Raw genomic sequence first — 111,418 nt, forward strand, 5'->3', positions numbered from 1 at the left:
GAATTAAATTGACTGTGCCAAAATAACCGAAGTCATTTTGAATTGGTCACTCAGTTCATCGATAAATCTTTTTGACTATCAGTTCACGAGTGCCCACACAGATTGCATGGTCAAATTGTTAAAGAACATATCCAAGCTTTGCTTTCGCATCACGTTGAACAGGGCAGCCATTCTAGCGAATCAGACTTCAGTGTCAAACACTTTTTTCAACCGATTCTGCTGCCGGCTAACACGTGTAACTTCGAGTTATTCCGTGTCAGTGAGGCGGCATTATAGAGAGCAAAGAACAAATGGCAACAAGAAAAATAAGAAAAAACGCCAACAGGCGAAATAACAATCAACAAGCTGAAATCAGCACACAAAAAGCCCACCACTCCCCTATTCAGGCTTTTAAATACTTTTGAACGTTGAAAACCATTCTGAAGCCCTGTTCCGAAAGAAAAAGGATTGGCTAAAGTGAAAGAAGAGTAATGAATAAGTAGATAAGTAGATAAGTAGATAAGTAGATAAGTAGATAAGTAGATAAGTAGATAAGTAGATAAGTAGATAAGTAGATAAGTAGAGTTATATAAAAAAGCCGAGTCAAGATGACTCGGCTTCTTATATTTAACTAGTAGCTAGTGCTTATTCAGCAGCTGCTTCTTCCTGAACTTCAGGACGGTCTACTAGCTCGATGTAAGCCATAGGAGCTTTATCGCCAGCACGGAAACCGCATTTCATGATGCGAGTGTAACCGCCTGGACGCTGAGCAAAGCGTGGACCTAGTTCGTTAAATAGTTTCGCAACTACTTCGTTGTCACGAGTACGTGCGAATGCCAGACGACGGTTAGCAACACTGTCAGTCTTAGCTAGGGTAATCAATGGCTCAATTACGCGACGCAGCTCTTTTGCCTTAGGCAGGGTAGTCTTGATAAGTTCGTGACGTACCAGAGAGCCAGCCATGTTGCTGAACATCGCTTTGCGATGGCTGCTGTTGCGGTTGAGTTGACGACCACTCTTACGATGGCGCATGACCTAATCCTTCTAACTAGATATCAGTAACTATTAATCTTCAGCAATTGATGCTGGCGGCCAATTTTCTAGGCGCATACCCAGAGACAGGCCACGTGATGCCAGCACGTCTTTGATTTCTGTCAAAGACTTCTTACCCAGGTTAGGCGTTTTAAGAAGCTCAACCTCAGTACGCTGAACGAGATCACCGATGTAGTGGATCGCTTCTGCTTTCAAACAGTTAGCAGAGCGAACAGTTAGTTCAAGATCGTCTACAGGACGCAGTAGGATCGGATCGAACTCCGGCTTCTCTTCTTTCTCTTCAGGAACTCGTACATCACGCAGATCTACGAATGCATCCAGTTGCTCAGCTAGAATAGTAGCTGCGCGACGAATAGCTTCCTCAGGGTCAAGAGTACCGTTAGTCTCCATATCGATAACCAGCTTATCTAGGTCAGTACGCTGTTCAACACGTGCTGCTTCAACGCTGTATGCGATACGGTCAACTGGGCTGAAAGTTGCGTCAACTAACAGACGGCCAATTGGGCGCTCGTCTTCTTCTGTGTGAATACGAGCAGACGCCGGTACGTAGCCACGACCACGCTCTACCTTGATGCGCATGCTGATTTCAGCATTGTCATCAGTTAGGTGGCAGATTACGTGTTCTGGGTTCGCAATCTCAACATCACCGTCGTGGGTGATGTCACCTGCAACAACAGGGCCTGCACCAGATTTGTTCAGAGTAATGATAACTTCATCTTTACCCTCAACCTTAACGGCTAGGCCTTTAAGGTTTAGAAGGATTTCAAGAATATCTTCCTGTACTCCTTCTTTGGTGCTGTACTCGTGTAACACACCGTCGATTTCTACTTCAGTAACGGCACAACCCGGCATAGAAGATAGAAGAATACGACGTAGAGCGTTGCCCAGAGTGTGGCCAAAACCACGCTCTAGTGGCTCAAGAGTTACTTTTGCGTGCGTCGTGTTAACTTGTTCAATATCAACAAGACGTGGCTTAAGAAATTCTGTTACAGAACCCTGCATTGTGTCCTCTCTTAACTATAGCCTTACTTAGAGTAAAGCTCGACGATCAGGTGTTCGTTGATGTCGGCAGACAAATCAGAACGCTCTGGAAGACGCTTGAACGTACCTTCCATCTTGCTGCTGTCTACTTCGACCCAAGTTGGTAGTTCACGCTGAGTAGCAACTTCAAGAGCTGCTTTGATGCGTGCTTGGTTCTTAGCTTTCTCACGAACGCTAACAACGTCGTTTGCCGCTACCTTGAAAGAAGGAACGTTTACGACTTTACCGTTAACTAGGATCGCTTTGTGGCTTACCAGCTGACGTGCTTCCGCGCGAGTTGCGCCAAAGCCCATGCGGTAAACTACGTTATCCAGACGACCTTCTAGAAGTTGCAGCAGGTTTTCACCAGTGTTGCCTTTCAGGCGAGCAGCTTCTTTGTAGTAGTTACGGAATTGCTTCTCTAGTACGCCGTAAGTACGACGAACTTTTTGCTTCTCACGAAGCTGAACGCCGTAGTCAGACAGACGACCGCGACGCGCACCGTGCATACCCGGTGCATTATCAATTTTACACTTGGTATCAATCGCGCGTACACCAGACTTAAGGAACAAGTCTGTGCCTTCACGACGGCTAAGCTTCAGCTTAGGACCCAAATATCTTGCCATGTTCTTTCTCCAGTTTTCCTAGAAACGCAAACGTTATACGCGACGTTTCTTAGGTGGACGACAACCGTTATGAGGGATCGGAGTCGCATCAACAATGTTAGTGATACGGAAACCCGCAGCGTTTAGAGCGCGGATAGTAGACTCACGACCTGGACCTGGGCCCTTAACCATAACTTCCAGGTTCTTAACGCCATATTCTTTGGCCATTTCACCACAACGCTCAGCAGCAACCTGTGCAGCGAACGGAGTAGATTTACGAGAACCACGGAAGCCAGAACCACCTGCAGTAGCCCAAGATAGAGCGTTACCCTGACGGTCAGTAATGGTTACGATTGTGTTATTGAAAGAAGCATGGATGTGCGCAACGCCATCAGCAACTTGCTTACGTACGCGCTTACGAGCGCGAGTTGGTTGTTTAGCCATTGTACTCTACCCTTCCGATTATTTCTTGATCGGCTTGCGCGGACCCTTACGGGTACGTGCGTTGGTTTTAGTACGCTGTCCACGTAGTGGTAGACTGCGACGATGACGAAGACCACGGTAACAACCAAGGTCCATTAGACGCTTGATGTTCATGGAAACTTCACGACGTAGATCACCTTCTACAGTGTACTTAGCTACACCATCACGCAGTAGATCGATCTGCTCTTCAGATAGTTCACTGATCTTAACACTTTCAGCGATACCCGCTTCAGCTAGGATAGCTTTTGAGCGAGTTTTACCGATACCGTAGATCGCAGTAAGAGCGATTACAGAATGTTTATGATCAGGAATGTTAATGCCTGCAATACGGGCCACTATTCACTCCTAGTACTTTTCAAGAATAACCGCTGCAAAGCCCGTTTAGGATACGCAGCGGTGGAACAATTCTTTTGCACACACAAAAGATTGGTTGGCTAATTTAGCCAACCTACCTTCAATTTGCAAGAAATATTTCTGCTAATTAGCCTTGGCGCTGTTTGTGCTTTGGCTCACTGCAAATTACACGCACAACACCGTTGCGCTTGATAACTTTACAGTTACGGCAGATTTTCTTAACGGAAGCACGAACTTTCATTGCTAAACTCCGTAAATAGGATAAACCACTCTTAACGGCTTGAGCCTTTAAGATTAGCCTTTTTCAACACAGACTCATATTGTTGAGACATCAAATGTGTCTGAACTTGAGCCATGAAGTCCATAATGACTACAACTACAATCAGTAGTGAAGTACCGCCAAAGTAGAAGCGGACATTCCATGCAATCATCATAAACTCGGGGATCAGACAGATAAAGGTGATATACAACGCGCCAGCCAATGTCAGGCGAGTCATCACTTTATCAATGTATTTTGCGGTCTGTTCGCCCGGGCGAATACCAGGTACGAATGCACCAGACTTCTTCAAGTTATCTGCTGTCTCGCGAGGGTTGAACACCAACGCGGTATAGAAGAAACAGAAGAAGATAATCGCAGCTGCATAAAGCATCACATAAAGTGGTTGACCTGGGCTCAATGCCAGCGAAATATCACTTAGCCAGCCTAGGTTTTCATTCTGACCGAACCACTGAGCTAGTGTACCCGGAAACAGAATAATACTTGATGCAAAAATCGCTGGAATTACGCCTGCCATGTTGATTTTCAACGGCAGGTGAGTGCTTTGTGCGGCGAAGACACGACGGCCTTGTTGACGCTTAGCGTAGTTAACGACGATACGACGCTGACCACGTTCCATAAACACTACAAAGTAGATTACAGCGAAAGAAATTACTGCAATTAAAAGCAGAAGAAGTACGTGCAATTCACCTTGACGCGCTTGCTCCACTGTCTGTCCAATAGCTGGCGGCAGACCTGCAACGATACCTGTGAAGATAATCAGAGATATACCGTTACCAATGCCACGCTCTGTAATTTGCTCACCTAACCACATTAAGAACATGGTACCAGTAACCAAACTCACAACCGCAACAAAGTAGAATCCAAGGCCTGGATTAATGACCAAGCCAGGGATCATACTTGGTAACCCTGTTGCAATACCAATTGCTTGGAAGGTTGCCAAAACGAGCGTGCCGTAGCGGGTGTACTGACTGATTTTACGTCGGCCAGACTCCCCTTCCTTCTTCAATTCGGCCAGTGCCGGATGAACAACCGTCAGCAACTGAACAATAATCGATGCCGAAATATACGGCATGATACCCAGTGCTAAGATGGAAGCACGCTCAAGAGCACCACCAGAAAACATGTTAAACAGTTCAATGATGGTGCCTTTCTGCTGTTCGAACAGATCGGCAAGTACAGCAGCGTCAATACCAGGAATAGGCACAAAAGAGCCTGCTCGGAAAATTAAGATCGCACCTAATACAAAGAATAGGCGGGACTTAAGCTCTGCTAGGCCACCTTTGGCACTACGAAAATCTTGTCCTGGTTGTTTAGCCATCTGTACCTCATCCTCGAGTTAATTATTCCTCGATTTTACCGCCTGCAGCTTCGATCGCAGCTTTAGCGCCTTTAGTAACGCGTAAACCTTTCACTGTTACTGAACGAGCGATTTCACCAGACAGAACAATCTTTACTACTTCGATGTTCTTAGTGATAACGTTCGCTGCTTTCAGTGTTTCTAGGCTTACTACGTCACCTTCAACTTTCGCTAGCTCAGCTAGACGAACTTCAGCTGTTACCAGGCTCTTACGAGAAGTAAAACCGAATTTTGGTAGACGCTGTTTCAAAGGCATTTGACCGCCTTCAAAGCCTGGACGTACAGAACCACCTGAACGTGATTTCTGACCTTTGTGACCACGGCCACAAGTTTTACCCAGACCTGAACCGATACCACGACCTACGCGCTTCGCAGAAGGCTTAGAGCCCGCAGCCGGTGATAGAGTATTCAAACGCATTCTGATTACTCCTCAACTTTAACCATGTAGTAAACCTTGTTGATCATACCGCGTACGCACGGTGTATCTTCAAGTTCTACAGTGTGGTTGATGCGACGAAGGCCCAGGCCACGCAAAGTAGCTTTGTGCTTCGGCAGACGACCGATTGAGCTCTTGGTCTGCGTCACTTTAATAGTCTTAGCCATGTCGATTACTCCAGAATTTCTTTAACAGAAAGACCACGCTTCGCAGCGATCATTTCTGGAGAGTTCATGCCACTCAAACCGTCAATAGTCGCGCGAACGATGTTGATTGGGTTTGTAGAGCCGTATGCTTTCGCCAGAACGTTACGAACACCCGCAACTTCCAGCACTGCACGCATAGCACCACCGGCGATGATACCAGTACCTTCTGATGCAGGCTGCATGTACACTTTAGAACCAGTGTGGCGGCCTTTAACAGCGTGGTGTAGAGTACCTTCGTTCAGGGCTACAGTAACCATGTTACGGCGTGCTTTTTCCATCGCTTTCTGGATTGCAGCAGGAACTTCACGTGCCTTGCCGTAACCGAAACCAACGCGACCGTTACCGTCACCAACAACAGTTAGTGCAGTAAAGCTGAAAATACGACCACCTTTAACCGTCTTAGATACACGGTTAACAGCGATCAGCTTTTCATGCAAATCTGATTGAGTTTTTTCGTTAGCCATCTTCCGCCTACCTTAGAATTTCAGACCAGCTTCACGAGCAGCTTCTGCTAGTGCAGCGACACGGCCGTGGTATTGGAAACCAGAACGATCGAATGCAACGTTAGAGATGCCTTTTTCAATCGCGCGCTCAGCAATAGCTTTACCTACAACTGCAGCAGCGTCTTTGTTACCGGTGCTCTTAACTTGCTCACGGATCGCTTTTTCTACTGTAGAAGCGGCTGCGATAACTTCAGAACCGTTTGGTGCGATAACCTGAGCGTACACGTGACGTGGAGTACGGTGTACAACTAGGCGAGTTGCACCCAGTTCAGCAATCTTACGACGTGCACGGGTCGCACGACGGATACGAGATGCTTTCTTATCCATAGTGTTACCTTACTTCTTCTTAGCTTCTTTAGTACGCACAACTTCGTCGGCGTAACGAACACCTTTACCTTTGTAAGGCTCAGGGCTACGGTAAGCGCGAATATCAGCAGCTACTTGACCGATCAGCTGCTTATCAGTACCAGTCAGTACGATTTCAGTCTGAGATGGACATTCAGCTTTGATGCCTGCTGGTAGTTCGTGCTCTACTGGGTGAGAGAAGCCAAGAGTCAGACCTACAGCGTTGCCTTTGATAGCAGCACGGTAACCTACACCCTTAAGAACTAGCTTCTTGGTATAGCCTTCAGTAACACCAACAACCATGTTGTTAACTAGTGCACGAGCAGTACCTGCTTGTGCCCAAGCTTTTTCGAAACCTTCACGAGGTCCGAAAGAGATCTTGTTCTCTTCTTGAGAAAGAACAACTGCTTCGTGGATAGTGCGAGTTAGTTCGCCCTTACCACCCTTCACAGTGATTTCCTGACCGTTAAGCTTAACTTCTACGCCGGCAGGAATAACTACTGGTGCTTTTGCAACACGAGACATTTCCTACTCCTATTAAGCTACGTAGCAGATAATCTCACCGCCAAGACCTGCTTTACGAGCAGCGCGGTCGGTCATCAGACCCTTGGAAGTGGATACAACGGCAATACCCAGGCCGCCCATCACTGATGGTAGAGCATCTTTTTTCTTGTAGATGCGCAGACCAGGACGTGATACACGTTGGATTTGCTCGATAACTGGGTTAGCTTCGAAGTACTTAAGAGTCACTTCTAGCTCAGGCTTAACTTCACCAGATACAGTGTAGTCAGCCACATAACCTTCTTCTTTCAGCAGCTCTGCAATAGCAACTTTCAGCTTAGAAGATGGCATTTTAACAGCAACTTTTTTCGCTGCCTGACCGTTACGAATGCGGGTCAGCATATCCGAAATCGGATCTTGCATGCTCATAAGTCAATTACTCCGTGATTCAAATTTGGTAAACAAATTACCAGCTTGCTTTACGCAGACCCGGAATCTCGCCTTTCATGCAAGCTTCACGAACCTTGATACGGCATAGGCCGAACTTACGTAGGTAGCCGTGTGGACGACCAGTCTGGTTACAGCGGTTACGCTGACGAGACTTAGCAGAATCACGTGGTAGTGACTGAAGTTTTAGCACTGCATCCCAGCGATCTTCTTCAGACGCATTCACGTCTTTAATTAGAGCTTTAAGCGCTGCACGCTTTTCAGCGAACTTAGCTACTAGCTTGGCGCGTTTTACTTCGCGCGCCTTCATGGATTCTTTAGCCATTAGTAACCCTTACTTTTACTTACGAAATGGGAAGTTAAAAGCAGATAGCAGAGCACGAGCTTCTTCGTCAGAGTTAGCTGAAGTCGTGATAGTGATGTCTAGACCACGTACACGATCAACTTTATCGTAATCGATCTCTGGGAAGATAATCTGCTCACGAACGCCCATGCTGTAGTTACCACGACCATCGAATGATTTCGGGTTTAGACCACGGAAATCGCGAATACGAGGTACAGCAATAGTGATTAGACGCTCGAAAAAGTCCCACATACGTTCGCCACGTAGAGTTACTTTACAGCCAATAGGGTAGCCCTCACGGATCTTAAAGCCAGCAACAGACTTACGAGCCTTCGTGATTAGCGGTTTCTGACCTGCGATTGCAGTCATGTCAGCAGCTGCGTTTTCAAGAAGTTTCTTGTCGTTGATCGCGTCACCCACACCCATGTTAAGTGTGATTTTCTCGATCCTTGGGACTTGCATGATGCTCTTGTATTCGAACTTTTCAGCAAGTTCTTTTACAATAGTCTCTTTGTAGTAATCATGCAGTTTCGCCATAGTACTACTCCAAAATTACTTAATAGTTTCGCCAGTCGACTTGAAGAAACGTACTTTTTTGCCGTCTTCAAATCGGAAGCCTACACGGTCCGCTTTACCTTCACCGTTAACGATTGCAACGTTAGAAGCTTCAATTGCCGCTTCTTTTTCAACGATGCCACCCTGGATGCCCATAGCCGGAACAGGCTTCTGGTGCTTCTTAACCAGGTTGATACCTTCAACGATAACTTTACCGGTTGCTAGAACCTTAGTTACTTTACCTTTCTTACCTTTATCTTTACCAGTAAGAACGATAACTTCGTCGTTACGACGGATTTTAGCTGCCATTTGAGTTACTCCTTACAGTACTTCAGGCGCTAGTGAAACGATCTTCATGAACTTATCGCCACGAAGCTCGCGAGTCACAGGGCCAAAAATACGAGTACCGATTGGTTGCTCAGTTGTGTTGTTCAACAGTACGCAAGCATTACGGTCAAAACGAATGACAGAGCCGTCTGGACGACGTACGCCTTTACGAGTGCGCACAACCACCGCTTTCAGTACATCACCCTTTTTAACTTTACCGCGTGGAATCGCTTCCTTAACAGTAACTTTGATGATGTCACCGATATGTGCATAGCGACGGTGTGAACCACCCAGAACCTTAATACACATTACGCTACGTGCGCCGGAGTTATCGGCTGCATCCAGCATAGTTTGCATTTGGATCATGTTAGTGCTCCGCTAATTTAAAACATCTAGACCCATCACGGGTCGCTTTGCCTTTTCTACAAAGGCGGCGAATGATAACACTCTTTTCGCCCGATGGGTAGACAAAAAATAAACGGCCCCAAAAATTTTCGGGGCCGCTCAGTTATGTCGTAGCTAAGACCGCTTAGATGCGAGCTTTTTCTACTACACGTACCAGAGTCCAAGATTTGTTCTTAGACAGTGGACGGCACTCACGAATCTCAACTGTGTCGCCGATGCCACACTCGTTGTTCTCATCATGTGCGTGAAGCTTAGTCGTGCGAGTGATGTACTTACCGTAGATTGGGTGTTTCACCTTACGCTCGATTGCAACAACGATAGACTTGTCCATCTTGTCGCTAACTACGCGACCAAGCTGAGTACGAATTTTCTCGCTCATTATGCGTCCGCCTTCTCAGTCAGAACGGTTTTAACACGTGCGATATCGCGACGTACAGCTTTCAGAGTGTGAGTTTGCTGAAGCTGACCAGTTGCAGCCTGCATGCGCAGGTTGAACTGCTCGCGCAGCAGGTTCACAAGCTCAGCATTCAGTTCTTCAACGCTTTTAGCGCGCAGATCTTGTGCTTTCATCACATCACCGCCTTTGTTACGAATGTTGTCTTGATAGGTAGCTTACGTGCAGCAAGATCGAATGCTTCACGAGCCAGTGCTTCAGGAACACCATCCATTTCGTACAGAACTTTACCAGGTTGGATTTGAGCTACCCAGTACTCAACGTTACCTTTACCTTTACCTTGACGAACTTCAAGAGGCTTAGATGTAATTGGTTTGTCTGGGAAGATACGAATCCAGATTTGGCCCTGACGTTTGATGTGACGAGTCATCGCACGACGAGCTGCTTCGATCTGGCGAGCAGTAATACGGCCACGGCCAACTGCTTTAAGACCAAATGTACCGAAGCTTACGTCAGTACCGTTCGCTAGACCGCGGTTACGACCCTTATGAGTCTTGCGGAATTTAGTGCGTTTAGGTTGCAGCATCAATAAACTCCTTATTTACGGCCTTTGCGCTGCTTCTTAGGCTTGTCAGCCTTTGGCTCTTCAACTGGCATGCCGCCCAGAACTTCACCTTTGAAGATCCAAACTTTAACGCCAATTACACCGTATTGGGTGTGAGCCGAAGAAGTTGCGTAATCAATGTCAGCACGAAGAGTGTGTAGAGGTACACGACCTTCACGGTACCACTCAGAACGTGCGATTTCAGCACCGCCTAGACGGCCGCTTACTTCTACTTTGATACCTTTAGCGCCAAGGCGCATAGCGTTCTGTACTGCACGCTTCATAGCGCGACGGAACATAACGCGACGCTCTAGCTGAGACGCGATGCTGTCTGCAACTAGTTGACCGTCTAGCTCAGGCTTACGTACTTCTGCGATGTTGATCTGAGCTGGAACACCAGCGATCTGAGCAACACGTGCACGTAGTTTTTCTACGTCTTCGCCTTTCTTACCGATTACAACGCCTGGACGAGCAGTGTGAATAGTTACACGGATGCTCTTAGCAGGACGCTCGATAACGATGCGTGACAGAGACGCTTTTGCTAGTTCCTTAGTTAGGAACTGACGTACCTTGAAGTCGCCGTCTAGGTTGTCAGCGAACTCTTGGCTGTTAGCAAACCAAGTGGTATTCCATGGCTTAACGATGCCAAGACGAATACCATTAGGATGTACTTTTTGACCCATTGCTTTCTCTCCTAGTCTCTTAGCGGTCTGCTACAACAACAGTGATGTGGCTAGAACGCTTCAAGATGCGATCGGCACGGCCTTTAGCACGAGGCATAATACGCTTCATGGTAGGACCTTCATCAACGAAGATTTTCGCAACATTCAGATCGTCGATGTCTGCGCCTTCGTTGTGTTCTGCGTTAGCGATAGCAGACTCTAGAACTTTCTTGATCAGATCAGCAGCTTTTTTGTTGCTGAAAGTCAGAATTTCTAGAGCTTGTGCAACTGGCTTACCGCGCAGTTGATCTGCAACCAAACGTGCTTTCTGCGGTGAGATGCGAGCAAAGCGATGTTTAGCGATAGCTTCCATTACCTATACTCCTCTTAGCGCTTCTTAGCTTTCTTATCCGCAGCGTGACCGCGGTAAGTGCGTGTTGGTGCAAATTCGCCTAGCTTGTGACCGATCATTTCTTCAGAAACGAAAACAGGAACGTGCTGACGACCATTATGGACAGCGATGGTCAAACCGATCATCTGAGGGATGATCATTGAGCGACGGGACCAAGTCTTAACAGGCTTCTTGTCACCGCTTTCCACCGCTTTCTCTACCTTCTTCAGCAAGTGCAGGTCAATAAAAGGACCTTTCTTGAGAGAACGTGGCATGGCTTATCCTCTGATATAAATTACTTGTTACGACGACGTACGATGTACTTGTCGGTACGTTTGTTCTTACGAGTTTTGTAACCCTTAGTCGGTACACCCCATGGTGTCACTGGGTGACGACCACCAGAAGTACGACCTTCACCACCACCGTGTGGGTGGTCAACTGGGTTCATTACAACACCACGTACAGTTGGACGAACACCGCGCCAACGTGAAGCACCAGCTTTACCTAGTTCACGTAGCATGTGTTCTGCGTTACCAACTTCACCAAGAGTCGCACGACCATCAGCAAGAACTTTACGCATCTCACCAGAACGCAGACGCAGAGTCACGTAAGTGCCTGCACGAGCAACGATCTGAGCGTATGCACCAGCTGAACGAGCCAGCTGAGCACCTTTACCAGGCTTCAGTTCAACACAGTGTACTGTTGAACCTACTGGGATGTTGCGCATTGGTAAAGTGTTACCAACTTTGATCGCAGCATCTTCACCAGACTGGATAGCGTCACCAGCCTGCAGGCCTTTAGGCGCGATGATGTAGCGGCGTTCACCGTCTGCGTATAGTACCAGAGCGATGTTTGCACTACGGTTTGGATCGTATTCTAGACGCTCAACTTTCGCTGGGATGCCATCTTTAGTACGTTTGAAGTCAATGATACGGTAAGCATTTTTGTTACCACCACCGATGTGACGTACTGTGATACGACCGTTGTTGTTACGACCACCAGTCTTAGATTTTTTCTCTAGCAGTGGTGCGTACGGCTTACCCTTATGCAGGTCAGAGTTAACCACTTTAACTACGTGGCGACGACCTGGGGAAGTCGGCTTACATTTTACAATAGCCATTCTTCTTTGCTCCTAGCCTTACTCTGCACTACCAGCGAAGTCGATGTCTTGACCTTCTTTCAAGATCACATACGCTTTCTTCACGTCTGAACGACGGCCTTGACGCATGCCTTGACGCTTGGTCTTACCCTTAGTGATAAGAGTATTTACAGACTTAACTTCAACCTCGAACAGTTTTTCAACTGCTGCTTTGATCTCTTTCTTAGTTGCGTTCATCGCTACTTTGAAAACGATAGTGTTACCGTTTTCTGCAGCCATAGTCGCTTTTTCAGAGATGTGCGGAGCACGCAGAACTTTCAGGATACGCTCTTCAGTGATCATGCCAGCATCTCCTCAACTTGTTTAACTGCATCAGCAGTCATCACAACTTTATCGAAAGCGATCAAGCTAACTGGGTCGATTGCCTTAGCATCACGAACGTCTACTTTGTATAGGTTACGTGCAGCCAGGAACAGATTCTCATCTAGTTCGCCAGTTACGATCAGCGCGTCAGTCAGCTCAAGCTCTTTCAGCTTAGCAACCAGCGCTTTAGTTTTTGGTGCTTCGATTGAGAAGCTGTCTACAACAACCAGACGCTCTTGACGTACTAGTTCAGACAGGATGCTCTTCATCGCACCACGGTACATTTTCTTGTTAACTTTCTGGCTGTGGTCTTGTGGACGAGCAGCGAAAGTTACACCACCGGTACGCCATAGTGGGCTACGGATTGTACCTGCACGAGCGCGACCTGTACCTTTCTGGCGCCATGGCTTAGCGCCACCACCAGAAACGTCAGAACGGGTTTTCTGAGCACGAGTACCTTGACGAGCACCTGCTGCATAAGCAACAACTACCTGATGTACAAGCGCTTCATTAAACTCACGCCCAAAAGTAGTTTCGGAGACAGTTAGCGCGTCAGCGCCTTTGACTACCAATTCCATTACTAACTCCTCGACGTTACGCTTTAACAGCTGGTTTAACGATCACGTTACCGCCAGTTGCGCCTGGGACTGCACCTTTAATAAGAAGCAGGTTGCGCTCAGCGTCAACACGTACGATCTCTAGGTTTTGAGTCGTTACACGCTCAGCACCCATGTGACCAGCCATTTTCTTGCCTTTAAATACGCGACCTGGAGTCTGACATTGACCGATAGAACCAGGAGCACGGTGAGACAAGGAGTTACCGTGGGTCATATCTTGAGTACGGAAGTTCCAGCGCTTAACAGCACCTTGGAAACCTTTACCCTTAGATGTACCAGTAACGTCTACTTTCTGAATTTCGTTGAACAGCTCAACAGTCAGCTCAGCGCCAACAGCGAACTCTTCGTTGTTCTCTAGACGGAATTCCCAAAGACCGCGACCAGCTTCAACACCTGCTTTCGCAAAGTGGCCAGCTTCTGGCTTAGAAACACGGTTAGCTTTCTTTGCACCAGCAGTTACCTGGATTGCGTTGTAGCCGTCAGTTTCAACAGTTTTAACCTGAGAAACACGGTTCGCTTCAACTTCAACCACAGTTACTGGGATAGAAACGCCATCTTCGGTAAATACGCGGGTCATGCCCACTTTACGACCGATTAGACCAATCATTCTCTTATCTCCCCATTAACCTAGGCTGATTTGAACATCAACGCCAGCAGCTAGGTCTAGACGCATAAGAGCATCAACAGTCTTGTCTGTTGGCTCAACGATGTCGATAAGGCGCTTGTGAGTACGGATTTCGTACTGGTCACGTGCGTCCTTATTAACGTGTGGAGAAATAAGAACAGTGAAACGCTCTTTGCGAGTAGGTAGAGGGATTGGACCCTTAACCTGCGCGCCAGTACGCTTAGCTGTTTCAACGATTTCCGCAGTTGACTGATCGATCAAACGGTGATCGAACGCCTTCAGGCGGATACGAATACGTTGGTTCTGCATGAGACAGAGCTCCAAATATAAAAATTTACACAAACAATATCGCCACTCAGACTCGTTAAGACGAGAGAATGCCGATTGATTTATGTGAACGTAGCATCCATATCGGATACATTGTCAGTCAATTAAATGACTGCGAACATAAGTCAGAGTATACATTAACCAGATCGACTAGCGACCTCTTCCTCAACGCTCATTGGTTCACAACTGCACACTTAGGAGGTTTACCTCAGCAGTGGCGAGCATTATACAGGTCACAAAAAGGAACGCAAGTAATGCTGCAAAAATAATCGTCAACCAATGGATATCGCTTACGAGGCCTTGCCCGAATGCGCCTCAGTAACAGCTATCGGCCATAAAGAAACAGGGCAGCGATAATCGCTGCCCTGCCCCACTGTTGGATTCGACTATATGGCACGAATACAATGTCGCTCGGCTGACCGTTAATCCTCGTCGACAATCTGAGCCTGGTTGTAATTTGCAATACCCATCCGCTCAATCAGATCGAGCTGAGTTTCCAACCAGTCGACATGCTCTTCTTCATCTTCAAGAATGTCCTGGAACAGATCGCGAGACACATAATCCCTCACCTCTTCTGCATAGGCGATGGCATCTCTCAAATCAGGTATAGCCGCCATCTCTAATGCTAAGTCACACTCCAGCATTTCCTGAGTGTCTTCACCAATATTAAGCTTTCCGAGGTCTTGTAAGTTTGGGATACCTTCGAGAAATAAAATCCGCTCAATCAGATGATCCGCATGGTTCATCTCATCAATAGACTCATCATATTCTTTTTTTGCCAGATGCTTTAGCCCCCAGTCCTTGTACATCCGGGCATGAAGGAAATACTGATTGATTGCAACGAGTTCGTTGCCGAGGACCTTGTTGAGGTGTTGGATGATTTTCGGATCAGCTTTCATTACAAAACACTCCTCTGTCAGTTCTATAAAGCATAGAACCGATCAGTTGAGTGTCAAAAAGCAGCCGTTTGATTAGCAGGCTTTTTTATAACTGGGGGTTAGGGTCTGTTCAATAATCGTTTTAGCCTGGCGAATGCACTTGCCACACTGCGAACCCAGCGGAGTCACCTGACGGATTCCACGAATGTCGGTAATTCCTTCTTGCTGAGTCAGTTTAATAATTTTTTTATCGGAAATACCGTGGCAAAGACAAACGTACATACTCACTCCATCGCCTTAATTAACACAGCAAATATAAACAAGAATTGTTTTCATTACTAGTTATAGGGTGGTGAGTTTTTATACCATTTAAGATGTATATACCCCGAGGTATTCCCCAAAAGAATATAACTACATCTATGTAGACTAACTAAGACACGTTTTGGTATTGACGGTATCAGTCTAACATCAGCATAAAAAGTGCCCCTAATTGCGAGTTAGAGAATGGATGTGTGTCATGCAGCGACGCCTTTAACGAAGTGCATTCATCAGTAACAAAGACGATGAGTACCGCCACGCAGCCATTACAGCCTCAGCAAAACCGCTGAAGAAAGAAGAAAGAAGAATCATATGGCACAAATACAAAAAAGGGAGCCGAAGCTCCCTTTTTCAGGTATGTCTTTAAGACAATCGCAAATTAAGCGATGATCGAAGCAACAACACCAGCACCAACTGTACGGCCACCTTCACGGATTGCGAAGCGTAGACCTTCGTCCATCGCGATTGGCGCGATCAGAGTTACAGTCATAGATACGTTGTCGCCTGGCATTACCATCTCAACGCCTTCTGGCAGTTCGATAGTACCAGTCACGTCAGTAGTACGGAAGTAGAACTGTGGACGGTAGCCTTTGAAGAACGGCGTGTGACGGCCACCTTCGTCTTTAGACAGAACGTAGATTTCTGAAGTGAAAGTAGTGTGTGGAGTGATTGAACCTGGCTTAGCCAGAACCTGACCACGCTCAACTTCGTCACGCTTAGTACCACGCAGAAGAACACCAACGTTCTCACCAGCACGGCCTTCGTCCAGAAGCTTACGGAACATCTCAACGCCAGTACAAGTAGTCGTGATAGTATCTTTGATACCAACGATTGCTACTTCGTCACCTACGCGAACGATACCTTGCTCAACACGACCAGTTACAACAGTACCACGGCCTTGGATTGAGAATACGTCTTCGATTGGCAGGATGAACGGCTTGTCGATTGCACGCTCTGGCTCTGGGATGTAAGAATCCAGTGCTTCAGCCAGCTCAACGATTTTCTCTTCCCACTGAGCTTCGCCATTCAGCGCGCCCAGAGCAGAACCCATGATTACTGGGCAGTCGTCGCCTGGGAAGTCGTACTCAGACAGAAGTTCACGAACTTCCATCTCAACCAGCTCAAGCAGCTCTTCGTCATCAACCATGTCACACTTGTTCATGAACACGATGATGTAAGGGATACCAACCTGACGGCCTAGCAGGATGTGCTCACGAGTCTGTGGCATTGGGCCATCAGTAGCAGCAACAACTAGGATACCACCGTCCATCTGAGCAGCACCGGTGATCATGTTCTTAACGTAGTCGGCGTGTCCTGGGCAGTCTACGTGTGCGTAGTGGCGAGTAGGAGTATCGTACTCTACGTGAGAAGTAGAGATTGTGATACCACGCTCACGCTCTTCAGGCGCGTTATCGATAGATGCGAAGTCACGCGCTGCGCCGCCGTATACTTTAGCCAGTACAGTACAGATAGCAGCAGTCAGAGTAGTTTTACCGTGGTCAACGTGGCCGATAGTACCAACGTTAACGTGCGGTTTCGTACGTTCAAATTTTTCTTTAGACACGATCGTGTTCCTTCCTAGTTGTGATACGCCCCACCGGATTAAATATGGGGCGCGTCAGAAGTTGCTATTTTATGCGCCAACAGCCATTGGCGCAATACAGATATTGCGATTAACCACGCTCTGCGATGATAGCGTCGGCGATATTCTTAGGAACTTCGGCGTATTCACAAAATTCCATAGAGTATGACGCACGACCCTGAGTCGCTGAACGCAGGTCAGTTGCGTAACCAAACATCGCAGACAATGGCACTTTAGCACGGATGATCTTCAGACCTGCTGGGCCCTCATCCATACCTTCGATCATGCCGCGGCGACGGTTCAGGTCACCAACAACATCACCCATCCAATCTTCTGGAGTTGTTACTTCAACTTTCATCAATGGCTCAAGAATCACTGGGGACGCCTGCAGGGCACCCTTCTTGAAGGCCATAGAACCGGCAATCTTAAATGCCATTTCGTTGGAGTCAACGTCGTGGTAAGAGCCGTCAAACAGGGTCGCTTTGACATCCAGTACAGGATAGCCCGCCAACACACCGTTATTCATCTGCTCTTCGATACCTTTAGCAACAGCACCGATGTACTCTTTTGGTACCACACCACCAACAACTTCATCCACGAATACGAAGCCTTCATTTGGTTCTGAAGGTTCGATTTTCAGCCATACGTGACCATATTGACCGCGACCACCAGACTGGCGAACAAATTTACCTTCCACTTCCGTTTTACCACGGATAGTTTCACGGTACGCCACCTGAGGTTTACCAACGTTACATTCAACGCTGAACTCACGCTTCATACGATCAACGATGATATCCAGGTGCAGTTCACCCATACCTGAAATCAGTGTCTGACCAGATTCGTCATCGGTTTCAACACGGAACGATGGATCTTCAGCAGCCAGTTTACCCAGCGCGACACCCATTCTTTCCTGGTCAGCTTTGGAGCGAGGCTCTACAGCAATCTGGATTACCGGCTCTGGGAATTCCATACGCTCTAGAACTACTTTATGGTCAAGATCACACAGTGTGTCACCGGTGGTCACATTTTTCAGACCGATTGCAGCGGCGATATCGCCGGCGCGAATTTCTTTGATCTCTTCACGCTTGTTCGAGTGCATCTGTACGATACGACCGAAACGCTCGCGTTTCTCTTTTACAGAGTTGTAGACAGTATCACCTGAATTCACAACCCCAGAGTAAACACGCATGAAGGTCAGGCTACCAACAAATGGGTCAGTAGCGATTTTGAATGCCAGCGCAGAGAACGGTTCGTCATCGCTTGAATGACGCTCAATTACGTTACCGAGCTCATCTTCACCACGAATCGATTTCACGTCCGTTGGTGCAGGCAGGAATTCAACAACAGCATCCAGAACAGCCTGAACACCTTTGTTCTTAAATGCAGAACCACAAGTAGCCAGTACGATTTCGTTCGCCAGCGTACGCTGACGCAGACCAGCTTTAATCTCTGCTTCTGACAGCTCACCTTCTTCCAGGTATTTGTCCATCAGTTCTTCAGAGGCTTCAGCGGCAGCTTCTACCAGGTTCTGACGATATTCTTCTGCAAGTTCAAGCATATCGGCCGGAATGCTTTCATAGGTAAATGACATACCCTGATCGCTTTCATTCCAGTTGATAGACTTCATCTTGATCAGATCGATAACGCCTTTGAATTCGTCTTCAGCACCAATATTCAATTGAATCGGCACTGGGTTTGCGCCAAGACGGTTTTTAATCTGCTCGACCACGCGCAGGAAGTCAGCACCAGCACGGTCCATCTTGTTCACGAATACCATACGAGGTACATGGTATTTATCAGCCTGACGCCAAACGGTTTCAGACTGAGGCTCTACACCGGATGAACCACAGAAAACCACTACCGCACCGTCAAGCACACGCAGTGAACGCTCTACCTCAATGGTAAAGTCAACGTGTCCAGGGGTATCGATGATGTTGATGCGGTGCTCAGGGAATTGCGCTTCCATACCACGCCAGAAGGTCGTAGTTGCAGCAGATGTGATTGTGATACCACGCTCCTGCTCCTGCTCCATCCAGTCCATGGTAGCTGCGCCGTCGTGAACCTCACCAATCTTGTGAGACAAGCCTGTGTAGAACAGGATACGCTCGGTAGTTGTCGTTTTACCGGCGTCAACGTGAGCACAAATACCGATGTTGCGGTAGCGCTCGATAGGCGTTTTACGAGCCACGGCAGTATCCTCTTACTAAGGGGTACCTTAGAATACGGGTGAGGCGCAGCAAGCCATGCTTGCTGCGCCTGGTCGGTATTACCGGGTATATTACCAGCGGTAGTGTGCGAACGCTTTGTTCGCTTCTGCCATACGGTGAACGTCTTCACGTTTCTTAACAGCAGAACCTTTGTTGTCAGCTGCATCCAGCATTTCTGCTGCCAGACGCTGAGCCATAGATTTTTCACCACGCTTACGCGCAGCTTCAACCAACCAACGCATTGCCAGAGCATTACGACGCACTGGACGTACTTCTACTGGAACCTGGTAAGTTGAACCACCCACACGGCGAGACTTAACTTCTACCGCTGGACGAACATTTTCAAGAGCTTTTTCGAAGATAGCTAGCTGTTCTTCACCAGAACGCTCAGCCATTGTGTCTAGTGCAGTGTAAACGATTTTTTCTGCAGTAGATTTTTTACCGTCAACCATTAGGATGTTAACGAATTTTGCCAGCAGTTCAGATTTGAACTTTGGATCTGGAAGGATCTTACGCTGACCGATTACGCGACGACGTGGCATGGATTTTCTCCGTTGTCTTCTTCAGGTTATCCAAAACTTTTCAGTTTCTTCAAAAATAAAATAATTTGTGTTTGGCCTTACTTAACGGAAATCCATTAAGACTTAGGACGCTTCACACCGTACTTAGAACGACCTTGTTTACGGTCGTTAACACCAGCACAGTCAAGTGCACCACGAACGGTGTGGTAACGAACACCTGGAAGGTCTTTAACACGACCACCACGGATCAGAACAACTGAGTGCTCTTGAAGGTTGTGGCCTTCACCACCGATGTATGAAGTAACTTCGAAACCGTTAGTCAGACGAACACGGCACACTTTACGTAGTGCTGAGTTTGGTTTCTTAGGAGTAGTAGTGTATACACGAGTACATACACCACGCTTCTGTGGGCACGCTTCTAGTGCAGGCACGTTGCTTTTTACAACTTGCTTAGCACGTGGCTTACGTACCAACTGGTTAATAGTTGCCATTAAATAGCTCCTGAAAATATTACTTTCGTAAATGTGAAAAATCCGCCTCCCAACAACAGGAGGACGCGAAATTTTAGGCATCGCGCCTAAACGTGTCAAGATATAACCAACGATCAATCAAATGATCATTTCTTAGGCAGGCTAATTCGGTGGTTGTTTCGCCCGTTTTTAGCGGGTTTTAGTCCCATTTCATCTGGGTTTCGTGAGCTTCGGTTAGCGAAACAAAACCTTGATAATCAACGCCTTCAAAACCCTCCCCCAGGCGACCTACCAACCCTCTGGCGTGCAGATCCGGTAACAGGACAGAAATTGTGATGCCCTGATCGCGCAGGACGGTCAGCGCGTCAAAATTCGCCGTTATGGCTAAAACTGCATCTTGAATCAGCAGAACAGCGTCATCCGCGACGATCGTCGACAGACTTTGTTCAAGTGCACGGCTCTGAAACGGGGAGCTGGTGAAGATATGGAGCATAGTGGCCTCAGAAAGTCAGAATGCGCTGGCAGGCATGCAAGTGGGCAGAAAAGACTTCCGGCTCACAGACCGTGACGTCGATAAGCAGACTGGACGGTTCCACACCCCGCTCTTCCAGTGAACGGCGGCAGACATAAATCTGCTCAATGTCATAGAGATCCAGCATTTTGAACGTCGCAATATAGTCGCGGGACAGGATCGCTTGTGGCGTCTGGTTTGCCAGCAGCTGCATCACACCATCGGCGTGGAAAAAGACCGCGATATCTTCGCTGTAAGCCGAAGTGGCCAATACAGCGTCCAGTCCTTCTCGCCCGCTGGCACTGCCGTGCGGGGCGGTGCGAAATACAAAACCCAGTGTTTTCATGTGTTGTTCCGTTAAAACTGAATCACGCGATCGGCGGTCAGCATGGCCTCAGCCAAGCCGCCCAGTCCGGCCTGTTCAAAACCTTCCGCCAGATTGGTTGTCGGTAGCTGGTTTTGAGTGGCTTCCTGCTGACCCACAATACCGCGTCGCAGGGCAGCCGCGACGCAGGTTTGCAGCTCAACGCCATGGCTGCGGGCTAGCTGTTGCCAGGCCGCAACCAGATCGAACTCATCCGACGCCGGTGCCGTCAGTGCCGACCCATTGTGCACACCGTCCTGGTAGAAAAAAATCCGGGACAGGCTATGGCCTTTCGCCAACACGGCCTCGGCAAACTGATAGGCCGAACGGGCGGCCTGGGTACCGTACGCCGGCCCCTGCACGACCAGCACGTAGGTCAGGCTCATTTTTCGCCATCCTCGGTTTTACGCTGGCGGATATACAGATACACGGTGTGCTTGGAAATGTTCAGACGATCAGCCACGCGGTTAATGGCATCTTTGATATCAAAGATCCCTTTATCGAACAGCTCCATCACAATCTGACGGTTCTTCGCGTTGTTCGACACGTTCTTATCCGCATTGATTTCTTCGATGGTTCGCTCAACGGTCTGGTCCACCAGCTCATCCACATCACTGGCAAAGTTCACGGTCGATGCGGCCTGCTTGGCTTCATCGGTTGGCATGAAGGATTGCAGAATTTGCGAGAATGGCGCATCCAGATTGACGTTAATACACAGCAGACCGATGATGCTGTTATCCGCATTGCGAATGGCAATGGTGATCGATTTCATCAGCGCACCGCCTTTTGCCCGGGTGAAGTAGGCGCGGGAGAAATTGCGCTCCGAGCCTTCGATATCCCGCAGCATTCGCAGTGCCAGGTCTGTGATCGGCGAGCCGACTTTACGGCCGGTATTCTCACCGTTGGCAATCTTAATCGCTGACGTATTCAGATCCGCCAGCGAGTGCAGCACGATCTCACAGAACGGGCCGATCAGGGCGGCCAGTCCATCTACCACCGCCTCGTAAGAACGTAAAATCGTGTAATCATGCTCACTGAAAGCACGGGGCTCGATCAGGTCACTCTCGACCATCACCTCAGAGCCAAAGTTGTCTGTAGAAACCACTCGTCTTCTTCCTTGCTCAATCCCATTGTATTTAGCTTCAGCTGCCGACTGGGAAAACGAAAATAAATAGAATGGGCTAGTCCTGCCCTGCCGGTTGATGCAGCAGTGGACCATACAATTCAAATCTTGCTTGCAAGTTTATCAGAATAATGACAGGAGCCTGAATACTTGATAGCCACGAATCCTGCTGTAATGCACAAAAAACCCGGCTTGAGCCGGGTTTTTGGGATTGTTCACCAGCAGATTGGCTACCAGTGACGCATTAAATATGGTGCAGGCGTGTTACTGTGCCGCACTTTCCTGTACTTCTGCCGCAGGGGCATCGGCTTTCACGATATCCAGCAATTCCACTTCAAACACCAACGTTGAATTTGCCGGAATGCTTGGGTTGGCCTGTGAACCGTATGCCAGCTCTGGCGGGATAACGAACGTGTACTTCGAACCAACCGGCATCAGCTGAACACCTTCCGTCCAGCCCGGAATCACTTGATTCAGCGGGAACGTCGCAGGCTGATTACGCTTGTAAGAGCTGTCAAACTCGGTACCGTCGGTCAGTGTGCCTTTGTAGTGCACTTTTACGGTGTCAGTCGCAGCTGGCTTGTCGCCTTCACCCGCTGTCTCTACGTGGTACAGCAGGCCAGATTCTGTTTTCACTACACCGTCTTTTTTCTCAAATTCTGCGCGGAACTTTTCACCGGCTTTCAGGTTTTTATCCGCTTCCGCTTTGGCTTGCTGCTGAACCATTTCAGAAACGCGGTGATCCAAATCCTGCAGCGCTTGCTGTGTTTCTTCCTGAGACAGACGGCTGTTGCCGGCAAACACATCAGTCACACCCGCCAGAACCTGATCGCGGCTCAGCGACAGGCCAAGCTCTTTTTGCTGATCCAGGTTAGCCGCCAGGTATTGTGCCAGTGACGCGCCAATGGCGTAAGCCGCTTTATCATCTTCCGTGGCAAAGGTGGCCGGTGCAGCAGATTCTGTTGCGACCTGCTCTACTTTTGCAGGCTCAGCCGGTTTCGTTTCCGCAGTTTTTTCATCTTGACAGCCGACGGCGAGCAGAATAGTTGCGGCCAAAACAGACATCTTTAGAACAGGTTTCATGTATTTCTCCATCATGTGTTGAGGGAAGGTGTATTGCTCTCGGCTCTCCACCTAGCGCTGGAAAGTCCCCTAAAAACGGTTCGTGCGGGAGCGATCTCCCTCTCAATATTGTCCGGTATCATGCCGGGGCGACCGGGGCCGGTATGGTCTCCGGTCAAACTGTATTACTATAGCGACAGTGCAGACGGACCGACGTTCAGCGCTGGTCTCAGTATGCCGCGTGTTTATCACGCTTTTGTGAGGCCCGTGTAATAGATTGGCTAACAGCCCCCTGCGACCTCACTTTATATGCTTACTTAACAAAGCCAAACGGAACCAGACCTTAATGCAAACAAAAAGATGCATAACCATCTTCATTGTGGCACTTCTCACTCTGAGCGGTTGTTTTTTTTCCGGTGCAGAGCAGCAGCGTTGGTCTTTGGCCGATGAAGGCGCGACCAGCTTCAGCCTGAGTCGTGACGGTCGGTTTGCGCTTTATCACTCAGCCATACAAGGTATCGTGCTGTGGGATTTACAGCAAAACAAAAAGTTAGCAGATTTTGGTTCTCAAGATCCATATCACAATACCGTTCTGAGCAGTGCCATTGCTGACAATGGCCGCTTTGCCATTACTGCCACGGCGCAGAACTTTGCCGTCTGGGATCTCGCTTGGGGCCAGTCGGAAGGTCTGTGGTCGGTTTCCGACGGTACCATTCGCGATGTCGCGATAGCCAACAACGGCCAGCATGTCCTGCTGGCGCTGTCGAACGGTAAAGCACTTTACGTCGATTTGGGCAGCGGAAGACGGCTGGAGTTCCTGGCTCACCGGGAAAAAGTCAATGCGGTCGCCCTATCGCCCAATGGTCGCTTCGCCCTGTCAGGCGGCAATGACTATAATGCCTATCTGTGGGATACCCTAAGCGGCCAGATTGTCTATCGCTTCCCGCATACCCACCGCATCAGTCAGGTGGCCCTGCAGCGGGACGGCAAACTGGCCATGACGGCTGACGGCGGCAACGACATTGCGATCTGGGATCTGCACACTGGCGAAAAACAATCGGATCTGGCGGTCCGGCTGCGGCAGCAGAACCTGTCGAGCGCCCGTTTCTCCGATGACGGCAGCCGCCTGGTGACCGGCACCCCGGCACGCCGGGTCGAATTGTGGGATACCCGTAGCGGTCAAAACCTGGGACGCTGGGAAGCCGCCGCCCAACAAGATACTCGACCACCGGCAGCAGTGGTGTATGATGTCGCCATTACACCTGAGGGCAACGTGACCTCTGGTACCTCGGCAGGTATCGCCCAGTTGTGGACGACGGAAGAGAAGTAAATGAAAGACATTGACCAACTCCAGGCCCGGATTGATGAGCTGGAAATGAAGCAGGCGTTTCAGGATCAAACCATTGAGGAGCTGAATCAGGCACTGACGGCCCAACAGTTCCTGATTGATAAAATCCATACCCAGATGCAGTTTCTGGTCGGCAAGGTGAAAGGCATGCAGCCTTCGCTGATGGCCTCGGAGTCTGAAGAGACACCACCGCCCCATTACTGAGCCTTGCCGTTTGATGCCCAATAAAAACAAAAAAGGAAGCCGAGGCTTCCTTTTTTATTTGCGGTTAAGCGACGCGGTCCGCCAGGGACGGGGCACTTAGTGTGAGCAGCAACCACCTTCGTGATCGTGGTCATGATCATGGTCGTGATCGCCACAGCTGCCGCCGCCACAACAACCGCCACCCTGATGGATGTGGCCATGTGAGATTTCTTCTTCAGTTGCAGCACGTACTGCAACAACTTCAACGTTGAAGCTCAGTGTCTGGCCAGCCAGCATGTGGTTACCGTCAACCACCACGAAGTCACCGTCAACTTCAGTCACTTCTACCGGGATTGGACCCTGGTCCGTATCCGCCAGGAAGCGCATGCCGACAGTGATCTCGTCAACGCCTTGGAATACGTCTGCAGGTACACGCTGAACCATAACGTCCATGTGCTCGCCGTACGCTTCTTCTGGAGCAACAGTCACTTCAAACTTGTCGCCAGCTTCACGGCCTTCAAGTGCCTTCTCCAAACCTACGATCAGGTTGTTGTGACCGTGCAGGTAATCAAGTGGTGCGTCAACAGTTGACTGATCAACTACTACACCGTCTTCTGTTTTCACTTGGTAAGCCAGGCTTACTACCACGTCTTTAGCGACTTTCATGTTTACTCCAATTTTGAACTGGGTATCAAGGGATGTGCGCATGATACCGGATAATGGCACTCAGATGCCAATATTCTCTGTGGGGTTTCCTAGCCGGATTCAGTCTTCCGGCTTGAAGATCCCAATAACTTGCTGTTTCGTCTGGGCAGACAGTTGCTCGCTCTGCTCAACCGATTTAGGCGCACGAACATCGGTATGGCCACACTCGACACACTCTACCCGCTCGACGTCATTTTCCTGCCACCAGCGCAATGTGTCCTGCTTATTGCACGACGGGCAAACTGCACCGGCGATAAACCGTTTTTTCGCCATTATTATCGCTCCTTGCCTTCAACCCGCACCCGCCTTCCGGCCGCTCGGTGGGGTGTTAATGGGAACGGCTCAGTCCCAGCCGTTATGCCGCTCCCGCTCACCGCGCATTTCGCGGTCAAAAATTTCTTCCAGTTCCTTGCGGGCTTCTTTGGCCCGCGTCGCCAGGTGGACATCTTCTGAATGCTGCGGCAGCAAATCCCGCAGCGCTGTGGTATCGAGCTTGCGGAAGTGAGCTTCTGCCCGCTTGGCTTGGTAGGGATGCATGCCCAGTGATATGAGGGCCTGACGCCCCAAATCAAGAGCACCGGCAAAAGTTTCCCGGGAAAAGTGCTCGACCCCGTGACTCAATAACTGGTGGGCTTCCACCCGACTGCGGGCACGGGCGAGAATTTTCAGGTGCGGGAAATATTGCTGGCACAACGCCACCACTTCCATCACCTCATCCGGTTCATCGGTACAGATGATGATGGCTTCCGCTTTGTCCGCGCCGGCGGCACGCAGCAAATCTAACTGAGTCGCATCGCCATAATACACCTTGTAGCCGAACTTACGCAGAAACTGGATCTGACTGGGATCCCGTTCCAGGATCGTCACCTTGATCTTATTGGCGAACATCAGCCGCCCCACCACCTGGCCGAAACGGCCAAATCCGGTGATGATCACCCGCGGCTCGCGGTCAATCACATCACTCTGCGGTTGCTCTGGGGCAGCGGCTTTAAAGCCGCGCGCAAACCATTTGTCCTGCAGCACCAAAATCAGCGGCGTGGTCATCATCGACAAGCTGACCACCACCAGCAGCGATGAGGTCAATTCATGCCCCAGCAGCCCTTCCCCTTGCGCAGCCGTAAACAGGACGAAGGCAAATTCCCCGCCCTGACTGAGAATCGCCGCCATCTGGCTGCGCGATTTAGCCCGGATCCCAAAAATCCGGGCCAGTCCGTACAGTAACAGCCCTTTAACGCAAATCAGTAACGCCACCGCCAGCACAATTTGAAGCGGGTATTCCCACAGCAACCCAAGGTTGACCGCCATCCCGACAGCAATAAAAAACAGCCCGAGCAACAACCCTTTGAACGGCTCAATCGCAATTTCCAGCTCATGCCGGTATTCGCTTTCAGCCAGCAGAACCCCGGCCAGAAACGTCCCCAGTGCCATCGACAGCCCGAGCGACTGCATCCCGAGTGCTATCCCGATGACCAGCAACAGCGCCGCCACGTTAAACAGTTCCCGGACGTTACTGAGCACTACCCAGCGAAACAGCGGGCGCAGCAAGAAATGACCGCCGACCAGTAGCAGCGTGATCCCGCCCAGCATCCAGACACCATCAAGCCAGCTGCCGCCGCCGCCACCGGCCAGTACCGGCAGGAACGCCAGCATCGGGATCACGGCAATATCCTGAAACAGCAGCACCGCGAATCCGGCCTGTCCGGTTTCGCTGCCGCCCAAGTTCTGCTCTTCAATAACCCGCAAAGCAATCGCGGTCGAAGACAGGGCCAGCCCCATACCGACCACCAGTGCATCCCGCCAGCTCATGGCTGGTAGCCACGACTGCGCGAGCAGCAATAGCGAGGCAATGACCAAACTGGTCAGCACCACCTGGCTGCCCCCCAGCCCGAGAATGGGCTTACGCATCTGCCACAGTTTTTTCGGGTTCAGCTCCAGACCAATCAGAAACAGCAGCAGGACCACCCCAAACTCGGAAAAGTGCAGGATGGCGTCTACGTCGGAGATCAGCCCCAGCCCCCACGGGCCGATCGCGATCCCCGCCAGCAGATAACCCAATACGGAACCCAGCCCCAGCCGCTGGGCAATCGGCACAGCGACCACGGCCGCGGCCAGAAAAACCACGCTGCTGGACAAAATATCACTGGCCATCACGCACCTCCCTGAGCATAGCCAGCGGATCGTTCAGCCACGCCCGGTAAAGGCGCGCATGCTCATCCCGCTCGGCCACCGGCACCCGTCTTGCCCAGTGCAGCACCAGAGGGGGAATCCACTCCATCCGGCACAAGGCCGCACACAATTCAAAAGGACGGAGAATGTCATCTATCGAGCTGCGGTTATAGCCATCCGGAGTGTAAGCTTCTGCCGCCCCGCCGGTAGTCACCACTGACCGCCAGTACTTTCCCAGGGTCTGCTCCCCTTCCCCGTGGGCAAACCCCTTGGTCAGAATCACATCCATCCATTCCTTGAGCAGCGCGGGACAAGAATACATATACAGCGGATGCTGGAACACGATGACATCATGCTGCTGCACCAGTGCCCGCTCACGACTGACATCGATGAAAAAATCCGGGTAGGCCGCATACAGATCATGCACCGTCACATGTGGCAGATCGGCAATCGCCCGGAGCATGTCACGATTGGCGATAGAGGCCTGAGGATCGGGGTGGGCATAAATTACCAGAACGCGCGGGGGTCCGTGTGAGGTCATAACACTCCTTGTCGGCAGACAAACCGGTTGAGGCTGCCTGCCCTGTTCACCTTACCTGATACTCACATAATACATAATAACGCTCGTATGAGCAGGGATTTATCGCCGCGGTTCACCCGCCGGAACGGATTAGCAGTTACGGCGGCTTTGCGTTAGACTGCCGCACATCTCTCTACAGGTATCAAGTTTCTCGGAGCGGGGACCTCCCCGGCACAATCAATGATCACGTTTTCCGATATTCAACTGCTGCGCGGCGGCAAAATCCTGCTCGATAAAGCCACCGCCACGATTCACCCGGGTGACAAAGTCGGCCTGGTCGGCAAGAACGGCTGCGGCAAGTCGACCCTGTTTGCGCTGCTGAAGCATGAACTGAGCGTGGATGCCGGCAACTGCCAGTACCCGGCAGGCTGGGAGCTGGCCTGGGTTGCCCAGGAAACCCCGGCACTGGAGCGCAGTGCCCTGGAATACGTGATCGACGGTGACCGGGAATACCGCCAACTGGAAGCAGACCTGCTGGCAGCCGAACAAGCCAATAATGGTACCCGGGTCGCCGAACTGCACGGCAAGCTGGATGCCATCGGCGGCTACAGCATCCGGGCCCGCGCCTCGGAGCTGCTGGACGGGCTGGGTTTTTCCCAGGACCAGATGGACTGGAACCTGACCCAGTTCTCCGGTGGCTGGCGGATGCGACTTAACCTGGCGCAGGCGCTGCTGTGTCGCTCCGATCTGCTGCTGCTCGATGAACCGACCAACCACTTGGATCTTGATGCGGTTCTGTGGCTGGAAAAATGGCTGCAAGGTTATCGCGGCACGCTGCTGCTGATCTCCCACGACCGGGATTTTCTTGATCCAATCGTGAACCGCATTGTTCACATTGAGAACCAGGGGCTGAACAGCTACACCGGTAACTACTCATCGTTTGAAACACAGCGGGCAGACAAACTGCTGCAACAACAAGCCACATTCCAGAAACAGCAGAAACAGATTGCCCACATGCAGTCCTACATCGACCGTTTCCGCTATAAAGCCAGCAAGGCCCGTCAGGCACAGAGCCGGATCAAGGCGCTGGAGCGGATGGAAAAAGTGCTGCCGGCCCAGTTTGATAACCCGTTCAGCTTCGAGTTTCGCGAGCCGAGCGCCCTGCCGAACCCAATCCTGATGATGGAACAGGTATCAGCCGGGTATGCCGACAAACTGATTCTCGAACACATCCGCCTCAATCTGGTCCCGGGCAGCCGAATTGGTCTGCTGGGGCGCAACGGTGCCGGTAAATCGACCCTGATTAAAATGCTGGCCGGTGAGCTGCCGGCCAAAGCGGGTGAGCTGACCTACTCGCAAGGGGTAAAGATAGGCTACTTCGCCCAGCATCAGCTGGAAACCCTGTACATGGACGACACCCCAGTTCAGCACATGGTACGTTTGGCACCAGAGGCCACTGAGCAGCAACTACGGGACTACCTCGGCAGCTTCGGTTTTATCGGTGATAAGGCCCTGGAGCCCGTCGGCCCGTTCTCGGGCGGTGAGAAGGCCCGTCTGGTACTGGCTCTGATTGTCTGGCAGCGACCAAACCTATTGCTGCTCGATGAACCGACCAACCACCTGGATCTCGACATGCGTCAGGCCCTGACTCTGGCCCTGCAATCGTACGAAGGGGCCATGGTCATCGTCAGCCACGACCGCTACCTGCTGCGCGCGACCACTGACGATTTGTATCTGGTGCATGACCGCAAGGTTGAGCCGTTCAATGGCGATCTGAACGACTACCACAAATGGCTGACAGAGCTGCAGCGTACCGAGCGCCGCGAACAACAGGCCATTAAGCCGGATGCATCGAAAGACAACAGCGCCGCCTCCCGGAAAGAACAAAAACGCCTGGAAGCGGAGTTTCGTAAGCTGACAGCCCCACTGCGCAAGCAAATTGAGAAGCTGGACAAACAGATGGAGACGCTGGGCGAGAAACTGGCGAATGCCGAGGCCCAGCTCTCTGACAGCAGTATCTATGAAGCGGACAACAAAGCCCGGCTGAACGAACAAATGCAACTGCAAGCCAGCGCCAAAAACGAGCTGGAAGACGTGGAAATGGCCTGGATGGAACTGCATGAGCAGCTGGAAGTCATGGAAGCGGAATTTCAGGCCCGTTAATCAGTTAAACCGGACAACCGTGATGCCAAACCCTGCCCCTGATACGCTGACAGACCAAACCCAGGCTTTCTGGGAATTTGCTCTGACGCATTATGCCCGCCCCGGTGTGGAACAGGCATGCCTGTGCTTACAGGACAGCTATCAGGGCAATGTGAACCTGGCCTTGCTGCTGCACTGGCTGGACACTCAGGCACAGGCGCTGCCGGCAGACGCTCTGCCGGCCTTGTTGGCCGCCCTGACTGATACCGACGCCCTGCTCAGCCATTTTCGTCAACTGCGCCGGGAGCTGAAACCCGGGCTGGCGCCCACCGCCTACCGCAAGCTACTCGACTTTGAGCTGGCACTGGAAAAACGCCAGCACCGCGATCTGCTGGCGGCGCTGGCAAGGTCTTGCCCTGCCCCTCACCCCGCAGCCAATCAGCTCAATCCTCAGCCGCCTAATCTGGCCAACTACGCCCGCAAGCTCGGCTTACCGGATACCCTGCTCAACCAGCTGCGGGGAGCAGCGCCTGAGGGCAGATGATCTTTCGCGTCAGGAGCGCGTACACTTACCCAAAAGGTCTAGAAGGATTTCCCATGACTCCGTTTGAACCGGCCAATGGGCTGCGTAACCCCCATCTGCAAACCCTGCTGCCCCGCTTTCTGCGGCGCAAGCCTCTGTTTACCCCCGTCACGCAGCGGATAGAAACGCCGGACGGCGATTTTCTCGACCTGGCCTGGACCGCAGCACCGGATACCTGCCGGGTTGAGCAACCGGTCATGGTGCTGTTTCATGGCCTGGAGGGCAGCTTTCGCAGCCCGTATGCCAATGGCCTGCTGCACGCCGCCCACAATCAGGGCTGGCTGGGCGTGATGATGCACTTTCGCGGCTGCAGCGGGGAAATAAACCGCCATCCCCGCAGCTACCACTCCGGGGAAACCAGCGATGCCCGTTTTTTCCTGCGCTGGCTGCGGGAAAAATTGCCAAGCCAGCCGTTTTTTGCTGTCGGGGTTTCGCTGGGCGGTAACATGCTGGTTAACTATCTGGCCGAAACCGGCACCTCATCCGACTTACTGGCAGCTCAGGCCATCTCGCCACCGCTCGATCTGGCGGCCTGTTCCGCCCGGATCGAACAGGGTTTTTCCCGGGTGTATCAACAATACCTGCTGGGCTCGATGAAGCGGACCCTGAGCCAAAAACTGGCCGTGTTGCCCGGCGCGATGCCGCTGTCACCGGATCAGGCTGAGCAGATCCGTACCCTGCGCCAGTTTGATGATATGGTGACCGCCCCCTTGCACGGCTTCGCGGATGCCGAGGACTACTATCAGCGCTGCAGCGGCCTGACCAAACTGACCGACATCACCACGCCACTGCGGATCATCCACGCCAAAGATGATCCTTTCATGACCGAGGCCGTGATCCCGGCGCAGCCGTTACCGGCGCACATCGTGTACGATCTCTGCCCGTACGGCGGCCATGTCGGGTTTGTGACCGGCAGCTGGCGGCGACCGGATTTCTGGCTGGAAACCACCGTGCCGGAATGGTTCAGCCCTTTCCTGCCAGCAGACGCCGACCACGACTAGCACCAGCGCTCTACAACTGGCGAAATTCCCCCTATAATTTCGCCAGATTTCGCAACTACCGAGTATTTCCTATGATTATTCCCTGGCAAGAGATTGATCCCGAAACCCTCAACAACCTGATTGAGCATTTTGTCCTGCGTGAAGGGACCGATTACGGTGAGCGTGAGCTCAGCATGGATGAGAAAGTCAGCCGGGTTCGCCAGCAACTGGAACGGGGTGAGGCCGTGATTGTCTACTCCGAACTGCACGAAACCGTGGATATTAAATTGCGCCGTCACCTGGGCTAACTGCCTCTACGCGTTCCGTTTTCTGGTCGGCATTTTTCACAATCCGGCTTGACCTGACCGCGCCACCCTGTTAATAACTCTTTCCGTTAATGTTAACGACAGGGTTTGTCATGTCTGCAAAACATCCCATTATTGCAGTAACAGGGTCCTCAGGGGCGGGTACCTCCACCACCTCGGAAGCATTTCGTAAGATGTTCAATATGATGAACATCAACGCCGCCTGGCTGGAAGGTGACAGTTTTCACCGCTTCACCCGACCGGAGATGGATGTGGAAATCCGTAAAGCCAAAGAGCAGGGCCGCCACATCAGCTACTTCGGCCCGCAGGCGAATGATTTCCCCCTGCTGGAATCTTTTTTCCGCCAGTACGGCGAGGATAGTAGCGGGAAATTCCGCCGCTATCTGCACACCTTCGATGAGGCGGTGCCTTACAACCAAATGCCGGGGACATTCACCCCGTGGCAGGATTTACCGGAAAACACCGATGTGCTGTTCTATGAAGGACTGCACGGCGGGGTTGTGGATGGCGACACCAATGTTGCCCAACATGTGGATCTGCTGATCGGCATGGTGCCTATTGTCAACCTGGAATGGATCCAGAAGATCGTGCGCGACACCCGCGATCGCGGCCATTCACGGGAAGCCGTGATGGATTCAATTGTCCGCTCAATGGATGATTACCTGAACTACATCACGCCGCAGTTCTCCCGCACCCATATCAACTTCCAGCGCGTCCCGACGGTCGACACCTCGAACCCGCTCAGTGCCAAGGCGATCCCGAGCCTGGATGAGAGCTTTGTAGTGATCCGCTTCCGCGGTATCAAGAAAGTCGATTTTCCTTACCTGCTGGCGATGATTCAGGGCTCTTTCATGTCACGCCACAACACCCTGGTGGTGCCGGGCGGTAAGATGAGTTTTGCGATGGAGCTGATTATGCGTCCACTGATCCAGCAGTTAATTGATACCGGCAAGATCAGCTAATCGCGACGAGGTGTTATTGAGTTTGGCTTAGCGAGCAGCGTGAACGAACCGGCCTCAGCGCCGCACCCGGTACCGACAAGACACCGCCCGCCCAGTGCATTGCACCGGGCGGGCGGCAATTTAACATATCAGGCGTTCTCGTCAGTTAACTGACGATAGCCGATTAATCCTGAGCGATCACTTCATAAGAGTGCGTCATTTCTACCCCTTCCCCCAGCATCAGGCAAACCGAGCAGTATTTTTCCAGTGAATCGGCCACGGTTTTGGCGACCACCGCTTCATCCAGATCGTGGCCGGCGACCACAAAATGAATGTTGGCAGAAGTAAACAGACGCGGGGCCTGATCACGGCGTACTGAGGTAATTTGCGCTTCGCAGGCCGTGATTTTCTGCCCGGCAGATTTCAGGCCGTCAACCACATCTACCGAACTGCAGCCACCCGCAGCCATTAAAACCATTTCCATCGGACTTGGCGCTTTTTCTCCGCCGTTTCCGTCCATCACCACGCTGTGACCGGAATTTGACTGACCCAAAAAGGTCAAATTCTCGACCCATTTCACTCGTGATTGCATGGCTTTCTCCTTCTCTAAAATAGGGTGTTTTGGCACTATCTGACAACTGTGTGATCATGTGCACACTTATGACCACGAAATGGCCTTTTCCGATAGATCAATATCAAGAAATACGCGCCGAAAAAAGATAAACTCTGAACTAATTATTCACGTGAGCTTGCAGCCCAGCGGTTGACTGAATATCCTAAACGGCGAACAAATTATTGTTAGGCCCAGCCTCAAACTTATAGGGACGTCGTTGTTGGGCAACAAACGCAGAGGAAGTTAGTAATATGGTTCCAGGTAAACCTCAAACAGATCCAACTCTAGAGTGGTTTCTTTCCCATTGCCACATCCACAAGTACCCATCAAAAAGTACGTTGATCCATGCAGGGGAAAAAGCGGAAACACTCTACTACATCGTTAAGGGTTCTGTTGCTGTCCTAATCAAGGATGAAGAAGGCAAGGAGATGATCCTGTCATACCTAAACCAGGGTGACTTCATCGGTGAGCTTGGCCTGTTCGAAGAAGGCCAGGAGCGTACCGCTTGGGTTCGCGCGAAGACCCCATGCGAAGTGGCAGAAATTTCATTCAAGAAATTCCGCCAGCTGATTCAGGTTAACCCTGATATTCTGATGCGCTTGTCAGCACAGATGGCTCGCCGTCTGCAAGTGACCAGCCAGAAAGTCGGCGACCTGGCATTCCTGGACGTAACAGGCCGCATTGCTCAGACACTTCTGAACCTGGCAAAACAGCCGGATGCAATGACTCACCCGGATGGCATGCAGATTAAGATCACCCGTCAGGAAATCGGGCAGATTGTTGGCTGTTCCCGTGAAACGGTTGGCCGTATTCTGAAGATGCTGGAAGAGCAGAACCTGATCTCTGCGCACGGTAAAACCATCGTGGTTTACGGTACGCGCTAAGATGCCGCTGCAACGTCAGTGAAAAAAGCCGCGCTCAGCGGCTTTTTTATTATCTGCGACCAGCATACCAACTAGCCCTTATCCCTTTATGCACCCCCAGCTTCAGAGTCCCTCTCACGACGTCCCCCTCGCTCATTACCGTGTTGCCAGGAACCGTACTTAGCAACATTGGCATTAGCAGCAACATTGGCGGGACTTGAATGCTCGCGACACCCAGTACAGCGCGAGAGATCGCCCGGCGTTGCGGCGCGATACATCCGAGAGTTGCCGACACGCTCACCCTTTTCCCCCTTGCCTCCGGCCGGACAAGTGCTACATTCAGGAGAGACGCCTATGCAACTGATGCAAGGTCCTGACACGGATAACAGATATGGATATCGAGCGTTTTTCCCCGCACCAGCCCTCATTGAGCCCGGCTATCATTGCCCCGTTGCCTGCCACCGTCGAGTTGACCGGCTTTAGCGGCAACCGCCATTACCATGAGCAAACAGCCTTACAGGACGGCTGTCCGGCTGCCCTGCCGTTGCCACCGCTGGATTGCCAGCACTGACGCTGATAACCGATGCCTGCCATGCGCTGGCACTAAACGCCAAGTACTCAACACCTGACACTAAACACCTAGCACCGAATAATTGGCACTAAACACCATCCCACAAACATGTGGTACGAAACAGCAGAGCCTGAACGAAAAAAGCCCTGCAACAACCGCTGCGGGGCAAAGGGAAAGCATCTCATTGGGATTCTGATCGGTTATCGCTCTTGACCAGAGAGCAGCCTTGAAGGTCAGACCCTCAAGGCTTGGTGACCCATTCTGTGATAAATGGGCGTTTTACATGTTCGTACTTTCGAAGATCTTGTCGGCAGATGCTTCTACAAAGCCCGAGTACAACTCACCGTCAGGCATTGGGTAACGCTTAGCGAACTCATAGAAGCCACCCGGAATCGAGTGAACACCATCCGTAAAGCCGACATCAACCCGATCAGCCATGGTCGATGACTGTTCCAGCAGCACTTCAGGGCTGCCTTTGACTTCACCGCCTGACTCATTGATGACAAACCCGTTGTGACGCAGCAGCTGGTTCACCTCAACCACTTCGGTAAACTGCTCAAGCTGGTTGATGCTGACCGTAAAGTGGTTAGCCCCGTAACCGTGCGCAGCCACCCAACCCGCATACTCACTTTCTGCTGACAGCATGTCGTAGGTCGCAAAATCCAGCTCCCACAAACGGCCGCCGTACAGGAACGCAGGATCATTCAGCGCCTCTTCCGGTACTTGGTTAACCAGCTCACGCACCGCTTGCTGCAGTTCAGAACTGAATTGTCCAACCATCAACTCACTGATGAACACTTTCGGTGCACGCGGGTTCGGGTGCTCAAAGTGCTCAGCATACAGCTTCTTCGCTTCGAAATGATACTTGCCGCACGGTTTGTAGCCGATCGCGATAAACGGCGCCGCCAGGCGATCCAGTCCCACTTTGGGCAGGTTGAAGGTACGCAACGCAATATGATCATTAAGCAGCGGTTCGTCTTCGGTCAGCAGGTCATGAACCTGCGCCGCTGACGGACACAAACGCTGAATGTAATCCTGCCACAGCCCTTCAAACAGTTTCTCTACCCTTTCCATGTGTTTGCCATCCTCTTAACTAAAGTGAACTCAGGCGCCCGGACTTACAGGCTGATCCCCGGTGATAGTTGCGCCGGAACTTCAGTGTGGTCGCCTTCCATTGATGCCATTGGGTAGGCACAGTAGTCTGCCGCGTAGTACGCACTTGGACGCAGGTTGCCCGAAGCCCCCGGACCACCGAACGGTGCATCACCGCTTGCGCCCGTCAGCTGACGGTTACGGTTCACGACACCGGCACGGATATGGTCAATGAAGTATTGCCACTCGCTGTCGTCGGTAGAAACCAGACCAGCAGACAGGCCGTAACGGGTGTTGTTTGCCAGCTCAACCGCCTGCTCCAGATCATCATAGCGAGCCACTTGCAGCAGCGGACCGAAATATTCTTCATCCGGCAGCACGGCAATATCACTGACTTCGATGATACCCGGCGTCACCACGGCGCCCTGGCCGCGAGTCGCTTCCAGCAGCGGTTTGCCACCCAGTTCAATCAGGTTAGCCTGAGCACGGATAATGTTGTCTGCGGCCTGAACCGAAATCTGCGGCCCCATAAACGGTGCCGGCTCATCGAACTGGCCACCCACTTTAATGTTGCCGGCAACTTCAATCAGACGAGCCAACACGGCATCGCCAGCTTCCCCTTTCGGCAGGTACAGGCGACGGGCACAGGTACAACGCTGACCGGCACTGATAAACGCTGACTGAATAATAGTGTAGACGGTTGCATCCAGCTCACCATACTGGGAGGAGATCACCATCGGGTTGTTGCCGCCCATTTCCAGCGCCAGCATTTTGCCCGGCTGACCAGCAAACTGACGGTGCAGCAAGTGGCCGGTATTGGCACTGCCGGTAAACAGCAGACCATCAATCCCGTTTGATCCTGCCAGCGCTTCACCCGTTGCTCGCGCACCCTGAACCAGGTTGAGCACGCCAGCTGGCAGACCCGCCTGTTGCCACAGTTTCATGGTCTCTTCCGCGATTTTCGGCGTCAGGTCAGACGGTTTGAACACCACGGTATTCCCCGCCAGCAGCGCCGGTACGATGTGACCGTTTGGCAGGTGACCCGGGAAGTTGTAAGGACCGAATACGGCCATAACACCCAGCGGACGGTGACGCAGGACAGCCTGTGTCCCCGCCACATCTTTTTGTTTTTCACCGGTACGCTCGTGGTAGGCACGCAGGGAAATGGCAATTTTGCCGACCATCGCACCAGCTTCGGTGCGGGTTTCCCATAGCGGTTTACCGGTTTCTTCGGCGATCACGGTTGCAATCGCTTCCGCATTCTCTTTTACCAGCTCAGCAAAACGCTCGACAATCGCCTGACGCTCCGCAAACGGGGTATGACGCCAGCTCAGCAGCGCCTGACGCGCACTGGCTACCGCCTGCTCAACCTGCTCACCCGTTGCCGCGCGGCCTTCCCAGACCACGTTACCTGTAAACGGGTCCAGCGACTGCATCGCTTCCCCTTCACCCGCTACCCAGCGGCCTGCGATCCATTGAGTCATCATTGTTCTCCTTACTGGACAATCAGGCGTACCTGATCTCCCTGTTGTACCTGAAGCGCTGCTGCCATTTCGGCAGAAATCACCGCCACGCCATCCATGACGTCGACTTTATCGACTGCGGCACGGAAGTTACTGAACGAAGTGTTACTGACGATACAGTCAGTGTCGCCGCTTGGCTGGCCGATTTCGACCTGGCAGACCTTAGAATGGCGAACCGATTCAATATTGCGAATATCACATTCTACCGTTGGGCCGGCATCAAAGATGTCCACGTAACCCCGGCAGGTAAAGCCTTCCTGCTCCAGCAGACGCAGCGCCGGGCGAGTTTTTTCATGTACCTCACCAATAACGGCCTGAGCTTCCGGACTCAGCAGGTTGACGTAAATTGGCAGCTTCGGCATCAAGTCGGCGATAAAGCCTTTCTTGCCGATCCCGGTCAGGTAATCTGCCAGTGTGAAATCGATTGAGAAGAAGTGCTCTTTCAGCCATTCCCAGAATGGTGAGTGACCTTCCTCATCTGAAACCCCGCGCATTTCGGCAATAACCGTTTTATCAAAGCGCTCTGGGTGCTGTGCCAGCATCAAGAAGCGGCACTTGGACAATAGGCGACCATTGAGCCCCTGACGCCAGTCAGGGCGCAGGAACAAGGTGCACAGCTCACTAACCCCGGTATAGTCATTACCAAAAGTCAGTACTTTAACCACATTATGAACATTCAGACGACGAGAGGAATGCACCACGGTGCTGAGGTGATAGGTGTAAAACGGGTTGTCCAGACCGACTGCAGCTTCAATCGCTGTCGTTCCCGCTACTTCACCGGTTTCCGTATCTTCTGCCACCATCAGGTAGCCTTCAGGCCCCGGGTGCGTTACCTCACTGGCAAAGCTTTGTTCAGAATGCTTGATCCGGTTTGCCAGGATCTCTTCATTCACTGGCAGGGAAGTAAACCCGTGGCCAGATTCTTCAGCACACTGCAAAAGCGCCGGCAGATCTGCGGCAGTAATAGGACGTATAACCAGCATCGAATTCCCTCCTGATGCGAGTTGCAGCTCACGCTGCGAACCGTATTAGAATTGAACCCGGCCGAAGCCGGGTTGGCAGTGGCCAGGCTCCTGCCAACCACTGCACGCGTGTTACAGAATTACTTGTAGATTTTCGCGATAGCGCGTTCCAGACGAGCCATGCCTTCATCGATGTCCGCTTTGTCAATCACCAGAGACGGTGTGAAGCGCACAACGTTGGCACCGGCGACCAGAATCATCAGGCCTTCTTCACCTGCAGCCAGCAGCACATCACGTGCGCGACCTTGCCACTCTTCTGTCAGTGCCGCACCCAGCAGCAGGCCTTTACCACGCACTTCCGCGAAGATTGGGTATTTGGCATTGATGACAGCCAGACCGTCACGGAACCATTGCTCACGCTGTTTCACGCCAGCCATGACTTCCGGTTTAGTCACTTCAGACACCACCGCTTCTGCCACTGCACATGCCAGTGGGTTACCACCGTAAGTCGAACCATGTGTCCCGACCTTCATGTGTTGCGCCAGCTCGGTAGTCGTCAGCATGGCACCGATAGGGAAACCGCCACCCAGCGATTTTGCCGTGCTCAGGATGTCCGGCGTGACGCCCAGGCCCTGGTACGCGTAGAAATCACCAGTACGGCCGTTACCGGTCTGCACTTCATCAAACACCAGCAGCGCATTGTGTTTGTCACACAGTTCACGAACACCCTGAATGAATTCCGGCGTTGGTGACACAATACCACCTTCACCCTGCAGCGGTTCCATCATCACGGCACACGTGCGATCAGAGATGTGGCTCGCCAGCGCTTCCAGGTCGTTGTATGGCAGGTGCGTTACATCACCCGGCTTCGGACCGAAACCGTCAGAGTATGCCGCCTGACCACCAACGGTGACGGTAAAGAACGTACGACCGTGGAAACCTTGTTTGAATGAAATAATTTCAGATTTTTCCGGGCCGAATTTATCTGCCGCATAACGACGCGCCAGTTTCAGCGCCGCTTCGTTGGCTTCCGCGCCGGAGTTGGCGAAAAAGACTTTCTCGGCAAAGCTGTGCTCAGTCAGCAGCTTAGCCAAACGCAGAGCCGGCTCATTGGTCATGACATTACTCAAATGCCATAGCTTATCGGCCTGCTCCTTCAGGGCATTGACCATTACCGGGTGACAGTGACCCAGACAGCTAACCGCAATACCGCCGGCAAAATCGACATATTCGCGATCGTCCTGGTCCCAGACACGAGAACCTTTACCTTTAACAGGAATCATCTGCATAGGCGCGTAACAAGGCACCATGACCTCATCAAATAGCTGACGATCTACGTTGTGTTCCTTTGCCATTATCTTTTCCTTCTATCATTTTTGCCCTAAGCATAGTATTTACATTTTATTAACCAATTCCAATAGCAGAAAATTTTTTTATTCCCGCTATTTGACTGGCAATTCCTCTGGCTCAGACATATTTATGCGCTACTTGGGAAAACTTATTAAGGCCTATGCGCGGAAAAGTGTTTTTCCTGCGAGGAAATAAATCGCGACAGAGGTCAATATTTGCATAATCTTTCTCCGCACTTGGCGTTGAAAAAAATAAGCAAATGTTAAAAAAGGTGACAAGGATCGCGCCAGAGGCGTCATTTGAGGCGGGGAACAACAAGGTTTTTTGTGCGACAAAACTACAAAAAACCTGTTTGGGAGAAAATCAAGGGAAACAGGCAGCAGAAAATGCTACCTAGGAAAAATAATCAGACCTTACGACTGAGAAAGTTCGCCAGCAGCTGATGCCCCTGCTCGGTCAGAATGCTTTCCGGATGAAACTGAACCCCTTCAATGGGCAGTGATTTGTGCGCAATTCCCATGATTTCATCCCGTTGGCCGTCACGTTCAGTCCAGGCCGTAATTTCAAAACAATCCGGCAGAGTCTCGGCTTTCACCACTAGGGAATGATAACGGGTGACGGTCAATGGGTTGTTAAGACCAGCAAACACGCTGCGGTTGGTATGAACCACCGGGGACGTTTTACCGTGCATCACCTGACGGGCACGGACCACATCGCCGCCAAACACCTGCGCAATCGACTGGTGCCCCAGGCAAACCCCGAGAATCGGCAGTTGACCAGCGAAGTGGTGAATCGCCGCCAGCGAGATCCCGGCTTCATTCGGGGTACAGGGGCCCGGCGAGATCACCAGGTGCGTCGGAGCCAGTGCTTCAATCCCGGCGATGTCGATTTCATCATTGCGCACCACTTTCACTTCCGCCCCCAGCTCACAGAAGTACTGGTATAGGTTGTAGGTAAAAGAATCGTAATTGTCGATCATCAACAGCATGGGTACATCAGCTCCCTGAAAAATTCAGGCGCCTATTGTGCAGCAGAGAGGGAGAAAGGCAAGGTTTGGCCAAAAAAAACCGGCCAGTGGCCGGTTCTTCTTAACTCTGGTACTTATCAGCGTGGTACTGACAATCATGGTGCTGACTCACAATACCGGCTGACACACTACCACTTGCCAGCTTACGCCGCACGCCTCTTACGGGCGAGCGACAAAGCCTACGGCTTCGAAAGCTTTTTTCAGCGTCACCGCCGCTCGGGCAGAGGCTTTTTCAGCACCGGCTTTCATCACAGCATCCAGGTATGCGCGATCTTCACGAATACGCTGGTACTCAGCCTGAATTGGCTCCAGCATCGCCACAACAGCTTCACCCACGTCCTTCTTGAACGGACCGTACATTTCCACGCCCTGGTATTTTGCTTCAATCTCAGCAAAGCTCATCCCGGTCGCGGCCGAGTACAGGCCCATCAGATTAGAAATACCGGCCTTGTTCTCGATGTCATGCGCAATACGCGGCGGTGTTTCTGTGTCGGTCTGGGCCTTATTGATCTTCTTCAGGATCGATTTCGGGTCTTCCAGCAGGGTGATCACGTTCTTACGGTTATCATCCGATTTCGACATTTTCTTGGTCGCGTCCTGCAGGCTCATCACGCGGGCATTAACCGTTGGGATGTAAGGCTCAGGCACGGTGAAAATCGGGTTATCCGGCGTATAGATGTTGTTGAAGCGCACCGCGATATCACGCGCCAACTCCAAGTGCTGTTTCTGGTCACTGCCCACCGGCACTTGGTTGGCACCGTACAGCAGGATATCGGCCGCCATCAGCACCGGGTAGTCAAACAGACCCACATTGACATCATTCGCGTGGCGCTGCGACTTGTCTTTGAACTGGGTCATGCGGCTCAGCTCACCCATCTGGGTGTAGCAGTTCAGCAACCAGCCAAGTTGTGCATGCTCAGGTACATGGGACTGCACAAACAGCGTACTTTTCTTCGGATCAACACCGACCGCCAGACACACTGCCAGCGCATCCAGGGTCGCTTCACGCAGCTCGTTCGGATCCTGACGGACAGTAATCGCGTGCAGGTCAACCACACAGTACTGGCAATCATAATCATCCTGCATCTGTTCCCACTGACGCAGCGCACCCAGATAGTTACCGATACTCAATTCGCCTGAAGGCTGGACGCCACTCAATACAATGGGTTTGGTCATGATGAGATTATCCTATGTCACTCAAGTAAGCAGCGGCCAGAGGCCGCTGTTAAAATCAAAACGGGGATCAGTCAGGGCAGCTGACTGTACTAGCTGCCTAGTGTAACCACTTCTGCCAGCTGGCTAAAGTGATCCAGCACAATATCGGGATCACTGGCACTGATTGGCTGGCCGTAGTTGTAACCATATGTCAGACCGACAACATAACATGTGGCTGCTTTAGCTGCCAGAATGTCATTGCGCGAGTCACCGACCATCAGCATATCGCGGGCTGCCAGCTGATGTTTTTCCATCAGCCAGTGCAGGGCAAACGGATCCGGTTTTTTCTTCGGGAAGGTATCGCCGCCAATGACGTCCACAAAGAAGCCGGCAATACCGTGCTCTTCCAGCAGATGAGGCACGAACTGCGCCGGTTTATTGGTGACGATGGCCATCGGGACACCGGCAGCATGAAACGCAGCCAGGGTCTCTTTAACTCCCGGGTACAGGGCACTTTTCTGATGACCGCCCTCTTCGTAGAAGCGATCAAACAGCTGACGTGCGTCCCGGTGAAGGGCCGGATCCAACTCGGGATCGATGTCCAGAGACTGGCTCAGGCAACGGCCAATCAGAATATCGGCACCGTTGCCAATCCAGGTCGTAACCTGCTCGGCGGTCACTGAAGGACGTCCCAGCGCCTGCATGGTTTTTTCCGCCGCATCAGCCAGATCCGGAACGCTGTCAAGCAACGTACCGTCCAGATCAAATGCGATGAACTTAATGTCGTTGAACTGCGTCATTAACGAGCCACCTTCGCCAGCTCGGCGCGCATTTCATCAATCACGGCTTTGTAATCTGGCTGGCCGAAAATCGCCGAGCCCGCCACAAACATGTCGGCACCCGCTTCAGCAATTTCACGGATGTTTTCGACCTTGACGCCGCCATCAATTTCCAGGCGAATAGTACGGCCAGTCGCATCGATGCGTTTACGCACCTCACGCAGCTTGTCCAGCGTGGCCGGGATGAAAGACTGGCCGCCAAAGCCCGGGTTGACCGACATCAGCAGAATCATGTCCACTTTATCCATGATGTAGTCCAGGTAGTGCAGCGGAGTCGCCGGGTTAAACACCACACCGGCCTGACAGCCGTGCTCTTTGATCAGCTGCAGGGTGCGATCCAGGTGCTCTGTCGCTTCGGCGTGCACGGTGATCATGGTCGCACCGGCTTTGGCAAAGTCCGGAATGATGCGGTCAACCGGTTTCACCATCAGGTGAACGTCAATCGGGGCCGTAATACCGTAATCACGCAGTGCTTTACAGATCGGCGCACCGAACGTCAGGTTAGGCACGTAGTGGTTATCCATCACATCAAAGTGCACAACATCCGCACCCGCTGCCAGCACCTTCTCAACATCTTCCCCCAGACGGGCAAAGTCAGCAGACAAGATAGATGGAGCGATCAAAAAATCCTTCATGTTCAGCCTCTATACGGTATTTACGAAAACGATATCGGAAATTGGCGCAATTCTACCCGATCCGGGCAGTGTTGTCTTACCACAATTGCCTTACCGGATTCGCCGAAACAATCTGCACAAGGCACTACACTAAAGAAGAGGTCGCATTCAGGGGAACGTCAGTCAGGAGGCAAGAATGCTAAGGACGAGGCAAAAAAAGGACGAAATAAAACTAAGGACGAAGCGATGACAAAAACGAAATCGACCGAACCCACTCAGGTAGCAACCCAGGCAGAAACCCAGCCGCCGTCATCCCGTGACCAGCCACCGAGGGCTCATCGCTCGCCGAATTTGTGCAAGAGCATTGCCGGTGCCCTGTTTGGGATACAGTCAGAGCGCAACCGTGAGATCGACTTCAATCAGCCCCACCCCCTGCCGTTTATTGTGGCCGGAGTGGTGGCGATTGCGCTGTTTGTTGCAATTCTGGTCGCGATCAGTCAGTGGGTCAGTGCCTGATACCGTGGCGCTATGACGCTGAGTTTGAGGAAGTCGGTATGAGGAACACAAAGCAGGCCCCTCAGGCAAGGGTCAGCTTTCGGTCGTCGGTTTAAACAGGGCCAGCAACTCATCGACCTTGTTGCGGCCACTGCCATTACGGCTAATGGTGCGCTTGACCTTGACCACGGACAGGTCAGCCCCGTGATACAGGCGACGGGTCAGCGTGGTGTCGTGATTGGAAATCAGGACCGGGATCTGACGCTCTGTGGCGGCTCGTTCAGCCACATCGGCCAGGGCCGCCTGATCATCGAGACTAAATCCATTACCGGCATACGAGGTAAAGTTCGCCGTCGTCGACAGCGGTGCATACGGCGGATCACAATAAATCACGCTGCCTTTGCGGGCACGAGAAAAAGTCTGCTGGTAGCCTTCGCAGACAAACATCGCGCGCTTGGCTTTCTCTGCAAACATAAACATTTCCTCTTCCGGAAAGTACGGACGTTTGTAGGAACCAAACGGGACATTGAAACCGCCCTGCTTGTTGTAGCGGCACAACCCATTAAAACCGTGGCGGTTCATATACAGAAAATACAGGGAACGCAGGTAAGGATCGCGGGTCGCGTTGAATGTCGCGCGGATCTCCAGATACGCCCCTTTTTTGTTGTACTCCGGCGTAAACAGGGCTTTGCTGTCTTTGACGTACTGCTCAGGCTGGGTTTTCAGGATATTGTACAGGTTGATCAGATCGGGATTGATGTCTGCCAGCAGGTACTGCTCGTAGTCAGTATTAAGAAAAACCGAGCCGGCGCCCACAAAAGGTTCAACCAGTTTACGTGCAGGCGGCAGGCGGTGCTTTATCTCCTCAACCAGAGAATATTTTCCCCCAGCCCATTTCAGGAATGCACGATGCTTTTTCATTCAGCTAACCACCAATACCGACTTTGTTTCGAAAGGTGGCGGATTGTACACCATTTCATACGGTTTCTGATACCGCTGGAGGGGAAATATCTCCCAATCGGGGCCGCTTAATTTGCCCGATCCATCTCCTGATGAATTTGCCGGTAAGATTTTACCCACGGCTGCACGCCCTGCACTTTAGCCGGCAACTGCTGTACGGCACGACGGGCCGCTGCCACATTCGGATAATTGCCCGTTACTACGATATACCAGGTCTCTCCGCTGCGGCGGGTCTGATACACAGTCGCCAGATTCGCCACCTGATAGTCAGCCAAAAACTGGTTCGCCGCTGTCATGCTGTGCATGGCTGCCAATTGCAAGGCGTAATGAGTTGCCGGCACGGCACGCAGTTGATGACCGCGTTCCTTGATTGTCGGGCTGGCAGGCTGACGGACTGCCGCCTGCTTAGCTTCAGGCTTGGCATCGGAAACATTCTGGTCAGGCGCCGAAGCTTCTGAAGTTGTCGCTGTCGGTACCGACGGTGACGCGACCTGTGTTGACTGACTCGCAACTGCACCTTCCGGCAATGCAGGCTGCAATCTGGCCTGGTTGTCGGCGACGGCTTGCTCGCCGGAACCACCCAGTGACTGCTCATCCAGCATGGCATCCACTACCTCCGCCGGGACGACAACACGTTGCTGCCCGTCACTGCGACCGACGGTCAGCCCTTCAGAGGCCACTTCCGGCGGCAGGTTCTGACTATCATCCTCGATAACCGGACGATCTGTCGCTGGGGTGTCTGACAACGGCACCATCACAGCATTATCCAGCGGAAGCGCCTGACGCTCCGATTCCGGTGACGAAGCTGGCCAGAATACCCAGGCCGTGCCAGCCGCAATCAGAACAATCAGCGCTACCAGCATAACAGTGGGTGATAAACGGCGTGCATCTTGTGTTTCCATGTCACAACTCCCTTCAGCTTCCAGCTTGATAAGTTCGCCCGGTAGCGGCAGGCAACGGGCGGCCTGTTCTCGGTACCAGCGTCGCCCCTGGGCATCCAGCGGCTCATCGGCAACCATGACTTCGACAAACGTCTGTACTTCCGGTTCCGCCAACGGGCTGATTTCCAGCTCCAGCGGCGCACCAGCTTGACCATGGGACACCTGGCTCAGGGATTTATTTAATCGCCCCGGCACACTGAATAACACCACATTAACCTGCCAACCGGGCAACTGCGCCGCCTGCTGAACCAGGGCCCATAACTCGGCAACCAGCACCGGACTCAGCAAATGGGCATCATCCACCACAATCAGGGCATTCAGCGGGCTGTGGCCCAGAATGCGTTCGATACTGTCCTGCAACGGATCCTGATCATTAAATACCGCCCGGGGTGCCAATTGTTGCAGGATAAAATGACGATGCTGACTGTCTGTTTGGTTCGAATGACAAATCAGCAGAGCCTGATGTGCGGCATCCGCCCAGTGCTCCAGATAACGCTGTGACAGCCAGGTTTTACCTGCCCCCTCAGGGCCGGTGACTTGAACAAGATGGGAACTGAATCGGGTAAGAAACTGTAAGCGGGAAAGCAACTGGACCTGGGAGTCCAGGTCCAACGATGAGAGGTGCAGCGCAGCACTCATAGAAAATCGTTACGCAGCCTGAATCGCGCGACGAAGCACGTCTTCAGGTACTCCCGCGACGACCTCAGCCTGACCAATACCGGTTGGCAGAATCAGACGCAACTGTCCCGCCAGCACTTTTTTGTCACGCATCATGTGTTTACGGTACGCGTCAAAATCCATCCCCTGCGGGCCAGAAACCGGCAGGTTCGCTCGCTCCAACAGACGGATAATACGCTCGACATCCTGCTCGCTCATCAGTCCTTGGATCTGAGCCGTACGGGCAGCCTGAACCGTACCGGCAGCCACGGCTTCACCATGGAGCCAGTTACCGTAGCCCATTTCCGCTTCAATCGCATGGCCAAAAGTATGGCCCAGATTCAGCAGGGCACGCACACCGGATTCTTTCTCATCGGCAGCCACGACATCAGCTTTGATCTGGCAGCAACGGGCAATGGCATAGCCCAGCGCTTCCGTATCCAGTGCCTGCAGGCGATCCACGTTCTCTTCCAGCCAAGTAAAAAATTCAGCATCCGCGATGATGCCGTATTTGATCACTTCCGCCATCCCCGCAGCAAATTCCCGCTCCGGCAGAGTACGCAGGCAGTGAGTGTCAATCACTACGGCTTTCGGCTGATAAAACGCCCCGATCATGTTTTTGCCCAGCGGGTGGTTCACCGCGGTTTTGCCTCCCACCGAAGAATCAACCTGGGAAAGCAGCGTTGTTGGCACCTGAATGAAATCGACCCCGCGGTGATAGCAGGATGCGGCAAAGCCCACCACGTCGCCAATCACACCGCCACCCAGCGCCACGATGATCACATCGCGCCCGTAGTTGCCTTCCAGCAGGAAAGTCATGATTTGGTTCAGGGTATCAAGGGTCTTGTACTGCTCACCGTCTGCTAAAGGCAGCAGGGACACTTCGCAAGGAAGTGAACGGATAGTCCCGATCACCTGCTCGGCATAGAGCGGGGCTACCGTTTCATTGCTGACCACGACAACACGTCGGCCTGCCGGAATGGCAGAGGAAAAGAGCGCCGGGTTATCAAATAACTCGGCGCCGATGGAGATTGGGTAACTTCTGTCACCAAGGTTGACGTTGATCCGTTCCATGGCCAGCTCTCTATATTGAATTAGCGCTCATCTAGCATTTTAATGATTTCGTTCGCGACCACTTTAGCACTCTGATCATCAGTGCGTACTACATAGTCAGCTACTTCTTCATACAATGGATTGCGCTCTTCTGCAAGTGCTTCCAGCACTTCACGTGGTGTATCTGTCTGAAGCAGAGGACGCTTTTTATCGCGCTGAGTACGAGCAAGCTGTTTTTCGATAGTCGTCTCCAGGTACACAACAATACCACGAGCAGACAGACGATTACGGCTCTCCTTACTCTTGACCGAACCACCACCCGTCGCCAGGACAATACCCTGCTTCTGAGACAGATCGTCAATTACGCTCTCTTCACGAGCACGGAAACCATCTTCACCTTCTACATCAAATACCCAGCTGATGTCTGCACCGGTACGTTGCTCGATTTCAGTGTCAGAATCGAAGAATTCCATGTGCAGTTGCTGTGCAAGGTGTCTACCGATAGTACTTTTGCCGGCACCCATTGGGCCGACCAGGAAAATATTTCGTTTTTCAGCCATGTTTAGCAATATTTACGCGCGGTTAATAAAACGACACCGCCCGCAGGCTTATTTCAAAATGAAGCCCGAGGCGCCAACTTCCTCACTTTTAATTCGTGATTAAGACCGAAAATTATCTCAGGACAAAGCCTCTTTTGGCAATAGCTAGAGGGGGATTAATTCCGAGGCGGCGCCGCTAAGCCAGGTAGCGGCGCCGTCAACAATGGGGGTAACCTATTGATTAATAATCTTTGGCGTCACAAAAATCAGCAATTCACGCTTGCCCAGCTCTTCCAGCTTATGGCGGAACAAGGCGCCTAATACCGGTAAATCCCCCAGCAATGGCACTTTACGCACCATGTTTGTCAGCGAATGCTGGTAGATTCCCCCCAAAACAACGGTCTCGCCATTTTCAACCAGAACCTGGGTCCCGATACGCTGGGTATCAATCGCAATCGCTTCGCCGGTCCCGGTTTTTACGACATCCCCCTTCTTATCCTGGGTAACGACCAAATCCAGCACCAGCTTGCCGTCCGGAGTAATCTGCGGGGTCACCATCAGACTGAGCACGGCCTTTTTAAAGCCCACCGATACCGCGCCGCTGGATGATGCTTCCAAGTACGGAATTTCGGTTCCCTGCTCGATATAGGCCATTTTTTTATTGGTGGTCATCAGGCGCGGACTGGAAATGATTTCCGCTTTCTGCTCCGCCTGCAGGGCCGATAATTCCAGATCCAGTAACACATCGCCGATTTTGGCGACCTGGAAAGCGATGCTTGACGCCCCCGCTTTGGTGGCTCCCAAATTAACATTGAGGAAATCCCCGACCTGATCCACCCGGTTATCTGCCAGATCAAGCAGCCCTTCCGACACCAAATTGCCTTCAATGGAGCTACCGATCGTATTGTTGCCATTACGACTCAGCATCCCCCAGCGAACCCCCAACTCGTCAATATCACCTTCGTTCACCGTAACCACCCGGGCTTCAATTTGGACCTGCTGCACTGGGATGTCGAGCGCCGTCACGATATCGCGGATATTCGCCAGACTTTCAGCAATATCGTTAATGATCAGAGAGTTAGTTCGTTCATCAATATGCAGTGAGCCACGCGGTGACAACATGCTCACCCCTTCACCGCTGCCCTGCAGCAGCTCGCCCAGCTCCGATGCCTTGGCGTAGTTAATCTGAATTATCTCCGAGCGCAGTGAAGCCAGTTCCTCTTCTTTACGCTTCGACTCCAGCTGCTTCTGCTCTTCTCGCGCCAGCTCTTCTTTCGGGGCAATCATGACCACACTGCCCTGTTCGCGCTTGTCCAGCCCTTTGGATTTCAAAATGATATCCAGCACCTGCTTCCATGGTACGTCGTCCAACCGCAGCGTCAGGTTGCCCTGCACCGAATCCGAGACCACCAGGTTGAAATCGTTGTACTCAGCGATCAGCTGCAGCACGTTTCGCACCGGCACATCCTGGAAGTTGATAGAGATGGGCTTGCTGTTATAAGAAATCGATGACGGCGCGGCCTTGGCTGAGCTTGGTTTTGCCACTTTCTCGACGGTCACCGTCAGCACTTTATCCTTGCTGGTGTAGTCATAGGCATAAGTGCCGTTCATTGAGAGCACCAAACGCACCCCCCGCTCGGTTCGGAAGGTTTCGATGGTTTGTACCCGGGTCGCGAACTCTTTCACGTCGAGGGTATAAATCATGTCCTCCGGAATCTCCGTGTCATGCACATCAACATACAGCTTCTCGCCAGCCCGGCGCATATCGACCACGGAACGGGCGTTTGCCAGATCGACTTTCAGGACCCCGTGCCCGGCCGTACTGCGTGTAAAGTCGATTGCCTGAATTCGGTTTTCTGCGGCAGCAAATGAGACTGAACTTTGCATCAGGGCCCATAACATCAGCCCGCCCCAATGGAGCGTTCTGCTCCATCCCCATTTACTGACTTGCAATGCCTTCCTTGCCATATCCTGCTACTTCTCTTTTTAAACTGCTTTTTCTGCTTGCTGCGCCAGGGTGAGTTTGATTGGCCGCTTCAGCCAGCACCCTTCGCCATCCGGTAATACTTCTTCTACATCGATGCTCTTCGGACTCACCGACAATACCCGGCCATGATTCAGCCCGAGGAAGTGCCCTTCCCGTACTTTGACCAGCTTGCCCTCAGGGGTATAAATCAATGCCCACAACTGTTTGGTATCTCCCATCACTCCACGCATACTGAGCTGCTCAATCGGGTAACTTTCCAGCGCGGAGCGGTTGGTCCGCTCATCCGGCTGCCAACAGGCGCCGTCACCTGCAAGCATGTCGCTTTGTTCTGGCCGAGGACGAATAAACGGTGAACGCGGACTGGTCATGACAAATGCTTCTGCGACAAACGTTGGCTGCTCCAGCAAAGGCTCCACGGTTGCCTGTGCCTGTTGATGGGTTTGGTTGATAAACTGCGCGATCGAATCATCATTGGCCTGACACCCCACCAGCAACAGGCACAGGCTGCACACACTCCATTTCAGGTTCATGCGCGCTCCTTGGCCGGTGCTTTGAAGCGATAGGTCGTGGCCGACACTTTCAGCCTCAGCAATTCCTGCTGTTCTTCAATTCTTTTTAAATCAATATCTTTCAGTGACACAATTCGCGACAAGCTGGCAATCTCTTCGGCAAACTTGCCGATATCTTCATATTCCCCGGTCAGCTCGATGCTGATCGGCAATTCGATATACAGCGGGTGATCAATCCGGGGAGCCCACTCAATCCGCTGGAAAGACAGCCCGTTACGCACCCCGATGTCATTCACATCAGCCAGTAGGCTGGCCAGTTCCTGCTCTTCCGGTAGCTGACGAATAACCTGCTGATATTGCGCCTGCAGCGCTTCAACCTGCGCCTGCACTTTCGGCAGGGCTGCCACCTGGTTGGCCCGCCGGATTAAATCCTGACGCAAGCTGGTCTCCTGCTGCTTCAACCCTTCCAACTCGTCCTGCATCGGGATGAGCCAGTACCAGTAACCCAGCGCCGCGACCACGCACGCCACCAAGAACACCACCACGCCCTGCGCGGGCAATGGCCATTCCAGCATTTCATCCAGTTCCAGATCCTGCCAATCAGCCATCTCGTCCTCCCTCTTCAGTGCGCTGAGGCGGCGACAGCAAAATAAAAGAAGCGTTAAAGTTAGTTTGCTCCTTCTGTTTTTCTGTTTTGGTTACAATCGAGTGCATGGTTATATCCTCAACCCACTCCGAGGTTTCGCCATTGGACAGCAGGGTTGCCAGGCGACCGTTGGAATCCCCTGCGCCGCCCAGTTTGACCAGACTGCCGGTCATAGACACCCCATCCAGATACACGCCCTGCGGCACGATACCCGGCATCAGGCTCATCAGCCGGGTGACGTGGTTGCGCCCTTTCTGAATGTCGGTAATCACCGCCAGCCGCTGCACCAGGGCCTCGCGCTGACGATCCATTTCCGGCAGCATGGCCAGCTTGTGTTCAAGAGCCTGAATTTCCTGCTGGATTTGCGCGTTGCGAGCGTGCTGGATAGATTGCTGGCGCTCAATGAAACTGCCCGCGCCCAAGACCACGAATGCCGCCGCTACCGCAGAGGCGGCCAGCAGGCCAACAAAACGCTGACGATGAAGCCGTTTCTTTTCTTCACGCCAAGGCAGTAAATTCAGCTTGGCTATCATGTCGGTTGTCCTCCCCGTATGGCCAGGCCAGCCGCAACGGCATATTGTCCCAGACTGCCTTGTTCAATTTCGGCATCCATTTTGGGTCCTCGGTTAAATGAAGCCAGCGGGTGCATCCAGCGCACTTCCAGTCCCAGCATACGTTCTACGATATCGGCAACCACCCAGCTCTGGCCGCCACCACTGAGCCAAATTCCCTGCAGCGTTGCGCGGGGATGGGTGGATTGATACAGCTGCAACTGCCGTTTGAGATTGTCAACCAGCTGCTTAGTAAAAACTTCCATTTGCTCCGGCGACAGGGCTTCCAGCGAGGGCTCATCACTGCGAGGGGCAAACTGTTCACAGCCGAATGCCAGTTCGCGGTGGTAGGCAGTGCCGCCAACGGGGTTGACACAAAATGCGGTCCGCCGCTGACCGACATCCACCACTCCCCACTGCCCTTCGACAGCCAGCTGTTCCGCCAGATACTGCTCCAGCCACAACAGGGCATGGGTCTGCAACTCCACCACTTTGGGCTGAAGCCGTACTTTACGCAGGGCATCAACCCGGCTGTCCACGGTTTCCCGTCGGGCGGCAAAGACCTGATACGGCCGGGTCTGACCGGCAACGGCAAAGGTGTCCGTGTTGACCGGGAAAAAGTCCATCCGCAGCTCATCCACCGGAAACGGTGACGCCGCGCTCATGGCCTGCTCAATGGCAAACACCGTCTCTTCATCGCTGAGGTTACTGTCGAGCTGGACCACCTTGCTGATCACGGCACTGTCCGGCAATGCCAAAACCGTGTGACGGGCAGCAAACGGCAGCTGCTTTTTTAATTTACGCATCGCTGACAACAACCCCGGGACATTCACGCTATGCTGCTCATTGATCACCGATGTCGGCAGCACCTCCTCGGCAAAAGCCGCCAGTTCCAGCGAGGTCTTCTTCTGTCGCAAAACAACAGCCTTAATGCTGTGATGACCAATATCAATCCCAATAGTGAGTGGGTTTCGAAACATACCGTGCTATGCTCCCTGTAAGCGGAAAAGCAAACTAAGTTATTTATTTAAACACCAGGTTATAGCGTTAATTTTTGAGCGTTATCTTTATACTATTGGTGCTAAGTTATTGAACGCTGAAATGTTGGTGTAACGGGAAATCTCAAGTGAAGTTCATAAAGCGATTACTTATACTTGCAATAATTTGCATAATTCTTGGAGTCACTACAATTTTTGGTTTTTACCTCTATGTAAAACCAGAGTTACCGGATGTTGCGACACTGAAAAATGTTGAATTACAAACACCTATGCAAGTTTTCAGTCACGACGGTAAACTCATTTCCCAATTTGGCGAAAAGCGTCGCATCCCTCTTTCTCTTAATGAGATCCCGCAGCAGATGATCAATGCGGTCATCGCGACCGAAGACAGCCGTTATTACGAGCACCCGGGTGTTGACCCAATCGGTATCGCACGGGCCGCCTTCGTAGTCGCGGTTTCCGGCAGTGCCAAGCAAGGGGCAAGTACCATTACTCAGCAGCTTGCCCGTAACTTCTTCCTGTCGAACGAGAAGAAGATCATGCGTAAGGTGAAAGAGATTTTTATCGCCGTACACATTGAGCAACTGCTGAGCAAAGATGAGATCCTGGAGCTGTACCTCAACAAGATTTACCTCGGCTACCGTGCATACGGTGTCGGTGCTGCCGCACAGGTTTACTTTGGTAAAGAGGTCGGCCAGCTGACCCTGAGTGAAATCGCAACAATCGCCGGCCTGCCGAAAGCGCCGTCGACCATGAACCCGATCTACTCGCTGGACCGAGCAACTCACCGCCGCAATGTGGTACTGAGCCGGATGCTGGCGGAAGGCTATATCAGCCAGTCGGAATACGATCAGGCCCGCAATGAACCGATTAAATCCCGCTACCATGGGGCAGAAATCGAACTAAGTGCACCATACTTTGCCGAGCAGGCCCGTGCCTGGATGGTGAACCGCTACGGCGAAGATGCCTACACCTCCGGGATGCGCATTTACACCACCGTTGATCCGAAACTGCAGGTCGCCGCCCAGCAAGCAGCGATCAACAACCTGATGGAATACGATCAGCGCCACGGTTACCGGGGAGCGGAAGCCACACTGTGGAAACAGGGCGAGCAGGCCTGGACCCAGACCCAGATTCTTGATCACCTGGCCAAGCAGCCGACTTACGGCGATCTCATGCCGGCGGTCGTGACCCAGGTCGACGCCAAATCGGCGGCGGTCATTGCCAAAGACGGTGCCCAGCATACCCTCGAGTGGGACGGTATGAAGTGGGCACGTAAATTCATCAGTGACAACCGCCAAGGCAGCGCGCCACGTTCGGCCACGGAAATTCTGGCTGCCGGTCAGCAGATCTGGGTGCAGCCGAAAGACGAGCATTGGGTGCTGAGTCAGGTACCGGAAGCCAACACAGCATTTGTGGCGGTATCGCCTCAGGACGGAGCCGTCAAAGCGATGGTCGGCGGGTTTAACTTTACGCACAGCAAGTTCAACCGTGCCACACAGTCTGTCCGGCAGGTGGGCTCGAGCATCAAACCGTTCATCTATTCTGCCGGTCTGGATAACGGCATGACGCTGGCCACATTGGTCAACGACGCGCCGATTAACCGCTGGGATCAGAGCATGGGCACCGCATGGCGTCCGAAGAACTCGCCACCGACCTACAACGGCCCGACCCGCCTGCGTATTGGTCTGGCTCAGTCGAAAAACGTGATGGCCGTTCGCGTTCTGCAAAGTGTTGGCCTGGATGAAACCATCAGCTACCTGACCCGCTTCGGTTTCAAACGCAAAGATCTGCCTCGCGCGGAGCCGCTGGCGCTGGGTGCCGGCAGCCTGACCCCGCTGGAAATGGCACAAGGTTTCTCGGTGTTTGCCAACGGAGGCTACTACGTGCAGCCGTACTTTATCGAGCGGGTGGAAGATGCCTATGGCAATGTTGTGTACGAAGCAGCACCAAGCCTGGCCTGTAACAAATCCTGCCGCCGCGAGCAGGTCAGCCAGACCGCTTCCGCACCGGCGCCAACCAGTGCTGTGCTGCAAGGCATTGCGCTGAGTGAAGAGACCCTGAGCAACGACGATGGCTACACCAGCCCGGAAGACCCAACATCGCACTTCGCACCGCAGGTGATCACCGAGCAGAACGCCTTCCTGGTTCGTGAAATGCTGGAAAGCAACATCTGGGGTGGCGGCGACTGGCGCAACGGCAGCGGCTGGAACGGCACCGGCTGGCGTGGGCAGGTACTGAAACGCCGTGATATCGGCGGTAAAACCGGTACCACCAACGATTCAAAAGATGCATGGTACGCGGGCTTCGGGCCGGGTATTGTGGCTACCGTCTGGGTGGGCTTTGACAAGCACAGCCGTGAGCTGGGTAAAGTAGCCTGGAACAACAACATGAGCAAAGAGCAGACCTCAGGCACCGAAGCAGGGGCGAAAACCGCCCAGCCGGCCTGGATTGCATTCATGCAGAAGGCGCTGGAAGACGTGCCGGAGCAGCGCAAAGAGCTGCCGGACGATATTGTTCAGGTTCGGATTGACCGTGAAAGCGGCAAGCTCAGCAACCGCAATGATGCGTCGTCGATGTTTGAGTACTTCGAAGAAGGCACCGAGCCGAAAGAAATGGTCAGCGATACCGCCTCAGAAGGCATTTTCGAGTCCGACGCCTCTGACGAGCTGTTCTGACCCAGCTCCGATTCGTACTAAGCGAATCTCGCAACGACAAAGAGCGCCGCAAGGCGCTCTTTTTTATTCTCGGCTTCTGATTCTTTCCACCTGTGACCCGCTGCGACCGATGGTTTACCGGCGACCACTTAGCCTGTTGTGATGTCTGGTTGTCACTACAGATACCGCGCCTACAGACATCACAACTTCAGGCATCACAACTCAAGACACTACGTATATACCATAGCGGACATCACAGCGGCTCAGGAGAGATTATGGCTGGCGGCAATGTGCTGCTGAATCAGCTCAGCCAGCTTCTCATAACGCTCCTTGAGCGGTGACCCTGGCCGGTACGCCAGTGTGATCAACCGGCTTGGCACCGGATCTTCCGCCCGCAGGTAGCACACCCCGTCACGTTGCCGTTCACTCGGAGTGGCAAGCTTAGGCAACAGGGTAATCCCGCTGCCGGCCGCCACCATATTGCGCAGGGTTTCCAGGCTGGTCGCCTTGAAACTGCCGTCTTCCGCCGCTCCGGCGGCAAAGCAGAAGCCCATCGCCTGATCCCGCAAACAGTGCCCGTCACCCAGCATCAGCAGCGTCGAACCATTCAGCTTATCCATCGTCAGGCTCTCCTGCCCGGCCCACGGGTGATCTTCCGGGACTGCCAGCACCATCGGTTCGTGATACAACGGCAGTTCGATAAAGGGTTCCGACTCTTTCACCGCCGCCAGCACGATACAGTCTAGCTTGCCTTCTTCCAGCTGCTGCACCAACTGATGAGTCTGTGCTTCGTGCAGGAACAACTCCAGTTCCGGAAACTGCGCCTTGATATGCGGAATAATCAGCGGCAACAGGTACGGTCCGACCGTCGGGATAAACCCGATATGCAGCGGTCCGGTCATGCTCCCGCCCTGCTGGCTGGCCAGCTCGGTCAGCACCTTTATTTCCAGCAAAACCTTTTGTGCCTGCGCCACCAGACTGAGTCCGGCATCCGTAAACAGTACCTTGCGACTGGTTCGCTCCAGCAGAATAACCCCCAGCTCATCTTCCAGCTTGCGGATTTGACCGCTCAGGGTGGGCTGGCTGACAAAGCAGGCCTCAGCCGCCTTACGAAAATGCTTATGCTCTGAAAGCGCAACCAGATATTCCAGATCGCGGATGTTCATCGCTCACCACCAATCAATAGACAAAAACTATCAAAACCATAGCAGCAAACGATTAGAACTATCAAGCGCAAAAACACATAATCATCACATCAACAGGGAGCAAGCAAATGCATAAGTCTCCGGTTGCAATAACCACTCATGACTGATTGAAACAAAAGGATAAGAATTATGTTCGTAGCAAAAGAAGGTCACGCAGTCCCACAAGTCACGTTCCACACTCGCCAAGGCGACCAGTGGGTAGATGTCACGACTCAGGATCTGTTTGCCAACAAAACCGTGATTGTTTTCAGCCTGCCGGGTGCGTTCACGCCAACGTGTTCATCCAGCCACCTGCCACGCTACAACGAGCTGGCATCGGTGTTTGCTGAGCACGGTGTTGATGACATTCTGTGTGTATCTGTGAACGATACGTTTGTGATGAACGCGTGGAAAGCCGATCAGGAAGCAGACAACATCACGTTCATCCCGGACGGTAACGGTGAGTTCTCGAAAGGCATGGGGATGCTGGTTGAGAAAGAAGAGCTGGGCTTTGGGCCGCGTTCATGGCGCTACAGCATGCTGGTGAAGAACGGCGTGATTGAAAAAATGTTCATCGAGAACCAAGAGCCGGGAGACCCATTCAAAGTCTCTGATGCAGATACTATGCTGAAATACATCGCCCCGAGCGTCCAGCTGCAGGAGTCCATTTCAGTGTTCACCAAGCCAGGTTGTCCGTTCTGTGCCAAAGCTAAGCAGAACCTGATCGATAAAGGACTGCAGTTTGAAGAAGTGATTCTGGGTAAAGATGCGACTACCGTATCTCTGCGCGCAGTCACCGGCCGCAGCACTGTGCCTCAGGTATTTATCGGTGGTAAACACATCGGCGGCAGCGAAGAGCTGGAAGCGTACCTGGGCTAAATCGCGCCCCCTACAAAGAATAACAGGGCCCGCCGCGACGGGCCCGACAGGCAAGATTTGATTGGAGAGATGTTATGAAAACCCTGAATGTTGATGTTGCTGTTATCGGCGGAGGCACTGCCGGACTGGGCGCATACCGTGCGGCGAAAGCACACACCCCGCATGTCGTCATGATTGAAGGCGGCCCTTACGGTACCACCTGTGCCCGCGTCGGCTGTATGCCGTCCAAACTGCTGATTGCCGCAGCGGAAAGCGTTCACCAGATCGAAAAAGCCCCGGCTTTTGGTGTTTACCCGCAAGGTGAAATCCACATCAATGGTCGTGAAGTCATGGACCGCGTGAAGCGTGAACGTGACCGTTTCGTTGGCTTCGTTCTGGAAGGGGTGGATGAAATCCCGGCAGAAGACAAAATTGCCGGTTATGCCAAATTTATCGATAACAATACCCTACAGGTCGATGACCACACCCTGATTCATGCCGAGCGTATTGTGATTGCCACCGGCTCCCGTCCTGCCTACCCGGCAGTCTGGAATGAACTGGGCGATCGCCTGATCATCAACGATGATGTGTTCGAGTGGGATGACCTGCCACAGTCAGTGGCCGTGTTCGGGCCTGGCGTCATTGGTCTGGAGCTGGGCCAGGCACTGAAACGCCTGGGCGTGGAAGTCGTGATGTTTGGCCTGGGTGGCCAGGTAGGCCCACTGACTGATCCGGCAATCATGGCTTACGCCGATAAAGCCTTTAATGAAGAGTTTTATCTGGACGCTGACGTTAAAGTCGAAAGCATGAAGCGCATCGGCGACAGCGTGGAAATCCAGTACCTGAATAAAGAAGGCGTCCTGGATACCATCACCGTGGACTATGTGCTGGCAGCGACCGGCCGCCGTCCGAACGTTGACAAACTGGCGATTGAGAACACGGATCTGGAGCTGGATCAGCGCGGCGTCCCGATGGCGGATTACTACACCCTGCAAACGTCTGTGGCTTCGATTTTCATCGCGGGCGATGCCAGCAACCAGCTCCCCCTGCTGCATGAAGCAGCGGATCAAGGCCGTATTGCCGGTGACAACGCTGGTCGCTTCCCGGATATCCGCGCCGGTCTGCGTCGCTCGAAAATCTCTGCCGTGTTCTCCGACCCGCAAATTGCAATGGTTGGCGAAACATACCGCGAAATCAGCAACCGCCTAGGTAACTGCGGCTGTTTCGAAACCGGTGAAGTCTCATTTGAAAATCAGGGCCGCTCCCGCGTCATGCTGCGCAACAAAGGGATGCTACATGTGTACGGTGAACACGGTACCGGCCGCTTCCTGGGCGCTGAAATGATGGGTCCTAACGCAGAGCACCTGGCACACCTGCTGGCCTGGGCGCACCAGAACAAGATGACCATTGCCCAGATGCTGGACATGCCGTTCTACCATCCGGTTATCGAGGAAGGAGTTCGTACCGCTCTGCGTGACCTGAATGCCAAGCTGCACCTGGGACCTGAAATGATTAAGCACTGTCTGGACTGCGGTCCGGGCTGTTAATCCCCCTCTCTCCTGCAATATTCTTGCACTACCGACACGCCCTCCTGACGGAGGGCTTTTTTCGTTCCGGGTTCTGCCTCAATCCCCCCAGCCATCCCGACATCGCTTTCCCAGCACGTTGCCAAGTGCTAGGATTTTGCTTTCCGATTACCACTGTAAGGACTCAGCATGGCCTGCCAACCGTGCCGCTCATCCGTGTTTTTCCAGAAACTGGGCCGCTGTCGCCGGTGCATGGTGCAGTTGTCAGTGCTGGCGCCGCTCAGCTGGCTGGCCTGGTGGCTGCTGTACCGCGAGACTCCGCATACCCTGAATGCCATTACTCTGCTGGTCGCGTCCAGCGGTTTCAGTCTGTTGCTGCTGGCACACGGAGTTCGGGCCCACCAACTACACCGTGCGGCATCCCGGCTCGCCGCCTCTCCACGTACACCCCCAATGCCACGACCAGACAACGATCATCCCTGAATCCTGACCAGCAAGTGCAATTCCGGGCGCAGCTGTGACTGTTGATAGATGAGTGTGAGCGATGAGGGGTGAAGAATAAGTGTTGAGAAATGAGTGGTAAGCGATGAGAAAATATAGGCCAAAGGGCGAGAGATGCGCGGCTCACGGGCTGGCGTTAAACCCGCTGATCACCCATACCCACAAACCGCACTAAAAAAACACCCGGCACAAAGACCGGGTGTGGTTTATTTACAGTACCAATCAAAGTGCTATTCACGCCACGTTGACGGTCGGAATCATCTGCTCCTGATCCAGTCGGACTTCCAGTGCCACTTCATCACAGGCATGCTGGCGCGGACAACGGTCGCAGTCTTTCATCACTTTTTCCGGCAGCAGTGTTTTGGACGTTGGAACAAAGCCCTGCTTCATGAAAAACTCCGGCACCCGAGTCAGAACAAACACCTTTTTAATCGCCATCTGGCCGGCTTTTTCAATCAGGTGCTCGACTATCGCCTTGCCCTGCCCCTGATGTTGCCATCCGGCCTCCACTCCCAGCGAGCGGATTTCTGCCAACCCGGAGTCATAGACATACAGCGAAGCACAGCCGGTGACGGTGCCATGATGCTCTGCCACCGCGAAGGAGCCGATATCCCGCACCAGTTCGTTACGCATCCGGGGCAGGTTTTCCCCCAGTCCGGCCCAGTACGCCACCATACCTTCAATGGCATCCAGATCCGTCAGACGAGCGCCCCGCACTTTAACGCCCGGAGTGTAACGTTTTTCCAACCGCTTCTCGGCCTGACCGATAGCGTAATCCACCTGGTTCGGGGCCACCCCGCCCAGCGCACAACGCTTCTCAAGGCAGGATTCAATGGTCAGGATCGGGTAGACATCCGCATCAATCACAGCCGAAAATGCCTTCATTTCTTCCAGCGACAGCTCTTCCAGTGCACATCCCTTCGCGATCGCCGCGACAACCGCGACCCCGACGATATGGTGCGCTTCACGGAACGGGATGCCTTTGGCAACCAAATAGTCCGCCAGCTCGGTGGCATTCGAGTAACCCTGCATCGCCGCTTCCAGCGTCCGCTCCTGATTCACTTTGATGCCATCAAAGCACAGCGCGGCCATCTCCATGCACTCATACCAGGTGTCCAGCGCGTCAAACAGCCCTTCTTTGTCTTCCTGCATGTCTTTGTTGTAGGCCAGCGGCAGGGCTTTGACTGTCATCATCATCCCGGCCATCGAACCATACACCCGGCCGCACTTGCCCCGGATCAGCTCCAGGGCATCCGGATTTTTCTTCTGTGGCATCAGCGACGACCCGGAAGTCACCGTATCCGCCAGTTCAATGAAATTGGACTCGCCAGAGTTGTAGAAAATCAGATCTTCTGCCATCCGCGACAGGTGCAGCATCGAAATTGACGCCGTCGAAAGCAGCTCCATCACGTGATCCCGGTCAGACACCGAATCCAGGCTGTTGCGGGTCGCCCGATGGAAACCCAGGCTGTGCGCCAGCTGTTCCCGGTCAATCGGGTACGCGGTACCGGCCAGTGCCCCGGAGCCAAGCGGACAAGTATCCAGTCGCTCCAGTGCGTCAGTCAGACGGGAGTAATCCCGCTCGAACATTTCCACGTACGCCAGGCTCCAGTGCGCAAACGTCACCGGTTGCGCCCGCTGCAGGTGGGTATAACCCGGCAGCACCGTGTTCTGGTGCTGGCGTGCCACCGTGACCAACTGATTTTGCAGCTGGTCGAGCATCAGCAGCAGTTGCTGACCTTGCTGACGGCACCAAAGCTTCAGGTCTGTCGCCACCTGATCATTACGGGAACGGCCGGTATGCAGTTTCTTGCCCAGATCGCCCACTTTGTTGATCAGCTGCTGCTCAACCCAGCTATGAATGTCTTCGGCATCCGACTGCAGAATCTGCGCCGGATCTTCCATCACCGCCAGCTTCAGCTCGTTGAGCGCCAACTCCAGTCGCTGTTGCTCTTCTTCGGTCAGTACATCCACCTGGCGCAGCGCCTTTGACCAGGCAATGGAACCCACGATGTCCTGCTCCGCCAGGCGGTAGTCAAAACGCAATGAGTCGTTGAATTGCTTAAATCTTGTGTCAGCTGCCTGGCTGAACCGTCCGCCCCAGAGTGCCATGGTACTTCTCCTTTGCTGCTTGCTCGACTTGCTCGTTTGTTATTGTGTCAGGTTGCGATTACTGTTTTTTCTGTGCATTGAGCGCACGGATACGGCTGGCCAGCGAGTACAGACGGATGAAGCCACCAGCATGGCTGTGGTCATACACTTCGTCTTCCCCGAAGGTCGCAAACTCTTCCGAGTACAGACTGTTCACCGAACGCTTCTGCACAACGGTAGCTTGACCTTTATACAGCTTCACGACAACCTCACCGCTCACATCCTGCGCCAGTTCTTCTGCCGCAGACAACAAAGATTTACACAGCGGGGTAAACCAACGGCCGTCGTAGATCAGGTGAGAGGCTTTCAGGCCCAGCGTTTCACGGAACTCAAACGCATCTTTATCCAGTACCAGCTGCTCTACCGCACGTAGGGCTTCCATCATAATGGTGCCTCCCGGGGTTTCGTAACAGCCGCGTGACTTGATGCCGACCAGACGGTTCTCAACGATGTCGATACGACCCACGCCGTGCTCCGCGCCTTTCTGGTTCAGCGCTACCAGTGCCTGGTATGGACTCATCGCCTGACCGTCCACCGCGACTACTTCACCTTTTTCAACCGTCAGGGATACCAGCTCCGGCTGATCCGGGGCTTGCTCAGGATCTTTGGTCCACACCCAGCACAGCTCATTTGGCTGATTCCAGGTATCTTCCAGTACGCCACCTTCGGTTGAGATATGCCAGGCGTTCGCATCACGGGAGTAGATTTTTTCCAGGGTCGCCGTGGTCGGAATGTTACGCTCGGCCAGGTACGCCAGCAGCGCTTCACGGCTACGCAGATCCCACTCACGCCAAGGCGCAATCACAGTCAACTGCGGCGCCAGTGCGGCATAGGCACTTTCAAAACGCACCTGATCGTTACCTTTACCGGTACAGCCGTGGCACAAAGCGTCAGCCCCCACTTCCAGTGCACACTCAACCTGCGCTTTGGCAATGATCGGACGCGCCATGGAGGTACCCAGCAGGTATTTACCTTCATACACCGCGCCAGTTTTCAGGCTTGGGAAAATGTAGTCTTTCACCATCTCTTCTTTAAGATCAGCGATGTAGCAGGCAGATGCCCCAGATGCCAGCGCTTTCTCTTCGATGCCAACCAGCTCTTCTTCGCCCTGACCCACATCGGCCACGAACGCAATCACTTCACAGTCATAGTTTTCTTTCAGCCAAGGAATGATGGCCGATGTATCCAGACCGCCGGAATAGGCTAAAACAACTTTATTTACCTTGCTCATAATACTTCTCCTGCTTGCCCGCTCGGCGGTCATCCCGCTCAGGCGTATGGCTCTAAAATGGGTATTGAAAAAATCCGTGTCTAAAGAAAGGTCAGGCTATGCCGCCTGAGGCGTAAATTTGGTGCCGATACTCTGGCCGTCAAACAGGGCCGCCAGCTTATCTGGGTAACGCCAGGTCGCGATTTCAATCGGCCGCCCCAGCGCATTGGCCGCCTCAAACGCGGCCCGGACTTTGACAATCATGCCGTCGGTGATCACCGCCTGGGCAATCAGGGCTTCCGCTTCCTTCTCAGTCAACTTGCTGATTAAGCGACCCTTGCCGTCCAGTACCCCGCTGACGTCAGACAGCAGCACCAGCTCAGCATCAAGTGCTGCAGCCACCGCCACCGCGGCCTGATCCGCGTTGACATTCATCAGCAGTCCCTGGCTGTCGAGCCCGATCGAACTGATGATAGGTACGTAACCGGCCGCCAGCATGGTGTGAATCAGCTGGCTGTTGCCCGGTGCCGCCTTACCGACAGCCCCCAACTCAGGATCCAGCTCAGTCACCTGACACAGGCCGCCGTCAGCCAGGCTCAGGCCCACTGCCGCGACACCGCATTTCAGCGCCTGTCCCTGCAGCAGCTTGTTTGCCGTTCCGGCCAGCGCGCCGGCGATATACGGAATATGCTCAACCGGTGTGACCCGCAGCCCTTCCTTCTTCACGGTTGGTAACTGCAGCTTGGTCATCAGGTCATCAACCAGTGACCCGCCACCGTGTACCAGCACCAGCGGGCGCTGTGCCTTTACCTGATACTGGCTGATAGCCCCAAACAACTTTTCCAGGGTCTCAGCACAAGACAGCACTGCCCCGCCGAGTTTGATCACCAAAGGAACCTGATTCATGCCAACTCTCCTAAACCAATGCCGTCAATTGCGGAAAACCATTACGAATATTTATGCACTGCATCGCTTGCGACGATGCACCTTTCAGCAAATTATCGATTGCTGATGTTAAAATGATGTGTTCTTGCTGTATCTTCCAGCCAATATCGCAGAAGCAGGTATTCACAACATTCTGCAGTTTGGCCGCCTGCTCACCGAGCAAACGCACTGCATGCGGGTCTGCCGATGTCGGGTAAGCGTTCTGCATCGCGTCGGCTACGTGCGCCGCTGTCACCCCTGGTGCCAGCTTGGCCGTAATAGTGGCCAGGATCCCGCGCTTAAAGTTGCCCAGATGCGGCGTGAAGATCACGTCCTGTCCCAGGTGACTGGCAATTTCCGGCTGGTGCCGGTGGGAGAAAATCCCGTAGGCCTGCAGGCTGACTTCGCAAAAGCTGTTAGTCATGCTGGCTTTGCGTCCAGCCCCGGACACACCGCTAACCGCATTGATCACCGGCAGCATGGAGCCGTCCAGCAGACCTTGTTCAATCAATGGCTTTAACGCCAGTTGCGACGCTGTCGGATAACAACCCGGTACCGCAATCAGCTGAGCCTGCGCAATAGCGGCGCCATTCCATTCGGCCAAGCCGTACACCGCATGATCCAGCCACTGCGGGTGTTGATGACTGAAACCGTAATACTGAGGATAAAAATCATCACCCTGCACCCGGAATGCACCGGACAGATCAAACACCTGACAACCGGCGGCCAGGAAAACCGGCGCCAAGTCGTGGCTGACTTCATGGGCTGTTGCCAGCAGGACAATGTCCGCCTGAGTCGCAATTTCTGCCGGATCCGTCAGAGGCTGCAGTGGCATATCAACAATGCCTTTCAACTGGCCATGCAGTTCACTGATTGGTTTGTGGGCATCTACGCTGTTCGCCGAGACATACAAACCCGCGAGTGCCAGATGAGGATGCACGTGCACCATTTTTGCCAGTTCTGCGCCGGTATAGCCGCTGGCACCAATAATCAGGGTGTTCAACATAGTTAATCCGTTTGTGATGATGTATATCGGGTCGATGTGCAGACGGGCTGCCACCTAGATAGAGGGGTGCACGGTATGGCACCAAGCGATGAGACTTAGCGTCGTCGGAGGGAATTCAGATTGTGAAGGCTCGCTTGGCTCATGTTAACAACTTCCTACTTAACTGGGCTGAAAGTGGCTGCTTCAGTACGTTGTCCGTGAAAAAATACAAATGGAATTTGTATTCATTTATTTTGCATTTGTATGTTTACCTATAATTCCCTACTCTGTCAACCGCTGAAAGAAAAAAAGTCTGTTTTCGAGGGGATATTCAGGCAGGAGCGCAAAGCCACCAGCTTTTCGCTTCAGCAGATCGCTCTGTCGTAATGACAAGGTGGACAGATAAACCACAGATCGTATAAGCAGCACGCGTTCTTTGTGCTCAATTACGGCATTTTTTTGGAAATTTGTTACAAAACAGGTCGCATAGCATGACAAATATCAAAGCAGTGTTGCTTTATTACCGGTAAATACAATCCGTGTTGACCTTAAAGTGGGATCACAGCTAGATTGTCCTCATACAGGATGAATTGGATGTAATTAATTTACGAGATGGATGCGATATGAACGAAAAGTACAGCGCGCTGCGTAGCAATGTCAGTATGCTTGGCCACATGCTGGGCACCACCATTAAAGATGCGCACGGTGAAGAGTTGCTCGACAAAGTCGAGGCCATTCGAAAACTGTCTAAATCTGCCCGCGCAGGAAATCAGGATGATCGCGCCAAGCTGATCGAAGAGCTGCAAAACCTGCCTGACGATGAGCTGCTCCCGGTTGCCCGCGCCTTCAGCCAGTTCCTGAACCTGACCAATATTGCCGAGCAGTACCACACGGTCTCCCGTCACTGCGAGGAATATGTCAGCACACCGGACGCCCTGGAAGGCCTGTTTGCCAAACTCAGCAACCAGGACATTTCTCAGTTTGACACCATTCAGGCGGTACGAGATCTCAACATCGATCTGGTACTGACCGCACACCCGACTGAAATTGCCCGACGCACCATGATTCACAAACTGGTGCAAATCAACAACTGCCTGTCCAAGCTGGAACTGAGCGAGCTCTCGCCTCGTGAGCGCCAGCGGGTTGAGCGTCGCCTGGAGCAGCTGATTGCTCAGGCCTGGCACTCAGATGTCATCCGCCAGCAGCGTCCGACTCCGCTTGATGAGGCCAAATGGGGCTTTGCCGTGGTCGAAAACTCCCTGTGGCAGGCCGTACCCGAGTTTCTGCGCCAATTCGACGAAAAGCTGACCGAGCAATTTGGCGAAGGGCTACCGATTGATGCCGCCCCGGTGACTTTTTCCTCCTGGATGGGGGGAGACCGCGACGGTAACCCATTTGTGACCTCCGACGTGACCCGTGAAGTCCTGCTGCTGTCGCGCTGGAAAGCCGCCGATCTGTATCTGCAGGATATCCAGGAGCTGGTCAGCGAGCTGTCGATGGTCAAATGCAATGACGCGGTCCGCTCCCTGGCCGGTGAGGAGCACGAACCGTACCGTGCCATCCTCAAAGATCTGCGCACCCGCCTGACCAACACCCGTGACGTACTCGATGCCCGGATTAAAGGGCAGGATGTACCGAGCACCGGTATCATCGACCATGTCGATCAACTGTGGATCCCGCTGCACGCCTGTTACCAGTCGCTGCACGAATGTGGCATGGGCATTATTGCCGACGGCCTGCTGCTGGATGTGCTGCGCCGCATTAAATGTTTCGGTGTCCACCTGGTACGGCTTGATATCCGTCAAGAAAGTACCCGTCACAGCAACGTGATTTCCGAGCTGACCCGCTATCTGGGTCTGGGTGATTACGATCAGTGGAACGAGCAGGATAAGATCGCCTTCCTGGTGCGCGAGCTGTCGTCCAAGCGCCCGCTCCTGCCACGCGACTGGGAGCCGTCCGCTGAAGTTCGCGAAGTCATCGAGACCTGCAAAGCGATTGCCGAACAACCGCGCGAAGCGCTGGGGGCCTATGTAATTTCCATGGCCCGTACCGCCTCTGATGTCCTGGCCGTGCACCTGCTGCTGCAGGAAGCCGGTTGCCGCTTCCGGATGGATGTCTGCCCGCTGTTCGAAACCCTCGACGACCTTAACAACGCCGAAGCCGTGATCAAGCAACTGATGCACATCGACTGGTATCGCGGCTTTATCCAGAATCACCAGATGGTGATGATTGGCTATTCAGACTCAGCAAAAGACGCCGGGGTAATGGCCGCGGGCTGGGCGCAGTACCGCGCAATGGAAGCACTGGTGGCCGTGTGTGATGAAGCCGGTGTCGACCTGACCCTGTTCCACGGTCGCGGCGGCTCTCTCGGCCGGGGCGGCGCACCGGCACATGCCGCCCTGCTGTCCCAGCCGCCGCGCAGCCTGAAAGGCGGCCTGCGAGTAACGGAGCAGGGAGAAATGATTCGCTTTAAACTCGGCCTGCCGGAAGTGGCGATCAACAGCCTGAGCCTGTACGCCAGTGCAATCCTGGAAGCCAACCTGCTGCCGCCACCGGAGCCGAAACAGAACTGGCGCCAGGTGATGGATATGCTGTCGGACGTCTCCTGCGAGGCATACCGTGCCGTGGTGCGCGGTACACCGGATTTTGTGCCTTACTTCCGCGCCGCCACTCCGGAACTGGAGCTGGGTAAACTGCCGCTGGGCTCCCGTCCGGCGAAACGTAACCCGCAAGGCGGCGTCGAGAGCCTGCGCGCCATCCCATGGATTTTCGCCTGGAGCCAGAACCGCCTGCTGCTACCCGCCTGGCTGGGTGCCGGTGAAGCCATCCAGCACGCCATCGACCAAGGCCACGCACCTCAGCTGGAGGAAATGTGCCGCGAATGGCCGTTCTTCTCCACCCGTCTTGGTATGCTGGAAATGGTGTTCACCAAAACCAATATCGGCATTGCGGAATACTACGACCAGCGTCTGACCGACAAGTCACTGTGGCCATTGGGTCAGAAACTGCGCGGGCAGCTGCAAAGTGATATTAAAGCGGTGCTGAATGTGGAAAACAGCGCCCACCTGATGGAGCAGAACCCGTGGGGGGCCGAGTCTATCCGCCTGCGTAACATCTACGTGGAACCGCTGAACATGTTGCAGGCTGAGCTGCTGTACCGGACCCGTCAGCAGGACGGCGGTTCACCAATGCTGGAAGAAGCCTTGATGATTACCATCGCCGGCATCGCAACCGGGATGCGTAACACCGGTTAATGCCCCTGAAGATCCAAAAAAGGCCACAGTCATGTGGCCTTTTCTTTTTGCTCTTCCCGTCAATCTGCCCAGTGACTCATCTTTGAGACAAGTCCTGTGATCGCACATCAGCTAATGTTTATGCAGTGAACACAGGTGAAGCAAAACCGTGTGCAGTGCATTTTTACTCTTAACCTTGTCAATATGTAGACAATCGTCACAAGACTCACAATTGGTTGCATCTTTATTTTGCGATATCACGCTCTGATGTCGAAATGTCGTCAATTGATGTGTATGCTACGTGATCCCGATCAGGCACTGCAACAACACGATTATAAATACGCCATAGAGCGAAGGGTAAAAGGTCTGATTGGTTTTATCTTTTTGTTGTATTTTAACGGATAGAAGAGATGTCACTACCACACGTTATTTTGACCGTGCTGAGCAACCGCGACGCAACGGGCTACGATATTACTAAAGAGTTTTCCAACAGTATCGGCTATTTCTGGAAAGCCAGCCACCAGCAGGTTTACCGTGAGCTGAACAAGATGGCCGGCAACGATCAGGTCACTTGCAAGCTTGAACCTCAGGAAGGCAAACCGGACCGTAAGGTGTACTCGATCACGGATCTGGGTCGCCAGGCGCTGTTCGAGTGGTTCCAGGAGCCGGCACGTAACCCAACCATTCGCGATGAGTTTTCTGCGAAACTGGTGGTATGCAGTGTGCACAACTCTGAGCCGATGCAGCGTCAGCTGGAAGGCCTGATTGAAGAATCACACACGCTGCTGAACCACTATGCCGAGCTGGAAAAAGTCCATTTCGCCGATTACAAAAACATGGATCGCCAGTCCCGTCTTGACCGACTGACACTGCGCCGTGCTATCCATAATCGTCAGGCATGGATCGACTGGGCAGAAGAGGTACTGGTCGAGCTGAAAGACATGGATGCCCCTAACAGCCCGGTAGCCCTGTAAGCTCATACGATATCGCGCGAAAGCCGCCCGACGGCAGCCCGCCACAAACACAAGCCGCTGCACATGCAGCGGCTTTTTTTATGCTTATCTGGCTGGTTACCCGCCCCGGACAACGCCAGTGGCGAACGGTCAGCCATGTGGTGTCACATCAGGCCGTTTCCGCCCGCACACCCAGAGTATGGCAAATGGCGTAGGTCAGCTCTGCACGGTTCAGGGTGTAGAAGTGGAAATCTTTTACCCCTTCGCGGCTCAGGACACGCACCATGTCAATTGCATTGCTCGCCCCAACCATCTGGCGGCTGAGCAGATCATCATCCAGCCCTTCGTACTGCTTCTCCAGCCAGCCCGGAATTTTCACATTATTGGTGCTGGCAAAGCGCTTGGCCTGCTTCATGTTCGACACCGGCAGAATGCCCGGGACAATCTCTACATCAATCCCTGCCGCCACACAGCGGTCGCGAAAACGCAGGTAGCTTTCCACATCGAAGAAGAACTGAGTGATCGCCCGGCTTGCTCCGGCATCCACTTTACGCTTGAGGTTAATCAGATCGGCCTGTGCGCTTTTGGCTTCCGGATGTACTTCCGGGTAAGCCGCCACTGAGATATCGAAATCTGCTTCCGCGCGCAGCAGTTCCACCAGATCCACCGCATACATATCCGGCTTGATGCCTTTCTCCGGCAGATCACCCCGCAGAGCGACAATATGGCGAATACCGTTGTTCCAGTAATCGCGGGCGATGGTCCGCAGTTCATCGCGGCTGGCATCAATGCAGGTCAGGTGAGGCGCTGCAATGAGGCCGGTCTGATCTTTAATGTCTTTGATGATGGAGTGTGTCCGGTCCCGCTCGCCGGAGTTAGCCCCGTAGGTCACTGACACAAACTTCGGTTTCAGGGTTTTCAGGCGATGAATGGATTGCCACAAGGTTTGCTCCATTTGCTCGCTGCTCGGCGGGAAAAACTCAAAAGACACATTGATGTTGCCATTCAGGTCAGCAATATTCTGGTTTAGTGCATCCAAGTGGCCTGCGTAAGAATATCCCATAATCCAATCCTTCCTCTTTCGGCCCCTTGGCCTTCCCTTAACCGTAACGTCCTGAAATATCCATTTAGACGTCTATATGTCTACAGAATGTCTTGTAACCAATTTAATGTCAACACGATGATCATGAATATTTCTCAACTGATAATTGCAGGATCTTCAAGCAGGCCAAAAACGCAAAAAAGCCCGCATTTGCGGGCTTTTCCGGTTATTTTCGCGATCGATAGCACACGTTACTGCCATTGATTAAATTGTCAGTGAATCGCACCAAGTGCAACCTGACAAGCAGCATGATCCGCATAACCTGTCTCGGTCGCACTTTCTCCCGCTCACCTAAAGCATAGTCGCCATCCGGTTGATATCCGACAGCAGCGCCCCGGCCGTGACGTCACGACCGGCCCCCGGCCCCCGGATCACCAGCGGGTTATCACGGTACCAGCGGCTTTCGATAGCAAAGATGTTGTCGCACGGCAGCAGGTTAGCCAACGCATGCTCCCGAGAAAGCGCTTCGACCCCGACCACGGCCTTACCGTGGCGATCCAGCCGGGCGATATAGCGTAATACCTTGTCTTCCTTCTGCGCCTTACTGAGTCGTTCCGCCAGGATGTTATCCAGTACCGCAGCCTGTTCAAAGAATCCGTCCAGACTAAGCTCAGCCAGAGCTTCCGGCACCAGAGTTTCCACCCTGACCTGCTCCGGCTCCAGTACCAACCCAGACTCCCGGGCCAGGATCACCAGCTTGCGCATCACATCACTACCGTCAAGGTCACTGCGTGGATCCGGCTCGGTCAGCCCCTGCTGCCACGCCTGCTCCACCAGCTGAGAAAACGGCACGGAACCGTCATACTGCTGGAACAGCCAGGACAGCGTTCCGGAGAAAATCCCCGACAGGGCAATAATGGTGTCGCCGCTGTCACACAGGTCTCGAACGGTGTGGTTCACCGGCAAGCCGGCACCAACGGTGGCGTTGTAAAGCCAGAAACGGCTGCTTTTGGCAAAGGCATCCTGTACCGCGTGATACTGCTCGCCGGAAGCCGACCCGGCGACCTTGTTGGCCGAAATCAGGTGAAAGCCCGCCTCGGCAACGGCCGGATAGCGCGCTGCCAACTCGCTGCTGGCTGTTACATCCAGCACAATCACATCATCGTAAGGGTGGCTGGCCAGCACACTCAGCCATTCGCCAGACGCGGCAGATTCCACCGCTTCATCCTCATAGGCCGTCAGCGCCTGTTCGGGGTTAATTCCGCGGGTATCAATCCAGTAGCGGCGGCTGTCCACCACCCCAATCAGGGTAAATGACATCCCGTGCCGCTTTTCCAGCGCCACCTTCTCCCGGGCAAACAACTCCAGCCAGCGGCTGCCAATATTGCCCTTGCCGCACAGCACCAGACCAATCTGTTTCTGCGCCTGGAACAAATGCTGGTGAATCTGCTGGATCAAACGGTCGAGGTCAGTCTGGCGCAACACGCCCACCAAACTCAGGCCAGACTCCGACTCGGCAATAAATTCCACCGGCTGGCGCTTGAGCTGCTGATAGAAGCCGTAACAGTGCACGGCATTGTTCACCACTCCGGCCCCCACCACCGCCACCATCGAGAATCCATCCCGCAGCTTGATTTCCGCCGCAATGCCGCTGTCCTGCAGCAATGCCAGAACGCTGCCGACCACTTCGGTGGTGTACGCCAGCTGAATGCGCCCTTTATCGGCTTCGACACTGCGGGCTAGCGGCAACAACTGGGCACGCTGAAGCAACCGGTCGACCTCCGCCAGCACCGGCTCCAGGGTTTGTGAGCGCGGGACCGACAACGCAATCACACAGACGTCATCCAGTGACGTCACGATTTTAGCGCCACGTCCGGAGGCCAGCACCCGCTCAACCCGGGTTGAACCGGATTCCGGCTGATGGCTGCAACGCAGGGTCAGATCAATGGCACTCTGCGCCACCGGTTGCAGAGTCCGGCTGTGCAGTACCGGGGCTGCCAGCCGCGCCAGTTCGCTGGCTTCATCGAGCCGCAGCAGCGGCAGCAGACAGGCATCCCCGACTTTACGTGGATCGGCACTGTACACCCCAGCGACGTCGCTCCAGATCGTCACCCGCTGGACTTCAGCCAGTGCGCCAATCACGGTAGCGGAATAATCCGAGCCGTTACGCCCGAGCAGCACAGTTTCCCCGGCGCCGTTACGCGCCATAAACCCGGTGATCACCACCCGCTTATGCTGATGCTGCGCCAGTTGCGCCTTGAGCAGCGGCCATGACTGGGCCCTGTCGACCTCCGGCTGTGCCGAGCGTTCTGTGCGCAGGAACAGGCGAGAGTCCAGGTTCACGGCAGGCAGCCCCTGCTGACTCAGCAGCGCGGCCATCAGCCGGGCCGACCAGAGCTCACCGTGCCCTTGAACCCAGGCTGACTGCGCTTCACTGAGCGGCAACTGCTCCCCGACACGGGCGATCTCGCCCAGCTCCAGATGCAGCTGAGTCAGCAGCTCATCTGCCAACTCACCGCTGAGCAGGTTTTCAATCAGTTGTTGCTGGAACTGACGCAAAGCCTGCAGGGCTTCGTGGGCCTGACGGCCGTCTTTGCCAAGCAAGGTCAGCCACTCGATTAAATTATTTGTGGTTTTTCCTGCCGCAGACACCACCACCAGATCGGTGTCACCGGAGTATTCCCGTAGAATCTCGACGACCCGGCGATAACAGTCCGGATCGGCCAGGCTACTGCCGCCAAACTTGTGCAATTGCCTCGGATTGCCTGCACTCATGCTGCCACCTCCGCCGCTTTCTGGAAGGCCTGCGCCAAATCTGCAATCAAATCTGCCGGGTCTTCCAGCCCCACAGACAACCGCAACAATGACGGCTTCAGCCCGGCCGCAGCCTGCGCTTCATCCGACATGGCGCGGTGGGTCATGCTGGCCGGATGGCAAATCAGACTCTCCGTCCCGCCGAGAGACTCCGCCAGCGAGAAGCAGGTTAGCTCACGGACAAAGGTTTCCAGCTGTGCTTGAGAGCCTGCGATCTCAAAACTCAGCATAGCGCCAAATCCTTTCTGCTGCTGGAGGGCAATCTCATGCCCCGGGTGCGACGGCTGGCTAGGATGATAAATCTGTCCGACCAATGGCTGGGTTTGCAGAAATGCCAGAATCTGCGCGCTGTTTTCCTCATGCATCCGCATCCGTGGAGCCAACGTGCGCAGACCGCGCAGCGTCAGGTACGCATCAAACGGTGCGCCGGTAGCGCCGATACAGTTGGCCCACCATGCCAGGTGCTCCGCCTGCTCTTCTGATTTGGCGACCAGCACCCCGCCCAGCACATCAGAATGGCCGTTGATGTATTTGGTGGTGGAGTGCACAACAAAATTGGCGCCCAGCGCCAAGGGTTGCTGCAAGATAGGTGACAGGAAGGTGTTATCGACCGCGACCAGCGCCCCGACTTTGTCGGCAGCGGCGCACAGCTCGGCAATATCCACGATCCGCAGTAGCGGGTTGGACGGCGTTTCCACCCACACCAGCTTAGGTTTCAGTGCCAGCGCCTCAGCCACCGCCTGCGGGTTGGTCTGATCCACGAAGCGGACCTGAAAATCGCCCTTTTCCGCCCGGGTATTGAACAAGCGGTAGGTCCCGCCATAGCAGTCATGCGGTGCCACAACCAAATCGCCCGGTCCCAGCAAGGCCGACACCAGCAAGTTAATCGCCGCAGTCCCGCAGTTCGTCACAATGGCACCGGCTCCGCCCTCTAGCTCCGCCAGTGCTTCTGCCAGCATATTGCGGGTTGGATTTCCGGAACGCGAATAGTCATACTGAGGCAGTTCGCCCAACTGGGGGAAACCATAGGTGGACGTCAGATAGATGGGTGGCACCACGGCATTAAACTGGGTGTCGGACTCAATGCCGGTTCGAACCGCGACGGTGGCAAGCTTCTTGTCACTCATAGTTACTTTCCTTGTTGGGCGATTGCAGCTGAATAAACTTTACGCATCAACATAGCGGCTATCACAAAGGACGTCAACACTTCTAGACGTCCATATGTCTTTGCTTATGGCAGTAAATCCCGCTAAAATCCGTCTTAGTTCTATTACTTCAATTTAAAATCGCTGAGAAGGTTAAAAATGGCAGAGTGGAATGGCGAATACATCAGTCCATACGCGGAACACGGTAAGAAAAACGAACAAGTAAAGAAAATTACAGTTTCGATCCCACTGAAGGTTCTGAAAATCCTGACCGATGAACGTACCCGTCGCCAGGTTAATAACTTACGTCATGCGACCAACAGTGAACTGCTGTGCGAAGCCTTCCTGCATGCCTACACCGGCCAGCCGTTGCCGACCGATGATGACATCCGTAAAGATCGCCCGGATGACCTGCCAGCGGAAGCCAAGGCCATCATGGATGAGAAAGGGATCAAGTACGAAGATATCAACGAGTAACCGTGCCCTCGCGGCGCCCACTCGCGACTGATTCCCCTGGCAGCAGCCATAAAAAAACCAGCCCTCAGGCTGGTTTTTTCGTTTCAGGCAGATGGACTTACTTGTCTTCCATGTAACCCACTGGCATCGCGATCTGTGCCACGCCGGAGTCAATTGCCGCCTGAGCCACCGCTTTCGCAACGCGCGGCAGCAGACGTGGATCCATTGGTTTTGGAATGATGTACTCAGAACCGAACTCCAGTGACTGAGCACCCGCCGCTGCCACCACTTCCGCCGGTACCGGCTCTTTCGCCAGTTCACGAATCGCGTGTACTGCCGCCAGTTTCATCTCATCGTTGATTTCGCTGGCACGTACGTCCAGTGCACCACGGAAGATGAACGGGAAACAAATCACGTTGTTCACCTGGTTCGGGTAGTCAGAACGGCCTGTACCCATGATCAGGTCATCACGTACTGCGTGCGCCAGCTCCGGTTTGATTTCCGGATCCGGGTTTGAACACGCAAAGACCACCGGCTTGTCAGCCATCAGTTTCAGTGCTTCAGGAGCCAGTAGATCCGGACCCGATACGCCCACAAAGATATCTGCGCCGTCAATCACGTCTTCCAGCGTACGCTTGTCAGTGTTGTTGGCAAACAGTTGTTTGTATTCGTTAATGTCATCACGACGAGTGTGGATCACGCCCTTGCGGTCGAGCATGTAGATCTTCTCACGCTGTGCGCCACACTTAATCAGCAGTTCCATACATGCTACCGCAGCAGCACCGGCACCCAGACAGACAATCACCACCTCGCTGATGTCTTTGCCCTGCAGTTCCAGCGCATTCAGCATACCGGCTGCAGTAACAATAGCGGTACCGTGCTGATCATCGTGGAAAACCGGTACGTTACAACGCTCAATCAGGCGTTTTTCGATTTCAAAACAGTCTGGGGCTTTAATGTCTTCTAGGTTGATACCACCGAAGGTGTCAGCAATGTTGGCTACGGTATCAACGAACTCGTCGATAGTACGGTGTTTCACTTCGATATCGATGGAGTCCAGGCCAGCAAAACGCTTGAACAGCAGCGCTTTCCCTTCCATTACTGGCTTAGACGCCAGGGGACCCAGGTTACCCAGACCCAGAATGGCCGTACCGTTAGTAATAACAGCAACCATGTTGCCTTTGCCGGTGTACTTGTAAACATTCTCAGCATTCTGGGCAATTTCACGTACTGGCTCAGCAACGCCTGGGCTGTAAGCCAGCGCCAGATCTTCAACAGTGTTCGCTGGTTTACTCAGCTCAACAGAAATTTTGCCGGGAACAGGGTACGCGTGGTAATGGAGGGCTTGTTGGCGAAAATCTTCAGACATAATGTTCAGGATCCTGAATAATAATAATGTTCAGTTCGTTGGAAACGCTAAATCATATGCGATAGCAGCAGAAAATCCTAGCACCGAACATCTGGTCGAGCCAAGGATTCCTGAGCGGATTAGTCAGGTTTGTTGTGAGCTATGATCCGTATCCGTAAAAATGGGTAATTTCTGTGTCACTACAGGGAAGGAAACGCTAACAGAATGTGACTGTTACAGGCTCAGGAAGGATCAATGGGTATAAAAAGGGGATGCCGAAGCATCCCCTTTTTTCGAAATTCAACGTGCAATTACTTGCTAGACAGAGCGCCAAAACGCTTGTTGAATTTGTCGATACGGCCACCAGTGCTCACTTGACGCTGTTTACCAGTGTAGAATGGGTGACACTTGTCGCATACGTCCAGGTTCAGAGCGTCTTTACCTAGAGTAGAGTTGAATACGAAAGTGTTGCCGCAAGAACATTTAGCGTTCACAGCTGTGTATTCTGGGTGAATACCTTGTTTCATGGGATAACCTCAAACATTTAAGGCCGTGTCGCTCTCCCGATCCTAAGCCGGGCACCACACGTCGTTAATAACAAACAGCGTATAGGTATGGCCAATACGCCAAATTCAGGCCGCGTATAGTAATCAATCACGCCCTCCAAATCAACAGATACGCTCCTTTTTTCACCGCTTTGCCGCACCCGTGTTAGCAGGGTACACTTCTCTATCTTAGTACATGCTGATTTGCGGTTGATTATGACGCCCAACATTGCCCGAGTGGCCCTTCCTGTCCCCCTCGATAAACAGTTTGATTACCTGATCAAACCCGGTCAGACACCGGTGGTCGGCGGGCGGGTCAAAGTGCCGTTCGGACGCCAGCATCTGGTGGGTATCGTCATGGCGATCAGCACGGAATCGGAGTGGCCGGTCGACCAACTCAAACCACTGAACAGCGTGCTGGATGGCGAGCCCCTGTGGCCGTCATCGCTGTTTAACCTGCTCTGCTGGGCCAGCCGGTACTACCAGTACCCACTCGGCGACACCCTCGCCAACGCCATGCCGACTCTGCTGCGTAAAGGCCGCGAAGCGTCCCCGGCCAGCCTGAAAGTCTGGCAACTGACTCCGGCCGGTTATGATCAGCCCCTCAGTGCGCTGACACGGGCTCCGCGTCAGGTACAGGTCCTCAATGCCCTGCGCCAAGGCGAGGTCAGCCATGATGCTTTGCTCGCCGAGGACATCTCCGCGGCGACCCTGAAAACACTGAGCGAAAAAGGCTGGATCTTCGCATCGGAACAGCAACCGGCTGCGGCCGACTGGGCAGCGCATTTCGCCGTGACGGAAGAAAAACCCAAGCTCAATGAGGAGCAGGCACTGGCGATCGCGTCGGTGAACGCCAATCCCGATTTTGCCTGCTACCTGCTGGAAGGGGTCACCGGCTCAGGCAAAACCGAGGTCTACCTGAATCTGCTCGAACCGGTCCTGGCGGCCGGGAAACAGGCCCTGATCCTGGTCCCGGAAATCGGCCTGACCCCGCAGACCATTAACCGCTTCAAGCGACGTTTCAATGTTCCGCTGGAAACGATCCACTCCGGCCTGAACGACACCGAGCGCCTGTCGGCGTGGCTGGCCGGACGGGATAACCAGGCCGGGATCATTATCGGCACCCGCTCTGCCCTGTTCACGCCGTTTGCCAACCTCGGCATCATTATTGTCGACGAAGAGCACGACGCCTCGTACAAGCAGCAGGACAGCCTGCGCTATCACGCCCGCGATCTGGCGGTGATGCGGGCCAGCCAGGGCAACATCCCCATTATTCTGGGCTCGGCAACACCGGCCCTTGAGACCCTGCACAACGCCAAAAGCGGGAAATACCACCATCTTCACCTGACCCGCCGGGCCGGACACGCTCAGTCAGCCCGACACGGGGTGCTGGACGTTAAGGGACTGTATCTCGAAGCCGGGCTGTCAGCTCCGCTGATCGCCCAGATGCGCAAACACCTCACGGCCGGCAATCAGGTCATGCTGTTTCTCAACCGGCGCGGCTATGCCCCGGCGGTCATGTGCCATGAGTGTGGCTGGCTGGCGGAATGTAAACGCTGCGACGCCTACTACACCTATCACCAGCAAAGCGGCGAATTGCGCTGCCACCACTGTGCCACCCAGCGCCCGGTGATGCCGCAGTGCGGCAATTGTGGCTCGACCCAGTTGCATGCGGTCGGGGTCGGTACCGAGCAGCTCGAGCAACAACTGGCCACCCTGTTTCCCGACTACAAAACCGTGCGGATTGACCGAGACAGTACCCGCCGTAAAGGCAGCCTGGAAAATTACCTGGAAGCCATCCGCCGCAACGAATACCAGATTTTGATTGGCACCCAGATGCTGGCAAAAGGCCACCACTTTCCGGACGTCACCCTGGTCGCCCTGATTGACGTTGACAGTGCCCTGTTCAGTAACGATTTTCGGGCCAGCGAGCGGTTGGCCCAACTGTTTATCCAGGTCGCCGGACGCGCCGGGCGGGCCAGCAAGCCGGGCGAAGTGATCCTGCAAACCCACCACCCGGAACACGCCCTGCTGCAGGCGCTGCTGTACAAAGGCTATGACCAGTTTGCCACCAGTGCCCTACAAGAGCGCAAACAGGCCTGGCTGCCGCCTTATACCTATCTGGCCCTGCTGCGCGCAGAAGCCCATGAGAATCATCAGGTCGAGCAGTTCCTGCAACAGATCCGGGGAATCTTTGAAGCCAGCCCGGTCTTTAACCAAGATACCCAGGTCATGGGCCCTAACCCGGCTCCGTTGGCTCGCCGGGCCGGGCGCTATCGCTGGCAACTGCTGATCCAGGCCCCCAGCCGAAAGGCCCTGCAGCAACTGCTATCCCTGGCCAAACCGGCGATTGGACTGTTGCCGCTGAGCAAGAAGATCCGCTGGTCGATCGATGTGGAACCTCAGGATTTAACTTAAAATGAACAATGCGACTCACGTCACATGCTGGATGAAATTAATGGTGTTTTAAGCATGTTTAATCCCCGGCAGACAGCCTACAATAACAGGCTCGCTGGTACAGGTATCAGCCCTGTTTGGCCATGATCCTCCAGCATGAGAGAGAAAAATAATAGAGAGGAACCCTAATATGGCGACAATGAAGGATGTTGCCCAGCTCGCCGGTGTGTCTACAGCCACGGTGTCCCGTGCCCTGATGAACCCGGAAAAAGTGTCAGCCTCAACAAGAAAAAAGGTTGAACAGGCTGTCATGGACGCTGGCTATTCACCCAATTCACTGGCTAGGAATTTACGTCGCAACGAATCAAAAACCATCGTTACCATTGTCCCGGATATCTGTGACCCATATTTCACGGAAATTATTCGCGGGATTGAAGAAGCGGCGATGGAACACGGTTACCTGGTGCTGCTGGGCGACAGCGGACAGCAGAAAACCCGGGAAAATTCATTTGTTAATCTGGTCTTTACCAAACAAGCTGACGGGATGCTGCTACTCGGCACGGATCTGCCGTTTGATGTCAGTAAACCGGAACAGAAAAACCTGCCGCCAATGGTGATGGCCTGCGAATTTGCCCCTGAGCTGGAGCTGCCAACTGTCCATATCGATAACCTGACCGCTGCGTTTGAAGCGGTGAACTACTTAACCCAGATGGGCCATAAGCGTATCGCTCAGATCGCCGGACCGGATTCTGCCGCTTTGTGTCAGTTCCGTAATCAGGGTTACCAGCAGGCCATGCGCCGTGCTGGAGTGGAGCTGAACCCGGCCTACACCGTCAAGAGCGATTTCACCTTTGCCGGTGGCGCCCGTGCGGTAACAGCCCTGCTGTCGATGCCGGAGCCTCCGACCGCTCTGCTGTGCCACAATGATGTGATGGCCATTGGTGCCATGCAGCAAGCCAAACGTCTCGGTTTCCGGGTTCCGCAGGATCTGTCAATTGTCGGTTTCGATGATATTCAGTTTGCGGAATACTGCGATCCACCTCTGACGACGGTGTCCCAGCCTCGCTATGAAATCGGCCGTCAGTCCATGCTGATGCTGCTGGATATTCTCAAAGGCAAAGACATCGCCTCCGGCTCCCGCCTGCTGGATGCCAAACTGGTGATTCGCGAGAGCGCCGCCCCACCAGCGAACGCCTGATCGCTGTCAATATGAGCTTATGTTTTGCACATAAGCTCACAAAACTTCTGCGCCTGGCTGTAAGGCTTCGAATCATAACGCGTTCAGGGTCTGGTCAGTTATGGCGCAAGTTTGTAACATAGGCCCATTGTCCATCCGAATAAACCAGCAGCATCGTGGCTACAAAAGATTACGTTAAACGCGGTCGTGCCCCCAAGAAACCGGCACGAAACAGTCGCAAAGCCCCGCCAAGTAGCGGGTTTCCAGTGAAGTGGGCCACCATTGCCCTGATTTTGGTGGCCGGGTTGGGCTATGGACTTTATTTCCTGTCGACCTCCCCAGCCCCCGCGCATTCTCAGGCAACCCAGCAGACGCCGCCTCCGGCCCCGTCTAAGCCCAAACCGCCTGAACCAAAGCCGACACCAAAACCGGAAGTAAAACCTGAAGTAAAACCGATCACCAAACCGGTAGTGCAGCCCAAACCGACTCCGGAGGCCAAAACGCTGCCGCCGAAGCCGGAAGAAAAATGGCGCTACATTGAAGAACTGGAAAATAAAGAAATACAGGTCGAAGCGAAGAAAGAGCAGGTCCCGACCCGCCCTTATCTGATGCAGTGTGGTGCTTACCGCAGCCAAAGTCAGGCCGAAGAGCGCAAAGCGATGATCGCGTTCCAGGGGCTGACTAGCCAGATAAAGATCAGTCAGGGTGAAAAAGGTACCTGGTACCGCGTGATTCTGGGGCCGTATCCGCAAAAGCGTAAAGCCGAGAGCGATCGCAACCAGCTGCGCCGGGTCGGCATCGAGCCGTGTGCCATCTGGTTCTGGGAGTCCTGAGCACTAGGCTCAGTGTCTCCGGCCAGCCGTTTTTCCCTGCTTGTATCAGGTTTGCCCTGTGCGGCAGAACATGCACAGAAAAAGGATGCCCCGGCATCCTTTTCTTTTTCCGCCCTTGAAACCACCGTCCCCCACCCCCAGATCGTCAGGTATACCCAAACCGGCAGCAGCCGGAAAGACTCAAAGAGGTAACACCGTGACAACTATCGTATCTGTTCGTCGAAACGGTAAAGTCGTTATCGCCGGTGATGGCCAGGTTTCCCTGGGCAACACAGTTATGAAAGGTAACGCTCGCAAAGTGCGCCGTTTATATAACAACAAAGTGCTTGCAGGTTTTGCAGGCGGCACAGCGGATGCCTTCACTCTATTCGAACGTTTCGAGCGTAAGCTGGAAATGCACCAGGGCCACCTGCAAAAAGCGGCGGTGGAACTGGCTAAAGACTGGCGGACAGATCGTATGCTGCGCCGCCTGGAAGCCCTATTGGCGGTAGCCGATGAAACCGGCTCACTGATCATCACCGGTAACGGTGACGTGGTTCAGCCTGAGCACGACCTAATTGCCATTGGCTCAGGCGGTAACTTTGCCCAGGCCGCGGCCATTGCGCTGCTGGAAAACACCGATTTGGGCGCCCGCGAAATTGCCGAGAAGGCCCTGAACATTGCGGGTGACATCTGTGTGTTCACCAACCATTTCCACACCATCGAAGAGCTCGACACAAAATAAGGGAAGCGGCCATGTCTGAAATGACTCCTCGCGAAATCGTCCATGAACTTGACCGCCACATCATCGGTCAGGACAAAGCCAAGCGTGCAGTTGCGATCGCGCTGCGTAACCGCTGGCGTCGTATGCAGCTGCCGGAAGAGCTGCGCGTTGAAGTAACCCCGAAAAATATCCTGATGATCGGTCCGACGGGTGTGGGTAAAACAGAAATTGCCCGCCGCCTGGCCAAGCTGGCTAACGCGCCGTTTATCAAAGTAGAAGCCACCAAGTTCACCGAAGTCGGCTACGTCGGCAAAGAAGTCGAAACCATTATCCGTGATCTGACGGATGTGGCGGTCAAAATGACCCACCAGCAGGCGATGGAAAAAGTACGTTTCCGCGCTGAAGAGCTGGCCGAAGACCGCATTCTGGATGTGCTGCTGCCACCGGCCCGTGACGCCTGGGGCCAGAACGAGTCCAGCGACAACAACTCTGCCACCCGCCAGTCTTTCCGTAAAAAACTGCGTGAAGGCAAGCTGGATGACAAAGAGATCGAAATCGATGTCGCTGCGCCGCAAATGGGCGTAGAGATCATGGCCCCTCCTGGTATGGAAGAGATGACCAACCAGCTGCAGGGCATGTTCCAGAACCTGGCCGGCAACACCACCAAAAAGCGTAAGATGAAAATCAAGGACGCGATGAAGGCGGTAACAGAAGATGAGGCCTCCAAGCTGGTTAACCATGACGAGCTGAAAGATCAGGCCATCTTTGCGGTGGAAAACCACGGTATCGTGTTCCTGGATGAAATCGACAAGATTTGTAAGCGCGGTGAAACGTCAGGTCCTGATGTGTCTCGCGAAGGGGTCCAGCGTGACCTGCTGCCACTGGTTGAAGGCAGCACGGTCTCAACCAAGCACGGCATGGTTCGTACCGACCACATCCTGTTCATCGCCTCAGGCGCGTTCCAGGTTGCCAAACCGTCAGATTTGATCCCAGAGCTGCAAGGCCGTCTGCCAATTCGCGTTGAGCTGGAAGCCCTGACCAGCCATGACTTCAAGCGCATCCTGACTGAGCCGAATGCCTCGCTGACCGAGCAGTACAAAGCCCTGATGGCGACCGAATCCGTGAACATTGAGTTCGATGAAAGCGGGATCAGCAAGCTGGCTGAAGCGGCCTGGCAGGTTAACGAGCGTACCGAGAACATCGGTGCCCGTCGCCTGCACACCGTGATGGAGCGCCTGATGGAAGAGCTGTCTTTCGATGCGACGGAAAGAAACGGTGAGAAAGTGTTGATTGACGATGCTTACGTCACAGCCCGTCTGGGTGAACTGGTCGATGATGAAGATCTGAGCCGTTTCATCCTGTAAGTTTCTTCCGGCTGATTCTGCAAACGGTGCCATAAGGCACCGTTTTTTTGTTTTTAAACAAACAATCTCCCGATAAAGTTGCCCATAATCACAGTTCAGCCATAATGGATCACTCACCGGTTGATTGACGAAAGCTCACTATGAAATCATCTTCACTCGCAATCTGGCTGGACGCTTGCCGGCCAAAAACGCTGCCTCTGGCCGTCGCCTCTATCGTCTGTGGCAGTGCCGTGGCGGGCTGGCAAGGCAGCTTCTCTGCCCTTATCGCCGGTCTTGCTCTGCTGACAGCGCTGCTGTTGCAGATCCTCTCGAACCTTGCCAACGACTACGGCGATGCCGTTAAAGGCACCGACAACGAGCAACGCCTGGGGCCACAGCGTGCTATCCAGTCTGGGCTGGTTACCCCTGCCGCGATGCGCAAAGCCATGCTGCTGAATATCGGCCTGACCATTGCCAGCGGCCTGAGCCTGATCGCGATCGCGACCGATAACCTACAGGACATGTTCGGCTTTATGCTGCTCGGGCTGATGGCGATCGCCGCGTCTATCGCCTACACCGTCGGCAACAAGCCGTACGGCTATCGCGGCCTTGGCGATCTTTCCGTCCTGATGTTCTTTGGCTGGCTGGGCGTGGCCGGAACCTATTATCTGCAGGCAGGACAGATTGACTCCATCATCATGCTGCCGGCAACCGCTTGTGGCTTATTGGCCGTGGGCGTGCTCAATATCAATAACCTGCGCGATATCGACAACGACCGGGCCTGTGGCAAGCTGACTCTGGCGGTTCGAATGGGGCCGGAATGGGGCCGTAAATACCACCTGTTTCTGCTGGTCGGCAGCGTGCTGTGTCTGGCGCTGTTTGCCGCCCTGGAAATCCATTCGCCGTACGGCTGGCTGTTTATCCTGAGTGCGCCGTTGCTGTTTAAGCATGGTAAACAGGTACTGACCGCCGCTGACGGGGCGGCACTTCGCCCGATGATGGCAACCATGGTGAAGTGCGCTTTGCTGACCAACTTGCTGTTTGCCGCCGGTGTGGTCCTCGCGGCCGTGTGATTTCCTGGTATAACCGCTGGCGGTCTTGTATCTTGACCAGCTAACTGATTATACTTTCAACAAATTATGCCTGGTTGCCCGCAGGCAACCCGGCGACCCTTTTCATTTGCCACAAGAAGAAGCGCGCCCATGGAATACAATACGTCCGAACTCTGCGACATCTACCTCGACAAGGTCGACGTTGTCGAACCTATGTTCAGTTCATATGGCGGCCGTAGCTCGTTTGGCGGCCAGATCACCACGATCAAGTGTTTCGAGGACTGCGGTCTGATCCGCACGGTGCTGGAAGAACCTGGCGCAGGCCGGGTGCTGCTGATTGATGGCGGCGGCTCACTGCGCCGCGCCCTGGTGGATGCGGAACTGGCACAGCTGGCTGCCGGCAACGAATGGGAAGGGTTAATCGTGTATGGCTGCGTCCGCCATGTGGATGACCTGGATGAACTCGACATCGGCATTCAGGCGATGGCGTCTATCCCGGTCGGTGCCGACGAACAAGGCATCGGTGAAGTGGATGTGGCGGTCAATTTCGGCGGCGTCACCTTCCTGCCGGAAGATCACATCTACGCGGACAACACCGGGGTCATCCTGTCACCGGAACCTCTGGACATCGAATAACCCGCGGCAATGCTGCTGGTACAGATGCCTTACTAACAAAAACAGAGCCCAACGGCTCTGTTTTTGATCGGGCGCTTCCCCCGCCAGCGGCGGAAGCGAATTCCGGATCGATTACTCGACGTGTTCCATTTTGCCCAGCAGTGCGCGTACGCGCTCTTGCCACGCCTGGTGATCATCACGCAACTTGTGGTTTTCCTGCTCCAGATCTTCACGACCTGAGCGCAGTGCCTGTGCTTCGTTAGCCAGGCTATCATTTTGTTCTTTTAGTTCTTCAATTTCCATTTGTAGCAGAGAAATTGTATCAACAGCCATCTGAACTTTGGCTTCCAGCTTTTCCAACATTTCTAGAGACATTTTTTCCACCTGTCTTCAGCCTATCGGTTTGCCCTAACCATTAAGACAACCTTACACAGGCACATTTACGGTTCATATGCCACCTATTCTAGCGAGGCGTCCTGCTTATGACATCTACAAATACCACGCTTTTCAACAAACGGGCAAAAATTACACAATTTTGATGAGATTTTTGCTTTCCTGATCGCCCGCACTCCGATCTCCCCCGGACCACCCCGTTTTTCCGGCCGCCGCGCCAGCTTCCCACCATATGAACTATGCGTGCAAAAATCGCTCGGACACGCCGTCTAAATGGGTAAAACTGCGATCAAACTCTATTTTAATGCAGGGTGAGCGTGCTAATTTCTGTCCTGATCGTATCTCTCTTGGATTTATCCAAGGCTTTGCCCAATCTGGCACATCCGACCTGTACAGGTCGGATTTTTTATTTTATAAACATCAACTTAAACAAATCACTTTATTTCTCCTCATCTAATCACCCCCAAAATGCTCGAAAAGGGAAAAACCCCCAGTTCCCAGCAATCGTTTGCGCGCATTCGCAAAAATAGAATTGTTTTTATGCTCGAACGCACATTTCTCGCGCAATCCAATTTTCTTCGCTGCGAGATCGAGTACATTTAGCCCACAACAAACATAACAATACCCCTACGACATAACAAAAGGACTGAACCATGACTACCCCGAAACAACACACTCTACTCGGCGAGTGCCTGGCCGAATTTATAGGCACGGGATTACTGATCTTTTTCGGTGTCGGCTGCGTGGCGGCGCTGGTACTGACTGGCGCAGAGTTCGGCCAGTGGGAAATCAGTATTATGTGGGGTCTGGGTGTGGCAATTGCGATTTACTGCACCGCCGGTGTGTCCGGCGCGCACATCAACCCAGCCGTGACCATCGCACTGGCAATGTTCCACGGTTTCGATAAACGCAAAGTCCTGCCGTACATTGCGGCACAAATGCTTGGTGCCTTCTTTACCGCCGCGTTGATTTACAGCCTGTACGGCAACCTGTTTACCAACTTCGAAACTGCCAACGGCATTGTGCGCGGTACCGAAGCCAGTCTGGCAACAGCCGGTATCTTCTCGACATACCCGAATGCCGCCCTGTCTTTCAGCGGAGCCTTTGCGGTGGAATTTGTAATCACCGCCGTGCTGATGTTCGCCATCCTGGCCATCGGTGACGAGAAAAATGGTGCGCCACGCGGTGCCATGGGCCCGCTGCTAATCGGTATTCTGATTGCGGTGATCGGCGGCTCTCTCGGTCCGCTAACCGGTTTTGCCATGAACCCGGCACGCGATTTCGGTCCTAAATTCTTTGCTTTCCTGGCTGGCTGGGGCGACGTAGCGCTGACCGGCGGGAAAGACATCCCTTACTTTATCGTGCCTTTCGTAGCCCCAATTCTGGGTGCCTGTGCCGGTGCCTGGCTATACCCGAAAACCATCGGTGTGTATCTGCCTGGTAACCGTTGCACGCTGCCTAACCAGTGTGAAGAGACTGGTGACAAAAGCGCAGCACAAGCGTAGTCAATGGCGTCCATGCCGCAGCTACGTATGAATAACAAACACTCTACTACCCTTATAAAATGAAAATAGAGGAAACCGTCATGACAACAGAGCAAAAGTACATTGTTGCACTAGATCAGGGGACGACCAGCTCGCGCGCCGTAGTGCTGGACCACAACGCCAATATTGTGTGTTCCGCGCAGCGTGAATTTACCCAAATCTATCCGAAAGCCGGATGGGTTGAGCATGACCCTCTTGAAATCTACGCAACACAAAGCTCTACACTGGTCGAAGCGCTGGCAAAAGCCGGTATCAGCTCTGATCAGGTGGCGGGGATTGGTATCACTAACCAACGTGAAACCACCATTGTCTGGGACAAAAATACAGGTAAGCCGGTTTACAATGCCATCGTCTGGCAGTGCCGCCGTACCGCTGATATCTGCGAAAAACTAAAAGCTGAAGGGCTGGAAGAGTACATCCGTGACAACACCGGCCTGGTTGTTGACCCGTACTTCTCCGGTACCAAAATCAAGTGGATCCTCGACAACGTCGAAGGAGCCCGCGAAGAGGCAGAAGCCGGCAACCTGCTGTTCGGTACGGTCGATACCTGGCTGATCTGGAAAATGACCCAGGGTCGTGTTCACGTAACGGATTACACCAACGCCTCACGTACCATGGTGTTCAACATCAATACCCTGGAGTGGGATGAAAAACTGCTGAAAGCGCTGGATATCCCACTGTCGATGATGCCGGAAGTGAAGCCTTCATCTGAAGTGTACGGAAAAACCAACATCGGTGGTAAAGGCGGTACCCGTATTCCTATCGCCGGGATTGCCGGTGACCAGCAGGCAGCACTGTTTGGCCAGATGTGTGTCAGCGCCGGTCAGGCGAAAAACACCTACGGCACCGGTTGCTTCCTGCTGATGAATACCGGCAGCGAGAAAGTCACCTCACACAACGGCCTGCTGACAACCCTGGCCTGTGGCCCGAAAGGGGAAGTGGCCTACGCCCTGGAAGGTGCCGTCTTTATGGGTGGGGCGTCAATTCAGTGGCTGCGTGATGAAGTCAAACTGCTGGACGATGCCAAAGACTCCGAATACTTTGCAGAGAAAGTGGGCAGCGCCAACGGCGTGTATGTGGTACCGGCTTTCACCGGTCTGGGTGCGCCTTACTGGGACCCTTACGCGCGTGGTGCCATCGTTGGTCTGACCCGCGGGGTGAACTCAAACCATATTATCCGCGCAACGCTGGAAAGTGTGGCCTACCAGACCCGCGATGTCCTGGACGCAATGCAGGCAGATTCCGGCATTCAACTGGCGAGCCTGCGAGTGGACGGTGGCGCGGTCGCCAACAACTTCCTGATGCAGTTCCAGTCCGACATCCTTAATACAGAGGTGCACCGTCCGGTGGTAACCGAAGTTACCGCACTGGGTGCTGCCTACTTGGCCGGTCTGGCAGTCGGATTCTGGGGCAACATCGATGAGCTGAAAGACAAAGCTGTGCTGGATCGCAAGTTCATCCCATGTGCCGATGAGAACAAACGTAACCGTCGCTACCGCGGCTGGAAACGTGCGGTGGAGTGCGCCAAAGGCTGGGCCATCGACGAAGACGATTGCTAATCCCCTCAAACTCGTTCCCTTTCAAGGCCTGCCGATGCAGGCCTTTTTCATGCCTGCGACCGTCACCAGAACACTCCAGCCCGACGCCGTATCCCCAGCGCGCCCCGAACAAACATTTCGCTTTCTATCCGATTCTGCGCGTAAACCGCTGCAAATTTCACATTTTTGCGCAAACGCAAACGTTTCCTTTCCAGCTGTGATAAAATCGCCGCCAGTTTTCTAGCCCACTGATTTTCTTTTTCTGGAGTAACCATGAAACGCGATTTGGCGATGGCATTTTCCCGCGTCACAGAAGGCGCTGCACTGGCTGGCTACAAATGGCTGGGCCGCGGCGACAAAAACGCGGCCGACGGCGCAGCGGTCGAAGTGATGCGTGCCCTGCTCAACCAAACTGAAATTGACGGTGAAATCGTCATCGGTGAAGGTGAGATCGATGAAGCACCTATGCTCTACATCGGGGAAAAAGTGGGTACTGGCGGTGATGCCGTTGATATCGCAGTGGATCCTATCGAAGGCACCCGTATGACCGCGATGGGCCAGAACAACGCCCTGGCCGTTCTGGCGGCCGGTGAAAAAGGGTCATTCCTCAAAGCCCCTGACATGTACATGGAAAAACTGGTTGTCGGTCCGGCCGCCAAAGGGGTGATCGATCTGGGCAAATCCCTGACTGACAACCTGAAAGCCGTTGCCGCTGCGCTGGATAAACCCCTGGATCGCCTAGTGGTCATCACTCTGGCCAAGCCACGTCACGAACAAGTGATTGCAGAGATGCAGGCGATGGGTGTACGCGTGTACGCCGTGCCGGACGGTGATGTAGCCGCTTCCATCCTGACCTGTATGCCTGACAGCGAAGTTGACCTTATGTACTGCATTGGCGGCGCACCGGAAGGCGTAGTTTCTGCCGCCGCGATCCGCGCGCTGGGCGGCGACATGCATGGCCGTCTGCTGCCGCGTCATCAGGTCAAAGGCGATACGGCTGAAAACCGCGAGCTGGGCGAAGTAGAAATCAGCCGTTGCCGCGAAATGGGCATTGAGCCGAACACTATCCTGACCATGAATGACATGGCACGCAGCGATAACGTGATTTTTGCCGGTACCGGGATCACCAAAGGCGACCTGCTGGAAGGGATTACCCGTCAGGGCAACATGGCGACGACCGAGACTCTGCTGATCCGCGGTAAATGCCGCACGATCCGCCGCATCAAATCGACCCACTACCTGGATCGCAAGGATGAGGCCATCAAAGACCACATCCTGTAACCGCTTCTCCCGGGCGCACAACAAGTGCGCCCTTTTCCTTCCTTATTACCCGTGATCCTCCCCCGCCTCACTTTGTAAAGTTGTTGCTTTATTTAGCAGCCTGACTACATAATTACTAGGAACACTTTTTTAACACGGGTGGCTATGAAAACCATTGATCGAATTCTTTACCGGATGAAACGAGAAGGACCGGTGACGGCCAAAATGCTGGCTGAAGAGTTCAAGCTCACGACCATGGGCGTGCGACAGCACATGCTCGGCTTGGAAGAAGATGGCCTGGTGGACTTTGAGGATGTCAAAGTGAAAGTGGGCCGGCCGACCCGCCACTGGCACCTGACACCCAAAGGGCACAAGCGATTTGCTGACCGTCACGGCGATCTTATTATTCAAATGCTTGATTCTGTCGAAGAACTGTTTGGCCGCAGCGGCCTCGATCAGGTCGTCGAACGCCGGGAGAATCAAACCTTTGAACAATATCAGGCCGAGCTGGCACAGGCCGAAAATTTAGAAGAAAAACTGCAAATTCTGACTACACTCAGGGAACAGGAAGGCTACATGGCAGAGCTTCAACGGGATGGCGAGGACTTTATCCTGATTGAGAATCACTGTCCTATCTGTCATGCCGCCGAGCACTGCCCGTCCCTTTGTCGGTCCGAACTCACCATTTTCCAACGTCTACTGGGTAAGGACATCCAGGTAGAGCGTAATGAACACATTATTGCTGGCGAGAGGCGCTGTACGTATCGCATAAAAAAATCATAACGAGGAGAACATTATGGCTGACTGGATCCCCGCTCAGGTTATCACTAACCGCCATTGGAACCAGGACTTATTTAGCCTGGTGCTGACGGCCAACATCGAACCTTTCAAAGCCGGCCAGTTTACTAAACTGGCGCTGGATATTGACGGCAAACGGGTTCAGCGTGCCTACTCCTTCGTTAATCCTCCGTCGAGCCCGCACATTGAAATTTATGCTACCCGCGTGGCGGACGGCCAGCTTTCTCCCGCTCTCCATGCCCTGGAAGCCGGTGATGAAGTCCTGATTTCAGCCCGGGCGACCGGCTTTTTTACCCTTGATGAGGTGCCGGACGGCGAACATCTCTGGTTGCTGGCCACCGGGACTGCGATTGGCCCGTATCTGTCGATTCTGCGCGAAGCCGAGGTCTGGAAACGGTTTCGCAAAGTCATACTGATCCACGCGGTACGCTTCGCGGCCGATCTGAGCTATCAGGCGGAGATCAATACCCTGCTGGAAAAACACCCGGACCAGCTAATTGTCCAGCCCTTTGTCAGCCGCGAGCCGGCACAGCTGGCACTGACCGGCCGTATTCCGCAGGCGATCGCCGACGGCATGCTGGAACGCCACATCGGGCTGAAGCTCAACCCGGGAAAAAGCCAGATCATGCTCTGCGGTAACCCGGAAATGGTGCGTGACACCAAAGCCACTCTTGAAGCGCTGGGGTTTGCCAAAAATCTGCGCCGCAAACCGGGCCAGATCACCATGGAACATTACTGGTAACCCAAAACGCCTCACAGTCATCCGACTCTCCGCCGGGATCGCCAATGATCCCGGTGTCTCAATCATGAAGCAGACTCCTCCCCTCCCTGACAACTAACTTTATTGCATAACAACAATGCAGCTGTTTCTACTTACAGTTTTTCACTTGTAAAGTGTTAGGGGACCTTATGCAGACTTTACCGTCGTTTGATGAACTGAAAAAAATGGCCGAGGACAACCCGGACGCCCTCGAAGCACTGCGCCTGTCCATGAGCGAAGAGATCATTCGCCATGCCAGTGCAGAGATGCAACCCCGGCTGCGCGCTCAACTCAGTCATATCAATCATGTCATTGCCCGGGGCAAAAACCCCAACCACACCAATATTCTGCTAATGAGCGAATTGCAGCAGCAGCTCAAACGCTTTGCCCAAGCGCTTAATGCACCCGATACCCTGACCGAGCAACAGGCTGATATTCGTGCCTTTCCGGCCTCGCCCCGCCAACCGGATGCCACCACGCCCAAGCAAACACGGTAACAGGAGGCGGAGGGAGACAATCAGCCCGTCTTCGGAGCTGAGATATCAGAGACAGTGGCTGTTGGAAAAGCGACCGCCCGGAAAGCTCTCATTGAAAAAACTCTCGATGGGAAAGCTAACGATGGGAAAGTTAATGATAGGAAAGCTATCGTTGGGCAAGCTAACGTTGTGGAAACACATCATCCGCTGACTTTAAGAAAACACTCACGGTCCATATCCCGGATATCAATCGTCAGGCTGTTGATCCCTCCGGCATGCTGTTCCAGCACCGCCATCAGCGCCCGGGAAATCGTCCTTTTGGTTTCCGGCGAGCGACCGGACAGCAGACTGAGTTCAAGATGAATAAAAGTGGGCACATTGGCGGCCTCGCCCACCAGCCAGTTCTGGCAGCAGTAACTGCGGGATTTGACCGAGGCCGGTTCAAACACCCCGCTGGTCAACAGCACTTGATGCAGGTCATCCAGTAAACCGGGAACATTAACCCGCTCAGCAACAGGTTCAGCGTATTCCATGACGAGATTTGGCATCCTTTCCTCCTAGGTAATCAGCCCCGGCACCCTGCCGGGGAAATCATTCGCCCCGCCACAGTAACGAAAAGCGGCGCAGCTCGCCAAGCCTGACCGTCAGATTTGCCCGGCCGATCACTCTCTCCGCGCCCGGATTGTGCCGCTAATTTCACCAGCCTGAAAAAAAATGCCGCGTAACGGTTCCCTTTTATCAGGGAAAAAGGTACAACCGAGCACAGAAATGATTTAGAGCAGTAAATTATTGTCACAAACTGATATATAGTTACAGTTTAAGTACGCAACATCACCGCGGTCACGAATACCCAATAGCATAGTCATCTGGGTTGCCGGCCCAGCCAGCACCACGCCCTCAGATCACTATGCTCTTAGGTATTCTTTTTACAGCAAATAGACTTGGAGAAAAGCTATGCGCCATCCTGTGGTTATGGGTAACTGGAAGCTAAACGGTAGCAAGGAAATGGTATCTAACCTGATTAAGGGCCTTGATGCGGCTCTTGAAGGGGTTGAAGGTGTTGACGTAGCCGTTGCTCCACCAGTGATGTACCTGGATCTTGCTGAACAACTGATCGGCAAGGCCAAGAACAAGATCATTCTGGGTGCTCAGAACGTTGACGTGAACGCCAGCGGTGCCTTCACCGGTGATATCTCTCCAGAGATGCTAAAAGACTTCGGCGCAAGCCACATCATCATCGGCCACTCTGAGCGCCGTGAATACCACAGCGAATCTGACGAGTTCGTCGCGAAGAAATTTGCATTCCTGAAAGAGCACGGCCTGACACCAGTACTGTGCATCGGTGAATCTGAAGCGCAAAACGAAGCCGGCGAAACAGTCGCTGTCTGTGCCCGTCAAATCGACGCAGTGATCAACACCCTGGGTGTTGACGCACTGAACGGCGCAATCATCGCATACGAGCCAATCTGGGCCATCGGTACCGGTAAAGCTGCAACAGCGGATGACGCTCAGCGCATTCACGCAGCTATCCGTGCGCACATCGCAGAGAAAAGCGAAGATGTGGCTAAACAAGTCGTCATCCAGTACGGCGGTTCTGTGAAACCAGAAAACGCGGCCGCTTACTTTGCCCAGCCTGACATCGACGGCGCGCTGGTTGGCGGTGCTGCTCTGGATGCAACCAGCTTTGCGGCTATCGCAAAAGCGGCGGCTGAAGCGAAAAAATAATCTTCTTCTGCCGGTATCCCCGGTCAGATGACAAAAGCCGCCACTTGGCGGCTTTTTTGTTGCTGGCGTTTCTGTGTATGCCGACTGATGCATGGATTTTTCATTAAAGCGGCCCGTTACTTACTGCCCGTCCCAGAGCTTCGCATCATAAACAGCCAATACGATAGCAGCACAACGGCAGGCAGCCCAAAAACCGAAATAACAGGCACAAAAAAGCCGGTGCAAACACCGGCTTTTTCTCACTCTGCAACAATCGCGACGGCGATCAGAACAGTTTGTCAGCCAGCGCGTACAGATCCGTACGAACCGGGCGTTTCATATTCTCGATCGCATCAATGATGTCGTGGTGAACCATTTGCTCATTCTGGATACCCACGCAACGACCACCGTGGCCCTGCATCAGCAGCTCAACCGCAAAGGCGCCCATGCGTGATGCCAGAATACGGTCAAAGGCTGTCGGCTGTCCGCCACGCTGGATGTGGCCCAACACTGTCGCACGGGTTTCGCGGCCCGTTTCATCTTCGATGTATTTTGCCAGCTCGTTCGCGTCAGTCATCAGCTCTGTCAGGGCAACAATGGCGTGTTTCTTGCCTTTGTAAATACCCTCTTTGATTTTCGCCAACAGCTGCTCTTTGTTCAGGCCCGTTTCCGGCGTAATGATGTACTCACAACCACCCGCGATCGCCGACATCAGCGTCAGGTCACCACAGTGGCGGCCCATCACTTCAACGATAGAGATACGCTGGTGCGAGGAAGACGTGTCACGCAGGCGGTCAATCGCATCAATGACCGTGTTCAGCGCCGTCAGGTAGCCGATGGTGTAGTCGGTACCGGCCACGTCATTATCGATCGTGCCAGGCAGACCGATACACGGATAACCCATTTCAGTCAGCTTCTTGGCGCCCATGTAAGAGCCGTCACCACCGATCACAACCAACGCGTCAATGCCGTGAATTTTCAGGTTTTCAATGGCCTGAGCACGCACTTTTTCATCTTTGAACTCAGGAAAACGCGCGGAGCCCAGGAAAGTACCGCCGCGGTTGATCACATCAGACACGCTTGAGCGGTTCAGTTTCTCAATGCGGTTTTGATGCAGGCCCTGATAGCCGTCATAAACACCATAAACTTCCAGGCCTTCAGACAATGCTGCACGCACAACACCGCGAATCGCCGCGTTCATACCAGGTGCGTCACCACCACTGGTCAATACACCAATCTTCTTAATCATGGTTACCCTCTGACTTTGGGAAATGAAAACTCAAATCCGGTACGAGTTGCCAAGGTTCCCCTGCTTGGCACCATAAACCCGCTCCGGGCTCATGCTCGCATAAAACTGTAACTTTCCTACTAATGTAGGAGTATTACAATTTTGATAAAAAAATTTGTTGATTCATATCACGATAGCCTGCGACTTCACCCCGGTGCCGATATTTTCTCCGACCACGGGGGTTATCACTGTGATACAGGCCCTGTTGAGTGGCAGGGCAAACGCATGACAACGCCTTCACTCACATACTATAACCAGTATATATCCTGACATCAGGGCCTCCAGTAGTGCGCAAGGGTGACGACCGCGGGCGATGTGAATTCCTCCATGATAATCACGCCTGATTGGCAGCACAGACTGGGCATTACCCGCAGTATAGCTGTTTTGTGATGAAAATTAATAACAAAAATCGGGCAAGCGACTGAAATCACATCCTGATCTAAATAACAAAGATATAAAAAAACCGCCTCCCGAAAGAGACGGTTTTCGCGCAAGGCTACCCAAATAAGTCTGTTAGTTTTTCGCTTTTTCAGCCCAGCGAGCCTGGCACTGTGCCATACGATCCTGCTGCAGCTGCTGGAACTTGGTTTTCTGCTCTGGAGTCAGTAGCTTAAACATTTCATGGCGCTGCTTGAGCATGGTGACGCGGTGTTCAACCTGCTGCTCAGACATCTGTTTTGCCAGCTCGCGCACAGCCGCTTCATCGAAGTTATCTGCCAGTACCAATTGCTGCATCTTCTGATGCTGGGCCTGCATTTCAGTCCGGTGGCTCGCCATTTCACTGCGACGGGCTTCACGGTTGGCATCGCGCATGGCGGTCATCTTCTCTTGCTGCTCGGCCGTCAGATCCAGTTGGCTGAACATACGTTTGCCATCATACATCCCGCAGTCGCCGCCTTTCCCGCCATGGTGGTGCATACCGCCACCGTACGCCAGGGCCGATGCAGAGGCCATTGTCAGAGGAAGGAGTACAGCCAGGGCCAGAGTTTTCTTCATCGCTTTCATCGTTCATCTCCGTTCTGTTCTTGCAATAACGAATGCGTTATCGGTATGGGTGTAGCTTACCGCCTGCAAGGTAAAGGGCTGTCTTTGAAACGTAAAACTGCGTAAAGCCGGGGGTCTTGCGCTTGGCGTGCTCCTTTAATATTAGAGATACTATCGTCAACCGCTTATTTGTAAGGTAGTTGCTATGGCCAAAATTCTGCTTGTTGATGACGATACCGAACTGACCTCTCTGTTAACCGATATTCTGGAAATGGAGGGATTTGATGTTGTTGAAGCCAACAACGGCGAACAGGGTCTGGCAAAGGTCGACGACAGTATCGATCTGATCCTGTTGGATGTCATGATGCCGGTGCTCAACGGCACCGAAATGCTGCGCCGCCTGCGCGAGCACCACGCCACACCGGTGCTAATGCTGACCGCCAAGGGCGAGGAAATAGATCGGGTGCTGGGGCTGGAACTGGGGGCCGACGACTACCTACCGAAACCCTTCAGTGACCGCGAGCTGCTGGCACGGATGCGCGCGATCCTGCGCCGTACCCAGGGCAACGGCCCACTGGCCAAATCCGGCCCGGACTGCCTGCGTTATCAGGAACTGGAAGTGTACCCGGGACGTCAGGAAGTGCTTTACCACGGCACCCCCATTGAAATGACCGGTACGGAACTGGCATTACTGAGCTACTTCATTCAGCATCCGGGCAAAATCATCGCCAAGCACGAACTCAGCCTGGAAGTGCTGGGCAAACGCCTGGCTCCGTTTGACCGGGCCATTGACATGCACGTATCGAACCTGCGCAAGAAACTGCCGGAGCGCTCGGATGGCAAACCCTGGCTGAAAACCTTGCGCGGCAAAGGCTACCTGCTGGTTGAGGACAGCGAATGAAACTGCCCCGTTTCTCCAGCCTGTATGGCCGTATTTTCGCGGTCTTCTGGCTTACCCTGCTGATCGTGGTACTGACCCTGTTGCTATTGCCGCATCTGGATCCCCGTACCCAGCACACGATTCCGGAACCTCAGCTCCAGCGCTACCACGACCTGGCTGCCGACGTCGCTGACGAACTGAATCAGGGCAATGCCGCACTGGAGCAAAAGCTGCAGCGATTTACCGATCACCAGCGCCACCGCGGATTCCAGCTGTATTTCACCACGGTGGACACCGAAATCATTGCGCCGACCGGACGAAACAAGGCACTGCGCAACTTCATCACCATGGCAGACAGCCCGGATGCCCCGCGGCAAAAGCTGTACGGCCGCTGGATGATGGCCGGTCCCTTCCCGATCAGCTACCGCGACGACACCCTGCTGATGTATGTCGGCCGGATCTGGCGGGAACCACCGCCCTTCTTCCTGCAAATTCTGGACAAGCCGTTCCAGCTCCTGCTGGTAACTATGCTGGTCAGTACCCCGCTACTGCTCTGGCTTGCCTGGGCGATTTCCATTCCGGCCCGCCGCCTGCAGCAGGCGGCAGAACGGGTGACCCGCGGCGAGTTTGAGGCCGATCCCCGCTTGGAAGCCGGCCCGAGTGAATTCAAACAGGCCGGTGCCAGCTTTAACCAGATGGTGCAGGCCATTAACCAGATGATTGGCGGGCAGCAGCGCCTGCTGTCCGATATCTCGCATGAACTGCGCTCTCCGCTGACCCGGTTACGGATGGCCACGGCGCTTGCCCAGCGCAAACAGGGCGAAAGCAAAGAGCTGACCCGGATTGATACCGAGGCCGAGCGACTGGAAAAAATGATCAGCGAACTGCTGGAATTATCTCGTATGCAGGTCAACAGCCATGATCAGCGCGAACTGTGCGACGCCCAGGCCTTATGGTTCGAAATGCTGGAAGATGCCCGCTTTGAGGCCGAGCAATGTGGCAAGCAGCTGGAGTATACCCCGCTGCAGGCATGGCCGCTGCGAGGCAACCCTAACCTGCTGATCAGTGCGCTGGAAAACGTGGTTCGCAACGCCATCCGATACGGTAATGACCAAATCCGCCTCGAGTTTACCCACACCGACGATCGGTTAATCATGACCGTCGATGACAACGGCGATGGCGTGCCGGAAGCCGAGTTGGGCGATATATTCCGCCCGTTTTACCGAGTGTCGACAGCTCGGGATCGCAGCAGTGGCGGCACCGGCCTGGGGCTGGCGATCACCGACAGCGCCATCCGCCAGCACAGCGGTAAAGTCACGGCCAGCCGCAGCCCGCTCGGCGGCCTGCGCGTTACCCTGACCCTGCCGCTGGCCATCTCCTGAGCCAGGTGAACGTCCCCGTTGACCATACCAAGCGAGCCATGTTGGCTCGCTTTTTTCTTCCGCTTGTTCCATATCGATTTACAGTGCCTGCGTTTCCCGTTGCGGTCGCTTCTGCTACATTAGCGTCCGCTACACGTCTTCTGAAACTTTAACCCCCTGCAATTGCAGTCAACCGGATAACGAGAAATCAGCCTCATGTTTGATATCGCCCTGTATGAACCGGAAATTGCCCCTAATACCGGCAATATCATCCGCCTGTGCGCCAACTGCGGTGCCAACCTCCACCTCATTGAGCCACTCGGGTTTGATCTGGAAGAAAAAAAACTGCGCCGCGCAGGTCTGGACTACCACGATCTGGCCCATGTGTTCCGTCATAAAAACTACGACGCCTTTCTGGCCCATGTGGGTGACCGTCGCATTTTCGCCTGCACCACTAAAACCACCAACTACCATACCAATGCGCAGTTTGCCGAAGGCGATATTCTGCTGTTTGGCCCGGAAACCCGGGGATTACCTGCCGAACTCATCGCCAGCCTGCCGCAGGAACAACGCCTGCGAATTCCGATGCACCCGGACAGCCGCAGCCTGAATCTGTCCAATGCTGCAGCGATCATTGGCTATGAAGCCTGGCGCCAGCTGGGTTTTAAAGGCGCAGTCTGACCCTTTCTGCCGACCATAAAAAACGAGAGCCTGAGCTCTCGTTTTTTATGGTATGAGTGTTTTTATGGTGTGAGTAACAGGGCATTCCCCTATCAGACACTCAGATGCCGTCACCGGCAATAAACGTCTGGCTGGTACCGTTGAACTGCTGATCCATATCCATAGAAGGCTTTTCACTGCTCGGACGGCCGACAATTCTGGCCGGTACCCCAGCGACGGTGGTATGTGGCGGTACCGGATTCAGTACGACCGAACATGAGCCAATTTTGGCCCCTTCGCCCACCACAATATTGCCGAGAATTTTAGCACCGGCACCTATCATGACCCCTTCCCGGATCTTCGGATGTCGGTCACCGCTTTCTTTACCAGTACCGCCCAGGGTCACATCTTGCAGAATCGACACATCATTCTCAATCACCGCGGTCTCACCAATCACGATCCCGGTGGCGTGGTCGAACATGATGCCCTGGCCAATACGGGCCGCCGGGTGCACATCCACCTGACAGGTCACGGAGATCTGGTTTTGCAGATACACCGCCAGCGCGAACCGGTTCTGCTTCCACAACCAGTTTGCCACCCGGTAACCTTGCAGGGCATGGAAGCCTTTCAGATACAACAGAGGCGTCGAGTATAGCTCAACCGCCGGGTCTCGCTCGACCACCGCACGAATATCACAGGCCGCTGACTCTGTGATTGCGCAGTCGCTACTGAACGCCTCTTCAATCACTTCACGCACCGCCATGGCCGGCATCGACGGGGTTGCCAGTTTATTGGCCAGAATATAACTCAGCGCAGCAGCCAAGTTATCGTGCTTAATGATCGTGGCATGATAAAAGCTGGCCAGCATAGGTTCTTGTTCAGACTGCTCCCGTGCTTCCTGCTTGATTGACTGCCACACGGCGTGTTGTTGACATTCCCTCACGTTGTCCTCGGTATCGTTTCGAATTGGAATAGGCTTGCTGGCCGGCCGACAAAAACCGGGGCCGGTCGTGTACTTACAATCTTATAACTTTACTCCCCCCAGAAAAAAAAACAACGCGGGTATGACAGCCCGCGTTGCTTGAGGGTTGGGAGCGCGGTTAAGCCTGTGGCTCAACCTGACCGTTATTCGTCTTTTTTCTCACGCGCCAGCAGATCTTTAGCCGCTTCACGGGCATCTTTGCCCTGATACAGCACCTTGTAAATCTGCTCGGTAATCGGCATTTCCACGCCCATGCGTTGAGCCAGAACCCAGACTTCCTTGGTATTACGGTAGCCTTCCACCACTTGGCCGATTTCCTGTTGCGCGGTATCCACATCTTTCCCCTGACCCAGAGCCAGGCCAAAGCGGCGGTTGCGCGACTGGTTGTCGGTACAGGTCAGGACCAGATCACCCAAGCCGGCCATGCCCATAAAGGTTTCCGGCTGAGCACCCAGCGCCGCACCCAGACGACACATCTCTGCCAGACCCCGCGTGATCAGCGCAGTCCGGGCATTGGCACCAAAACCGATACCGTCAGACATCCCGGCACCGATCGCAATCACGTTTTTAACGGCACCGCCAAGCTGCATCCCGATAAAATCGCTGTTGCTGTATACCCGGAACGTCTTGCTGCAGTGAATTTTTTCCTGCAGGTCACGAACAAACGCTTCATCCGGTGATGCCACCGCAATCGCCGTCGGCATACCCGCCGCCAGCTCTTTGGCGAACGTCGGGCCTGACAACACGGCAAGCGGGATTTGATCACCCAGCGCCTCAACCGCAACGTCCTGCAACAGGCGACCGGTTTCCGGCTCCAGCCCTTTGGTTGCCCAGCAGATACGGGAGTCCGAACGCAGGTGCGGTTTCACCTGATGCAGCACCTCGCCAAAGACATGGCTTGGCACCACGACCAGTAAATCACGGCTGGCCTTCACGGCCGCTTCCAGATCGGCAGACAGGATCAGAGATTCCGGAAAAGCCACTCCCGGCAGGAAGGCTTCGTTGGATCGATCCATTTCCAGCTGCGCAATATGGGCCGGATCATGGCCCCACAAGATCACGTTGGCGCCGTTGCGCGCCAGTGAAATCGCCAGTGATGTACCGTATGAGCCTGCGCCCAGAACGGTCATTGTGATGGCTTGTTCGTTACCAGGATTCATTACGGTCACCCAGATAAATTACGCTTCAGTGTTTTCAGCGTCGCCCTGAGCCTGCGCCTGATTCTGCAGGTAGTTCATGAACAGTGCGTCAAAGTTTACCGGCGCCAGGTTCAGTTGTGGGAATGTCCCTTTAACCACCAGGCTGGAGATAGTTTCACGAGCGTACGGGAACAGGATGTTCGGGCAGAATGCACCCAGGCAGTGAGCCAGCTGAGGCGCTTCCATACCCGACACAGAGAAGATACCGGCTTGCTGTACTTCACACAGGAAAGCTGTTTCTTCAGCGTTCTTCACCGTTACAGTCAGACGCAGTACCACTTCGAATACGCCCTCTGCCAGTTCACGGCTCTGAGTATCCAGATCCAGTTTCACGTCCGGGTTCCACTCTTGCTGGAACATTTGCGGAGAGTTTGGTGCTTCAAAAGAAACATCTTTCAGGAAAATACGCTGGATTTGGAAGTTTTGCTGTGCTTCGTTGTTTGCTGCTTCAGCCATGTTAGAGTCCTTTTTCTCTCTGTACTCACCGCAGTGAGCCATTCAATATCGCAACCATGATCTTATATCACAACTGCACAAATCTGATTTCATCGTAACAGGCAGCATCGTGCTGCCGGCCACAGACTTATTTATTGCCTTTACCGGCCTTGCTGCGAATCAGCGGCAGGTTTGCTTCATTCCATGAAATCAGGCCATCTTTCAGCAGGTTGACGTTGTCAAAACCGGCTTTGTGCAACAGGTTGGCACTTTCTTGTGCGGTCTGGCCTGTTTTGCATACCACGATGATTGGGGCGTTCTTGTGATTTTCAAGTTCGCCGTAGTTCTGTTCTTTGATTTGGCTTGGCAGAATGTGAAGTGACCCGGCAATATGACCACCGCGGTACTCATCTCGGCTGCGGATATCCACAAACACCCCGTTCTCACGGTTGATCAGCGCCGTGGCCTCGTTTGGCGTCACATACTTGTAGCCCGCAGTCTTCTGTTTTACGTAAGACGCAATGATGGCTACGATCAGACCGACCCACACCAGAGACAGAATTGGATTACTTGTTACAAAATCGATGTATTGCTGCATGATTTACGCTCTATGTTCCTAAATATCAGCCTGCTTTCCGGAGGCTAACCACCACAAAAATAAGGATCCTGAGTATACCTTCGCCAGCCCGGTTGTACAGACAGGGACAGTAATTACGAGCTACGGCTCACTCGATTTTACGGCCGCTGGTACAAGTATTGAACGATCTTTCCGCCCCCGGTATCCGGAACAAGAAAAATGAAAAAAACTCCCCGCCAGGGCTTACACTAAGAGGCAGAAATGAATATATTTCCGTAAGAAGATAACAAACCATTTACAGCATTGTTTGATCTTGCCCTACAGTTCGGGCAGGAAACTGTAGTAAAATTACGGTTAAAGCGTTCAATTACCTTAATCCTGCCGGTGCCTTAGGGTTAAGGTAATTGATCCAATTTACACTCAGATTTCTAACTTTAACGAGGGACAGCATATGTCTGCTAAGAAGCCTCTGGCTTTGGTTATTCTGGATGGCTGGGGTTACCGTGAAGACAACGCCGACAACGCGATTGCCAACGCGAAAACTCCGGTTCTTGATGGTCTGATGGCGAATGAAGCGCACACCCTGATCTCTGCCTCAGGGATGGATGTTGGCCTGCCGGACGGTCAAATGGGTAACTCTGAAGTGGGCCACACCAATATCGGTGCCGGTCGCGTGGTGTACCAGGATCTGACCCGAATCACCAAATCTATCGCTGACGGCGATTTCTTCGAAAACCCAGCGCTGACTTCCGCGATTGATAAAGCCGTTCAAGCTGGCAAAGCCGTTCATATCATGGGCCTGATGTCACCAGGCGGTGTGCACAGCCACGAAGACCACATTGCCGCAGCCGTGGAGATGGCCGCGAATCGCGGTGCTGAGCACATCTACCTGCACTGCTTCCTGGATGGCCGCGACACGCCGCCACGTAGCGCTCAAGCCTCTCTGGAGCGTTTCGATGCCCTGTTTGCCCAACTGGGTAAAGGCCGCATTGCGTCTCTGGTTGGTCGTTACTACGCGATGGACCGTGACAACAACTGGGAACGTGTTGAAAAAGCCTACAACCTGCTGACTGCTGCGGATGCTGACTTTACCGCTGCCACTGCCGTTGAAGGTCTGGAAGCGGCGTATGCCCGCGAAGAAAACGATGAGTTCGTCAAAGCGACAGAAATCCGTGCCGAAGGCCAACCTGTGGCTGCGATGCAGGATGGCGATGCCGTCTTGTTCATGAACTACCGTGCTGACCGTGCCCGCCAGATCACACGTACATTCGAAGTAGATTTCGCCGGCTTTGAGCGCAAGCAGTTCCCGGCACTGGCCGATTTTGTCATGCTGACTCAATACGCGGCTGACATTAACCTGCCTGCTGCTTTCCCACCAGAAAGCCTGACCAACACCCTGGGTGAGTGGCTGTCGAAGAAAGGCAAAAAACAGCTGCGTATTTCTGAAACGGAAAAATACGCGCACGTTACGTTTTTCTTTAACGGCGGCGTCGAAAATGAGTTTGACGGCGAATCTCGTCAATTGGTCGCTTCACCAAAAGTGGCCACCTATGACCTGCAGCCGGAAATGAGCGCGCCGGAGCTGACTGATAAGCTGGTTGCCGCAATCAAGAGCGGTGAGTTTGATACCATTATCTGTAACTACCCGAACGGTGACATGGTCGGCCACACTGGCGTTTATGATGCTGCGGTAAAAGCATGTGAAGCCGTAGATACCTGTATCGGCCGCGTAGTTGACGCTATCCGTGAAATGGACGGCCAACTGCTGATCACTGCCGACCACGGTAACGCCGAAATGATGGTGAACCCGGAAACCGGCGGCATCCATACGGCGCACACCAGCCTGCCGGTACCTCTGGTTTACGTGGGCAGCAAATCTATTACTCTGAAAGATGGCGGGAAACTGTCAGATCTGGCCCCAACCATGCTGGCGCTGTCTGACATGGAAATCCCTGCAGAGATGACTGGTCAGGTGCTGTTTGATCTGAAATAATCACCGCTATGCGGGAGATCATTCGTAACCTTCACCAATCCATCCGCGCCAGTGCATTATGCACTGGTGCTTTGTTATGTCTGGCGTTTGCCGCTCCGGCAGCCCAGGCAAACCAGAACCAGCTTGATGGCGTCAAACAAGAAATTTCACGCCAACAACAACAGGTCAGCAGCCAGCGTCAGCACATCGACCAACTCCAGAAAGATTTACGTAAACAGGAAGTTGGCATTGCTGAAACGGCAAAATCCATCCATCGTGCCGAGAGCCAGATTCAGTCACTGAATCAGTCTGTGCGAACCTTGCAAACCCAGATGGCCTCACTCAGACAACAGCAGCTGGGACAGCAGGAAATGCTGAAAGCGCTGATGGATGCCCAGTACCGTCAGGGACAGCACAGCCAGCTGGCGCTGCTATTAAGCGGGGAAAACCGTGACAAACTGGATCGCTATACGGTCTATGCCGAACGACTGAGCCAAGCGCGCACTCAGGCGCTGGATGAGCTGGCTGCCACCACGACCGAATTGCAGCTGAAGCAACATACCCTGCGCCAGCAGCAAGAAGCACAGCAAACCAAACTCGACGAGCTAAAAAAACATCAGGCCAAGCTGGAGTCGGAACGACGCCAGCGTCAAAGCACAGTCAGCAAGCTCAAACAGCAGATTAACACCGACAACCGTTACCTGGCCGAGCTGAAAGAGAACGAGCAGCGCCTGATTAAAGAAATCGCCCGCGCCAAAGCCGCGGCTGAAGCCGCCCGCCGCCGGGCACCTATGAACGGCCTGAGCCAGCACAAAGGTAAGCTGCCGTGGCCGGTCAGCGGACGAATCGTCCACGCTTATGGTTCACCGCAACAAGGTGAGCTACGCTGGAAAGGTATGGTGATCGGCCAGAATGCTGGCAGCCAGGTCAAGGCTATCTACCCGGGTAAGGTGGTGTTTGCCGACTGGTTGCGTGGTTACGGCCTAATGGTGGTGATCGATCATGGCAAAGGCGACATGAGCTTCTATGGTTACAATCAGGCACTGCTGAAAAAAGTGGGCGATAACGTACAGGCCAATGAAGCTATCGCACTGGTCGGCGATAGTGGCGGGCAGGAGCAGTCCTCCCTTTACTTCGAAATTCGTCGCAAAGGTACGCCGACCAACCCAAGGAGCTGGCTGGGGCAACCTTAATCGCGACCGAAACAGGAGAAACTTGCAGTAATGTCATGGATTCGACACTTGCACCACCTGTTTCACTCGCACCACTGCGAGCATGATGTTCCGACGCCGTGGACTCGGTGGCTGAGTATCTCTGAACGCCCCCAGCTAGGGACACGGCAATGTCCCGGTTCTTTTGTCAGGCACCTCTTTGCCAGACAACTCAAGGCAGGGCGTCTCTTCGGCGAAGGGACAGTCAGGGGAGAAAGGGCAGCCTTGCTGCTGTCTGTCAGCTTATTGCTGGCTTCTTGCTTACTGCTCCCCGCGCCCATTCAGGCTGGTCAGCTGGCGATCGTGATTGACGACTTAGGCTACCAGCCGCTTCCGTTGACTTTCCGAACCTTGCCTGCCGAGATCAGCATTTCGGTACTCCCCGATACCCCCTATGCAACCGCCACCAGCCACGAAGCAACCCGTCAGCAACGAGATGTCCTGCTACATATGCCGATGGAGCCAAGCCGTGCCGCGCCACTGGAACGCACCACGCTGACTTCCCGAATGGCCAAGGCCGAATTCCAGCAAACGCTTCGTCAGGCGCTGCGCAAAGTCCCCGACGCCTTCGCGGTCAACAACCATATGGGCAGCGCCCTCACCCAAAACACTCAAGCCATGAACTGGGTGATGGAGGTGCTGGCTCATCAGCATCTGGCGTTTCTGGACAGTCGGACCACGATTCACTCAGTCGCACTGACGGCCGCGCACACCTATCAGGTGCCGGCGTTGAAACGGCACATCTTTCTGGACCACCAACCCACAGAAACGTTCATCAGCCAGCAGTTGCAACGGGCGATCCATCAAGCACAGCAGCAGGGGGCAGTGATCGCCATTGGCCACCCTCACCCTGTTACGTTAGCCACGCTGCAAAACCGGTTACCGACGCTGGCGGCAGAAGGGATCACTCTGGTCCGGCTTTCTGCCTTGTATGCGGCCGATCAGCCCCCGTCCGGCACCACGCCCTAGCGCCCAATTCTTAGTCCCTAGGGGGCATGTCTGAGTATCGGTTAGCTATTGCGCTCTACCTGTTCACAGTAATGCGCTTCCAGCTCCCGGACATAATCCCGCCCTTTGTCTGTCGTCAGCGGACGGACAATTGCCAGAATCTGCAGCACGCCCTGATAAATCACGCTCTTAGTGATCTCGGCACCCGGTGCCTGCGCACTCTGGTAAAAGATCCAGCTGGACACAACCAGTTTCAGCGTGTTTACCAACGCCCCCAACTCGGTATCATCCAGCGCCAGCAGGTCGCCGGCCCGAAAACTTTTCATCATCGCCATGATGTTCTGATGCAGCCCTTCCTGCGCCAGCAGGTATTTTTGCTGCAACTCGGCATCCCGGCGCAAAATGTCCGGCAAATTGGCGTAAAAGAAGCGATAACGCCACATCAGCATGAAGACAGAGTCAAGATACGCCAGCAGGTTATCCGCCGTGATCTGTTGGAGATCAAGTGGCTGGAAATGAATCCTGAGATCATGGGCGTATTGATCAAAAATACTGTGTATAATCTCTTCTTTATTACGGAAATGATAATACAGGTTGCCGGGGCTGATCCCCAGATGAGCGGCTATGTGGTTCGTGGTTATGTTTGGCTCACCGCTTTCATTGAAAAGCTCTAGTGCTGCCAGGATAATTCTATCGCGGGTCTTCATTTGCTTCTCACTTCTGTGCCCATGACGTTGGCAATCTGCTAATACTATCATAAAGATAATTCATAACGGCGGCAGTGATGCGACCGTTTGCCCAAACTGAAGACTGGAATAGCCATGATTATTGTAACTGGCGGCGCCGGTATGATCGGCAGCAACATAGTGAAAACCCTGAACGAGCAAGGCCATAACGACATTCTTGTTGTGGACAATCTCAAAGACGGGACCAAATTTGCCAACCTGGTCGACCTTGATATCGCCGACTACATGGACAAGGAAGATTTCATCACGCAAATCATGGCCGGTGATGACTTTGGCCCTATTGAGGCGGTCTTCCATCAGGGTGCCTGCTCATCCACCACTGAGTGGGACGGCAAGTACATGATGCTCAATAACTACGAGTATTCGAAAGAGCTGCTGCACTACTGCCTGGAGCGCCAGATTCCTTTCCTGTATGCCTCGTCCGCAGCGACCTACGGCGGCCGCGACCATGACTTTATTGAAGAGCGCGCCTACGAAGGGGCGCTCAATGTCTATGGCTACTCCAAGCAGCTGTTTGACAATTACGTCCGTCGCTTGTGGCAGGATGCAGAAGCAAACGGCGAATCGCTGTCGCAAATTACCGGCTTTCGTTACTTCAATGTCTACGGCCCCCGCGAGCAGCACAAGGGCAGTATGGCCTCCGTCGCCTTCCACCTGAATACACAAATCCACCAAGGTGATAATCCGAAGCTGTTTGAAGGCTCAGAGCACCTTAAACGTGATTTTGTGTATGTCGGTGATGTGTGCAAGGTGAACCTCTGGTTCTGGCAGCAAGGCGTTTCCGGCATCTATAACTGCGGCACCGGCAAAGCGGAGTCTTTCAACGAAGTCGCTAAAGCCGTCATCGCGTTCCACGGCAAGGGCCAGGTGGAAGAAATTCCGTTTCCGGATCACCTGAAAGGCCGTTATCAGGCCTTCACCCAGGCAGATCTGACCAAGTTACGCGCAGCCGGTTACAAGGAAGAATTCAAATCGGTGGCCGAGGGCGTGGCCGAATACATGGCAATCATCAACAGTTAAATTTTATCGCCCATGAAAGATCATTACGACAAACAAGCTTATAACCCTGAGTTTCACTGGCATTTCCTGCACCCAAAATACTGGGGAACCTGGCTGGCCGTGGCTGTTGCATCCCTGCTGTGCCTGTTGCCACACCGTGTTCGCCGCACCATCGCGACCGGTTTTGCCAAGCTGGCGATGAAATTTGACAGCAAGTCCAACCGACGCGCGCGGGTTAACCTGGCGATGTGTTTTCCGGACAAAAGCGAGGCTGAGCGGGAAGCCATGCTGATGGAAAGCTACATCACCGCAGGCAGCTTCCTGATGGGATTCGCCTCTCTGAGCGTACGCAGCCGCGCCTGGCTGGAAAGCCACACCATCATCCGCGGTGAAGAGCACCTGGCCACCCTGAAAGAACAGGGAGAAAGCGCTATCCTGCTGGTACCTCACACCTGGGCCATTGATATTCCTGCGGTGCTGCTGGCATCCCGCGGCCTGCCGGTATCGGCCATGGCCAAGAAGCAAAAGAATGAGGTATCCGACTGGTTGATGCACAAACAACGCGTGCAGTATGGCGGTCGCGTGTATGAGCGCAGTGGTGGGATCAAGCCCTTTATCAAATCGATCCGTGAAGGGTATCTGGGCTACTACTTACCCGACGAAGACCTCGGCCCCGAACACAGTGTGTTTGTTGACTTCTTTGCCACCACCAAGGCAACGATTTCGGGTCTTGGCCGACTGGCCAAATTAAGCCGTTCGAAAATTGTGCCGCTTTATTCTGTATACAACAGCAAAACCGGCCAGTATGAAATCGACATTTATCCGCCGTTGTCACCGTTTCCTCTGGAAACCGAAGAGCAGGATGCCCGTCTGATGAACGAGTGCATCGAGCAGTACGTCACCGAACGCCCGGAACAATATATGTGGATTCTTCGTCTGTTAAAAACGCGACCAAATGGCGAAGCCAACCCGTATAACGTCAAGAAATAGGATCAGGGCAGAATGAACAGAAGTACAATATTCAACACCCTTATCCTGCTGCCGGTTATCTGGCTGTTCAGCGGCTTACTGGTTGTCGGCGATGGCGATAAGCCGATGGTCGCACTGGTTGTTATTTCCGCTATTACCTCAATAAGTTACTACGGACTTCAGACGACCAGAGACAACCTCCGTCACAACCGGGTTTTATGGGTGGTACTGGCACTGACCGCTTATGGTCTTTTCAGTCATTTCTACCACGGCATCAGTTCCCGAGAAATTCGTGCCCTGTTGATGGCGTCAGTCATGCTGATTTGTTTTCCTCGAGAACTCATTTCGCAGCGCCTCTTAAGCTGGCTGTGCCTGATGGGAGGTATTTCGTGTTTCTACATGGCGTATTACTACGGCCAGTATTTGGATATTGGCCGTGGCGCTTGGCCTATCAATGCCATTCCTCAGGCGACTATGAGCGCAGCAATTGGGTTGATTGCTTTGAGCCTTTCTTGCAACAAAAATGCGAGTCATAAAACCATCGCTGTGCTCGCCTTTGTTATTAGCACTGCAGCAGTCCTCTTCAGTCAGAGTCGGGGGGTATGGCTGGGTTATTTCGTCACCGTCGCGTTAATGATTATCCTGCACTTCCGCTCCCTGTTATTGACAAAAAAATCCTGTCTTGTTGCCCTGTTGCTCTTAATCATGGGCGGTTTTGCCTTAAAACCGGTTGTTGAAGCACGAATTGATGAAACACAATATGAAGTGAATCAGATCATGTCTGGTAACTTCACGACATCAGCAGGATTACGGTTGCAGATGTGGGCAATTGTCCCACAACTTGTTGAAGATAATTGGTTACTGGGGCTTGGCAGGTATCACCGCGAGAAGTTCAACGAACTGTACCAACAAGGGCAGGCATCCGAAACCTTAAAGCAACAAAACCCTGCCCATTATCACAATCAGTTCCTGGATCGGTTAGTGAAGAGCGGCATGGTTGGCGTGGCACTGCTACTGGCATTGTTATCAGTGCCATTGATCGGCCTCTCACGCGCCTCACATCAGCACCGCTATATGCTGAGCTCTATCGTTCTTCTTTATGCCACGGCATCGTTAACTGATGTCCCTTTTAGCCACCCACAGCCGCTGCTGTTGTATATTTTTCTGGTCAGCTGCTTAACGACATCTAGCAGAAAACACTAACGATATGTACGAAATTTTTGTCATCAACCTGGAGTCCTCCGTTGAGCGCCGTCACAATATCTCTCGGCAGCTTGACGAACTCGGATTACCCTTTTCCGTTTTCTCCGCAGTGAATGGCCGCGAAGGCCATCACCCATTGTTCGACAACTATGATGATCCTCTCAGTCAGCTATACCGCGGCAAATCGCTGAGCAAAGGGCAACTCGGCTGCTATGCCAGCCACTACCTGTTGTGGCAAAAGTGCGTTGAGCTGAATAAGCCAATTATTGTAATTGAGGATGATGCCCTGCTTTATCCGGCACCAATGACGGACTTTGTCCGGGCTATACCGACCCTTGATCCCAAATTTGAATGTATCCGCCTGTTTGATAACAAGCGCAAAGCATTTAACTTCACCCCATTGGTTTCGCTAGGCGCAACGTCTGTGTGCAAATTTACCAAGGGGCATATGAGTGCCACCGGTTATTACCTGACGCCGACCGGAGCCCGGAAGTTCCTGGCACATTCCGATCGCTGGTATATGGCGGTCGATATTTATATGGACCGTTTCTGGATCAACCAGGTCGATTGCTACGGCACAGCCCCTGCCTGTTTAACCAACGACCCGATTTTCGATTCGGACATCGGTTACGACAGCCAGAAACCACCGCGCAGTCTGCTGACCCGCTGCAAACGGGAGTGGTTTAATCTGACCGAGCTCTTTAAGCGCGAAACACATAACGCTCTGTATAAAATCAAACAAAAATAAAGCCTGAATTATGAAAATTTTGATTGCCAGCTCCTACCATCACGCATGGAACAGCGTTCGTCCAGAAGCGGAAATGTTTATTGAAATGGTTCGCCAGGGTCATCAGGTAACGGTCGCCACGCAGGGCGATGCCGAATATGTGTCCCGTTTTCGTGAGCACGGGGTAAAAGTTATCGACTGCTACCCGACCAAGAAAATTTGTTCAAAGACCATCAAAACCCTGCATCGCGAACTGAAAGATGGCGACTACGACATCTGCTACGGATTTAACTCCAAAACCATTCCCAATGCCGCGTTTGCCTGCATCGGTACCCGCGCAAAAATGGTGACTTACCGGGGCACAACAGGCGGCCTGTATCGCCACGATCCCAGTGCTTACCTGACCCATCTTCACCCACGGGTTGACGGTATCATTTGTGTATCTGACGCCGTGCGCCGCGATGTCAGCCAGCGCGTCTGGAAAAACCGCGACAACATCGTCACCATTTATAAAGGTCACCAGCTGGACTGGTACAGTGTTGCACCGACCCAGCGTGAAGAATTTGGCCTGACCGACGATGACATCATTGCCGTCTGCGCCGCGCATGTGCGCCCGAGCAAGGGGATTTCGGTTCTGGTACAAGCCACCCACCAGATTGATAACCCGAATTTCCACCTGTTGCTGGTCGGCAGCGGTTTCGAACCTCACTTTGACGAAATCAGGCAAAGCCCTATGGCAGACCGGATCCACCTGGTCGGCCACCGTAAAGACGTTCCCTCGATCATGGCCATGGCCGATTTCCAGGTTCAGCCGTCAGTCAGTGGTGAAGGCCTGCCTCGTACCATTATTGAAGCCATGGCAAACGGAACCACTTCTGTTGTCACCACCACCGGTGGTTCGCCGGAGCTGGTTGATGACGGTGAAACCGGTTTTATCGTTCCGGCCGGCGATGCACAGGCTCTGGGCCAGGCAATGAACCAGCTGATTACGGATAA

At 53.5% G+C, this 111,418-nt stretch carries 122 protein-coding genes (1 of these 122 cut by a window edge); 42 read left to right on the plus strand and 80 right to left on the minus strand.

Annotated features, from left to right (window positions below; translation table 11 throughout):
- Nucleotides 1-624: 624 nt before the first annotated feature.
- The 39 genes from rplQ to fkpA form a co-directional block, all read right to left on the minus strand.
- Nucleotides 625-1,011: a 50S ribosomal protein L17 gene (gene rplQ / locus C9I92_RS19070; protein ID WP_047885208.1), complete on the minus strand. Its 387-nt coding sequence runs from the start codon at nucleotides 1,009-1,011 to the stop codon at nucleotides 625-627.
- 33 nt (nucleotides 1,012-1,044) lie between these two features.
- The gene (locus tag C9I92_RS19075; protein WP_047885209.1) at nucleotides 1,045-2,034 is read right to left on the minus strand and encodes a DNA-directed RNA polymerase subunit alpha; all 990 of its coding nucleotides are present in this window, start codon (nucleotides 2,032-2,034) and stop codon (nucleotides 1,045-1,047) included.
- A gap of 23 nt (nucleotides 2,035-2,057) precedes the next feature.
- Entirely contained in the window at nucleotides 2,058-2,678 is a 621-nt protein-coding gene (rpsD, locus tag C9I92_RS19080; RefSeq protein ID WP_047885210.1) for a 30S ribosomal protein S4, read from the minus strand.
- A 33-nt stretch (nucleotides 2,679-2,711) separates the two neighbouring features.
- Nucleotides 2,712-3,101 (minus strand): 30S ribosomal protein S11, encoded by a 390-nt coding sequence (rpsK, locus tag C9I92_RS19085; RefSeq protein ID WP_005370963.1) that lies wholly within the window; start codon nucleotides 3,099-3,101, stop codon nucleotides 2,712-2,714.
- 18 nt (nucleotides 3,102-3,119) lie between these two features.
- Entirely contained in the window at nucleotides 3,120-3,476 is a 357-nt protein-coding gene (gene rpsM, locus C9I92_RS19090) for a 30S ribosomal protein S13 (RefSeq protein WP_047885211.1), read from the minus strand.
- A gap of 145 nt (nucleotides 3,477-3,621) precedes the next feature.
- Complete coding sequence (gene rpmJ, locus C9I92_RS19095; protein ID WP_000868186.1) at nucleotides 3,622-3,735, minus strand: 50S ribosomal protein L36; 114 nt, start codon at nucleotides 3,733-3,735, stop codon at nucleotides 3,622-3,624.
- Between the two features lie 31 nt (nucleotides 3,736-3,766).
- The gene (secY, locus tag C9I92_RS19100; protein ID WP_047885212.1) at nucleotides 3,767-5,092 is read right to left on the minus strand and encodes a preprotein translocase subunit SecY; all 1,326 of its coding nucleotides are present in this window, start codon (nucleotides 5,090-5,092) and stop codon (nucleotides 3,767-3,769) included.
- A 22-nt stretch (nucleotides 5,093-5,114) separates the two neighbouring features.
- On the minus strand, nucleotides 5,115-5,549 hold the full coding sequence (rplO, locus tag C9I92_RS19105; RefSeq protein ID WP_047885213.1) for a 50S ribosomal protein L15: 435 nt from the start codon (nucleotides 5,547-5,549) through the stop codon (nucleotides 5,115-5,117).
- A gap of 5 nt (nucleotides 5,550-5,554) precedes the next feature.
- The gene (gene rpmD / locus C9I92_RS19110; protein ID WP_047885214.1) at nucleotides 5,555-5,734 is read right to left on the minus strand and encodes a 50S ribosomal protein L30; all 180 of its coding nucleotides are present in this window, start codon (nucleotides 5,732-5,734) and stop codon (nucleotides 5,555-5,557) included.
- 5 nt (nucleotides 5,735-5,739) lie between these two features.
- A complete protein-coding gene (rpsE, locus tag C9I92_RS19115; RefSeq protein ID WP_047885215.1) occupies nucleotides 5,740-6,237 on the minus strand; it encodes a 30S ribosomal protein S5 in 498 nt (165 codons plus the stop codon).
- 12 nt (nucleotides 6,238-6,249) lie between these two features.
- The gene (gene rplR / locus C9I92_RS19120; protein ID WP_007469105.1) at nucleotides 6,250-6,603 is read right to left on the minus strand and encodes a 50S ribosomal protein L18; all 354 of its coding nucleotides are present in this window, start codon (nucleotides 6,601-6,603) and stop codon (nucleotides 6,250-6,252) included.
- 9 nt (nucleotides 6,604-6,612) lie between these two features.
- A complete protein-coding gene (gene rplF / locus C9I92_RS19125) occupies nucleotides 6,613-7,146 on the minus strand; it encodes a 50S ribosomal protein L6 (RefSeq protein ID WP_047885216.1) in 534 nt (177 codons plus the stop codon).
- 12 nt (nucleotides 7,147-7,158) lie between these two features.
- A complete protein-coding gene (gene rpsH / locus C9I92_RS19130) occupies nucleotides 7,159-7,551 on the minus strand; it encodes a 30S ribosomal protein S8 (RefSeq protein WP_047885217.1) in 393 nt (130 codons plus the stop codon).
- A gap of 37 nt (nucleotides 7,552-7,588) precedes the next feature.
- A complete protein-coding gene (gene rpsN / locus C9I92_RS19135) occupies nucleotides 7,589-7,894 on the minus strand; it encodes a 30S ribosomal protein S14 (protein ID WP_047885218.1) in 306 nt (101 codons plus the stop codon).
- A 15-nt stretch (nucleotides 7,895-7,909) separates the two neighbouring features.
- Nucleotides 7,910-8,449 carry a 50S ribosomal protein L5 gene (rplE, locus tag C9I92_RS19140; RefSeq protein ID WP_047885219.1) on the minus strand — a complete coding sequence of 180 codons (540 nt, stop codon included), beginning with the start codon at nucleotides 8,447-8,449 and terminating at the stop codon, nucleotides 7,910-7,912.
- Nucleotides 8,450-8,464: 15 nt separating this feature from the next.
- Nucleotides 8,465-8,776, minus strand: a complete 312-nt coding sequence (gene rplX, locus C9I92_RS19145) for a 50S ribosomal protein L24 (protein ID WP_047885220.1) — start codon at nucleotides 8,774-8,776, stop codon at nucleotides 8,465-8,467.
- 12 nt (nucleotides 8,777-8,788) lie between these two features.
- Complete coding sequence (rplN, locus tag C9I92_RS19150; RefSeq protein ID WP_047885221.1) at nucleotides 8,789-9,160, minus strand: 50S ribosomal protein L14; 372 nt, start codon at nucleotides 9,158-9,160, stop codon at nucleotides 8,789-8,791.
- Between the two features lie 163 nt (nucleotides 9,161-9,323).
- A complete protein-coding gene (rpsQ, locus tag C9I92_RS19155) occupies nucleotides 9,324-9,578 on the minus strand; it encodes a 30S ribosomal protein S17 (RefSeq protein WP_047885222.1) in 255 nt (84 codons plus the stop codon).
- Nucleotides 9,578-9,769, minus strand: coding sequence for a 50S ribosomal protein L29 (gene rpmC / locus C9I92_RS19160; protein WP_047885223.1), 192 nt, complete (start codon nucleotides 9,767-9,769; stop codon nucleotides 9,578-9,580). The genes rpsQ and rpmC overlap by 1 nt, the downstream gene beginning before the upstream one ends.
- The gene (gene rplP / locus C9I92_RS19165) at nucleotides 9,769-10,179 is read right to left on the minus strand and encodes a 50S ribosomal protein L16 (RefSeq protein WP_047885224.1); all 411 of its coding nucleotides are present in this window, start codon (nucleotides 10,177-10,179) and stop codon (nucleotides 9,769-9,771) included. The genes rpmC and rplP overlap by 1 nt, the downstream gene beginning before the upstream one ends.
- A gap of 11 nt (nucleotides 10,180-10,190) precedes the next feature.
- A complete protein-coding gene (gene rpsC / locus C9I92_RS19170; RefSeq protein WP_047885225.1) occupies nucleotides 10,191-10,880 on the minus strand; it encodes a 30S ribosomal protein S3 in 690 nt (229 codons plus the stop codon).
- A gap of 19 nt (nucleotides 10,881-10,899) precedes the next feature.
- A complete protein-coding gene (rplV, locus tag C9I92_RS19175) occupies nucleotides 10,900-11,232 on the minus strand; it encodes a 50S ribosomal protein L22 (RefSeq protein ID WP_047885226.1) in 333 nt (110 codons plus the stop codon).
- 14 nt (nucleotides 11,233-11,246) lie between these two features.
- Nucleotides 11,247-11,525: a 30S ribosomal protein S19 gene (gene rpsS, locus C9I92_RS19180; protein WP_007469141.1), complete on the minus strand. Its 279-nt coding sequence runs from the start codon at nucleotides 11,523-11,525 to the stop codon at nucleotides 11,247-11,249.
- 20 nt (nucleotides 11,526-11,545) lie between these two features.
- Nucleotides 11,546-12,370 (minus strand): 50S ribosomal protein L2, encoded by an 825-nt coding sequence (rplB, locus tag C9I92_RS19185; RefSeq protein ID WP_047885227.1) that lies wholly within the window; start codon nucleotides 12,368-12,370, stop codon nucleotides 11,546-11,548.
- Between the two features lie 18 nt (nucleotides 12,371-12,388).
- Nucleotides 12,389-12,691, minus strand: a complete 303-nt coding sequence (rplW, locus tag C9I92_RS19190; protein ID WP_047876489.1) for a 50S ribosomal protein L23 — start codon at nucleotides 12,689-12,691, stop codon at nucleotides 12,389-12,391.
- A complete protein-coding gene (gene rplD / locus C9I92_RS19195; protein WP_047885228.1) occupies nucleotides 12,688-13,290 on the minus strand; it encodes a 50S ribosomal protein L4 in 603 nt (200 codons plus the stop codon). The genes rplW and rplD overlap by 4 nt, the downstream gene beginning before the upstream one ends.
- Nucleotides 13,291-13,306: 16 nt before the next feature.
- A complete protein-coding gene (rplC, locus tag C9I92_RS19200; protein WP_047885229.1) occupies nucleotides 13,307-13,936 on the minus strand; it encodes a 50S ribosomal protein L3 in 630 nt (209 codons plus the stop codon).
- 15 nt (nucleotides 13,937-13,951) lie between these two features.
- Nucleotides 13,952-14,263: a 30S ribosomal protein S10 gene (gene rpsJ, locus C9I92_RS19205; protein ID WP_002541412.1), complete on the minus strand. Its 312-nt coding sequence runs from the start codon at nucleotides 14,261-14,263 to the stop codon at nucleotides 13,952-13,954.
- Nucleotides 14,264-14,703: 440 nt separating this feature from the next.
- Entirely contained in the window at nucleotides 14,704-15,180 is a 477-nt protein-coding gene (gene bfr, locus C9I92_RS19210; RefSeq protein WP_047885230.1) for a bacterioferritin, read from the minus strand.
- 72 nt (nucleotides 15,181-15,252) lie between these two features.
- Complete coding sequence (locus C9I92_RS19215; protein ID WP_047885231.1) at nucleotides 15,253-15,441, minus strand: (2Fe-2S)-binding protein; 189 nt, start codon at nucleotides 15,439-15,441, stop codon at nucleotides 15,253-15,255.
- A 415-nt stretch (nucleotides 15,442-15,856) separates the two neighbouring features.
- A complete protein-coding gene (gene tuf, locus C9I92_RS19220) occupies nucleotides 15,857-17,041 on the minus strand; it encodes an elongation factor Tu (protein WP_107193913.1) in 1,185 nt (394 codons plus the stop codon).
- Nucleotides 17,042-17,150: 109 nt separating this feature from the next.
- Nucleotides 17,151-19,247, minus strand: a complete 2,097-nt coding sequence (gene fusA / locus C9I92_RS19225) for an elongation factor G (RefSeq protein WP_047887124.1) — start codon at nucleotides 19,245-19,247, stop codon at nucleotides 17,151-17,153.
- A 90-nt stretch (nucleotides 19,248-19,337) separates the two neighbouring features.
- Entirely contained in the window at nucleotides 19,338-19,808 is a 471-nt protein-coding gene (gene rpsG, locus C9I92_RS19230; RefSeq protein WP_047887125.1) for a 30S ribosomal protein S7, read from the minus strand.
- A gap of 95 nt (nucleotides 19,809-19,903) precedes the next feature.
- A complete protein-coding gene (rpsL, locus tag C9I92_RS19235; protein ID WP_004399892.1) occupies nucleotides 19,904-20,278 on the minus strand; it encodes a 30S ribosomal protein S12 in 375 nt (124 codons plus the stop codon).
- Between the two features lie 178 nt (nucleotides 20,279-20,456).
- Nucleotides 20,457-20,750, minus strand: a complete 294-nt coding sequence (tusB, locus tag C9I92_RS19240; RefSeq protein WP_047887126.1) for a sulfurtransferase complex subunit TusB — start codon at nucleotides 20,748-20,750, stop codon at nucleotides 20,457-20,459.
- A gap of 7 nt (nucleotides 20,751-20,757) precedes the next feature.
- Complete coding sequence (gene tusC / locus C9I92_RS19245) at nucleotides 20,758-21,114, minus strand: sulfurtransferase complex subunit TusC (protein ID WP_047887127.1); 357 nt, start codon at nucleotides 21,112-21,114, stop codon at nucleotides 20,758-20,760.
- A gap of 11 nt (nucleotides 21,115-21,125) precedes the next feature.
- Nucleotides 21,126-21,518 (minus strand): sulfurtransferase complex subunit TusD, encoded by a 393-nt coding sequence (gene tusD / locus C9I92_RS19250; RefSeq protein WP_047887128.1) that lies wholly within the window; start codon nucleotides 21,516-21,518, stop codon nucleotides 21,126-21,128.
- Complete coding sequence (locus C9I92_RS19255; protein ID WP_047887129.1) at nucleotides 21,515-22,237, minus strand: helix-turn-helix transcriptional regulator; 723 nt, start codon at nucleotides 22,235-22,237, stop codon at nucleotides 21,515-21,517. Before C9I92_RS19255 ends, tusD begins: the two co-directional genes overlap by 4 nt.
- A gap of 282 nt (nucleotides 22,238-22,519) precedes the next feature.
- Complete coding sequence (gene fkpA, locus C9I92_RS19260) at nucleotides 22,520-23,338, minus strand: FKBP-type peptidyl-prolyl cis-trans isomerase (RefSeq protein ID WP_047887130.1); 819 nt, start codon at nucleotides 23,336-23,338, stop codon at nucleotides 22,520-22,522.
- Between the two features lie 325 nt (nucleotides 23,339-23,663).
- Here fkpA and C9I92_RS19265 point away from each other — a divergent pair, with 325 nt between their 5' ends.
- Both C9I92_RS19265 and C9I92_RS19270 read left to right on the plus strand, forming a co-directional pair.
- Nucleotides 23,664-24,647: a WD40 repeat domain-containing protein gene (locus C9I92_RS19265; protein ID WP_047887131.1), complete on the plus strand. Its 984-nt coding sequence runs from the start codon at nucleotides 23,664-23,666 to the stop codon at nucleotides 24,645-24,647.
- The gene (locus tag C9I92_RS19270) at nucleotides 24,648-24,869 is read left to right on the plus strand and encodes a SlyX family protein (protein WP_047887132.1); all 222 of its coding nucleotides are present in this window, start codon (nucleotides 24,648-24,650) and stop codon (nucleotides 24,867-24,869) included. It abuts the gene before it with no gap.
- A 96-nt stretch (nucleotides 24,870-24,965) separates the two neighbouring features.
- On the opposite strand, the gene slyD is transcribed toward C9I92_RS19270, so the two are convergent.
- The 4 genes from slyD to kefG form a co-directional block, all read right to left on the minus strand.
- A complete protein-coding gene (slyD, locus tag C9I92_RS19275) occupies nucleotides 24,966-25,514 on the minus strand; it encodes a peptidylprolyl isomerase (protein ID WP_047887133.1) in 549 nt (182 codons plus the stop codon).
- A gap of 99 nt (nucleotides 25,515-25,613) precedes the next feature.
- Nucleotides 25,614-25,826 (minus strand): YheV family putative zinc ribbon protein, encoded by a 213-nt coding sequence (locus tag C9I92_RS19280; protein ID WP_047887134.1) that lies wholly within the window; start codon nucleotides 25,824-25,826, stop codon nucleotides 25,614-25,616.
- A gap of 69 nt (nucleotides 25,827-25,895) precedes the next feature.
- A complete protein-coding gene (kefB, locus tag C9I92_RS19285; protein ID WP_047887135.1) occupies nucleotides 25,896-27,701 on the minus strand; it encodes a glutathione-regulated potassium-efflux system protein KefB in 1,806 nt (601 codons plus the stop codon).
- A complete protein-coding gene (kefG, locus tag C9I92_RS19290) occupies nucleotides 27,691-28,260 on the minus strand; it encodes a glutathione-regulated potassium-efflux system ancillary protein KefG (protein ID WP_047887136.1) in 570 nt (189 codons plus the stop codon). Before kefG ends, kefB begins: the two co-directional genes overlap by 11 nt.
- Before the next feature lie 219 nt (nucleotides 28,261-28,479).
- Here kefG and C9I92_RS19295 point away from each other — a divergent pair, with 219 nt between their 5' ends.
- The 5 genes from C9I92_RS19295 to C9I92_RS19315 all read left to right on the plus strand — a co-directional run bounded on the left by C9I92_RS19295 (nucleotide 28,480) and on the right by C9I92_RS19315 (nucleotide 33,232).
- Nucleotides 28,480-30,402 carry an ABC transporter ATP-binding protein gene (locus C9I92_RS19295; RefSeq protein ID WP_047887137.1) on the plus strand — a complete coding sequence of 641 codons (1,923 nt, stop codon included), beginning with the start codon at nucleotides 28,480-28,482 and terminating at the stop codon, nucleotides 30,400-30,402.
- 22 nt (nucleotides 30,403-30,424) lie between these two features.
- Complete coding sequence (locus C9I92_RS19300; protein ID WP_047887138.1) at nucleotides 30,425-30,925, plus strand: TIGR02444 family protein; 501 nt, start codon at nucleotides 30,425-30,427, stop codon at nucleotides 30,923-30,925.
- 53 nt (nucleotides 30,926-30,978) lie between these two features.
- The gene (locus tag C9I92_RS19305) at nucleotides 30,979-31,965 is read left to right on the plus strand and encodes a hydrolase (RefSeq protein WP_047887139.1); all 987 of its coding nucleotides are present in this window, start codon (nucleotides 30,979-30,981) and stop codon (nucleotides 31,963-31,965) included.
- A gap of 71 nt (nucleotides 31,966-32,036) precedes the next feature.
- Complete coding sequence (locus tag C9I92_RS19310) at nucleotides 32,037-32,252, plus strand: YheU family protein (protein ID WP_047887140.1); 216 nt, start codon at nucleotides 32,037-32,039, stop codon at nucleotides 32,250-32,252.
- 110 nt (nucleotides 32,253-32,362) lie between these two features.
- Complete coding sequence (locus C9I92_RS19315) at nucleotides 32,363-33,232, plus strand: phosphoribulokinase (RefSeq protein WP_047887141.1); 870 nt, start codon at nucleotides 32,363-32,365, stop codon at nucleotides 33,230-33,232.
- Nucleotides 33,233-33,395: 163 nt separating this feature from the next.
- Here the strand turns inward: C9I92_RS19315 and C9I92_RS19320 are convergent, their stop codons facing one another.
- Nucleotides 33,396-33,803 (minus strand): OsmC family protein, encoded by a 408-nt coding sequence (locus tag C9I92_RS19320; RefSeq protein WP_047887142.1) that lies wholly within the window; start codon nucleotides 33,801-33,803, stop codon nucleotides 33,396-33,398.
- A gap of 272 nt (nucleotides 33,804-34,075) precedes the next feature.
- Between C9I92_RS19320 and crp the strand changes: the two genes are divergently transcribed.
- Complete coding sequence (gene crp, locus C9I92_RS19325; protein WP_027250650.1) at nucleotides 34,076-34,708, plus strand: cAMP-activated global transcriptional regulator CRP; 633 nt, start codon at nucleotides 34,076-34,078, stop codon at nucleotides 34,706-34,708.
- A 370-nt stretch (nucleotides 34,709-35,078) separates the two neighbouring features.
- Complete coding sequence (locus C9I92_RS19330) at nucleotides 35,079-35,258, plus strand: hypothetical protein (RefSeq protein ID WP_047887143.1); 180 nt, start codon at nucleotides 35,079-35,081, stop codon at nucleotides 35,256-35,258.
- Between the two features lie 279 nt (nucleotides 35,259-35,537).
- On the opposite strand, the gene C9I92_RS19335 is transcribed toward C9I92_RS19330, so the two are convergent.
- The 8 genes from C9I92_RS19335 to rpe form a co-directional block, all read right to left on the minus strand.
- Nucleotides 35,538-36,332, minus strand: coding sequence for a DUF1338 domain-containing protein (locus C9I92_RS19335; protein ID WP_047887144.1), 795 nt, complete (start codon nucleotides 36,330-36,332; stop codon nucleotides 35,538-35,540).
- Between the two features lie 44 nt (nucleotides 36,333-36,376).
- Complete coding sequence (gene astD / locus C9I92_RS19340) at nucleotides 36,377-37,834, minus strand: succinylglutamate-semialdehyde dehydrogenase (RefSeq protein WP_047887145.1); 1,458 nt, start codon at nucleotides 37,832-37,834, stop codon at nucleotides 36,377-36,379.
- An 11-nt stretch (nucleotides 37,835-37,845) separates the two neighbouring features.
- Nucleotides 37,846-38,856, minus strand: coding sequence for an arginine N-succinyltransferase (astA, locus tag C9I92_RS19345; protein WP_047887146.1), 1,011 nt, complete (start codon nucleotides 38,854-38,856; stop codon nucleotides 37,846-37,848).
- Between the two features lie 119 nt (nucleotides 38,857-38,975).
- Nucleotides 38,976-40,190 carry an aspartate aminotransferase family protein gene (locus C9I92_RS19350; protein WP_047887147.1) on the minus strand — a complete coding sequence of 405 codons (1,215 nt, stop codon included), beginning with the start codon at nucleotides 40,188-40,190 and terminating at the stop codon, nucleotides 38,976-38,978.
- A 401-nt stretch (nucleotides 40,191-40,591) separates the two neighbouring features.
- Nucleotides 40,592-41,173, minus strand: coding sequence for an aminodeoxychorismate/anthranilate synthase component II (locus tag C9I92_RS19355; RefSeq protein ID WP_047887148.1), 582 nt, complete (start codon nucleotides 41,171-41,173; stop codon nucleotides 40,592-40,594).
- Between the two features lie 198 nt (nucleotides 41,174-41,371).
- Nucleotides 41,372-42,388, minus strand: coding sequence for a tryptophan--tRNA ligase (trpS, locus tag C9I92_RS19360; RefSeq protein ID WP_047887149.1), 1,017 nt, complete (start codon nucleotides 42,386-42,388; stop codon nucleotides 41,372-41,374).
- 89 nt (nucleotides 42,389-42,477) lie between these two features.
- Nucleotides 42,478-43,167, minus strand: a complete 690-nt coding sequence (locus tag C9I92_RS19365) for a phosphoglycolate phosphatase (RefSeq protein WP_047887150.1) — start codon at nucleotides 43,165-43,167, stop codon at nucleotides 42,478-42,480.
- Nucleotides 43,167-43,841: a ribulose-phosphate 3-epimerase gene (gene rpe / locus C9I92_RS19370; RefSeq protein ID WP_047887151.1), complete on the minus strand. Its 675-nt coding sequence runs from the start codon at nucleotides 43,839-43,841 to the stop codon at nucleotides 43,167-43,169. The genes C9I92_RS19365 and rpe overlap by 1 nt, the downstream gene beginning before the upstream one ends.
- Before the next feature lie 225 nt (nucleotides 43,842-44,066).
- Here rpe and C9I92_RS19375 point away from each other — a divergent pair, with 225 nt between their 5' ends.
- The gene (locus C9I92_RS19375) at nucleotides 44,067-44,336 is read left to right on the plus strand and encodes a DUF2970 domain-containing protein (RefSeq protein WP_047887152.1); all 270 of its coding nucleotides are present in this window, start codon (nucleotides 44,067-44,069) and stop codon (nucleotides 44,334-44,336) included.
- 72 nt (nucleotides 44,337-44,408) lie between these two features.
- Here C9I92_RS19375 and C9I92_RS19380 read toward each other — a convergent pair whose 3' ends face one another.
- The 9 genes from C9I92_RS19380 to pilM all read right to left on the minus strand — a co-directional run bounded on the left by C9I92_RS19380 (nucleotide 44,409) and on the right by pilM (nucleotide 53,138).
- Nucleotides 44,409-45,236: a Dam family site-specific DNA-(adenine-N6)-methyltransferase gene (locus C9I92_RS19380; RefSeq protein WP_047887153.1), complete on the minus strand. Its 828-nt coding sequence runs from the start codon at nucleotides 45,234-45,236 to the stop codon at nucleotides 44,409-44,411.
- A 107-nt stretch (nucleotides 45,237-45,343) separates the two neighbouring features.
- Entirely contained in the window at nucleotides 45,344-46,855 is a 1,512-nt protein-coding gene (locus C9I92_RS19385; protein ID WP_047887154.1) for an AAA family ATPase, read from the minus strand.
- A 9-nt stretch (nucleotides 46,856-46,864) separates the two neighbouring features.
- Nucleotides 46,865-47,947, minus strand: coding sequence for a 3-dehydroquinate synthase (gene aroB, locus C9I92_RS19390; RefSeq protein WP_047887155.1), 1,083 nt, complete (start codon nucleotides 47,945-47,947; stop codon nucleotides 46,865-46,867).
- Between the two features lie 20 nt (nucleotides 47,948-47,967).
- On the minus strand, nucleotides 47,968-48,486 hold the full coding sequence (gene aroK, locus C9I92_RS19395) for a shikimate kinase AroK (protein WP_047887156.1): 519 nt from the start codon (nucleotides 48,484-48,486) through the stop codon (nucleotides 47,968-47,970).
- Nucleotides 48,487-48,699: 213 nt separating this feature from the next.
- Nucleotides 48,700-50,367 carry a type IV pilus secretin PilQ gene (locus C9I92_RS19400; protein ID WP_047887157.1) on the minus strand — a complete coding sequence of 556 codons (1,668 nt, stop codon included), beginning with the start codon at nucleotides 50,365-50,367 and terminating at the stop codon, nucleotides 48,700-48,702.
- Between the two features lie 84 nt (nucleotides 50,368-50,451).
- The gene (locus tag C9I92_RS19405; protein WP_047887158.1) at nucleotides 50,452-50,982 is read right to left on the minus strand and encodes a pilus assembly protein PilP; all 531 of its coding nucleotides are present in this window, start codon (nucleotides 50,980-50,982) and stop codon (nucleotides 50,452-50,454) included.
- The gene (locus tag C9I92_RS19410) at nucleotides 50,979-51,569 is read right to left on the minus strand and encodes a type IV pilus inner membrane component PilO (protein ID WP_047887159.1); all 591 of its coding nucleotides are present in this window, start codon (nucleotides 51,567-51,569) and stop codon (nucleotides 50,979-50,981) included. The genes C9I92_RS19405 and C9I92_RS19410 overlap by 4 nt, the downstream gene beginning before the upstream one ends.
- On the minus strand, nucleotides 51,562-52,140 hold the full coding sequence (locus C9I92_RS19415) for a PilN domain-containing protein (protein WP_047887160.1): 579 nt from the start codon (nucleotides 52,138-52,140) through the stop codon (nucleotides 51,562-51,564). The genes C9I92_RS19410 and C9I92_RS19415 overlap by 8 nt, the downstream gene beginning before the upstream one ends.
- Nucleotides 52,137-53,138, minus strand: coding sequence for a type IV pilus biogenesis protein PilM (gene pilM, locus C9I92_RS19420; RefSeq protein ID WP_047887161.1), 1,002 nt, complete (start codon nucleotides 53,136-53,138; stop codon nucleotides 52,137-52,139). Before pilM ends, C9I92_RS19415 begins: the two co-directional genes overlap by 4 nt.
- 146 nt (nucleotides 53,139-53,284) lie before the next feature.
- On the opposite strand from pilM, the gene C9I92_RS19425 reads away from it, so the two are divergent.
- The gene (locus C9I92_RS19425) at nucleotides 53,285-55,834 is read left to right on the plus strand and encodes a penicillin-binding protein 1A (protein WP_047887162.1); all 2,550 of its coding nucleotides are present in this window, start codon (nucleotides 53,285-53,287) and stop codon (nucleotides 55,832-55,834) included.
- A 242-nt stretch (nucleotides 55,835-56,076) separates the two neighbouring features.
- Here C9I92_RS19425 and oxyR read toward each other — a convergent pair whose 3' ends face one another.
- On the minus strand, nucleotides 56,077-56,979 hold the full coding sequence (oxyR, locus tag C9I92_RS19430; RefSeq protein WP_047887163.1) for a DNA-binding transcriptional regulator OxyR: 903 nt from the start codon (nucleotides 56,977-56,979) through the stop codon (nucleotides 56,077-56,079).
- A 168-nt stretch (nucleotides 56,980-57,147) separates the two neighbouring features.
- Between oxyR and C9I92_RS19435 the strand changes: the two genes are divergently transcribed.
- The 3 genes from C9I92_RS19435 (at nucleotide 57,148) to C9I92_RS19445 (ending at nucleotide 59,864) form a co-directional block, all read left to right on the plus strand.
- Complete coding sequence (locus C9I92_RS19435; RefSeq protein WP_047887164.1) at nucleotides 57,148-57,876, plus strand: glutathione peroxidase; 729 nt, start codon at nucleotides 57,148-57,150, stop codon at nucleotides 57,874-57,876.
- A gap of 74 nt (nucleotides 57,877-57,950) precedes the next feature.
- Nucleotides 57,951-59,402, plus strand: coding sequence for a dihydrolipoyl dehydrogenase (locus C9I92_RS19440; protein ID WP_047887165.1), 1,452 nt, complete (start codon nucleotides 57,951-57,953; stop codon nucleotides 59,400-59,402).
- A 168-nt stretch (nucleotides 59,403-59,570) separates the two neighbouring features.
- On the plus strand, nucleotides 59,571-59,864 hold the full coding sequence (locus C9I92_RS19445) for a DUF3624 domain-containing protein (RefSeq protein ID WP_084712680.1): 294 nt from the start codon (nucleotides 59,571-59,573) through the stop codon (nucleotides 59,862-59,864).
- A gap of 252 nt (nucleotides 59,865-60,116) precedes the next feature.
- Here the strand turns inward: C9I92_RS19445 and argH are convergent, their stop codons facing one another.
- The 4 genes from argH to argC all read right to left on the minus strand — a co-directional run bounded on the left by argH (nucleotide 60,117) and on the right by argC (nucleotide 65,173).
- On the minus strand, nucleotides 60,117-61,994 hold the full coding sequence (gene argH / locus C9I92_RS19450) for an argininosuccinate lyase (RefSeq protein WP_047887166.1): 1,878 nt from the start codon (nucleotides 61,992-61,994) through the stop codon (nucleotides 60,117-60,119).
- Between the two features lie 58 nt (nucleotides 61,995-62,052).
- Nucleotides 62,053-63,264 (minus strand): argininosuccinate synthase, encoded by a 1,212-nt coding sequence (locus tag C9I92_RS19455; RefSeq protein ID WP_047887167.1) that lies wholly within the window; start codon nucleotides 63,262-63,264, stop codon nucleotides 62,053-62,055.
- Nucleotides 63,265-63,360: 96 nt separating this feature from the next.
- The gene (argB, locus tag C9I92_RS19460) at nucleotides 63,361-64,149 is read right to left on the minus strand and encodes an acetylglutamate kinase (protein ID WP_047887168.1); all 789 of its coding nucleotides are present in this window, start codon (nucleotides 64,147-64,149) and stop codon (nucleotides 63,361-63,363) included.
- Nucleotides 64,150-64,159: 10 nt separating this feature from the next.
- Nucleotides 64,160-65,173 (minus strand): N-acetyl-gamma-glutamyl-phosphate reductase, encoded by a 1,014-nt coding sequence (gene argC / locus C9I92_RS19465; RefSeq protein ID WP_047887169.1) that lies wholly within the window; start codon nucleotides 65,171-65,173, stop codon nucleotides 64,160-64,162.
- Between the two features lie 602 nt (nucleotides 65,174-65,775).
- On the opposite strand from argC, the gene ppc reads away from it, so the two are divergent.
- Both ppc and C9I92_RS19475 read left to right on the plus strand, forming a co-directional pair.
- On the plus strand, nucleotides 65,776-68,406 hold the full coding sequence (gene ppc / locus C9I92_RS19470) for a phosphoenolpyruvate carboxylase (protein WP_047887170.1): 2,631 nt from the start codon (nucleotides 65,776-65,778) through the stop codon (nucleotides 68,404-68,406).
- A 389-nt stretch (nucleotides 68,407-68,795) separates the two neighbouring features.
- Nucleotides 68,796-69,359 (plus strand): PadR family transcriptional regulator, encoded by a 564-nt coding sequence (locus C9I92_RS19475; protein WP_047887171.1) that lies wholly within the window; start codon nucleotides 68,796-68,798, stop codon nucleotides 69,357-69,359.
- A 148-nt stretch (nucleotides 69,360-69,507) separates the two neighbouring features.
- Here C9I92_RS19475 and metF read toward each other — a convergent pair whose 3' ends face one another.
- The 3 genes from metF to C9I92_RS19490 all read right to left on the minus strand — a co-directional run bounded on the left by metF (nucleotide 69,508) and on the right by C9I92_RS19490 (nucleotide 74,321).
- Nucleotides 69,508-70,401 (minus strand): methylenetetrahydrofolate reductase, encoded by an 894-nt coding sequence (metF, locus tag C9I92_RS19480; protein WP_047887172.1) that lies wholly within the window; start codon nucleotides 70,399-70,401, stop codon nucleotides 69,508-69,510.
- A 330-nt stretch (nucleotides 70,402-70,731) separates the two neighbouring features.
- Nucleotides 70,732-73,155 (minus strand): bifunctional aspartate kinase/homoserine dehydrogenase II, encoded by a 2,424-nt coding sequence (locus tag C9I92_RS19485; RefSeq protein ID WP_047887173.1) that lies wholly within the window; start codon nucleotides 73,153-73,155, stop codon nucleotides 70,732-70,734.
- Entirely contained in the window at nucleotides 73,152-74,321 is a 1,170-nt protein-coding gene (locus C9I92_RS19490) for an O-succinylhomoserine (thiol)-lyase (protein ID WP_047887174.1), read from the minus strand. The genes C9I92_RS19485 and C9I92_RS19490 overlap by 4 nt, the downstream gene beginning before the upstream one ends.
- A gap of 177 nt (nucleotides 74,322-74,498) precedes the next feature.
- On the opposite strand from C9I92_RS19490, the gene metJ reads away from it, so the two are divergent.
- Nucleotides 74,499-74,816, plus strand: a complete 318-nt coding sequence (gene metJ / locus C9I92_RS19495) for a met regulon transcriptional regulator MetJ (RefSeq protein WP_047887175.1) — start codon at nucleotides 74,499-74,501, stop codon at nucleotides 74,814-74,816.
- A 97-nt stretch (nucleotides 74,817-74,913) separates the two neighbouring features.
- On the opposite strand, the gene C9I92_RS19500 is transcribed toward metJ, so the two are convergent.
- On the minus strand, nucleotides 74,914-76,164 hold the full coding sequence (locus C9I92_RS19500) for a malic enzyme-like NAD(P)-binding protein (RefSeq protein WP_047887176.1): 1,251 nt from the start codon (nucleotides 76,162-76,164) through the stop codon (nucleotides 74,914-74,916).
- A gap of 290 nt (nucleotides 76,165-76,454) precedes the next feature.
- Nucleotides 76,455-76,670, minus strand: coding sequence for a 50S ribosomal protein L31 (gene rpmE, locus C9I92_RS19505; RefSeq protein WP_084712681.1), 216 nt, complete (start codon nucleotides 76,668-76,670; stop codon nucleotides 76,455-76,457).
- Between the two features lie 234 nt (nucleotides 76,671-76,904).
- Here rpmE and priA point away from each other — a divergent pair, with 234 nt between their 5' ends.
- The 7 genes from priA to rraA all read left to right on the plus strand — a co-directional run bounded on the left by priA (nucleotide 76,905) and on the right by rraA (nucleotide 84,829).
- Nucleotides 76,905-79,106 (plus strand): primosomal protein N', encoded by a 2,202-nt coding sequence (priA, locus tag C9I92_RS19510; protein ID WP_047887178.1) that lies wholly within the window; start codon nucleotides 76,905-76,907, stop codon nucleotides 79,104-79,106.
- A gap of 169 nt (nucleotides 79,107-79,275) precedes the next feature.
- On the plus strand, nucleotides 79,276-80,283 hold the full coding sequence (cytR, locus tag C9I92_RS19515; protein WP_047887179.1) for a DNA-binding transcriptional regulator CytR: 1,008 nt from the start codon (nucleotides 79,276-79,278) through the stop codon (nucleotides 80,281-80,283).
- Between the two features lie 155 nt (nucleotides 80,284-80,438).
- Nucleotides 80,439-81,095 (plus strand): SPOR domain-containing protein, encoded by a 657-nt coding sequence (locus tag C9I92_RS19520; protein ID WP_047887180.1) that lies wholly within the window; start codon nucleotides 80,439-80,441, stop codon nucleotides 81,093-81,095.
- A gap of 196 nt (nucleotides 81,096-81,291) precedes the next feature.
- A complete protein-coding gene (gene hslV / locus C9I92_RS19525; RefSeq protein WP_047887181.1) occupies nucleotides 81,292-81,819 on the plus strand; it encodes an ATP-dependent protease subunit HslV in 528 nt (175 codons plus the stop codon).
- Between the two features lie 11 nt (nucleotides 81,820-81,830).
- Nucleotides 81,831-83,162, plus strand: coding sequence for an ATP-dependent protease ATPase subunit HslU (gene hslU / locus C9I92_RS19530; protein WP_047887182.1), 1,332 nt, complete (start codon nucleotides 81,831-81,833; stop codon nucleotides 83,160-83,162).
- A 140-nt stretch (nucleotides 83,163-83,302) separates the two neighbouring features.
- Entirely contained in the window at nucleotides 83,303-84,214 is a 912-nt protein-coding gene (locus tag C9I92_RS19535; protein ID WP_047887183.1) for a 1,4-dihydroxy-2-naphthoate polyprenyltransferase, read from the plus strand.
- Between the two features lie 129 nt (nucleotides 84,215-84,343).
- Entirely contained in the window at nucleotides 84,344-84,829 is a 486-nt protein-coding gene (gene rraA, locus C9I92_RS19540) for a ribonuclease E activity regulator RraA (RefSeq protein ID WP_047887184.1), read from the plus strand.
- 111 nt (nucleotides 84,830-84,940) lie between these two features.
- On the opposite strand, the gene zapB is transcribed toward rraA, so the two are convergent.
- A complete protein-coding gene (gene zapB, locus C9I92_RS19545) occupies nucleotides 84,941-85,183 on the minus strand; it encodes a cell division protein ZapB (protein ID WP_047887185.1) in 243 nt (80 codons plus the stop codon).
- A gap of 671 nt (nucleotides 85,184-85,854) precedes the next feature.
- Between zapB and C9I92_RS19550 the strand changes: the two genes are divergently transcribed.
- From C9I92_RS19550 to C9I92_RS19580, 6 genes are all read left to right on the plus strand, one after another.
- On the plus strand, nucleotides 85,855-86,706 hold the full coding sequence (locus tag C9I92_RS19550; RefSeq protein ID WP_047887186.1) for an MIP/aquaporin family protein: 852 nt from the start codon (nucleotides 85,855-85,857) through the stop codon (nucleotides 86,704-86,706).
- 80 nt (nucleotides 86,707-86,786) lie between these two features.
- Nucleotides 86,787-88,304: a glycerol kinase GlpK gene (gene glpK, locus C9I92_RS19555; RefSeq protein WP_107193914.1), complete on the plus strand. Its 1,518-nt coding sequence runs from the start codon at nucleotides 86,787-86,789 to the stop codon at nucleotides 88,302-88,304.
- 252 nt (nucleotides 88,305-88,556) lie between these two features.
- On the plus strand, nucleotides 88,557-89,564 hold the full coding sequence (gene glpX, locus C9I92_RS19565) for a class II fructose-bisphosphatase (protein WP_047887189.1): 1,008 nt from the start codon (nucleotides 88,557-88,559) through the stop codon (nucleotides 89,562-89,564).
- Nucleotides 89,565-89,708: 144 nt separating this feature from the next.
- On the plus strand, nucleotides 89,709-90,326 hold the full coding sequence (locus C9I92_RS19570; RefSeq protein WP_047887190.1) for a helix-turn-helix transcriptional regulator: 618 nt from the start codon (nucleotides 89,709-89,711) through the stop codon (nucleotides 90,324-90,326).
- A 13-nt stretch (nucleotides 90,327-90,339) separates the two neighbouring features.
- Nucleotides 90,340-91,083 (plus strand): ferredoxin--NADP reductase, encoded by a 744-nt coding sequence (locus C9I92_RS19575; RefSeq protein ID WP_047887191.1) that lies wholly within the window; start codon nucleotides 90,340-90,342, stop codon nucleotides 91,081-91,083.
- A gap of 167 nt (nucleotides 91,084-91,250) precedes the next feature.
- Nucleotides 91,251-91,598: a DUF3135 domain-containing protein gene (locus tag C9I92_RS19580; protein ID WP_047887192.1), complete on the plus strand. Its 348-nt coding sequence runs from the start codon at nucleotides 91,251-91,253 to the stop codon at nucleotides 91,596-91,598.
- A gap of 179 nt (nucleotides 91,599-91,777) precedes the next feature.
- Here C9I92_RS19580 and C9I92_RS19585 read toward each other — a convergent pair whose 3' ends face one another.
- Nucleotides 91,778-92,125 carry a 5-carboxymethyl-2-hydroxymuconate Delta-isomerase gene (locus C9I92_RS19585; protein ID WP_047887193.1) on the minus strand — a complete coding sequence of 116 codons (348 nt, stop codon included), beginning with the start codon at nucleotides 92,123-92,125 and terminating at the stop codon, nucleotides 91,778-91,780.
- Nucleotides 92,126-92,531: 406 nt separating this feature from the next.
- On the opposite strand from C9I92_RS19585, the gene tpiA reads away from it, so the two are divergent.
- Nucleotides 92,532-93,302 carry a triose-phosphate isomerase gene (gene tpiA / locus C9I92_RS19590; protein ID WP_047887194.1) on the plus strand — a complete coding sequence of 257 codons (771 nt, stop codon included), beginning with the start codon at nucleotides 92,532-92,534 and terminating at the stop codon, nucleotides 93,300-93,302.
- 265 nt (nucleotides 93,303-93,567) lie between these two features.
- Here the strand turns inward: tpiA and pfkA are convergent, their stop codons facing one another.
- Nucleotides 93,568-94,530 (minus strand): 6-phosphofructokinase, encoded by a 963-nt coding sequence (gene pfkA, locus C9I92_RS19595; protein ID WP_047887195.1) that lies wholly within the window; start codon nucleotides 94,528-94,530, stop codon nucleotides 93,568-93,570.
- A gap of 552 nt (nucleotides 94,531-95,082) precedes the next feature.
- Entirely contained in the window at nucleotides 95,083-95,574 is a 492-nt protein-coding gene (locus C9I92_RS19600) for a CpxP family protein (RefSeq protein WP_047887196.1), read from the minus strand.
- A gap of 184 nt (nucleotides 95,575-95,758) precedes the next feature.
- Here C9I92_RS19600 and C9I92_RS19605 point away from each other — a divergent pair, with 184 nt between their 5' ends.
- The 3 genes from C9I92_RS19605 to trmL all read left to right on the plus strand — a co-directional run bounded on the left by C9I92_RS19605 (nucleotide 95,759) and on the right by trmL (nucleotide 98,475).
- On the plus strand, nucleotides 95,759-96,454 hold the full coding sequence (locus tag C9I92_RS19605) for a response regulator (RefSeq protein WP_047887197.1): 696 nt from the start codon (nucleotides 95,759-95,761) through the stop codon (nucleotides 96,452-96,454).
- Complete coding sequence (cpxA, locus tag C9I92_RS19610; RefSeq protein ID WP_047887198.1) at nucleotides 96,451-97,815, plus strand: envelope stress sensor histidine kinase CpxA; 1,365 nt, start codon at nucleotides 96,451-96,453, stop codon at nucleotides 97,813-97,815. Before C9I92_RS19605 ends, cpxA begins: the two co-directional genes overlap by 4 nt.
- 195 nt (nucleotides 97,816-98,010) lie before the next feature.
- Entirely contained in the window at nucleotides 98,011-98,475 is a 465-nt protein-coding gene (gene trmL, locus C9I92_RS19615) for a tRNA (uridine(34)/cytosine(34)/5-carboxymethylaminomethyluridine(34)-2'-O)-methyltransferase TrmL (protein WP_047887199.1), read from the plus strand.
- A gap of 100 nt (nucleotides 98,476-98,575) precedes the next feature.
- Here the strand turns inward: trmL and cysE are convergent, their stop codons facing one another.
- The 4 genes from cysE to C9I92_RS19635 all read right to left on the minus strand — a co-directional run bounded on the left by cysE (nucleotide 98,576) and on the right by C9I92_RS19635 (nucleotide 101,668).
- On the minus strand, nucleotides 98,576-99,397 hold the full coding sequence (cysE, locus tag C9I92_RS19620) for a serine O-acetyltransferase (RefSeq protein WP_047887200.1): 822 nt from the start codon (nucleotides 99,395-99,397) through the stop codon (nucleotides 98,576-98,578).
- A 182-nt stretch (nucleotides 99,398-99,579) separates the two neighbouring features.
- Nucleotides 99,580-100,596 (minus strand): NAD(P)H-dependent glycerol-3-phosphate dehydrogenase, encoded by a 1,017-nt coding sequence (gpsA, locus tag C9I92_RS19625; RefSeq protein ID WP_047887201.1) that lies wholly within the window; start codon nucleotides 100,594-100,596, stop codon nucleotides 99,580-99,582.
- Between the two features lie 18 nt (nucleotides 100,597-100,614).
- Complete coding sequence (gene secB / locus C9I92_RS19630; RefSeq protein WP_047887202.1) at nucleotides 100,615-101,091, minus strand: protein-export chaperone SecB; 477 nt, start codon at nucleotides 101,089-101,091, stop codon at nucleotides 100,615-100,617.
- Between the two features lie 127 nt (nucleotides 101,092-101,218).
- The gene (locus tag C9I92_RS19635; protein ID WP_047887203.1) at nucleotides 101,219-101,668 is read right to left on the minus strand and encodes a rhodanese-like domain-containing protein; all 450 of its coding nucleotides are present in this window, start codon (nucleotides 101,666-101,668) and stop codon (nucleotides 101,219-101,221) included.
- Between the two features lie 430 nt (nucleotides 101,669-102,098).
- On the opposite strand from C9I92_RS19635, the gene gpmM reads away from it, so the two are divergent.
- From gpmM to C9I92_RS19650, 3 genes are read left to right on the plus strand one after another with little or no spacing between them, the layout of a single operon-like run.
- Entirely contained in the window at nucleotides 102,099-103,640 is a 1,542-nt protein-coding gene (gene gpmM / locus C9I92_RS19640; RefSeq protein WP_047887204.1) for a 2,3-bisphosphoglycerate-independent phosphoglycerate mutase, read from the plus strand.
- An 8-nt stretch (nucleotides 103,641-103,648) separates the two neighbouring features.
- Nucleotides 103,649-104,812: a peptidoglycan DD-metalloendopeptidase family protein gene (locus C9I92_RS19645; RefSeq protein WP_047887205.1), complete on the plus strand. Its 1,164-nt coding sequence runs from the start codon at nucleotides 103,649-103,651 to the stop codon at nucleotides 104,810-104,812.
- A gap of 30 nt (nucleotides 104,813-104,842) precedes the next feature.
- Nucleotides 104,843-105,799, plus strand: a complete 957-nt coding sequence (locus tag C9I92_RS19650; RefSeq protein ID WP_084712682.1) for a divergent polysaccharide deacetylase family protein — start codon at nucleotides 104,843-104,845, stop codon at nucleotides 105,797-105,799.
- 41 nt (nucleotides 105,800-105,840) lie between these two features.
- Here C9I92_RS19650 and C9I92_RS19655 read toward each other — a convergent pair whose 3' ends face one another.
- Nucleotides 105,841-106,485 (minus strand): TetR/AcrR family transcriptional regulator, encoded by a 645-nt coding sequence (locus C9I92_RS19655; RefSeq protein WP_047887207.1) that lies wholly within the window; start codon nucleotides 106,483-106,485, stop codon nucleotides 105,841-105,843.
- A 114-nt stretch (nucleotides 106,486-106,599) separates the two neighbouring features.
- On the opposite strand from C9I92_RS19655, the gene rfaD reads away from it, so the two are divergent.
- The 5 genes from rfaD to C9I92_RS19680 form a co-directional block, all read left to right on the plus strand.
- Complete coding sequence (rfaD, locus tag C9I92_RS19660) at nucleotides 106,600-107,544, plus strand: ADP-glyceromanno-heptose 6-epimerase (protein ID WP_047887208.1); 945 nt, start codon at nucleotides 106,600-106,602, stop codon at nucleotides 107,542-107,544.
- Nucleotides 107,545-107,556: 12 nt separating this feature from the next.
- Nucleotides 107,557-108,513, plus strand: a complete 957-nt coding sequence (lpxM, locus tag C9I92_RS19665; RefSeq protein ID WP_047887209.1) for a lauroyl-Kdo(2)-lipid IV(A) myristoyltransferase — start codon at nucleotides 107,557-107,559, stop codon at nucleotides 108,511-108,513.
- A 105-nt stretch (nucleotides 108,514-108,618) separates the two neighbouring features.
- Nucleotides 108,619-109,695, plus strand: a complete 1,077-nt coding sequence (locus C9I92_RS19670; protein ID WP_169776055.1) for an O-antigen ligase family protein — start codon at nucleotides 108,619-108,621, stop codon at nucleotides 109,693-109,695.
- Nucleotides 109,696-109,699: 4 nt separating this feature from the next.
- Nucleotides 109,700-110,443, plus strand: a complete 744-nt coding sequence (locus tag C9I92_RS19675; protein ID WP_047887211.1) for a glycosyltransferase family 25 protein — start codon at nucleotides 109,700-109,702, stop codon at nucleotides 110,441-110,443.
- A gap of 10 nt (nucleotides 110,444-110,453) precedes the next feature.
- Nucleotides 110,454-111,418 carry the 5' portion of a glycosyltransferase family 4 protein gene (locus tag C9I92_RS19680; protein ID WP_047887212.1) on the plus strand. It continues 121 nt past the right edge of the window, so only the first 965 of its 1,086 coding nucleotides appear in the window; the start codon lies at nucleotides 110,454-110,456; its stop codon lies beyond the right edge, outside the window.

Origin of the sequence: Photobacterium ganghwense (assembly GCF_003025595.1) — a bacterium.
GTDB lineage: Bacteria > Pseudomonadota > Gammaproteobacteria > Enterobacterales > Vibrionaceae > Photobacterium > Photobacterium ganghwense.

What these genes read in the sequence shown, in the direction of transcription:
- rpsN (WP_047885218.1), bottom strand. Translation starts at nt 7,894, where the DNA reads ATGGCTAAAGAATCCATGAAGGCGCGCGAAGTAAAACGCGCCAAGCTA.
- C9I92_RS19575 (WP_047887191.1), top strand. Translation starts at nt 90,340, where the DNA reads ATGGCTGACTGGATCCCCGCTCAGGTTATCACTAACCGCCATTGGAAC.
- argB (WP_047887168.1), bottom strand. Translation starts at nt 64,149, where the DNA reads ATGAATCAGGTTCCTTTGGTGATCAAACTCGGCGGGGCAGTGCTGTCT.
- rplD (WP_047885228.1), bottom strand. Translation starts at nt 13,290, where the DNA reads ATGGAATTGGTAGTCAAAGGCGCTGACGCGCTAACTGTCTCCGAAACT.
- rraA (WP_047887184.1), top strand. Translation starts at nt 84,344, where the DNA reads ATGGAATACAATACGTCCGAACTCTGCGACATCTACCTCGACAAGGTC.
- C9I92_RS19310 (WP_047887140.1), top strand. Translation starts at nt 32,037, where the DNA reads ATGATTATTCCCTGGCAAGAGATTGATCCCGAAACCCTCAACAACCTG.
- C9I92_RS19265 (WP_047887131.1), top strand. Translation starts at nt 23,664, where the DNA reads ATGCAAACAAAAAGATGCATAACCATCTTCATTGTGGCACTTCTCACT.
- aroB (WP_047887155.1), bottom strand. Translation starts at nt 47,947, where the DNA reads ATGGAACGGATCAACGTCAACCTTGGTGACAGAAGTTACCCAATCTCC.
- rpsL (WP_004399892.1), bottom strand. Translation starts at nt 20,278, where the DNA reads ATGGCAACTATTAACCAGTTGGTACGTAAGCCACGTGCTAAGCAAGTT.
- C9I92_RS19500 (WP_047887176.1), bottom strand. Translation starts at nt 76,164, where the DNA reads ATGTCTGAAGATTTTCGCCAACAAGCCCTCCATTACCACGCGTACCCT.
- rplN (WP_047885221.1), bottom strand. Translation starts at nt 9,160, where the DNA reads ATGATCCAAATGCAAACTATGCTGGATGCAGCCGATAACTCCGGCGCA.
- C9I92_RS19455 (WP_047887167.1), bottom strand. Translation starts at nt 63,264, where the DNA reads ATGAGCAAGGTAAATAAAGTTGTTTTAGCCTATTCCGGCGGTCTGGAT.
- C9I92_RS19385 (WP_047887154.1), bottom strand. Translation starts at nt 46,855, where the DNA reads ATGAGTGCTGCGCTGCACCTCTCATCGTTGGACCTGGACTCCCAGGTC.
- C9I92_RS19655 (WP_047887207.1), bottom strand. Translation starts at nt 106,485, where the DNA reads ATGAAGACCCGCGATAGAATTATCCTGGCAGCACTAGAGCTTTTCAAT.
- C9I92_RS19585 (WP_047887193.1), bottom strand. Translation starts at nt 92,125, where the DNA reads ATGCCAAATCTCGTCATGGAATACGCTGAACCTGTTGCTGAGCGGGTT.
- C9I92_RS19320 (WP_047887142.1), bottom strand. Translation starts at nt 33,803, where the DNA reads ATGCAATCACGAGTGAAATGGGTCGAGAATTTGACCTTTTTGGGTCAG.
- argC (WP_047887169.1), bottom strand. Translation starts at nt 65,173, where the DNA reads ATGTTGAACACCCTGATTATTGGTGCCAGCGGCTATACCGGCGCAGAA.
- C9I92_RS19535 (WP_047887183.1), top strand. Translation starts at nt 83,303, where the DNA reads ATGAAATCATCTTCACTCGCAATCTGGCTGGACGCTTGCCGGCCAAAA.
- rpmC (WP_047885223.1), bottom strand. Translation starts at nt 9,769, where the DNA reads ATGAAAGCACAAGATCTGCGCGCTAAAAGCGTTGAAGAACTGAATGCT.
- argH (WP_047887166.1), bottom strand. Translation starts at nt 61,994, where the DNA reads ATGGCACTCTGGGGCGGACGGTTCAGCCAGGCAGCTGACACAAGATTT.
- C9I92_RS19335 (WP_047887144.1), bottom strand. Translation starts at nt 36,332, where the DNA reads ATGGAAAGGGTAGAGAAACTGTTTGAAGGGCTGTGGCAGGATTACATT.
- tusD (WP_047887128.1), bottom strand. Translation starts at nt 21,518, where the DNA reads ATGAGCCTGACCTACGTGCTGGTCGTGCAGGGGCCGGCGTACGGTACC.
- rpsJ (WP_002541412.1), bottom strand. Translation starts at nt 14,263, where the DNA reads ATGCAGAACCAACGTATTCGTATCCGCCTGAAGGCGTTCGATCACCGT.
- glpX (WP_047887189.1), top strand. Translation starts at nt 88,557, where the DNA reads ATGAAACGCGATTTGGCGATGGCATTTTCCCGCGTCACAGAAGGCGCT.
- rpsC (WP_047885225.1), bottom strand. Translation starts at nt 10,880, where the DNA reads ATGGGTCAAAAAGTACATCCTAATGGTATTCGTCTTGGCATCGTTAAG.
- C9I92_RS19215 (WP_047885231.1), bottom strand. Translation starts at nt 15,441, where the DNA reads ATGTACGTTTGTCTTTGCCACGGTATTTCCGATAAAAAAATTATTAAA.
- pfkA (WP_047887195.1), bottom strand. Translation starts at nt 94,530, where the DNA reads ATGATTAAGAAGATTGGTGTATTGACCAGTGGTGGTGACGCACCTGGT.
- rplB (WP_047885227.1), bottom strand. Translation starts at nt 12,370, where the DNA reads ATGGCTATTGTAAAATGTAAGCCGACTTCCCCAGGTCGTCGCCACGTA.
- rpmE (WP_084712681.1), bottom strand. Translation starts at nt 76,670, where the DNA reads ATGAAACAAGGTATTCACCCAGAATACACAGCTGTGAACGCTAAATGT.
- C9I92_RS19605 (WP_047887197.1), top strand. Translation starts at nt 95,759, where the DNA reads ATGGCCAAAATTCTGCTTGTTGATGACGATACCGAACTGACCTCTCTG.
- C9I92_RS19375 (WP_047887152.1), top strand. Translation starts at nt 44,067, where the DNA reads ATGACAAAAACGAAATCGACCGAACCCACTCAGGTAGCAACCCAGGCA.
- rplO (WP_047885213.1), bottom strand. Translation starts at nt 5,549, where the DNA reads ATGCGTTTGAATACTCTATCACCGGCTGCGGGCTCTAAGCCTTCTGCG.
- secY (WP_047885212.1), bottom strand. Translation starts at nt 5,092, where the DNA reads ATGGCTAAACAACCAGGACAAGATTTTCGTAGTGCCAAAGGTGGCCTA.
- astD (WP_047887145.1), bottom strand. Translation starts at nt 37,834, where the DNA reads ATGACTCAATGGATCGCAGGCCGCTGGGTAGCGGGTGAAGGGGAAGCG.
- C9I92_RS19305 (WP_047887139.1), top strand. Translation starts at nt 30,979, where the DNA reads ATGACTCCGTTTGAACCGGCCAATGGGCTGCGTAACCCCCATCTGCAA.
- ppc (WP_047887170.1), top strand. Translation starts at nt 65,776, where the DNA reads ATGAACGAAAAGTACAGCGCGCTGCGTAGCAATGTCAGTATGCTTGGC.
- rpsK (WP_005370963.1), bottom strand. Translation starts at nt 3,101, where the DNA reads ATGGCTAAACAACCAACTCGCGCTCGTAAGCGCGTACGTAAGCAAGTT.
- rplC (WP_047885229.1), bottom strand. Translation starts at nt 13,936, where the DNA reads ATGATTGGTCTAATCGGTCGTAAAGTGGGCATGACCCGCGTATTTACC.
- C9I92_RS19580 (WP_047887192.1), top strand. Translation starts at nt 91,251, where the DNA reads ATGCAGACTTTACCGTCGTTTGATGAACTGAAAAAAATGGCCGAGGAC.
- C9I92_RS19670 (WP_169776055.1), top strand. Translation starts at nt 108,619, where the DNA reads ATGGTCGCACTGGTTGTTATTTCCGCTATTACCTCAATAAGTTACTAC.
- rplQ (WP_047885208.1), bottom strand. Translation starts at nt 1,011, where the DNA reads ATGCGCCATCGTAAGAGTGGTCGTCAACTCAACCGCAACAGCAGCCAT.
- rplW (WP_047876489.1), bottom strand. Translation starts at nt 12,691, where the DNA reads ATGATCACTGAAGAGCGTATCCTGAAAGTTCTGCGTGCTCCGCACATC.
- priA (WP_047887178.1), top strand. Translation starts at nt 76,905, where the DNA reads ATGACGCCCAACATTGCCCGAGTGGCCCTTCCTGTCCCCCTCGATAAA.
- C9I92_RS19600 (WP_047887196.1), bottom strand. Translation starts at nt 95,574, where the DNA reads ATGAAAGCGATGAAGAAAACTCTGGCCCTGGCTGTACTCCTTCCTCTG.
- gpsA (WP_047887201.1), bottom strand. Translation starts at nt 100,596, where the DNA reads ATGAATCCTGGTAACGAACAAGCCATCACAATGACCGTTCTGGGCGCA.
- C9I92_RS19475 (WP_047887171.1), top strand. Translation starts at nt 68,796, where the DNA reads ATGTCACTACCACACGTTATTTTGACCGTGCTGAGCAACCGCGACGCA.
- rpmJ (WP_000868186.1), bottom strand. Translation starts at nt 3,735, where the DNA reads ATGAAAGTTCGTGCTTCCGTTAAGAAAATCTGCCGTAACTGTAAAGTT.
- trpS (WP_047887149.1), bottom strand. Translation starts at nt 42,388, where the DNA reads ATGACCAAACCCATTGTATTGAGTGGCGTCCAGCCTTCAGGCGAATTG.
- tusC (WP_047887127.1), bottom strand. Translation starts at nt 21,114, where the DNA reads ATGAAAACACTGGGTTTTGTATTTCGCACCGCCCCGCACGGCAGTGCC.
- C9I92_RS19650 (WP_084712682.1), top strand. Translation starts at nt 104,843, where the DNA reads ATGTCATGGATTCGACACTTGCACCACCTGTTTCACTCGCACCACTGC.
- kefG (WP_047887136.1), bottom strand. Translation starts at nt 28,260, where the DNA reads ATGACCTCACACGGACCCCCGCGCGTTCTGGTAATTTATGCCCACCCC.
- fkpA (WP_047887130.1), bottom strand. Translation starts at nt 23,338, where the DNA reads ATGAAACCTGTTCTAAAGATGTCTGTTTTGGCCGCAACTATTCTGCTC.
- rplR (WP_007469105.1), bottom strand. Translation starts at nt 6,603, where the DNA reads ATGGATAAGAAAGCATCTCGTATCCGTCGTGCGACCCGTGCACGTCGT.
- rfaD (WP_047887208.1), top strand. Translation starts at nt 106,600, where the DNA reads ATGATTATTGTAACTGGCGGCGCCGGTATGATCGGCAGCAACATAGTG.
- C9I92_RS19435 (WP_047887164.1), top strand. Translation starts at nt 57,148, where the DNA reads ATGTTCGTAGCAAAAGAAGGTCACGCAGTCCCACAAGTCACGTTCCAC.
- rplE (WP_047885219.1), bottom strand. Translation starts at nt 8,449, where the DNA reads ATGGCGAAACTGCATGATTACTACAAAGAGACTATTGTAAAAGAACTT.
- C9I92_RS19280 (WP_047887134.1), bottom strand. Translation starts at nt 25,826, where the DNA reads ATGGCGAAAAAACGGTTTATCGCCGGTGCAGTTTGCCCGTCGTGCAAT.
- rpe (WP_047887151.1), bottom strand. Translation starts at nt 43,841, where the DNA reads ATGAAGGATTTTTTGATCGCTCCATCTATCTTGTCTGCTGACTTTGCC.
- pilM (WP_047887161.1), bottom strand. Translation starts at nt 53,138, where the DNA reads ATGTTTCGAAACCCACTCACTATTGGGATTGATATTGGTCATCACAGC.
- secB (WP_047887202.1), bottom strand. Translation starts at nt 101,091, where the DNA reads ATGGCTGAAGCAGCAAACAACGAAGCACAGCAAAACTTCCAAATCCAG.
- C9I92_RS19410 (WP_047887159.1), bottom strand. Translation starts at nt 51,569, where the DNA reads ATGGCTGATTGGCAGGATCTGGAACTGGATGAAATGCTGGAATGGCCA.
- kefB (WP_047887135.1), bottom strand. Translation starts at nt 27,701, where the DNA reads ATGGCCAGTGATATTTTGTCCAGCAGCGTGGTTTTTCTGGCCGCGGCC.
- C9I92_RS19350 (WP_047887147.1), bottom strand. Translation starts at nt 40,190, where the DNA reads ATGGCAAAGGAACACAACGTAGATCGTCAGCTATTTGATGAGGTCATG.
- rpsE (WP_047885215.1), bottom strand. Translation starts at nt 6,237, where the DNA reads ATGGCTAACGAAAAAACTCAATCAGATTTGCATGAAAAGCTGATCGCT.
- rpmD (WP_047885214.1), bottom strand. Translation starts at nt 5,734, where the DNA reads ATGGCTAAGACTATTAAAGTGACGCAGACCAAGAGCTCAATCGGTCGT.
- C9I92_RS19485 (WP_047887173.1), bottom strand. Translation starts at nt 73,155, where the DNA reads ATGAGTGCAGGCAATCCGAGGCAATTGCACAAGTTTGGCGGCAGTAGC.
- C9I92_RS19550 (WP_047887186.1), top strand. Translation starts at nt 85,855, where the DNA reads ATGACTACCCCGAAACAACACACTCTACTCGGCGAGTGCCTGGCCGAA.
- rpsH (WP_047885217.1), bottom strand. Translation starts at nt 7,551, where the DNA reads ATGAGCATGCAAGATCCGATTTCGGATATGCTGACCCGCATTCGTAAC.
- C9I92_RS19490 (WP_047887174.1), bottom strand. Translation starts at nt 74,321, where the DNA reads ATGAGTGACAAGAAGCTTGCCACCGTCGCGGTTCGAACCGGCATTGAG.
- C9I92_RS19415 (WP_047887160.1), bottom strand. Translation starts at nt 52,140, where the DNA reads ATGATAGCCAAGCTGAATTTACTGCCTTGGCGTGAAGAAAAGAAACGG.
- C9I92_RS19300 (WP_047887138.1), top strand. Translation starts at nt 30,425, where the DNA reads ATGCCAAACCCTGCCCCTGATACGCTGACAGACCAAACCCAGGCTTTC.
- C9I92_RS19400 (WP_047887157.1), bottom strand. Translation starts at nt 50,367, where the DNA reads ATGTTATGGGCCCTGATGCAAAGTTCAGTCTCATTTGCTGCCGCAGAA.
- rpsS (WP_007469141.1), bottom strand. Translation starts at nt 11,525, where the DNA reads ATGCCACGTTCTCTCAAGAAAGGTCCTTTTATTGACCTGCACTTGCTG.
- rplV (WP_047885226.1), bottom strand. Translation starts at nt 11,232, where the DNA reads ATGGAAGCTATCGCTAAACATCGCTTTGCTCGCATCTCACCGCAGAAA.
- astA (WP_047887146.1), bottom strand. Translation starts at nt 38,856, where the DNA reads ATGCTGGTTATACGTCCTATTACTGCCGCAGATCTGCCGGCGCTTTTG.
- C9I92_RS19295 (WP_047887137.1), top strand. Translation starts at nt 28,480, where the DNA reads ATGATCACGTTTTCCGATATTCAACTGCTGCGCGGCGGCAAAATCCTG.
- C9I92_RS19075 (WP_047885209.1), bottom strand. Translation starts at nt 2,034, where the DNA reads ATGCAGGGTTCTGTAACAGAATTTCTTAAGCCACGTCTTGTTGATATT.
- gpmM (WP_047887204.1), top strand. Translation starts at nt 102,099, where the DNA reads ATGTCTGCTAAGAAGCCTCTGGCTTTGGTTATTCTGGATGGCTGGGGT.
- C9I92_RS19315 (WP_047887141.1), top strand. Translation starts at nt 32,363, where the DNA reads ATGTCTGCAAAACATCCCATTATTGCAGTAACAGGGTCCTCAGGGGCG.
- C9I92_RS19365 (WP_047887150.1), bottom strand. Translation starts at nt 43,167, where the DNA reads ATGACGCAGTTCAACGACATTAAGTTCATCGCATTTGATCTGGACGGT.
- C9I92_RS19380 (WP_047887153.1), bottom strand. Translation starts at nt 45,236, where the DNA reads ATGAAAAAGCATCGTGCATTCCTGAAATGGGCTGGGGGAAAATATTCT.
- cytR (WP_047887179.1), top strand. Translation starts at nt 79,276, where the DNA reads ATGGCGACAATGAAGGATGTTGCCCAGCTCGCCGGTGTGTCTACAGCC.
- oxyR (WP_047887163.1), bottom strand. Translation starts at nt 56,979, where the DNA reads ATGAACATCCGCGATCTGGAATATCTGGTTGCGCTTTCAGAGCATAAG.
- slyD (WP_047887133.1), bottom strand. Translation starts at nt 25,514, where the DNA reads ATGAAAGTCGCTAAAGACGTGGTAGTAAGCCTGGCTTACCAAGTGAAA.
- aroK (WP_047887156.1), bottom strand. Translation starts at nt 48,486, where the DNA reads ATGGCTGAAAAACGAAATATTTTCCTGGTCGGCCCAATGGGTGCCGGC.
- C9I92_RS19675 (WP_047887211.1), top strand. Translation starts at nt 109,700, where the DNA reads ATGTACGAAATTTTTGTCATCAACCTGGAGTCCTCCGTTGAGCGCCGT.
- rplP (WP_047885224.1), bottom strand. Translation starts at nt 10,179, where the DNA reads ATGCTGCAACCTAAACGCACTAAATTCCGCAAGACTCATAAGGGTCGT.
- tpiA (WP_047887194.1), top strand. Translation starts at nt 92,532, where the DNA reads ATGCGCCATCCTGTGGTTATGGGTAACTGGAAGCTAAACGGTAGCAAG.
- rpsD (WP_047885210.1), bottom strand. Translation starts at nt 2,678, where the DNA reads ATGGCAAGATATTTGGGTCCTAAGCTGAAGCTTAGCCGTCGTGAAGGC.
- C9I92_RS19355 (WP_047887148.1), bottom strand. Translation starts at nt 41,173, where the DNA reads ATGCTGTTGATGATCGACAATTACGATTCTTTTACCTACAACCTATAC.
- trmL (WP_047887199.1), top strand. Translation starts at nt 98,011, where the DNA reads ATGTTTGATATCGCCCTGTATGAACCGGAAATTGCCCCTAATACCGGC.
- cpxA (WP_047887198.1), top strand. Translation starts at nt 96,451, where the DNA reads ATGAAACTGCCCCGTTTCTCCAGCCTGTATGGCCGTATTTTCGCGGTC.
- C9I92_RS19635 (WP_047887203.1), bottom strand. Translation starts at nt 101,668, where the DNA reads ATGCAGCAATACATCGATTTTGTAACAAGTAATCCAATTCTGTCTCTG.
- rpsQ (WP_047885222.1), bottom strand. Translation starts at nt 9,578, where the DNA reads ATGAGCGAGAAAATTCGTACTCAGCTTGGTCGCGTAGTTAGCGACAAG.
- glpK (WP_107193914.1), top strand. Translation starts at nt 86,787, where the DNA reads ATGACAACAGAGCAAAAGTACATTGTTGCACTAGATCAGGGGACGACC.
- C9I92_RS19645 (WP_047887205.1), top strand. Translation starts at nt 103,649, where the DNA reads ATGCGGGAGATCATTCGTAACCTTCACCAATCCATCCGCGCCAGTGCA.
- C9I92_RS19270 (WP_047887132.1), top strand. Translation starts at nt 24,648, where the DNA reads ATGAAAGACATTGACCAACTCCAGGCCCGGATTGATGAGCTGGAAATG.
- tusB (WP_047887126.1), bottom strand. Translation starts at nt 20,750, where the DNA reads ATGCTCCATATCTTCACCAGCTCCCCGTTTCAGAGCCGTGCACTTGAA.
- metF (WP_047887172.1), bottom strand. Translation starts at nt 70,401, where the DNA reads ATGGGATATTCTTACGCAGGCCACTTGGATGCACTAAACCAGAATATT.
- rplF (WP_047885216.1), bottom strand. Translation starts at nt 7,146, where the DNA reads ATGTCTCGTGTTGCAAAAGCACCAGTAGTTATTCCTGCCGGCGTAGAA.
- rpsG (WP_047887125.1), bottom strand. Translation starts at nt 19,808, where the DNA reads ATGCCACGTCGTCGCGTAATCGGTCAGCGTAAGATCCTTCCAGATCCA.
- rplX (WP_047885220.1), bottom strand. Translation starts at nt 8,776, where the DNA reads ATGGCAGCTAAAATCCGTCGTAACGACGAAGTTATCGTTCTTACTGGT.
- C9I92_RS19570 (WP_047887190.1), top strand. Translation starts at nt 89,709, where the DNA reads ATGAAAACCATTGATCGAATTCTTTACCGGATGAAACGAGAAGGACCG.
- C9I92_RS19445 (WP_084712680.1), top strand. Translation starts at nt 59,571, where the DNA reads ATGGCCTGCCAACCGTGCCGCTCATCCGTGTTTTTCCAGAAACTGGGC.
- hslU (WP_047887182.1), top strand. Translation starts at nt 81,831, where the DNA reads ATGTCTGAAATGACTCCTCGCGAAATCGTCCATGAACTTGACCGCCAC.
- C9I92_RS19440 (WP_047887165.1), top strand. Translation starts at nt 57,951, where the DNA reads ATGAAAACCCTGAATGTTGATGTTGCTGTTATCGGCGGAGGCACTGCC.
- bfr (WP_047885230.1), bottom strand. Translation starts at nt 15,180, where the DNA reads ATGAAAGCTGATCCGAAAATCATCCAACACCTCAACAAGGTCCTCGGC.
- lpxM (WP_047887209.1), top strand. Translation starts at nt 107,557, where the DNA reads ATGAAAGATCATTACGACAAACAAGCTTATAACCCTGAGTTTCACTGG.
- metJ (WP_047887175.1), top strand. Translation starts at nt 74,499, where the DNA reads ATGGCAGAGTGGAATGGCGAATACATCAGTCCATACGCGGAACACGGT.
- zapB (WP_047887185.1), bottom strand. Translation starts at nt 85,183, where the DNA reads ATGTCTCTAGAAATGTTGGAAAAGCTGGAAGCCAAAGTTCAGATGGCT.
- crp (WP_027250650.1), top strand. Translation starts at nt 34,076, where the DNA reads ATGGTTCCAGGTAAACCTCAAACAGATCCAACTCTAGAGTGGTTTCTT.
- C9I92_RS19330 (WP_047887143.1), top strand. Translation starts at nt 35,079, where the DNA reads ATGGATATCGAGCGTTTTTCCCCGCACCAGCCCTCATTGAGCCCGGCT.
- C9I92_RS19405 (WP_047887158.1), bottom strand. Translation starts at nt 50,982, where the DNA reads ATGAACCTGAAATGGAGTGTGTGCAGCCTGTGCCTGTTGCTGGTGGGG.